The organism is Porphyromonas canoris, assembly GCF_000765975.1.
GTDB lineage: Bacteria > Bacteroidota > Bacteroidia > Bacteroidales > Porphyromonadaceae > Porphyromonas_A > Porphyromonas_A canoris.
Genome location: NZ_JQZX01000012.1, coordinates 57672 through 173014 on the forward strand (window position 1 = coordinate 57672; position 115343 = coordinate 173014).

Genomic DNA, 115343 nt, shown 5'->3' on the forward strand with positions numbered 1-115343 from the left:
TAAGATTGCAATCAACATCAGATAGAAAAATATGAACTCTGATAGATATAACAAATTATCCCATGGGATTAATCCTTCTCTTAGAACGAAGTTAGATGCTATACGCATGCATTTGCACGAGGGCAGAGCATCTTGTATGATTGGTGCAGGCTTTAGTAAGAATGCAGAAATGGACGACACTACTCGAATGAAGGATTGGGTTGAGTTAGCTGATGATTTTTATGAAATACTTTATGGGGCAAAGCCTGGTGATCAGGATGTGAAGTATAAAAGCGTTCTAAGGTTAGCCTCTCAGGTAGAAGCTTCAAGAGGACGAGGAGTTTTAGATTCCTTACTTCAAAGTTCACTCCCCGATGAACGTGTATATCCAGGGCGCCTCCATATAGATCTAATGAGGTTGCCTTGGTCAGACGTGTTTACAACAAACTACGATACATTATTAGAAAAAGCCTTCATAGAAGCAGAGCGTTACTACTATAAGGTTACTAATAAGGAAACACTCTTGTATGCTCCACATCCACGCTTGGTTAAGTTACATGGAAGTTTTCCTGATATACGGCCTTTTATTATAACCGAAGAAAACTACCGCACTTACCCCCAACGATTTCCGGAATTCGTAAACACAGTACGGCAGTCCCTTATAGAGAATATTCTCTGCTTAATCGGCTTCTCTGGTGATGATCCCAATTTTCTGAGTTGGATAGGCTGGTTGCGTGATGTCATGGGATCACAAGTTTCTCCAGTGTACCAAATTACATACAATACTCAACTACATGACTCCAATATTCATTTATCTCATGATTTGGGGCTTGATATTATTAACCTTGCAGACATAAAGGATATCGAAGGATTTCCCGAGGCACTAGATTTTTTCTTTACATATGTTGGGAAAGAATACAGCACAAAATGGATAGGAAAACTTGAAGACAAGCATAGGCTGATCAATAATCGAGAAAGTAGCGATATTGATACCTTAATAACTAAAATGATACAGGTGCGTGAAGCTTATCCTGGGTGGATAGTTCTACCTGTATCTCATATGGAAGGGTTTTCTGACACAAAAGAAGATATGCCTTTCTGGTCAAACATATACGCAGAGTGCCCAGACACATTTAAACGAATAGAATTCTTATATGAAATAAATTGGCGTATTGATACAGCACTAGGTTCTTTTGATATAGAATGGTATCTTCAAGCATTAGAACAACTACCTCTTGAACATTCTGAGATATTGGAGGATGGCACACGTCAGAAATTATTAGGGTTAAAACTTTTTCTTCTTAATGCCTATCGCATAAAAGGGGAAGAAGAAGATTATGCGCAGCTCTTAAGTAAGATAGAGGCTCATATTTCCAAACTGACATATGAACAGAATCGTCTGTTGACTTATATAAAATGTCTATACGCCATCTCTACATTGAACTATGCTGACGTTCAGAAAAACACCGACAGCTGGAGCCTTCGTTCATTAGACTATCAAGGCCATTTGTGGAAGGCTGGGATACTCATTGAAATTGGTCAATTACGAGAATCTGAAGTTATGCTTCGAGATTTATTGAAGTCGGTTAAAAGAAACATCCTAACGTCAAGGTATTCTTCACATCTGGCTTCTGTCCGCTTTGCGATAGAACTCTTCCTGTGGAGAATAGATAATACATACTCCATGAGTAGACCTAAGCCCACTTCAGATTTTGACTTTACAGGAATCGTGAGACATTGCCGTGACATGATAAATAAAGAAGATAATCGGCCATCTCAATATCAAATTACACATGACTTCAATCTTTTAGAAATTGGCCAACAGTGGAACTTGGAAGGAGGAGGCTTTAAGGGCGACTATTATGGAGCAATTCGCTATTTTCAACTATACGAAAAGTTGGGACTTCCATTTGGTATACCTAACCTTTTTTCATCAGATGTTGATAACAAAACATTTATGATAGAGCGCTTACTACGATATTACCCCAAATATGCATTACAATGGATTGTTCGGTGTTGTAACACCAAATCTTTGAATGCCTTGACTCGTGAGAGTTTACGACATATTAGAAGATCTGATGCATGCGTGTTTTTTGATAATCTGATTGAATCTTGTGAAGCAGGGCTTGAACAATATGCCGGACAAATTCTACAAACACGAGTTCTGACTAGTTTGCTACCTGTATTGGTAAAGCTCTCCACATTGCTTCCTCAAGATCGCATAGAACGTATATTTAATATGCTGTGTATCGTATATCGTCAGTATCCGAGAAGATATGAAAGGACACTGGTTAGAACACTATACAATAACTTATCTGGGGAATATTTAAAGCGTTGTCAAGAAAAAGCTTTGAAGGAGCCTATACTGCAATCTGGCATTAGGGGAGAAGACTTCGAAATGCCTGAGTTATGGATCAATGCAATTGAATATCCCACGGAGGCAGGTGATATAGCTAGAACTGGTTTGAGGTCAACTGAGCTAAGCACTCAACAAGCAGCTTTTGAAAGACTTAAGGTTTTGATGCAAACAAAAGCGGATGATATAACTTTATCATTATTGGATGACGATATAAATACATGGAGAGCTATTCCACCATTATCAGACGAAAAGCTGGCATCTTTCTTTATGTTCCCAGGGGAAGAGAGTACGATGAGGACTATCGGAGCTGAAGAATTAAACTCATTCTTAAGTACAGACTTCAGGAATGATGGATCGACCTCTTTCATAGATGCTATTTCAAATAGGCTTTTTCGCCTTCAGATAGGCTTCCCTCGATTTACGAAGGAGCAACATTTAGCATTTCTAGGTAAGGTGGTAAAAATTCTTACTGAGAATGAAGATAGATTCAAAAAGAATGATTCCGAAGAATTCTTAGGAGGATTTCATAATCACGTAAAAGATATATTTCGTTTTCTGAACCATTACAGCCAAGTAGAGGGACTTCCCGAAAAAGACTGTCACGAGTGGAAACCGTTTAAGGAAGTGATAGAACGATACCATCAATATGAATACCCTGTATTAACAATTATCACGCATTTGTCATATTTGGGGATATGGGATAATTCAATAGCTAAGAAGTACATAAAGAAGTCCTTATTTTTCAACTCTAGATCATTAGTTTATGATGCAGGGAATGCCTTAGTCTATATGGCGGAAAAACAAGGTAAAAAAGTTAATCAGTCGATTATCATAAGCATAATAAATAAGATTACTTATGTAATTGATGAGAATACTCATGTGTATCTTTATATAATTAGAGAACTCTTATTGAAAAAAGGAATAGGTAAAAAGGCGCGTATTCAATTAGAGGAATGGATAAATATCTTGCCCGACCGAATAGAACACCTTGCTATATTGGAAGAGATAAAAGATGATGTTAGATATTATGCAAATCAAATTTCTGGGATTATGTCAGTGGTTTGGCCAGACTGGATAGGCTTGAGAGACTGGAGAGATTATGTAAACAATGATTGTATAAAGAATGACGTCAGAAATGGATTTGAAGTAGGTGCGCATCTTGCAGCTAGCCTCAAATAAGATTGTGGATAGCCAGTAAAACTCGCAAAGATTTGTTGCGTAAATACCTGTATTTACATAACAAAATAGAGGGCTATCAGATATTAGTTTATCGGCAATAAATGGGAGTTATTGCCGATAAACTAATTCTTTTGTGAGCGGGTTTTATCGCAAAAAAGATGCGTTTTTGAGATAAAATCTCATCAAGGAGCATGTATAAGCGTTTTTATTATATGTTATTAGGAGATTGTTTGAGTGCGGAAAGGGGGCTGTTCCTTCTTACAATCTCTTCCCTCGATTGCGTTTGATAAGTTGCTGCCACTTGTGTTCGCACCAGTCGGGGACAGATAAGCCATTGATGGAGAGGAAGGGCTTTTGCTTTTGGTCTTTCTCAATGCAGAGCATCGTGTCGTCCTCCTCAAAGTAGCGTCTATACATCGAGGAGTAAACCTTGGCTTTTGCTCGTACGGCTTTACCTGTGCGGTACATCTGTGTTATCTGTTCATCGGAGAAGCCCATAAACACTAAAAGCCTGCGTACATTGAGAAGGGCAAAGAGTGAGGGCATAAATCGCTGAATGAAACTTCGCTCTTCCTCATAGGCTTTCAGCTCCTTCCGCTGTTGCTCCAGCTCTCTGCCCTTATCCTTAAGCCTATCTTGTAGAACGACAACCTCCTTGCGGATGTCGTTCTTTTCTTTTTCGCTGAGGTATTGAGCTTGTTCCGCCTCCTTTTCGAGAGCTTCAATACGCTGTTCGGCTTTGTCCAGCTCCGAATTGCCAAAGAAAGAATAGAGCGTGTCCTTGATGCGGAGCTTGCCTGCTTTCTTTTCTAGCTCTGCTATACGCTCTTTGATCCGGGCTTCCTCTGCTTTCTTGTTTTCAGTTGATTTTAGGAGTTCTTTATAATACTCCATATTGGAGCGGTGTTTGGCTTCCGAGCCGTGAAGACCTCGCTCTAAGCCGAATTGTCTTACTGCTTGGGCATAGGTCGTTTGATATTCCTCCAGCTTCTTGGGTGTGAGGACATCATCGGCACAGAGACGCACCTTGTTTCGCTTGGTCTTGTACTTGCGTTTGCCGTTGCCCGATTCCTCCTTGGCTTTACGCCTTTCGCCTTGCACGATTGGCACGACGGTGGCGTGGATGTGGGGCGTCTCTTCGTCTGCGTGGAGCGTGGCTGCTACGACATTCTCCGCTCCGAAGGTCTGTCGTAGCCAGTCCATCGAAGCCTCGCACCATTCAGAGAGTCGTCCCTCCTTTTCGATGCGGAGCATATCCTCGTGCGAACCCGAGAGGATAAATCGCAAGGCTCGCACTTGATTATCGGAAACCTTTCGGTAGATACCTGCGGTCGCTATTCTATGTTCGATAGCCTGTGTTCGGCTGGTTATATTTTCGGGGAATTGCATCAATTCTCGATTGAGGTGCGTGCGAGAGGCATCGACATTATTGGGGGTGTATGTTCGCTCAATATGAGCGGTCACGCCCGAGTCGTTGCCTTTCGCCTTGTCTATATGTAATACGGCATAGCCCATAGTTGAAGATTGGTTTTAGGGGGTATCCAAAGGCGCGAAGTCCCTTGGCTCAGGAGGGCTTTTTTAGCGGTAACGAAGTGGAGCGTAAAGAAAATGCCCTATTGAGCTATGGCATTTCTCGAAATGTCCGCTCCGCCCATTACCTCTGCACTCTGTGCCATCTAAGCATTCGCTGAATGCTTGCTGGCTTTGTTTCTAAGTTCTCCCATCGAGAACTTGCAGGCGGTCAGCTCTGCCATAGTCCAGAAACAAAGCCGAGCCATCACTTCGCCTACCTTGGATTACCCGATGAATACTTGGTTTGAATTGCGTGATTTTGCCTTATCTGCGAAGCCCTCGCTTGCGAGGTGTCTGAGCCTGCGTTTGCAATTTCCTCTCTGAACATATCCACTCGTTGAGGTCTTTGTGTGGAGCATAGAGACGGCTCATGTCCTTGATCTCGATGCCTGCCTCTCGAAGGTGCTGTAAAGCCTTTCGTCCTGCCTCATCATTGTCGAGGAAGCACTCCACATAGGGATATGCTTGCAGTTGTGGCAAAGCTCGTGGGAGGAGAGCCAAGGAATTTAACACCAGGCTGTCGCTTGGGTCATTGGGGTGCAGTGTCCGCCAAGACAGAAAGTCCATAAAGCCCTCAAATACCTGCACACTTTTTGTGCCTGCTCCAAACATACTCATAGCTTTCGGGGCGATGCAGCCCTTGAAGTAGGGATTGCGTAGTTCCCAGCCCCCTGCATCGTTGGGAAAGCCAAGGGCGTAATAGCTTCGTTCGCTCGAACGATAACGCACCTCGGAGCAATACTTTTCTAGCTGGGAGAGCGAAATGCCGCGCTCCGAGCTGTAGCGTTCCAGCTGCGAGCTAAAAAAGGGTTGCACCGAAAGAATTTCGAGTCCTTGCTGAGCGGAGGTTTTTGTTCCGCCAAAAGAAAAATCAGTCTTTGGTAGTCCTGTCTCTCCTCGGAGGAGTTGCAGTGCCTCTGCCGTTGAGCAGCGGTGCAAGGCACAAACGAGGTCGATGATGTCGCCATGCTCGCCAGTGGCAAAGTCGTACCACTGATTGCGTTCGGTGTTTACTTTGAAGGAGGGCGTGCGCTCCTGCCTCAGTGGCGAGCTGTACCAATAGGCATTGCCCTTGATTTGTTTCGGTTCGTGTCCAGCCTGCTGGAGATAGTCCACGATAGATAGTTGCTTGATTTCTTGTATCGTTTTCATGTCTTTTTTTCTTGGAGGGTTATTGTTGATGCTTGGTCAGTCGGTCGAAACCTATAGGCACATAGACCGTCCGACCAAGTGTCGTTTCTTATTTGGTCGGCCAGGTCAGGTATATATAGCCTGCGTCCGACCGACCAAAAAAATCTTGTATAATACAGTACTCTCCTCGTTGTTTTCGGTGCTCGCACTCGGTCACATACTAGAGTATACTCCCTTCGTACTCGACCTCGACGCCTTGAGATTACCGCATTCTACAGCGATTTTTCATCTGCTTAGTAGTGGTACTCTGGATTGAAGTGGTATTTGCCACGCTCTTCTTTGATGACCATGCGCTTGTTCAGAAGGAAGCGGAGCAATTCTTTGAGCTTCGTCTGCCCATATTCGTGAGCGGTGACACCCTTATAGGCAGTCCGAAGTCGGGGTATTAGGTCGCCATAGCTTAGGGTGATGTCCTCTCCAAAGGTCGCCTTGAGTGCCTCTCGATGCTGCTCATCCGTCAGTTCTTGATAGAAGAAGTGCTTGACGGTCTTCGTGTCCTCTACATAGGTCGCATCGACCTCGGGTAGGCAGATGCCATCGGCTTGCTCCGTAAGGCGAAAGGCAAACTTGTCAAAGGGCTTGGAACGAATAATCGCAGGAGCAACCACGCTGCGGTCGGCATCAACGCTATCCTTTGTGATTTGTAAAACACACTCCGCCTTATTGTTCAACTCCGTGCCTATATGTCCTCGGGCGTTGTCGTCGCCCTTGTTGAGGTGCAGCACGGTGTGCAGGTGGATGTTTTGCTCGCCTGTCCACTTCATCAAGTCGCCCACAAGGCGTGTCGCCTCGGTGGAGTTGTTGATGTCGAGCATCAGGTCACGGATGCCGTCAATGACGACCAAACCCACATCGGGCGTGTTGTAGATGGCATGGCGGATAATCTCTCGGCGTTGATTCGGGTCGGCGATGGCTCTGAGGTGGCTGAATTTCAATCGCTCGGGTTCTCGGTCAAGCGGCAACCCTGCCAATCGAAGAATGCGCTGCATCACCAGCTGGCAGTGGTAAGGGCTTTGCTCGGTGTCGAAGTAAAGGATATTGCGCTTGCTCTCGGGAAAGCACGCCCGATATTCCAGTACCTGTTCATCAGCGAGGGCAGAGGCTACCAAGGCACTCACATTGAAAGTTTTCTTTGCCTTGGCTTTCCCTGTCGAGACACTGAAGTTGCCCAGCGTACCGATGACGGCATCGTCCACACGCAGCACGATAGGCGGTAGGCTAAACTTGTCCGTCACCCGAATGAGCGACTGCTGCCAAATGCTTTCGTAGTCTGGTGCATTCATCTGCGTCCTCCTGTTTTGCGACCAGCCAACTCGAGGGCAAGGTCAGCGTCCACGATAATCTTGCGTCCTACCTGCGTAATGGCTCGGTCTATCTTGCCACTCTGCTTGATGCGGTTGGCGGTGGGGAGGCTACAGCCGAAAAGGCGAGCGATGCCCGATAGCCCATACACATAGTGTCTTTGCTCTTTGGAGGTGGATACCTCCGTTGTAGTATTGCTGGGCTGCGAGCCGTGGCGAGCAAGGAAGAGCAATTCCTCGCCAGTCATCTGCCATACGGGCTTGCCCAAAAGTTCTTCTATAATCATACTTCATTATATTTTGTGGTGAATGCTTTTGCCCTTGCGCATCGGGCTATTCGTCAGCTCTGACACTGCAAAAGTATGGGCTAATCTGCTGTTTATGAAAGGGTAAGTAAGTCGCAGGAAATACAAGGAAAAGGCAGGAAATCACAAGTCCTCACCCCACCGTCCTCAACACGCATTTTGATACAAAAAGAGGCTCGCAGAGCATCACCGCCCCCGAGCCTCTCGCGATATTTTGCCCCCTTAGAGGATCACACCTTGGTTTTCAGTGTTAAATAGGGAAATCCCTTCTCTCCTCTGCGAGCTTCTTCGTACCTTTGTAGCCAATACAAATTTGGTTAGTACATAAATATGTCTCAATATACGTTTATTGATCTCTTTTCTGGGTGTGGTGGTATGTCCCTCGGTTTTGAACAAGCAGGCTTCAAATGTTTGCTTGCCATCGACTGCTGGGAAGATGCTTTGATTACTTATAGACACAATCGTCAAGAGGTCAATACATTATGTGCAGACATAGACAAAATAGAAGTCGATAGCTTAGTAGAGGGTTTTAAGGGGATAAATGTAGACTTAATCATTGGAGGTCCACCTTGTCAAGGCTTCTCTATAGCAGGTAAGCGGATTGTAAACGATGAACGCAATGCTTTGTATAAAAGCTTTGTTCGATTTGTTGCGACTTTCCGCCCAAGAGCATTTGTGATGGAGAATGTCCCAAACATTTTGTCTATGGCAGGAGGGGCAATTAAAGATGCGATTGTTGAGGAGTTTACAGAGCTAGGGTATAAGGTTGAATACAAAGTCCTAATGGCTTCGGATTATGGTGTTCCTCAAAATCGTCGACGAGCGTTTTTTGTAGGATTGTTGAATGGTCAATCTTTTGAATTTCCTACAAAAAGTGTTGATACCCCTATCACTGCTTTAGACGCTATTTCTGATTTATGTGAAGATACAATCGAAGATGGTAGTCCCTATTCTGTTTTGGCTCAATCTGATTTTCAGAGGAAAATGCGAGAAGAGAGTACAGGCGTTTACAATCATCAAATTACACATCACACCCCTAAGACAATTGAGACAATCGCATTAGTCCCAGATGGTGGGAATTATAAAGACTTGCCATTGGAACTACAAGGCACAAGAAAAGTTAATATTGCGTGGACAAGGCTGAATAGTCAGCGACCTAGCTTTACAATAGATACAGGACATAGACACCACTTTCATTACAAGTATAATCGTGTGCCAACTGTTCGAGAAAGTGCACGATTACAATCTTTTCCAGATGCCTTTGTCTTTAAAGGAAGTAAGGGGAGCCAATTAAAGCAAGTAGGGAATGCTGTCCCTCCCTTACTGGCTCTAGTAATTGCAAAAAAAATAAAGCAACAAATATCTCATGTCTAAAACAACTAAATACTATCAGTTAGAGGACGAACGGTGGCAACGCATACATTTCATTCGTCCAAGATTTAAGGCTAACATTGAGAACGTTTTGCTTTATATGGCTAATGAGTGTTGTAAAATTCCGACATGTTCATGTGCAGAATATAGCAAACGATATCTTGATGCTATCCGCTTATTTCCAGGGAACATAGGATTAGCTGAGAAAACCTTGCAGAATTGGAGGACAGAAACACCAGCATTATTTGGTTTTTATACCGAAGACAAACTATCTGATGTCACAACGACATCTCGGATGGCAACGTTTCTGAATGAGAATCAGGACTTGACACAATTTTTACGTTTGTTTCTTCGTACCTTTCAGTTCCCTGGAGGACATTTAAAGCCTAATGAGAACATTCCCTTAATAAAAAAAGGTATTCGATTTAAACCTGCCCAATGGATAGTTCGTGTTCTTCTAGCAGGAAATGAACTTCTTGCTAGCAGTGGTAAAGAGATGAGTATTTCTGGACTTGAGGCTACTTATTGTATTTTCAATGATGTTTTTGTAACCTCTGGAGTCTTAACACCAAGAGAGGTTGCTCAAACCATACTATACAACAGAGAGAACAAAATCAAGTACTACAACAAGAAAGATCCCAGAATTCAGTCTCGTACAGGCAAACCTATGAGCCTTGGAGATGTTAAGCGGTATGCACAAGATATCCTTGATTATATGGAGTTGGCTTCTATCCTTGAGGAACATAATGGTTTTTTTTATCTAAAGCCCAATGAAGTAAAAGTGATAGCCTCCTTTAAGGAAGATAACTTGTTCTTTGACGGCTACGAATCGTTTTATAGTGAACAAGGGTATACAACTGCTGATATCGCGAGAGTAGAAGTTGATTGGTTTGATTACGTAAATAGCAACTTAGATGAGAATCTATTTCAAACAGACATATCTTCACTTCTTGATGGTAAAAATGAAATAGATGTTGTTGTTATCGATAGGATACAGTCCTTACTCGATAATGGAGATAAGACTACTAAAGATATAGGGAACCTTGGAGAGGCTCTGATTTGTGGACACGAAAAAATGCGTTTAAAGATTGCTGGCTACGACCACCTAGCAAAACTTGTTCAAGTAGTCGATAGTCCATCCTATCATCCTGGATTTGATATAGATAGTTTTGAGGGAGATGGTAGTAACCTTCATCGCTACATAGAAGTGAAAACAACCATAAGTAAGCAGAAACTTCATTTATATGCTTTTCACATGTCACCCAATGAGTGGAGTGTAGCAGAAACTCACCGAGAACATTATTGCGTATATCGCTTAATGTTGAGTCAAAATTCTCAAGTTCTCTACATACTAAGGAATCCTGTAAGTTTGTATAAAACAGACCAGATATCAGCACAGCCTCGAAATGGTATGGAAATCAGTTTTAGCCCTAGTATTGTTGAACCAACACCATTATTGACATGGCACGATTAAAAGTAGCCTCCTTGTTCTGTGGTCTAGGAGGATTAGATCTTGGTTTATTGGGAGGTTTTTCATATCTAGGAAAGTATTATGAAAGACTACCCTTTGATATTGATTATGCAATTGATTCAGACCCTTATTCTAGTCAGATATATAATGAGAATTTTTCTCACAAATGTCTTATTGGAGATGTTAGAGACATAACCATTGAGAGCTTACCCCAATTTGACCTACTTACAGGAGGTTTTCCATGTCAATCATTTTCTATATCAGCCCAAAATCCACCTCGTCTTGGTTGTAAAGATGAAAGAGGTATGCTTTTTTTTGAGATGGTACGCATATTGAAAGAGAAACATCCAAGATTCTTCATCGCGGAGAATGTAAAGGGTTTGATTTCAGCAAATAAGGGAAAAGCATTTCCTATGATTGTTGATGAATTTGCAAAAGCAGGTTACCAAATAAAGTGGGAGGTTCTTAATGCATACAACTATGGCGTTCCTCAAAAGCGAGAAAGGGTTTTTATCGTTGGATTTAGAGAAAAATCTGATTATTTGAAGTTCTCATTTCCTCTCTCAATCGATAATCGAGAAAAAAGGGTTCTTGCAGATGTTGTGCGTGACGAAGATAATCTAAATGAAACCTTCTACTTCTCGCAGAGAGCTGTTGACGGAATGATGGCTGTGCGAACTAAGATGAATAAAGGTCGAGCCCAACAACTTGACGCTCCTTGTAATACGATAAGTGCTCATCTAGCTAAAGTCAGTTTGAATTCCACAGACCCTGTTTTAATGGTAGGTAATAGATACCGTCGTTTTTCTCCTCGAGAAGCTGCTTTAATTCAATCCTTTCCCGAAACATTTAGTCTTTCTAGCGTGTCTCAGGGAAGACAGTATAAGGCTATCGGTAATGCTGTTCCTCCTGTGATGATGTGGCATATAGCAAAGGCTTTAGCTGATGTTGTTATGAAAGAAGAAGCCGAGCTTACAGGTGTTTCTTGTAAGCTCTCAAAAGAGGGAGCAAGATTGAACTTATAAAGATTTCTTATTAGTTTGGAGAAAAGAACCATATAAACATACTCCAATAAACAACTACACCCAAGATTGCGGTCTTGGGTGTGTTTTTTATTGCTCGCGAGTTTTTTGGGTGTAGAAAAGGGTGTAAATCGCGTAACTCGCTGATTTACACCCTTGTTTGCGGAGAGAGAGGATAATGAACTATATTCTTCAACTCCTTGTATCGTAATCTTTTAGTCCTTTTTTCTTCTTTTGGTGTAGCCAAATTGTAGCCACCAGAGAGTTCTTAGAGAGTACTCATAGATACTGCTATTGGAAATACTCACTTGTATTTCTTTGGTTCAAAAGTACTCAAAACAGGAACACTTTCCAAACTATTTGATAGGAAATATTTTATCAGCCTCTTAGCTACAATTTTCAGTGCACGGTGCAAGCCCTTATATATAAAGGGACTTGCACCGTGCACTGACTTTCATTAACCTATACATGGCAAATCCTCCTCAATGGTATCATAATACCAAATAATGGTAATATAATATTCTGTTTCTGAGCTTTTCTCTATGGAACTTTGCAGTAAAAAATATAAATACTTATACGATGCCCAAAAAGAAATGCCCCAAAATGGAAGAACAAGGATGCCTGTTTATTGTCTGTCCAACTTTAGAAATGAGACTTCGAGCTTCTTCCAATCTCAAGAGAGTTGCAATGAATGCAAACATGGAATACTCCAATTTTATTAAAGCTTGTAAGTTAGAGAGCAATCTCAATCTTCGCACCTATCTAAAGTGTGCAAAGGCATTTGACAAGGAGGTTGTTTTACTTCATCTCCCTTCAGGCTTTGTGGAATCTATTACGACTCCTCAGAAACATCAATGGTTCTCTACTATCGAACAAAGAGACCTCATGGAGATTGTACGCAAGCTATTCCAAATAGACACAGAAGTTATACTTTTCCACATTGAGCACTTTGTGCATCAAATGAAAGAGCAAGGAGATGATGAGAGCATGAAGCAACTATTCGCATCATTGTTCGAAGTTGTACAGAAACTTTTGAAGAATTATGGGCACAAATAATCCTCTATCGTTGCTTGACGAAGTCAGAGCTCTTCGTGAAGACATCAGACAGGTGACAGGCTTCATTCTGGAACTCAAACGTGACTACTCGGTACTGGAGGATAAAATAGAATTGAATAGTTCTGATGTTCTTCGCCTTTTGGGCATCTCGAAAGCATCATTGGCGCGTTGGCGAGAAGCTAAAGTTATTCCCTATCGCTACCTGTCGAGCAATCACGTGGTTTATCCTTTTAAGGGCTTATATCTTGCTATCAAGACGGGACGAGCAACTTTCAAGGGCTTTCGCAGGTTAGAGGCTTTGCAGAGAATGAATGCTTACAAAGATGGTATCATTAAAGGCTATATGGGAGAGGATACGGTAATATTTGAAGAACTATGAATCTGAAAGAAGAAATCTTAGCTCGCACCAATCGAGGGTTAGAAGTTTTCTGCTTTTATATGCCGATTGACTTCGTGCCCAAACGTAACTTTAGAAATCCTCTGTACGACGATAGGCGTGCCTCCTGCAATATATATTTGGATGCTAAAACGCAGTGTTACCGTATGAAAGACTTTGGTAATGATATGTATTCGGGAGACTGTTTTTGGTTTGCTGCTACTATTTTGGGATTAGATGTGAAAACAGATTTTCGTAAGGTCTTGGAGTGTATTATTGAAGATCTACATTTGAATATCTCAGATGAAAGTAATGAAAGGAAGAGATATTTGTTACGTTCCTCATCTCCTGTTATCAAGCCTAAGCCACCTACAACAAGTGCAGAGAAACCAAAACGATTCAGGTTATACGAACAAGCCTTTACGAACGAAGAACTAAAATTTTGGATGCGTTATGGCATCAACAATAAAACCCTTGAACGCTTCCATGTTCGCTCCTTGGCTCGTTATGAATCCATCTCATCTCAAGGGAAGCCCTACTTCCTACAAACCTCTCCAGAGGAGCCGATGTTTGCCTATATATTGGGAGATTTTGTAAAACTCTATCGCCCCAAGAGTAAAGTACGCTTTCTTTATGGAGGAGAGAAAACAGAGGATTATATCTTTGGATTTGAGCAGCTCCCCAGTAAGGGAGATATACTCTTCATTACGGGAGGAGAAAAAGATGTACTCACACTCGTTGCTCATCATTTTCATGCTATTTGCTTTAACAGTGAGACGGCTCTTATTCCTGAGTCCACTATCGAAAGTTTACAACTCAGATTTCGACACATTATCCTCCTTTATGACACGGATGAAACAGGACAAAGAGAAGCCGAACGCCAGGCAGAAATACTCTCCCATCGCAACGTGTTGAGCTTGACTCTACCTTTGGCAGGAAGCAAAAATGAGAAAGATATATCAGACTTTTTCGCTTCGGGTAAAACTGAGGCAGAACTTAGAGCCCTGATAACTCATAGGCTATCGGAAATATATACACAAACAATGATGATGCTACGTTCTTGTGAGATAGATTATGACAACCCGCCGGATGCTTCCAAAGCCATAGTGTCTGTAAAAGGTGTCCCCCTTGGGACACAAGATAATCTTCTCTGTGTTACGGGAGGTGAGGGCACAGGGAAAAGCAATTATATCTCGGCTATTCTTTCCGGAGCCCTTGGCATAGAGCGTTTGAATCCCGAACAAACCTTGGGCTTGGAGATTACAGCTAACCCCAAAGGCTTGGCTGTATTGCATTACGACACAGAACAATCGGAAGCTCAGCTGTATAAGAATTTAGGCAAGACCTTACGAAGGGCTTCTTTATCAACTGTACCTGAATTTTATCACTCGTTATACCTTGCCTCCTTCTCTCGAAAAGATCGTCTCAAACTGATTTGCGAGAGTATGGATTTGTTTCACCACAAACATGGAGGTATTCATCTGGTTGTAATTGATGGTATTGCAGATCTCATACGCTCGGCCAATGACGAAAGTGAGAGTATTGCCATAGTAGATGACCTCTATCGTTTAGCCGGGGTTTATAATACTTGCATTATTTGTGTGCTTCACTTTGTTCCCAATGGTATCAAACTCCGCGGTCATATCGGCTCAGAATTACAACGTAAAGCTGCGGGAATTTTATCTATTGAGAAAGATGATAACCCCGAATATTCTGTGGTAAAGGCCCTGAAGGTAAGAGATGGCAGTCCTTTGGATGTGCCGATGATACTTTTTGGCTGGGACAAGGATTTAGATATGCACGTTTATCGAGGGGAGAAATCAAAGGAGGAGAAGGAGAAGCGTAAGACCGATGAACTTATTGCTGTTGTGCGAGAAGCGTTTAAGCATAGCCACAGACTTTCATATCAAGAACTCTGTGAGGTGCTGATGCGAGAGATGGAAATCAAGGAACGTACTGCCAAGAAGTATATTGCTTATATGAGGGAGCAGGAAATTCTGACTCAGGATACAAGTGGGTATTATCAAAGAGGAGAGTTATGTCGAATTTAGAGAATCAAACCGAAGAACTCTGGCAAAAACGCCTGTTTGAACGTATTTTATCTCTGGAAGAAAAAGTCGACCATCTGCTCGTTCTACAAGAGCAATGGATCGACACAAAGATTCACCCTCCCTTAAAGCCCGAGTATCTTGACATTATCGATGTATCTAAACTTCTTAAAGTGGAACAGAAGACTGTCTACAACTGGGTTTGGTCTGGTAAAATACCCTATCTTAAGGCTAATGGACGATTACTCTTTAAGCGAAATGAGATTGATGAGATGCTAGAAAACGATAGAATATTGGAGTAGATGTTGCAACAAATAGAATATCAGAAGTTTGCATGCTCGAACTTAATTGTCTAAATTTGCAAATGGGGACGAAAAGTGTCCCTATTTGCAAATTTGAACAATAGGTAGATTGCCTGAAGATGGTTTACGGAACTTTTATTGAAAGTGTGCTTGCAGAGGGACGACTAACATTCTCTCGCGAGGAACTAATTAGTCGTGGAGTATCTCCTGAGTTAGTAAAGAGAACTATCTCTAGATATACTCAGCTGGGTAAACTATATTCTATCAGACAAGGTTTTTATGCAATTGTTACTCCAGAGTTTAGTACTCAGAATAGAGTACCAGAGGTGTTATTCATTGATGACTTAATGAAATACCTACATACTCCCTACTATGTTTCTCTATTATCTGCCGCAGCTTTACATGGTGCCGGTCATCAACAACCAATGAGTTTCTTTGTAACACAATCAGGCACAAAAATTAGGAATATTGAGACAGGAAAGCATTTGATAGATTTTACTTTATCCCAACATTGGGAAAGTGAGTCCGTTATGTCATTAAAAACAAGAACGGGATATATCCAAGTTTCCACACCAGAAGCAACAATCTTCGATTTGGTTATATCTCAAAAGAAAATCGGTTTAGGGAGAAGTATTGAGGTTATTCAAGAACTGACTGATATTATACAAAAGTCTAAAATGAGATCACTAGTTCGTTTCTACCCTGTTGCGATACGACAAAGAGTAGGGTACATCTTGGACTTCATTGGTGTAGATTCAACAATAATAGAATCTTCTCTAAAATCTGAAATCCTACATAAGGTGCCTTTTTCTCTGTCTAAACCAAGAGTTGGTACAGCTGACGAAAAGTGGAAGGTTATAATGAATGAGACAATAACAACGGATATCCTATGATTCCTCAAAGATATATTATAGAGTGGCGACATATAGCTCCGTGGACAAATGATGCCCAGGTAGAGCAGGATTTGGTAATTAGTCGAGCTTTAGTTGAGATGTTTCAATCTGAGCTGTTGCGCAATGCTTTGGCTTTCCGAGGAGGAACAGCCTTGCATAAGCTATTTATTGCTCCCCAAGTGAGATACTCTGAGGACATTGATTTAGTTCAAATCTCATCAGAGCCCATAAAGCCAATCCTTATGGAAATCCGTAAGCGGTTAGCATTCTTAGGGACAAAACGTGTCGTTAAGCAACACATTCATAACAACACGATATTGTATCGATTTGAATCAGAGATGCCTCCTATTGTCAATCTCAGACTTAAAATAGAAATCAATACACGAGAGCACTTCAGTGTTCTGGGACTACAAGACTTCCCTTTTCGTGTTGAGAATTCATGGTTTTCAGGAGAGACCACCATCAATACATACAAATTAGAAGAGTTATTAGGAACAAAGTTGCGTGCATTGTATCAACGTCGCAAAGGTCGAGATCTCTTTGATTTGTATTGGTCTCTCAAGCAAGGAAATGTTGATTTAGAACAAGTATTGGCTTGTTACCAAAAGTATATGGAGTTTGTCGTAGACAAAGTCCCTTCTAAAAAACAGTTCTTAGCGAATATGGAAGATAAGATGCAGGACAAGGAGTTCCTCTCAGATATGAGAGCTATTATTCGTCCAGGGATAAATTACTCTCCGCAGGAGGCTTGGACACTGGTAAAAGAGAAACTAGTTGATTTGTTATAATGAATCTTGGCACAATCATTAGTAAAACAAATTGTGGCAAGCCTAATAGTAAAGGCTTGCCACAATTTATTTTTATATTTTCCACTTGGGCTTAGAGATTACCACACGACTCATGATGCCCGGGTTTTCTGGCTCGCTCTTCTTAGGAGCGTGCATAGAGGACTGCGGCGTTGTCATGTGTTGGGGCAAAGTGTGAGTAGACTCTTGCGTTGCCCCTTGAGAGGTCGTGTTTTGTACTCCTCCTTGTCCTTGCCTCTTCTTCTCTCCATCTTTGATTTCTTCCTTCTCAGGCTCAGGCGGAGCAAGCTCTAAGGCAATTTTTCGGTCGAGTTCGGCAGCTTGTCCTTTGAGCAAACGCAGTTCGTTCTCCTTCTTCCACGATCCATTGGCAATTGTCGTGTACACCCCAATATCTGCCGTCGCCTTGGCAAGTTCCTTCTCATGTGTCTCAATGACCTTAGGGATACGTTCGAGGGCATTGACAAAGTTAGCACAGGCAAGTTTAGGATCACTGGCGAGCTTACCATTGTTATAGGTGTAATAGATATCTTCCTGCCCTTTGACAAAAAATCGATTGGACGACATCTGAAAGAGGTCTTTCATGGAGCTTTCTGTCTTTACCATGATAGAGAAACCGTAAATCTCTCCGATTTTTTGGTGTTCACCGTTGGTGCGGGCTTTCTCTTCAATCTCCCGCAAGCGTGCTACCATCGTCTTGATGTCGGCACCCTCTTCTATGCCTTTGAGGACAAGTTTATTGATGGGATTGCCTTCTTCATCACGCTGTACTCGGCTCTCAAATGTCGCCATATCGGCTTTTGCCTCTTCAACACGCCCCGTGTGATACTCCACTGAGTGCTGCATCTCAGCCAATTTACCGCTGGCGGCATCACGCTCTTTGAGAAAGGACTTACGCTCTGACTCAAGAGCTGTTATCTTCTTATCAAGCTTGGCTTTCTCCAAAAGGTCTGTATTACCCGAGAGTACGGCCACATATTCCGAGAAGTTCATACCGCTATCCTCGTCCATAGAACCCTCGTCAATCGTACGAGAGCCGAGCGTATTTGTCTTGAGCTGATTGATGAAGAGCTGCTTGTTGTGCAGGAGATTGAACTTATAGCTATCTAATGAACGCTCAACGGCATAGATAATGACATCAACCTTATTGTCGGCAAACTCTTTGGCCACAAGGTTCCCCTTACGGATAGCCCGTCCGTTGCGCTGCTCAAGGTCTGAAGGACGCCAAGGCGTATCGAGATGATGAATCGCTACCGCTCGCTGTTGGGCATTAACTCCCGTTCCAAGCATTTCGGTGGACCCGAACAGGATGCGTATACTTCCCTTATTCATACCCTCGATTACTGCTTTTTTAGCCTTCTCATTTTTGCATTCTTGAATGAAACGGATCTCTGATGAGGGTATGCCATAGCCTTCAGTGAGCTTACGCTTGATTTCCGAATAGACATTCCACTCTCCTGGCTTGTAAGTCCCGAGGTCAGAGAAGACAAATTGTGTCCCTTTTTGTGCGTTATACTTTTGGTAGTAGTCGTTAAGCATTTTGGCGCAGTGGGAAGCCTTATTGTCAATGTGATCTTCGTAGGCAGAATCAATCATGCGTAAGTCAAGGCTCATCTTCCTCGCATAGTCCGTTGCGATAAGCATCTTCGCCTTTTCCTCTTTTTCGCTTAGTGGTTCACGACCAAGAAGAGTGGCATTACTGGTCTTAGCAAACTCCATCAGTCGTTTGATAAAATCCTCCTGCTCAGGTGTTGGTGGAATGTTGTGTAGGATTTCATTCTTTTCTGGTCGATCAATGCCAATGTCTTTGGCTGTACGGAAATCGCAGATCTCCGAATAGAAGGATGTTTGTGAGCACTAACCTATTGATTACGAGCTATTGGCTGGCTGTCAATTAGTCCAAGGGGAACGATTTGGAAACGAGCGAACTGCACTTTATCTCTACGTCCTGCTACAACTCAAAGAACGCTTAACTGCTCGTTGCAAAGGTATCTTATTCCTATCATCTAACCAAAAAAACTCTGATTTTATTTGTAGAAAAAGTATGCTCCCCAATAAAAATTACCCGTTTGGGTATTGTGAGTGTTCAAATAAGGTCTGAACTTTGTAATCGTAACTATTAAGTAGAGATTTCTATGAAAAGATATGAACGAAATCGGATATATCTGTCCGAAAATGACCAAAAGAAGATAAAAGATTATCGAGTTTTGCTCGGAGGTGCGGGTATCGGAAGTAACATTGCAGAAACATTATTGCGTTTAGGCTTTGAGCATCTTACTATTGTTGATGGTGATGTCGTGGAGGAGAGTAATCTCAATCGACAGAATTATCTATTTAGTGATATTGGACGTCCCAAAGTAGAGGCTCTTAAGGAGCGTCTATTAGGGATTAACCCATTGGCTAAGATAGTGGCGATCCCTAAATATATTGACGAAAACAACATAGAAGATATTATCAATGAACATGATGTCGCAATCAATGCTTTAGATTTCAAGAGTGACATCCCATTCATTTTTGACAACCTATGTACAGAAAAAGGGATGTATGTGTTACACCCCTACAATATTGGTTGGGCAAGTGCTGTAATGGTTATTGCTCCCAATGGACAAAAACTTGATAGTTTACTTTCCGAAAACGAAAGTATAATAGGTTTTGAAAAGAAAGCAGTAAAACATCTGACGGACTACTTCAATTATTGGGTCCGTCCAAAAATTTGGATAGAAGAGATAGTTCAGAAATATGAACAAGAAGAGAGCCTGTTGCCACCTCCACAATTAAGTATCGCATCTTCGTTAGCAGGAGGTTTGTGTACTGCCATTATACTGAGATTGGTACGAGGAGAGTTTGTCAAGACTTTCCCGAAGTTCTATTACTACTCCGATTGCGATGACTTAAATTAACTTACGGTGAGTTGCTATCGAGATTGCTTCTGTAATGTTGCTTACTTCGAGCTTAGCAAATAGGCTTTTACGATAGCCTTTCACAGAATCTTCAGATCTATTGATCTGTTGCGCAATTTCACTAACTGATAAGCCTTGGTTCGATAAACGAATCACGGCTTTTTCATTTAAAGAAAGCTCTATCGGTTCTATTTGCTTCCATCTTCCTAATTGAGGCTTAAAAATCCATCTGTTTTCAGGATTACACGAGGAAATATACGCAACTCCAACTTTGGTGGAGGGGGCTAATGAGACAACGCATAGAGCAAGCCAGATATTTCCTCTCGCATCAAGTTTAAGCGGTGTGATTTGATGATTGATTAGCATACTTTCTCGAGGTTCCTTTGCGTATAGATGAAAGTTGTAGGATATACTATACTTCGCTCTGTCTTGCACAGCTATATCACGAAAGAACTCAAACCCAGCACGATTTACTTGCTGTAGAAAAAGGAGATCCGGCTCGGGAACATGTTTCAGATAAAAGTTGTATCCTTCCTCAAGGACATCTTCTACAGCTTCATCACATAAGAATAACGGATTGTCGCATACGTAAAGGAAGTTCATGCGATAGTAATCTATAATGTAGAGTGATTTATAGGTTCCTCGTGCAAATGCCTTAACAGAATCAATATATGGTTGCAGGGTATGATACTCCGACTCCTCTATTTGTGGTCGGACATTACTCGGTAATTGGAACTGAATACTGTCATTTTCTTTCATATACCAGCTTTTATTGCTCTGTGATACAAATATACCAATATATAAGGATTTATTACCCGAAAGGGTGAAAAACATGATAGTTGAACCTTATTGAACTAAAATCACCCGTTCGGGTATTGCGTCCCAAATGCTTCATCACGAGCTTTGCATCAAAATAATATATAATCAATATATGGATAGATTTATAACGCATCAAGGCGACATCTCGCTATGGCAAATCGATAAAAAAAGGAATTGCATCTTTAGCGAAGTTTGTGGTTGAAGAAAACTTTATGCACCACGAAGGAAAAATGCTTTCATCTTGTGAGAGTAGTGAAGAGTATCATCATGTACTACAAGAAGAACAGGCATTCTATGAGTATTCCTCCATTATCGTAGCTAAAAATACTCAAGGAGATATCATTGGTGCCATTCGTATAGCTTGTTGGGATAAAAATCCGCACACCATACCATTGGTAAAACTTTTTGGAGATCATCTCATAGATCTGGAGCAATTACGCCATGATCACAAGCACTTGTGGCATATAGGTCGTTTTGCAATCAACCGAAATTATACAGATAACGGGAGGCTTTTCAAACTCTTGATGCTATATGCTATTAGCCCAATATTTCGATACAATAGAGGTGTCTTATTGGCTGAAATTGATCAAAAACTATTGCGTACATTAGGGGCTTTGCATATTCAAGCGACCCCCCTATCCAAGGGAATAAGTTATCTCGGATCTACCACAATTCCTATCACTATCTACAAAGAAGGATTAGATGAGTTTATGCTCAAGTATGCTTATCTAGCTTTTGATATTCAGTTCAGAGAAACCCAAAGAGAATTACCCGAATGGGTGAAAATCAAGCCGAGAACACAGAATTACCCGAATGGGTATTGTCAAGATAATCAAGGTTATAGAACTTTGCAAATGTAAAACCTATCAATAAGCGCTGTTGATAATTATAAAGTGTGATACAACTCAAATAAGAAGGGCGTGCCCTTCGGATTTGCATCGATAATTTCTTGTCGATCGCAAAAATCAACTCACGAACAAAGTTGGCTTACTTTGGTATCAAAACAGTCCAGGCCTTACTGTAAAGGCACAAAAATCCTTGAGTGAAGAATAGGAGTTATAACTTAAATAATCAATCAAAATGAGTAAAACAGATTTTGAAAGAATCAAGTTTGAAGAACTAGAAGACCGTTTCGAAATGGAAGCTGCAGGGGGATCTTGCGAAAGGAAGTGCTCTGGTGGCGATGGCGGTGATGGTGGTGATGGTGGTGGTAACGGCGGCAATGGCGGCAATGGCGGCACAATCGAAGTCAAGCCAGACATCAAAGTCAAGCCAGAGATCAATTCTGGAGGTGGTACGGGGAGCAATCCATCACTGGCACTATAAAAGATAAGTTAGATCTACTAAACCCCTAACTAAGTTTATGCAATCCTGGAGAGGAGGGACACTACTCCTCTCCAGAGATTGACTATAGAATGAAGGATTGTAGACTTCTTTATAGATTTTTGTAAAATGGAATCTGCAAAAAACGAAAGGGAAATTAGTGTTTCTCAGCAAAAAAAAGGTGTTTGGAATGTATCATACAAAGGAAGATATTTTCAGGTTAATGATATTACGAAACATCTAATTATTTGTATTATTAAGGGGCTTTCAAACGAAGATACTCTGCATAGTGTATCAAAAAAATTTAGCGATATACGATTAGAACACTCTGATATAGATTTGGTTAGAAAAAAGATGGAATCAATAGAGGAGAGTCATATTTGCCACAAAAGTGCATACATAAAATTCAAGAAAACATTAGTTCGGCTAGAAGAGAAGAGGTGTACGACTCTATTAAAAAGATTGTCATCGCTTTTTGACACAAAGGTTGTTGTTGTTGTGATGGCAACATTTTTTTCTCTTTTATTATTGCGACATAGGGATTTATTTTGCGTAAATCGCCATGAATTATTCGCTACAATAAAAAGTAATCCGTTTTTGGTGCTTCTCTATATTGTAATAAGTATTGGAATCATATTTATACATGAGATGGGGCATGCTGTAGCTTCTGAACGCTACAAGGTTTCCCCAAAAGAAATTGGTTTTGGATTTTATCTTTATTTCCCAGTATTTTTCACTGATGTCTCTAGATCATGGATGGCAACAAGACGCCAACGAATTGTGATTGATGTTGCAGGATTTTATTTTCAAATAATATCAATGACAATTCTTTTGCTGTTTTCTTTTCTGTATACAATGCCAAACCATATACTTTTTGCTATAATACTTGACAATTTAATTGTTATTATATATAATATGAATCCATTATTTCGATTTGATGGATATTGGATTTTTAGCGACATTTTCGGCATAACTAACTTGAGAAATAAAAGTTACTTTGCTATAGCGGAAATAGTATTGTGGATTGGGGCTAAGTTTCGACAATGTAATCAGAGAGAATTTTCATACCCAATTCTTGTATATCTCTATTCTTGTATTAGCCTTCTTTTTGTTTTTACGATGGTTTCCACCTTTGTCATATTTGCCTTTAGACGTTTAGTGACATTAATATCAATGCTAATGCAGAATTCTATTCCTTCTGATAATAGTATTTGGATATTCCTTATCTCTACAATACTATTATTTGTGGGAGTTTATTTTTCATCAATTTCGGTAATACAAACAACTAATACAATAAAAAAGTATGTCTTACAACTACGCAAAGAAAGTAGCATCGATTAACTCAATTATCGAGAAAAGATTAAAGGACGGAGAGAATACCCTTCAGAGAGCTATGATAATTGCGTCTCTAAAGCGTTTCTATCCCGAATTAAAAGAAGAACAGTATGATAGTTTTCTTCGTTCTGTTTTGATAAATCAAGAATTGGCATGGCAAGAACAGTCAGATGTAAGCATACTGACCTATTGCACAATATCAGACAACCTTGATCACTTACATACCCCCGCAATTTATTGTTCTTTTCATTTGTCTTCATACAGATTGAGTCTATTGTATTTGCTAACTCTAAAGAAACCTATTACATTATTGGCATCGCAAAAAGTAATTGATTCTCAGAAAGAAATAATTAGTAAATATTCAAGTCTTGCGTCAGGAAATTCTCCAGTGAAACTTATAAATGCAAATTCTCCTCATTCATTATTATCCATGGCAAAAGATCTCAAAGATGGAAGGAGTTTATTTGTATTTATAGATGGGAATACAGGAGTTGGAATTGCTACAGAAGAAACAAAGTTAACATCTGTTAGAATATTAGAATCGGAAATTCTTGCTCGTTCTGGAGTTGCCCATTTGGCTCTTATTACCAATACTCCCATTGTGCCAATCATCACTTTTAGAAATGAAGGAGAATATCCTTCAATTAAGGTGTTTCCTAAACTATTGCCATCTGAGCGATATACAGATCGGAGTATTGAGGCAGATTTGCTAACACGAAAAATATATTCTATTGCAGATCCTTTACTTAAGAAATATCCAGAACAATGGGAGCCGTGGCTGTATCTGTATAATTTTGTTTCAAAGAATCATTCCAAATCCAACAATGTGAAAATATTCAAATTCAACAAAAACAGGTATTTGTTTTGGAATAATAAAAACAAGTCATATTTAATTGACAATGTCGACTACTCTGTAATCGAATTAGACTCTAATACGACAGAAGAATTACAGAAAGATGTGATTTGCATAGAAAACATTCAAGATAGCATACTAAGAAATTTAATTAATAATCAGATCATCATATGAAAAGAAGTTTCATTGTATTCCTATTCATTCTCTCTTCGATAGTATCTCTATCTGCTCAGTCTGTAGTTGAGACAAGAGGTTCCATTGTCGACAAGGCTGGAGATCCTCTGATCGGAGCTGTCATCTTTTTTAGGAATGTGGCTGATAGCCTTGCTACATTCCCTGCGGTTACTGATAGAAATGGGTGCTTCAAGCAACTTTTAGCACCATCTCGGTACTCCTATTCGATCTCTTATTTGGGAGAAGAGTATAACCCGAAGTCCAATCTGTTGACCATAAAGGATCAGCCCATAGACATAGGCACTATTAAGATCTCTGTGAGGGCTGTTCAATTAGGGGAAGTCGTAGTAAGGGTAAATCGTCCCTTCGTCTCATATAAAGGGGTAAACCCTGTGTATAATCTAAATGCCAATCCAAGTATGAAGGGTAGCAACCTATTGGATGGTATCAAACATCTACCTGGCATCTATCAGAGAGAGGGGGCAGGACTGAGCGCTTATGGCATTTATGATGTGACTATTGCTCTGAATGGTCGTGTGTTATTGCTCCCAAAAGAAGAAGTTCTCTCCTATCTTACCACCTTTAACACGAGCGATGTCGAGAGCGTGGAGGTAATACGTAATCCTGGACCAGAATATGGAAACAACTTAGATATTGTACTCAATATCATAACCAAAAAGAAATCTTGGCAAGACGAGTCCAATATCTTTGTCTCCTCGGATATTACTTCTCAGAGAGGAGATCTTTTCTCAGAAGCATTAAGAGGAAGATTTAACCTAAACAAAGGGATCTCTCGCAACTATCTCTCTGCTTCGATCTCTAATCTCAATCGCAAGGAAACCTTAGAGACTACTTTTGGTGTTGATACCACAACGATCACTCCTCGTAGACTTTATGGCATAGAAGCTGGCTCGGATCTTCAGTTGTCCAAGAGTTCTCTATTAGGTGGTCGAATAGGCTTATCTAAGATTACGGAGGCTCTGAGAAACAATCACACGTCACAGGTAAATCTTGACAGGAATGTCGTAACGGGGACTCTATATCATCACTTTAACAGAGACAATTGGGCTTGGGATGTTAATGGGGATATGCTGTTTAGTAAGAGTGATATCTTGTATCAATCACTCCAAGAGGCAGCTTCCTCTGAGCATGATAATAGAACTCAATCTTATCGTGCCACATCAAACTTCTTCTATCGATTCTCTCCTTCTTTCAAGATACAGACAGGCATTATCAGTAGTCACACTTTGCTTAATGAGAGAGCTCAAAAAGGAGAGCTGGATCTGAGATATAGAGAGCATCAAAACTCCGTCTATGCCACACTCTATTATCAGCATAAGAGCATAAACGGACGAATGGGGGTACAGCTTAATAACGACATTCGAGCCTTATCGGGAGTCTTTTCTCAGGACAAAGCACAGAGATGGAGCTGGTGGAATTGGCAACCTTACTTTAGTGTGGATTATAGCATCGCTCGGCATCATTTACTCTCGTTAGTCTTATCGTCCTATTACAATCGCCCACAGTTTAGAGACCTACTACCATATACTTCAGGATCTTCGGGCTTCTTGAAGCGAAAAGGCAATCCCGATCTGAAGAACAGTTTTAGATACAACCTATCGCTCACTTACTCCTTTATGAGGGCTGCCAGTCTTGAATTCAGCTATTCGGACGAACGCCTTCCTATTGTCGAGATGATAAGTCGGCAAGGAAGTAACTACTACCTCTCTCGCAATAATTTGGATAGGAGTCAATACATCAGAGTCGTTGCAGGACTGCCTATTCCTATTATTAACAATCAGGATCTAGGGATAAATTGGCTTGCTTCCACCTACTTTGCATTTCATCGACAATTTGACAGAGGGGTGGTCAACGATAGCCACATAGATAGAACGTTCAATGCTTATTATCTGATGCACAGTCAGAGTCTAAGCCTCCCGAAGAATTGGAACATCTTAGCACAAGCAACCTATTATAGTCCTCTGTTTATGGGAGTATACCAGACTACCAAACCGCAATGGTGGATTGATCTGACCGTGAGCAAACGGATTGCCAACTGGAAATTTTCCCTCTCAGGGCGAGACCTTCTGAATAGCAATATAGCCGAAGGACAAGTCGTAGGACTACCCATGGAGATGCACTTCAAGAAGAATTGGCACCAGCCTTCTGTCACTCTTTCTATCTCCTTATTTATTGGGAATGATAAGCTAAAAGGGACCCGAAAGATGAACACATCAGAAAGTGCCGACAGAATTGTATCAACGGCTGATGAAAGCATTTCTTTGCAGAAAAAATAAAGATATCATCCAAATCTATCAGCATACTCTTCAGTCAGTTTGATCGCTTGCAGTTGGAGTTTGATGAGGAGAGCGGAGTACTTTTCTAGTTTGCGGAGCATCCGCTGTGCAGTGGCGATGGAATGGTAGCTATTAAGCGTTTTGGTTGCTTCGTTGTAGAGAATGCCAATCTTATAAGTTAGGGTTACTATACTAGAGAGTTCACGCAGATATTTCTCCGCTGACTTATCCTCTGTTATCACTTTGAATGTCTCTCCGAGGAGTCTTGCCCTAACAAAGTCACTCTTTGATTTTGCACCCGACCTTTGGTAAAGGTTAATGACCTTCTGTTGGTCTTTAGGATTGGGTAATCTGATGTGCCATCTGTCCCATTTGGGACAAGTGGCACATCTGCCGTCTGGCTTGTCCGTTTTCTTTTCTTTCATTGTTCTTTAATCACGACTTTGGAGTGATTTAATCCCCTTTCGGGTCAAGGGGCTTTGTGCGACAAATGTTAATTTGTGGTACAAAGACACACCTTGCCAATATCAAGATTGGGGTATGCTTGGGTCGCTGATTGCTCAGCATTCAGTAAGTCTGTTAGTTCTTGAGTTCAGAGTTTGCTGTGTAATTCCAAAACGCAGTTCAGAGGTCATTATATGGTTTCAAAATTGAGTTCAGAGGTAGTTGTATGAGTTACTCTGGGACTTGGTCTAAATAGACTAACTGACCAATTGACCAACTGACCTAAGTCTATTCTGACCTGAGTTGGTCTAATCCTACTTCCTGACTGTTAGAATGGGGTTATAATGCCTTTCGAGCATCGCTTGGATGTCGCTCTGCTTATACAATATCTTGCCTCCTATCTTGTAAAAAGCTAAGACGCCATTGCTTCGGTACTCTTGGAGTGTTCGACTGCTAAGTTTAAGCAATTCGCAGACTTCCTCGCCAGTGAGGAAGACCTCTCCGCCTAACATTGGGCGAGCCGAGGCACAATAACGCTCCAATTTGGCTAATACTCCCTCCATCATTTGAGTAAACACCAGTATCTGAGGGTCTTCTCTTGTAATCATTTCATTCTCTGCCATAATGGGTTCATTCAGTTTTTGAGTTCAATGCTTCTGTGATGTCACTCTCTTTGTAGTAGCACTTATGCCCAATCATTGAGAAGGGGATTTTGCCTGTATCTCTGAGCGTCTGCAAGGTTCGCTTGCTGATGCTCAGTCTACGGCAGACGGCTTCGTTGTCGAGCCACGCTTCTGTTTGGGGCGGATTACCAATGAACTGCTCCACTCGGTGGATAAAGTCGGCAAAGGAGGAACGGAGCATCTCCCACGCTTTGCCCTCTACGATGATAATTCTCATTGCTTCGGTTGGTTTTAGGTTGCGTTCTTGATTTAGTGCAAGCAAGGGCTATCGCTCTCGCCTGCTTTGTTATTTGAGGGCAAAATTAGGCGGAGAAATGCAGTCCTCAATGGGCTGTAGATGAAGGCAGAAAGTCAAGGAAATGACAAGAAACGAAGCCTCTCCAATAGGCTTGTATTGCGGTAATGAGATGAGGTGTTGGCTCGTTCCTATGGGCGAGAATTATAAGTTTGAGATGTCGATTTGTCGATAAATCGATAAATCGATAAATCGAACGTTCGATTTATCAAGAGTTTTATAATCTGTTTGAGCGATAGCCAGCACGATTGTTTGAGCTACCTCTCAACCGATAGTCAGAGCGATAGATAGCTTTAAGCCTTGCTTGCGTCCAAAGAGCCTGAGTCTGTCGTGTTCGTTCGGGCTTTTCTCTCGAGGGCGGTCTTGCCGAGCAAGGTGGGAGGGAATGAATACTACCGCTATAATACAAGAAGTCCTGCGGTAGAGATTCTTCCCTCCCTCCGCAGGACTTGACCTTGATAGGCAAACAGACCGCCCTTGTACCTTTGCCCGATATGAATACGACCCTTAGGCGGTGGACGGCTCGGCTTGGTTGGATATTGACTTCTTTCTTGGTGGACAAACTCGCAAGGCTTTGCGTAGCGTCTGTGTCTGCTCGCTTCCCATTAAGGGGAGCATCTCCTTGGCGATTTTCTGCTTGCTGACTTTGGCATATAGCTCCGTAGTGGAGATAAAGCGATGCCCTAACATTTTACTCACTGTCTCAATCGGTAAGCCGTTCTCCAAACAAATGGTCGTGGCAAAGGTATGTCGTGCCATGTGCGAACTTACTTCTGTCGATGTTGAGCAACCAGCCTTAACGAGCAGCTCACGAATTTTACGATTGAAATAGCAGTTTACTGGGAACTCTCGAAAGTATAGCCCCTCAGTGCGTCCTTGCCCTACAAAGGCGAGTATCTCCTCCGCAATAGGCAGGAGTGGTACAATGCAACAATTCTGCGTCTTGGTGCGGTAGAGCGAGATGTATCTGCGTCCATCGCTAAGGGTATAGATGTCCTCCATACGCAGTTTCTTGATGTCTGAGAAAGCCAAACCAGTGAAGCATCCCAAAAGGAATATCAGTCGGTGGTGGTTATCCATAGAGCGGTGCGGACGATAAGCCAATAGTTTCTGTAAGTCGTCTCCGCTAAGGCTATTTCGCTCGTAGGTGGGTGTTTCGATGTCTATGAGTTCAAATGGGTCTTCTCGCATATAGTCCTCCATAATAGCCCTACGGACAACTTGATGCAAATGCCTAAGACGATTAGCAACACTGCTTGCTTTATTACCTAAATCACGAAGCATATAGAGGCGATAGTCCTCTATCAAAGCCTTATCCACTTCGTAGGGTAAGCATCGCCTCTTTCCCTTGCTGTCAAGGAAACGAGCAAAGCTCTTGCAACTATCCCCAAAGGCTCTAATCGTAGCCTTGCTAAGCGTCTTACCGCTCTGTGCCTCCTTCTCTTGGAGTAGCGAGCTATAAAGCTCCACGAGCGTTTGTTGGGGCTTGTTCTGACGCAGATGCTGCTCTTTGAGGTACTCGGCTGTGATGTAATGCTCCTCTCGGAGAATACGCTCATAGAGTGCATTCAATCCCTGCTCAGTTGCATTCAGTGTGTTATTGATGCCTTGTGCTGTGGGAGCGGAGCTTTTTACTTGCCCCCTCTTGGCTTGCCAATCTTCGGGGGCAGTATATTGCTTGGTAGAGAATGAGGAGGTTTTACCATTGCAGGAGATACGACAGCGGATAAGACACAGCCCCTCCTCGTTAGTCTTGCTTCGGTCTATATAAAACAGAACTGAGAATGTACTTTTCATTGTGGTAGGCTTAGTTGGTTAAACGATAGTGGGCTATTTCGGGAAGAATACGCTCTACATCTCTAAACACACGCTCGGGAGAAGTCTCGGCATAGACTTGTGTAGTCTTGATTTGACTATGCCCTAACATCTTCGACACACTCTCGATAGATACCCCTTCAGATAGGGTCATCTGCGAGGCAAAAGTGTGGCGAGCCATATGGAAGGTTAATCGTTTAGAGATTTTGCAGAGCTTGGCAATCTTCTTGAGGTGGATATTGACGGTATCTGCCCCAGGAATGGGTAGAAGATAACCCTTGGGCGGTTCGTGCCGAAAAGCTCGGTTGTGAATACCTTTGTATTGCTCAATGAGGGCAGATGCCTCGGGCAAGAGTGGTATGTGGCACATATTGCCAGTCTTGACTCGTGGTTTGCGTATCCAAGTCATACCACCTTCTTCGATAAGATGCTCTGCTGTGAGGTGGTAAATATCCGTGTAAGACAAGCCCGTATAGCAAGAGAAGACGAACATATCCCTTGATACCAGCTCATAATCGCCCAGTTGCGTTTCGTCTAAGGCTACGATACGCAGGAGTTCCTCCTTGGTAATGTAGCGTGGCGAGCCAACATCCCAACGGATAGAATAGCCTAAGAAAGGGTAAGAGTCGATGATGTGCCGTTTGTGTAGGTCTTTCAGTAGCGATGCCAGCATAGAGAGGTAGCCAGCCGTGGTATTGAGTTTGTATCCCAGCTCACGAGAGAAATAACCCTCGAAATCCTCTATAAAGGCTCTGTCGGCTTTGGGTGCAGGCACATCGCCCATTCGATGGCGGTGTTTGATAAAGGCTTCGAGATGGTTGCGGAATTGCAAAAGGCACTTATACCTTCGCTCACTGCGGTCTATGCCCACACGCTCACGAAAGCGTGCGAGGTATTCCTCCAAATGATAGAGTAAACCTTGGCTACCGCTGTTTAGCCCAAACACAAGGGCTTTGACCGCCTCTGCCGTTACCGCTTCGCCTTGCTTACGCTGTAAGCCCTCAAAGGCTCGATGGACGGAAACTTGCAAGCGGTCGAGCTCAGTATTCACGGACACGGCTTCGGCACTCTTGCCTACAAGCCTATTCTTACGGCTATCCCATAGCTTGGGCGAGCAACTTGTCTTGCAACTAAACTGTACCATTGTTCGCCCCACACTTAGGCGAGCCATAATGGGGCTTTTGCCGTCTTTGCTCTGCGTACTTCGCTTGAGGTAGAAGAGCAACTTCAATGTCTTTTCTTTCATCGTTGTTTTTGTTTACAAAGTTAGACCTCTAAGAGATAGTTGTCGCTGCGCAAAACGCTGAAAACGAATGAGAAAGCATCGTTTTAGTTGCCACTTTTTTCCTCTTCTTGCCAAAGCCTCAAAAGGGGAACGATTTGGTAACTAAACTCGCTCCTTTTACCGCCCTTTTTCGCCTTTTATCCTCGGTGCAAGGTGGTGCAGATATACTCAATCTTATCTGTTAATCAGATAGATAGCATTTCTCTGCTATTCCTTGCTCCCAACTCTCATATTTCCGAATAGAAGCTCGCAAGTTCCGGCACCTTAATGAAAGTGCGGAAGCGTTCCTTCTGAATGATTTCATTTGTTACTGAAAACTCATAGTCGGTGCTTTTCTTGGCAAAGACTGCTGCCCAAGCATCAAAGCTGTTGATACCTTGCTTCTCAAGGGCTTGCGGACGCAGGTATTTGAAGAGCAAATAGAGCTCGGTCAAACTATTGGAGATCGTCGTGCCGGAGAGGAAAGTCGCTCCCAAGTCCTTGCCCGACCGCTCCTGAATGGTACGAATCGCAAAGAGCATATTGAGTGCCCGTTGTGAGCCATCGGGATTCCCCAAGCCTGATACACGGTCATGACGGGTATTGAACATCAGGTTCTTAAATCGATGCGACTCATCCACAAAGAGGTGATCAATGCCCATCATCTTAAAGTCTACGGCATCGTCCTTGCGTTCGGCTATGCTGTCTTGGATATCTCGGAGCTTAACCTCTAAGGTCTGCTTTCGTTTTTCCAAGCCCTTGAGCATACCCCGAGAGATGTCCCTATCCTGTTGGCGTAACACCTCGAAGTTCTCTTCCACCGAGTCCATCTCCTTTTGCAGGATAGCCTGCTGTATTTCGAGGGCCTGAGGGATCATTCCAAACTGCTCGTGGGTAAGGATAATACAGTCCCAATCATTGTTCTTGATGTCGTTGAAAATACGTTGGCGGTTCTGCTTGGTGAAGTCCTCTTTACCGGGATAGAGGATTTTGGCATTAGGGTAAGCTTTGCGAAAGGTATCGGCAATGTCAAAGACGTTCGCCTTTAGACCGATAATCATCGGCTTATTCACCAAGCCCAATCGCTTCATCTCGTAGGCTGCTGTACACATAATGAGAGTCTTGCCTGCTCCTACTTCATGGTCGCAGATACCCCCTCCATTGGTTTTGAGCATCCACACGGCATCCTTTTGGCTCTTATACAGGTCGGGAATCCCTAACCTCTTGAGGTCGAGGTTAGGGAAAGATTGATGCGAGCCGTCAAAGTTTGGACGGACAAAGCAGTTGAAGAGTTCATTGTAGCGATCAGCAAGTTGCTCCTTAAAGCTCTCAGGACTTCTCCCCAGCCAATCGACAAAACCTTGGCGGATCTCTTCAATCTTGGCATTGGCTTGCTGTATTTTCTCTCCATCTCTGACTTTGATGGTTTTCGTTTCCCCCGTGGTCTTATCTACCACCTCCTTGTTCTTATTGATGTCGGGGATGGTATTATGTAAGGCATGCTTGAGGAGATGTAAACCATCATAGCGACGAAACTCTCCTTGCACCGCATACTTGTGCCAGATACTGGCATTCTTCCTATCACAGCTAATCGTGTACTCATCCATGTTGGAATGGTAACTGATACGAATGTCCGTTTCAAAGAACTCGGAGGCAAACTTCTCGTATACACTACTCGGAATCCAACGCTCTCCGAAGTTAAAATCAAGGTCACTAAAAGGAATTGGCGTTGGGCGCGCTGCCATGAGTGTTGCCAAGCTCTGCTTACCTTCCTCATGGTCGGGGTGGTCAAGCAACCAAGAGGCAAGCCTATCGGCTTTCTCAATCACATTGCCTGATACGAACTTGTCGGCAACCTCGTAACCATCTATCTCGGGATTGAAATAGATGCGTCCTTCCAAGGCAGAGAGGATATCCGACTCTTCCATCTCAGGAAGCAGAGAACTCATATAGTCAAGTTCTACCGTGCCGTACTTATTGAGCGAAGTACTGAGTGCTTCCAAGGGGTCGGCAGCAATGGTGAGTTCGGATGTGGAGAATGCCGTTGGATGGTCAAAGATATCGGCTTTGACAAATTGACCATTTTCTGACCTTTCGAGGAAGAGCATCTCTACCCCTGTGGCATCCATCTTGATGATATCGATATTGCTCTTCTGATTGAAATGTCCCCAGCGAGCGACATAGCTATCATATAGTCGATTGAGTTTGCTACGCTCCTCTCTTTCTTCGGAGTGGTTGATTGCTTCATAGTCGTATAGGCGATGATAGCTCTCACGCACCTCAATATAGGCTTTCAGTCTTGACAGCTGCGCATAAGGCAAATCCATCGGATTGAAAGTCGGATGCCTTTTCAAATCGGAGATAAAACCCACTTGACCATTCTGCAATACGATAGAACCATCCCTCAAATGTGAATCGGGAGCAGAGAGAAAAGGGCGAGGAGAAGCGTCAAAGATTTTCTTAGTTTCGGTAGTGAATGGAGCCGAATAAGACTCATTTTCATTTGCGAAATCGAAGAGGCTGCGTTCGTAGCCACTTGCCGCTCCTCCTTTTTTGCCGGCTCTATGACGACGTGGTGTGGTTAAATGACCTGGCTTTGTTGTGGAAGTTGTGTCCGACTTCTGCTTGGGCGCAGGGATGGGTTCTTTAATACTTTCGTTGAACAGTGCCACCTCTTGTGTCCATAGCGTATACTCCTCAGGAGCAAAAAGAAAAGTCTCAGACCAATCAGGATTCTCCATTATGGGGTGGTGGTCATCGTCAAAGTAAACCGTTTGACCATTCATCTCTCGGGGAGGTTCTACATCTGTTCGTATTTCGGGTACCTCCTTCTGGTATTGATGGTGTAGCGTCAACGTAGGAACACCTTCGGGAGCGGGTTCTTCTTGAGAGGGGAGACTAACCGTAGGCTCTTGCCTTTCTTCTGCATGCCCCACCTCAGTTTCTCCCTCTTCTGTCTCTTCTTTCTTCTCTTCATCCACAGATTCCATTTGAGGAATAGCTTCCTTGGTATATCGTCCTCTGACAAGTTCCGCGAGTTCTGCGATTTCGTGAAGTTTCTGAGGTTTGAAGTATAGATCTCGTTCTATACCTAAGCCATGTATATTGACTTCTGCCATCTCATCGAGAGACATAATACCGAGTTCCCATTCATAACCCATGGTTACCGCACCGAAGCCGATACGCTCTTTGGGGTCATATTCGAGCAAATAAGCTGTGTAAGCTCCCATCGGAAAGAAGTAGCGAGCATAGGCGACTTTATCTCCGATAAGTTCCCCTTCAGTGCTGTAGAGTTTAGGTAGCTGTTTCTCGATGCTCTTAGGCAGGAGCATGTAGGCATCGTTAATCTTGTCATCCAACTCTGCTCCTTTGCCTTTTTCCTCTTTGGACTCAGACAAGCCTGCTGTTACACCTAATTGACGGAGCTTCTTTTCGGCTTCAGCTTGTCGCTCTTCTTCTGTCATAGCGATGCCTGTTTCGTACAACTTTCTGTCAAAACGCTTCTTTATATCCCCTGAGAGCTGAAAGCGTAGACTTTGAGCCATCTCTTCGATACCGCCATCGAACTCATAGACCCACGTGGGCTTTCCATAAGGGTCTGTACCCATTGTACGACTTGTGGCGACGGTGTGTTTCATCACTTCCTGCCACTCACCCTCAAAAAGAGAACTGTGATTAAAGGCAATAGAGAAGCCATCACCTTTGGGTACCGGGAAAGTGCCGACAAAGGCTTGCTCCAAACCTTCACCAATATCTTTACCTGACTGCTTTTGCAGGACAATGAGGTCGCTTCCGACTTCTGTGCCGGCATTCTCACTGAACATACCCGAGGGTAGGCGAATAGCCGAGATAAGCCGACTGTTTTGCATCAGATAGCGACGGATAGGCTCGTTACGTGGGGCATCGAGGACGCCTTGTGAAGTGATGAAGGCAAGTACTCCACCCTCTTTGAGTGTATCCAGCCCTTTAACGAAGAAATAATTATGAATGGCTCTGGTAGATTCGCTCTTGAGTACATCTTTACCCTTGGTGTAACTACGGTCGTAGACCATGAAGTCTCCAAAGGGGATGTTACTTGTCACAAGGTCGTACTTATCCTTGTCCTCCACTTCTCCAATGGCTTCAAAGGGCTGGTTCTGAATGAAGATATTCCCTTCGCCATAGGGGTGCAGGGCTTGTGAGATACGAGCCGTCAGGAGGTCTTTTTCCATGGCATCGACAAGGCTTACTTTGGACGCAAAGGTCTCGGCAAAAGCCCCCATGCCTGCGGAAGGATCCAAACATCGCTTGAAGGTAACCCCGGTTGTCGCAATGGAGTCGGCAATAGCTGAGACAATGTGTGTGTTCGTGTAGAAAGAGGTGAGCACACTCGCCTTGATACTATCCCAATAACGTTTGGCGGTATGGGCATCTATCGCTTCTCGATAAATGAGTTGCTTGAGTTGTTGCGTGGGAGCAAATAGGTTTTGCTCTGAAGCAGACCAGTGTCGGATGTCCTCGGCTTGGTCACATCTGTTGAGGACACACTTGAGTCCTCCAAAGCCCTGATATCCTCTTAATATAGTTTTTTCAGCCTCAGTTGCCTCTCGACGTTCTTTCTCTAAGCGGAGTACGACACGAATAGCTTCGGTATTAGCCTCTAAAACAACTTTCTTATTGTATGCCATGGTTGTAAATCAGATAAGGTTACACAGTCGATAGTGAAGAGCGTATCTTGCACTATCGACTGTTCGTTTTTTGCGGTGAAAGAAAAAAATGTTTTTATCCCTTCTTTTTCTTACCCTCAAACTCAAAGGTTGTACTGTTGTCGTCTTGGAGAACGAGTCGAGCATTGAACTTCTTACCGGCCTTGCTCACCAAGCCTTTGAGAATGGGTGTTCGTTTGGTATTGATCAGGTCTCTGAGATTATCCTCAGAAAGAAATGTGCCACAAACTTCTCGGAAGATGACGAAGCCACAGCCCTCATGTCGACACCTAGCAATCTTTGCATAGATACCGACACTTTCGTTACCACACTTGGGACAGCGATAGGTCGGGTAGCTCTTTTGGGGAAGCGATAGCTTCAAAAGCTCTCGACAGATTTGCTCGGTGTACTCTGCAATACGCAGACTAAACTGTTCGACAGATGCCGAACCGGACTCAATCGCAGAAAGGGCAACTTCCCATGTTCCTGTCATCTCGGCATTGGCGATACGCTCGTCTTTGACAATCTCATAGACCGAAAGTCCTTTTTCTGTGGGTACGATGCTTTTCTTTTCCCGTCGGATGTACTCTCTCAAAATCAGAGTCTCGATGATGTTTGCTCGTGTGGCAGGTGTTCCGATGCCACATTCTGCCATCGCTTGACGGCTTTCTGCTTCTTCGACCTCTTTGCCGGCATGTTCCATAGCCGAGAGCAAAGTCGCCTCAGTATAGAGGGGCTTAGGTTTCGTTTTGTGTGTTGTGATTCTGGCAGAGCTGGCCTGAAGAGTTTCACCTTCTGTAAGGTTGGGAAGAGATGCCAACTGCTCTTCTTCATTTTCTGTCTCCTCTCCTTTGTTCTTCTCTTTATTCTCTTGGGCAACGGCTTTCCAGCCGGAAGATAAAATATGACACGCCCTCCAAATATAGGAATGGGTGCCATCCGTGAAGATGACCTGCATACGCTCCTCTTCTGAGTTCGGAGAGAAGGCTTCGATAAAGCGTGTACAAATCATCTGATAGATGGTGTTTTCACCTGCACTGAGCCCCAATGCCCTTTCTCCGGTTGGGATAATGGCATGATGGTCTGTGACCTTACCATTATCCACGCTATGACGGTTGAGAGGAGCTGTCAAGCCTTCTCCAAGCATACTGAGAATAACAGAAACTTCCTCGAAGACATCTTCACTGATGTAACGACTGCCTGTGCGGGGATAGGTTACGACTTTCTTCTCATAGAGAGATTGAGCTATCGAGAGTGTCTTGTCTGCCGAGAAGCCATACTTCCGATTTGCCTCCTTCTGAAGTGTGGTAAGATCATACAAGAGTGGTGGAGGAGTAGTTCCTACCTTTCTTGTGAGCGATGATACGGCCAATCGGCCCTGACTGTGGAGGGCACTGAGAGCAGTCTGTGCCGAGACCTCATTATCGAAGCTGTTTGTGCTAATGGCTTTGAGGAGGATGCCCTCCTTCTCCACTAAGGCATTCACTCTCCAATAAGGGACAGAAGAGAAGTTCTTGTTTTCAAGGTAACGACGGCATACCATCGCAAGCGTTGGTGTCTGTACACGTCCCAAAGAGTAACCTCCCTTACGAGCGATCGACAAGGCCCGACTGGCATTGATACCTACAAGCCAATCAGCCTCACTTCGAGCTTTAGCGGAATAGTAAAGGTTATCATAGTCTCTCCCTGCTTTCACCTGAGCTAAGCCCTCACGGATAGCTTTATCTGTAAGTGAACTAATCCAGAGTCTGTCGAATGGCTTGTGGCAGTCGAGGTATTGATAAATCATGCGAAATATCAACTCTCCCTCTCTTCCTGCATCGGTTGCTACGATGATGCGTTCTGCCAAACCAAAGCAATGACGAATGGCTTTCAGTTGTTTTAGAGCAGCAGGATCATCACATAGTTCTTTATCCTTGCAGACTTGGCGAACGATGAGTCGGAAGGGCTCGGGACGAATGGGCAAGTCTTCGGCTTTATAGGTAGAGTAGCCATAAACTTCGGGCATGGCCAGCGTAATGAGATGTCCCATCGCCCAAGTTACGAGGTAGCCACCTCCTTCAAGGTATCCCTCCTGTTTCGTATTTGCCCCTACAATACGAGCAATATCACGAGCTACCGAGGGTTTCTCAGCAATAATACATGTTATCATGGTTGGTTAATCTTATGTTATTGGGTTACATCTTGCGTCCACGACGCTGTTGTGTCTTTCTCTCTTGCTTCTCTTTTTGCTCTGCCGAGGGCTGTGTTTGGCCGGATTTGAGTGGTTCTTTTAAGTGCTTAGTGGCTTCGTTGGTCTTGCCTTGGTTATTGACCGCTACCTGCGTCTTGTGTTCTTCAGCCACGGCTTCAACTTTGCCATTCCCCTGTTTCTTATCAGGATTGTATTTGAAGAAGCGTGGGCGGTTCTGCTCCTTATCCATACGTACATAGGCATTAAAGCTTTTACCTTCCTTATCTACCATGTTTTTGAGATAGAGTGTGCTACCACTGTTCAATGCTTCACGCTGTTTCTCGGTTAGCTCCAAGCCACAGAGTTTATGAGGCACTCCTCCTTGTCTTTGTCCTTGATGTTGCGATTGCTCTTGGCGTTCTTTGAGACTCTTGGGATCGCCAAAGATGAACTCGATGCCTTTCTTCTCTGCATTTACCTGCAAGGTTGCATCAAAGGATTTGCCATTCTTCGAGGTCATGCCTTCTACTTTCACCGCCTTACCTTCTACAAGGTCTTTGTACTGGATGTCAGAGAGAGTGACACCCTTAATCTCCTTGGGAATAGAGACACGGTCGGCACGCAGTGCGATAACCTCGTTAGTCTGTGGATCAATAGATACATAGGCGGCAAAAGACTCGCCATTCTTCGGAGTTACTTCAATGGTTTTTCCAAGGTTGCCTGTTTTGAGAAGCTGTTCCTTCTCTTCCAGAGTAAACATGTGTCCCATATAGGGGAAATCCAACTGAGGCTCTTTGCGCATAGCGTGTACGGCAAGACCAATGTTACCATTATCATCGGTGCGGAAAGCGAGGCGTGCTTCTGTATAAATAGAGCTGTTGCCATAGGGTACAGTAATGCCCATAAGGTCGCTCTTCTGCCAGTTGAGCATCTTCTCTAAAGCCCCACTCGCTTCAAGTTTTTCTCGGCTCAACCCGAGATCTTCGAGCATACGCCAATCAATCTTTTCCGGATCAATAGCTGTAGCATTTTTCTGCATGGGTAGAAAGTCCTCGAAGTGTACCATACTCTCTTGGAGCTGAGCCTTTACTTCGGGGCTTTGTCTGTTTTGAAGAGCTGTGCGGAGGTGCTCCACACCTTGTTCCACATTGTTAGCTACCACCTTATACAGTCCGAAACGAGAAGGGTCATTGAACTGCTTGAGGAAGTTGGTCATAAAGTTCTTGAAGAGCCCATCCTTGCTGTTGAACTTCAAGAAGGAAGCTTGATTGGCTTCCCGTGCCTCCGAGGTCTTGAGTTGACCACTTTCGTCAATACCTGAAACGACAGAAAGTGTACCGACCTCTTGGTCATTTTTTACGGCTGTGCGGTCTTCCAAGACTAACACGTAATCATTGTTATTCGATTCCATAATACTTTGTTATTGAGTGAGTAATTCATCATCGAACAACAAATATATAAGTGAAAGATGCACACAAAAAGGCTAAAAGATAACATAGGAAAGTAAGGGAATGAACAGGAAAACAAAAAAAACCATCTTTTTGTTTCCTTAAGCATATTATATACAAAAAGGAATTATTATATTTGCAGCACTGAAGGCAGTTTGAAGTTTCTACCTGCCTGAATTTTTAATATATAGGAAGCGTTGCTTCATTCTTCTTGAGTGAAATCGTGAGAAAGTTTCAATGGAATAGGAGGGTGATGGTAGCGACTTCCCACGTCATAGGCGTGGGAGTCGATGTTGTATCATTACTTTATTCCAAAGGCGATTTCTCACGCGCCTCACTCAGAAGTGTGATGTCAATACGACCTCACGCTTTTTTTTTAGAATTCTCAAAGATAGTGCAGGGGTAAATGTGAAGTCATATACATAGATAGAGACGATAACGAATTACTGTAGTATTAGGTCATATTGTATCCCTATAAGTGGGGTTGAGGTTATTCCTCTTACCAAGATGTACTAAAACTGAGAAATTTCGTGTAATTTTTTGATGATAAACACCATCTTTTAACCATCAAGAAGTCAATCTGATATCTGGAATATTAACTTTTGATATGGGCAAAATAAATATACTTATTGCTAATACTGGCATTCAATTTTTACGGATACCTAATATCGTAATTGACATAAACAATCCAATAAAAAAACTCAGCTTCTTAGAGTGCGAGATCGATGAGGGAGAATATATGCTTGATCAGGTCTATTATTTTAGTAATGAGGACTTATACTTGAGTAAAAGTGACCTGCAGTATTATTATGGCCTGACGGATTATGAGCTTTTCTCGTTAATGAGCCTTCCTGACAATCCTCTCAATGTAGAAGCTCTACGGGGGATGGGAAAAAATCCAGAGACACTCATCAATATCAATAGCCTAGAGGCAGGGGTACGCTATCTGAGGGGAGATAAGGATCGTCCTCTGGATGTCATCCTCAATACATGGTTACCTATACCAATGTATGAGGATCAAGGCTTGTCGGACTGCGAGGGGCCTAGCAACTGGGCTAGGATTAAACTTATACCCAAACGACAAGAGCGCCAAAAGCTAACTCTAGATTTTCTCATTGCTATTGATACAGATACGACAGGGCGAAATTCTGCAGAGGCTCCGATTGATTTCCTTGAGCCATCTCGGATGTATAGCCTCTGTGGTATGAGTGCCGAGGTATTGGCTCAACTGGATGATAATGAGCGAGCCAAGATGACACGTTTCGTTGTGCCAAATATCATTTTCCAATACTGGTGTCATACAGCAACTTGGTCTGCGGATAGACTAATGCAGATTTTCCATGATGAGCGGTTTGATATATCTAGGCTTCCCGAAGGAAAGCGTATGAGCTTCGCCGCTTACTATATGTATCTACTTAATACAATCTACCAGTTAGATGTTCTGCCACGCATCAAGTTCTGTTCAGCAAAGAATGAGCCTATCAATATCAATCTTATCTTGGATGTCGGCAATTCTCGTAGTTTTGGTCTATTGGCGGAAGACCCTTTGGATGAATCCTTCTCTAGAGCAAAGAACCTAGAGCTGACAGAGCTAAACAATGGACGTATTACAGACAAGCCCTTTGATATGCGGTTGGCTTTCCGCCGAGAAGACTTTGGCCACTACGAATATCCACAAAACAAGCAATTTATCTGGCCTAGCATCCTCTCTATTGGGGAGGAGGCGCAGACTTATATCTATCAAGATACCGATTCGTACCAGTCTGCAGATGCTTCCAATACCTACCATTCCTCACCCAAGCGTTACTTGTGGGATGATGAAATACGCAGTCAGCAGTGGGAATTTGCTCGTCTACCGAATGATAGTATGGAGTCTCGTTACATCTCTATGGCAGGGATTATACCACCTCAATTCTTGAGTGATGGGCGGTTCACGGGAGATCCCGAAGAGGGAGCTAAGACTTGCTTTGGAAATTTCTCTCGTCGCTCTTTGATGACCTTTTGCTTCCTAGAGATATTGCTTCAGGCCAATATGCAAGTCAATAGTCTACACTTCCGTCAGGCTCATGGTCGGGAAGAATATAGGCGTAAAATAGGCAAGATTATTTTAACTTGCCCTACAGCTATGACCAAGCAGGAACAGGTTGCTTTAAGGCAGGCTGCACAGGAGGCTGCTATAGTCTTGGAGCGCTATCGTCAAGAGACCTATACTATTCTCTTTGACCCAAAGCAAGCTTTTGGCATCTGTGAGGTTATCCCCTCAATAAGAGATCTCTCTCTCCCCGAAACAGAGGCAGCTGACCGTCGCACTTGGAACTATGACGAGGCCAGTTGCAGCCAAATGGTGTATCTCTACTCTGAGCTTAAGCGTTTCCTTGGTAATGCTCGCGAGTTCTTTGACTTGTACGGACATCATCGCCAAGATATTCCCATTCTAGATACTGAGGATAGGGAGCAAACACTGACAATAGGTTCGTTGGATATAGGTGCTGGAACTACAGATCTAATGATTTGTAACTACTCTGCTCAAGGAGCAGACACGATTACACCCTACCCTCTGTATTGGGATAGTTTCCACTTTTCGGGGGATGATCTGATGAAAGCACTTATTACTCAACTCATCATAGAAGATTATCAGATTACAGAGTCTAATGGCTATGCCGGGGTGATTACCAACAAACTACGTGCTATGGGGGAGAGTAAAATTTCGACTCTCATTCACGACTTCTTCGATGATGCCTCGGGGCAGACTTGTCTTGACCGTAAGATGCGTCGAGACTTCAATGTGCAGTTCTCCATCCCCCTTGTGTACAAGATGCTACAAATGTTGCAAGAGGGACAGCCTAATCAAAGCTTTAGCTTCGAGGAGATTTTTGAGAATAATCTCCCGAATGAGGCTCTACTGGAGTATTTTTATAAACACTTCGGTTTCAGACTCGAGGAGTTGATATGGGTATTTAATGCCGATTACATCAATAGCATCGTACGCCGTGTATTTGAACCTTATCTCCGGAAGTGGTCAGCTGTCTTTAACGCCTATGGTTGTGATATAGTCTTGCTTTCGGGTCGCCCGACTTCTCTCCAAGAGATTTTGAACTTGATGATTAGACTTTACCCTGTATCGCCCAATAGACTAATCTCTATGAATAACTATCGTGTAGGTAGTTGGTATCCTGGAGCAGATAGTATTGGGTATTTTGGAGATAGAAAATCGATGGTTGCTGTGGGGGCTCTTATCTCGCATCTTGCCGAGATGGGGAAGCTAGATGTCTTCAAGATAAATAGTCTTTACCTCAAGAAACAAATTGTTCCGACAGCTGATTACTTAGGCTTCATCAATGCTAAGAGTGGAGAACTGACCAATACCTTCCTCGCACCAGATGTTAATCGTGCCACGGTACATATTAACTCTCTGCCAATGCACATTGGCTGTAAGCAGCTCAACATTCCAGGCTATCCCGCTAGGCTGCTATATAAGTTGGATTTCAATGAAGAGTACATTCGCGAGAACATTGTCAAGCAACGAGGCGAAATATCGGCTGCTGAGATGGCAGAGGCTGTTGAAGAGGCCAAGCACCGTATACGTCGCAGAATGCCCCTACGCCTAAGTATCAGCCGAGATTATAGAGAGAATAAGGAGCATATTCTAGTTGAAGCAATCAGCAATGCCGACAAGGAGGAAATTTCGGCTCGCAACCTTAAACTATCTCCCCAAAGTATCATAGAGGATAACAATGACTGGTTGGATAGCGGTCGCTTCATCCTGCGTATTGGACTAAATAAATAAAAAATCTTGCAAGATTATGAGCAATAATATAGACTTAAAACGCTTAGCTCTACATACCGATATCATCAATGATATGCTGTCTTGGACAGAAACTTCTCTATCCAAGACAAAACATTTTCAGCGAGAGTTAAGAACAAATCTCGTTGAAAATAGGCGTAATATCTCTAAGATACGCAAGGCATCACTGCTCAACCCTGCTGTAGCGATCTTTGGAGAGAGCCAGGTAGGTAAATCCTATATGGTGGATAGCCTACTCTCAGACAAGCGAGGGGCATTCTCTATCTCCAATGGTAGGATGGGGGATGATGCCAAGATATATGGTTTCTTGCAAGACATGGATCCTAATGGGAAAGGGGGTGAGTCCACAGCTGTAGTCTGTCGCTTTACTACAAGGGAGATAGAGCGTGCCGTGGGAGTTCCTACTGACTTTGCTTTCCGAGTGCATCTACTCTCTGTCAAAGATATCATATTGGTTCTGGTAGATTCGTTTTACAACGACATAAATATTAAGGTAAGTGATGATAATGCAGAGAACTCCCCCTTTATTACGGAACAAGCTCTGCGGGCTTACCTTGATGAATTGAAGGCGAAATATGCCCATGGCACTAAGTGTCAAGAATGCCTAAGCGAGGATGACTTGTATGATATCCGCGACTACTTTATTGGTCCGAAGGCCCTAGATATCTACCTTAATGAGGGTCAAAAGAGTGCTACCTATGGCGAGTATCTCAATGCAGGTTATGCCACGCAAGCGGGTTGTTATGTCAAGAGCCGTTTTTTTGAAGAACTAGGGAGTTTCATTGGCAATATTCCAGACACGGAGTTAGCAGAGGTATTCTCTTTCCTTTGGCTCAAAGACCCAGTATTCACGCAAACTTTTGAAGACCTACTGAGCCTTTTGAGAACGCTTAAGTTTAGTCAAGAGGTCTATGTCAAAGCTGAGGCTCTATTGCGTAAGCATGGGACTATCCTAGATGTTACTCGAATCAACGAGACTTATGATCCCAATGTAGATACCAATCATATCCCTGACTATGTCCCCACAATGGAAGTCTATGCTTCGGGGCAGGTAGTTGAGGGGGTGCGTAAGGGGGTATTCTGCGCCGTGACCTTGGAAATAGTCTTCCAGCTCCCCAAGTATCTAATAGAGGAGAAGCCTTTTCTTGCTCAACTAGACCTTCTAGACTTTCCTGGAGCTCGTAGCCGTGAGCGTTACGACTATAGCTCGGGGTTATCCAAGCCTATGATGGGGCAACTGCTACGTCGAGGTAAAGTCGCTTATCTCTTCAATGACTTTTCGGCAAATTACAAGATCAGTACTCTAATATTCTGCCACCACAAGGAACAGAACAATGTTAAGACTATCGGTCCTCTCATCGAAGGCTGGGTGAATAACTATGTAGGGCGTACACCTCGTGAGCGAGACACTTTCATCTCAGAGATGGGGGCATCGCCACTGTTTATAGTTTCGACGAAGTTTAACCTAGACATGAAGCGTGAGGGTACAGAAAATCTAAGTACAGACTTTGGAGAGCGTTGGAACTCTCGTTTCAATAAGATGCTCAAGGAAATTTTTAACCAGTCTTCTTGGTTCTCGTCTTGGCGCGCTACGGGTATTCCCTTTGACAACAGCTATCTGTTGCGCTCTTTTCAGTACTCGGCAACGGATGGTATCTTCACGGGCTATTACCGTAATGAGGATGGAGTGAATCACATCAATGTAGACGAAAAAGGACTACTCGTTGGGGAGCAGAACTATGGTCTAGGATACGAAATGTTCCTATCCAAGATGGGTGAAGCCTTTACCAACTTCGACTATGTCAAGGAACACTTTACCGACCCGGCTCGTAGCTGGGCGGAGGTGGCATCAATAGGGCGTGATGGTTCTCAGTGGATTATTGAGAATCTGTCGATTGCAGCTAGAGGAGCAGAGTTAGCTCGTGCCGAAAAGTTTAAGCGTCTGCTTCAGCATCTGTGCGAGTTATTGGGGCGACATATCAGGCAGCACTATCACGACGACAATAGTGATGAGCAACTTAAGAAAGCGATGAGTACAGCTGGAGCTATAGAGCTACAGCTAGACATCATCTTTGGGCGAGATAAGCACTTTTTCTCACAGTTCCTCTCTCGTATGATGATCTCGGAGAGCCAAATCTACGACATCTTGCTAGAGGTACTTAACAATCAAAGGATACTGGATGAGACTGACACCTCGTCATATTTCGCTATCCGCAATAGCGCAGGGCTTGATCCTAACCTAGAACGAGAGGAAAACATTGATCGTTTGAAGCGTTATTATGTTCAGGATAGTGCGGAGGCTTTGGAGAACTTTCTCGAGGCCCGTGGCGTGGATATAGAACTCCTACTTAGCCCCAAACTAACGAAAAATATCGCGGCCATCTTTACGGATAGCATTGTTGAGGTATGGACGGAGCAGCATTTGGCACCCGAGCGTTTTGCAGATTTTGTAGCTCGTGGTTTTGGGGAGTATGACTTATGTGAATTTCTCGCCAACACTCGCAATCTCTTCCTCAAAGAGCTACACTTGCCTCGCCTCATTATAGAGAAAATCGGCAAATATGTCAGGAATAATGCCACCCTCGATGCTATCACCGAGATGCTGGCAGATATATGCTCCGAAATGATTAACCGCTTCGTACGAGACCTCGGGTATTCATACTACAACGAAGATCGCTGGGCATCTATTGTAGAAACCAAAAATCGCCTCGGGGAAACATACAAGCTCAATACCGATATAGGAATCTACAATGTACAAGTGGATACAGACGACCGTGGAGAGATTACCAAGATTTTTGATGCCCTAGATCATATGGACGAGATACTCAACGAAACTCCTCCCGACCCTGTGAAACTAGCGTATATTCCACACTATGCCCACTACAAGCGTTGGACAGACTTAATGAAAATATCTTTCCTCGCTGCGTGTAATACGCCCACCTACGATGTAGAGGCAAACAATAGGCTACGTCCCATTGTGGCACGTTACGAGGGGGAGCTAACACCTATATCTTAGATATGTTATGAAACTATGTACCATATCGCCAGCCTCCTACCGCATAGCGAGGTATCGGGAGGAGGAGGTTTGGCGTTCGCACCAACGCATACAGGAGTTCCTGAAATTCACGCCCCACTGCGATGAGCAGACGCTTAACTTCCTCGCTCAGCCCGTGAGCAAGGCTGGGCGAGTAGAGTGGCGTAGTGATTTCCTGCAGTCAGCGACCCCGATGTCGGTTCTTTCCCCTACAGCAAAGGCCAACTGTGAACAGCTTGTAACCCACACAATACAACAGTTGAAGCTTATTGCTCAGCACTACCCTGACTGGGCAGGTTTGCTATCGGCATCTTTAGACATCGCCTCGCAAGAGGATATTTACTACGACGCAGTTCAGCATCGTGTGGCAGTTGTCAATTGGGGCGCAAAACGCAAGGGGATGGGCAACACCTCTGCTTACAGTTTTAATGTCGCCCATAAAGCCTCTACCGTACCGACTGTGATGCCTCCAAGGGAGGCTGTGCAGCCAGAGGATACTCCTCATTCAGTGGAGACTAGCCCCGAACCACAACCCATAGAGAACGTAACCGTAACGCCAGAGTTTGTCAGCGCAACAGAGTCTATAGAACCTATACCTAGTGGCTCTTCCCAGGAACCTGTGCTATCGGGTGAATCTAGCCCTAGTCTAAGCCTTGAGCCAGTACCTCTATCTGCAGCTCCAGTCTCTGTGGCAAAACCTACGACCGAGGTTATTACGCCTCAAGAAGAGACACCAATACCTCAAGAGTCCCATGTTGCAATAACACCTCCCCCCTCGTCACTACCTCCAGCGAGCGAACCAGTACAGAGACCCCCTAAGCCTCGTAGCTTTTGGTTTCGATTTAAGAGGGCTGTGTGGTGGCTCTTGGGACTAATATTGCTTATGCTGTTATTTCTGCTCGCACTATCACAGTGTGAAGGCGGACGAGGCATCCCCGAGCAACCAGGGCGTTATGTTCCCATTGATCCTGATGACATTAGCTACGACAGTGATAGTATTTGTCAGATTGTAGGTAATCGTGTTAATATCTATGTCGAAGAAAAGGGGCGAGTTGGGGAGTTTATGGAGTCGTTTCTTAAAACTTACTCCGACAAAGACTATTCTATCCTCTACTATGATACAGTAGTGCAACGTGTGCAGGTGCAAGTTCCTGAGGAACTACGTGAGCAGTTTAAGCAAGAGTTGCCTACTAAAATGCAGGGTTTCAAACTTATTGTTTGGGATGAGACGATGTTTACTCACGGAACAGTGCCCAGTGATCCTGGATTTTCTGTTGAGGACGAGGCATGGTACTTTGACTGTGTCCGTGCCTACGGAGCTTGGGACAGAGGGATGGGGTGCGACTCGCTCGTTGTCGCTATTGTCGATAACGGCTTTGACTTATCTCATCCTGAGCTAAAAGATCGTGTAGTAGATCAATACAATGTCCTAACGCGAGAGCATCGGGTTTATAGCGATAAGAGAGACCCTCATGGCACACATGTTGCTGCCACGGCGGTGGGGGCTGTCAATAACGCAACTGGAGTTTCCGGTATTGCACCTCACTGTCGCTTAATGGCTATTCAGGTAGCGGATGATGAGGGGAGAATGAGTACGACATCTGTTATGGATGGCCTTATCTATGCCATCCTACATGGAGCAAAGGTTATCAATTTATCCTTGGGTGCCGATATGGCTTCGATGAAAATCTTCTCAGAAGCTGACCAAGTCAATATCATGAATAGCTTCGCCTTAGAGGAGGCAAAAGTTTGGGACAAGGTCTATGCTATGGCAGAGCAATATGGAGCTACAATTGTTCTCGCAGGAGGTAATGATGCTGTCCTAATTGGCTTAGATCCGATGCAGCGTTCCTCACGAGCAATTAAGGTCTCGGCTATTGATCCGAAGCGAGATGTTGCAGAGTTTAGTAACTATGGTCACCTGTCTACTATATCTGCTCCTGGCGTGAAGATATACAACGCCTTTCCCGGAGAGCAGTACAAGGCTATCAACGGCACGAGTATGGCAGCTCCGATTGTAACAGGTGGAATTGCCTTAATCAAGAGTAAGTATCCGCAACTGACGACTGGGCAGATTGCCGAACTGATACGCCATACAGGCTTGCCCCTGGAAGCCAATATTGGACCTCTACTACAGCTCGATAAAGCCCTATCTGTTGGAGATACAGGTGGAGATGTGGATAAAATACCCGATCCTAACGCAGGACTACCTATAGATGAAACCCTTCCACCAACAGCACCCAGTTTCCCTGGTGGACCCGTATACAGAGACCCTGGCACACCCCCAGCTCTAGGCGATCCCTTGTCCCCCTATTACCCTAAGCCAGAACAACCCTCTGACTCGTCGAGTAGCCCATCGATGAATTTCCCTGGGATGCCACCGCGCCCCAAAGAGCCTAGTACACCTTGCCACGATGCCAAGCATAAGATAGACAGCCTGCGTCGGATTATCAGCGAACTAGAAGATATTTGTCGTTCAGAAACTCCTCTAGATACGATGCGACTAGACGAGCATACCACGCTGGTCGAACTATCGGGCTACTGGCGCAGTACAACTGATCTCTATGCCTCAATAGATAACGAGCCTGTGGAGTTACTTTTTCATATCAAGCCAGATGGTACGGGGACTATCACCTACCACGAAACCTCTACTGGACATAGTTTCCAAGCTCCATTAGCGGTTCGTTTGAGGCAAAGTAAGTTGAATATCCAACAACTAGAGTCTGCTCGCAATAGTGAGCGTCCAAGGGAGAGTTATAGCCAATACAACTTCTATGCCGAGGCGGATGTCTCTGGTGGTATTGCTCGTTGTTATGCAACTAGCCCAAAGCACACGCGGGTTAGAATAGTGAAATTTAATATGATACGAATGTCCAAATAAATAATAGTTATATGAGTACAAAATCTTCTCCGTTAGTGGTTCTCCTACACTATGTAGGTCTTCTCGTGATGGCTCTATTTATCTTCGTGGGGCTGTCTTTCCTCTTTGGAAATGTGATTACGGGTATGGTTGGGGCTGTTTTGGTAGCAGCCTTGGTTGAAATACTAACTTCCAATCTATGCAAGCGTAAACGCCAATCAGAGCAGAATTATAACGCCTCGATGATACTTCGTGTGCTGTGGGGCGTCTATGCCGTTCTTTTCTTTCTGACAGCTCCTGTGCTGTTGCATGGTTTCAGTGTAGGGGTTATTGAGCGTCCCTATGTCGAGCGTACTTGTGCCGAGGATATTGAGAATTTTAAGAAATATACGCCTCTGGTTCAGCAAAAAATTGATGCAATCAACACTGCAGATAGTATAGTTAGTGGACGGGAGGGGATTGATGCAGAAAATAAGAGTATGCCTTATGGAAAAGTGAAGGGGCAGATAGAAAAACTTATAAAAAACGAAGGAGAGCAACTCAAGCAAACGACACTCAACCCTTTCAACTATCTCTTCTTTTTCGAGCGAGATCTTAGTGAGTATAATAGTCAGAAGGCTAAGGTTATTGAGGAACTCAAGAAACTAGGCATCTTGTCGGAAGATGTCGTATTATCCCCCTTAAGTGTAGATGTGCGTAAGTTCGACACTGGGCGTATCGCTTGGGGAGCTTCGCTCGTATTCTTGCTCATCGTACATATTCTCATCCTATGGCAGGTATACAACATCTCAGTTCGCGGACGAGGTAAGATTAGAGGAGGCAACTCTGGACCTGGGATACACACCTTTGGAAGATAAAGAGCTAAAGTATTTAATTGTAAGAAAATATAAGCATTAAGATATTATGGCAGCACCTATGACTAAGCTCTTCGTCATCCAAAATATTACCCGATTGACTGACGATCAACTTGCCCAAGCTATCGCCTCTAATCTCATTACAATAGAGGACTTGCATAAGTTCCTCCCTAGCATTGCGAACGAGCGTATCGAGGCTATCAACGAACAGATTGCCTATGCTATGGTAGATGTAGACTACCAAGAGGCTTGCGATGCTAACAATGTTGAGGCTTATAGAGCCTTTATCGACAAGTATCCTAGGCACCACTACGCCCACCAAGCCCAGCAGGCTATAGACACTCTCCAATACAAGGAGATTGAGGCTACTTGGAACTCCTGCGAGCAAAATCAAGATCCTAAGCTCTACCAAGATTTCCTTGCTAAGTTCCCCAATAGCAAGTACGCTCCCATAGCTCTAGAGCGTCTAGAGGAAGAGGCGTGGCAAAGTTGCGATAACAATGATATTGCCTCCCTGCGTTCCTACCTAGCCTCCTACCCTGATGGTCGCTACTCGGCTATGGCTATGGCTATAGTGGAGGAACTGGAGCGTCTCCTGCGTGAGGAAGATGAGATTTGGACTGCTTGTCAGGAGAGAAATAGCATCACGGGGTACGAGAGCTATATCCGTCAGTACCCCCAAGGGAAGTATGTTGCCCAAGCTCGCCTCCTAGTTGACGAATTGTGTTATAAAGAGCGAGAAATGAAGAATAAACTCTTCGAAGAAATGCGCTACTATCCCGAATTATTCCCTTGGGACATGGTAGCAGATGCTATAACATATGGAGAAATTACGTATGATGGATATAAGATTAGCCTAACAGGAAATGAATTGGTAGACAATGGCTTGATTAGACGAACAGCACTCAATCATATAGCTTCGGGGATTACATTCAGAGAAGCCCCACAGCTTAAATTTCAGGACTTGCCTCCTTTGCCAGAAGGGAATACGGATGTGTACTTCTTTGGAGTACCTGCCAGTGGTAAATCTACCGTTCTATCTGCACTCCTAACTTTAGGGCGTCAGCGTGGCCAGGCTCGCTACAGGCCCAATATGATTAATAGCAAAGACCCTTGTCTGAGCTATTATGAAACATTGACTACTAACTTAGACTACGAGATGCTTCCTCCTCGTACGCAAGATGATACATGTAATACAATTGGCATTGGTTTGCATTCTGCTGATGGAAAGTTTTGTAACCCTCTCTCCTTTGTAGAAATTGGAGGGGAATATTTTCTGAGTGTAACCGCAGATTTGGTCGGAGAACATGCTAAAGTCACTGTATCTAATCATGGCGCAACAGCTTTTCTGTCCAATAACAATCGTAAGATATTATTCTTCTTAATCGACTATTCATCGGTTGTAGATAAGAATAGTAAAACTGATGTTTTGCAGAGAAATTGCCTCTCTCGTGCCTTAATAACTTTTTCAAACCAAGGGGTATTCTCCAAGACAGATACAGTTTGTGTGATTGTAACGAAGTCAGACAAAATGGGAGTTTACGACCCCGAGGAGCGTTACAAGTTGGCTCACCAGTATCTCACTTATAGACATCAAGACTTTATAAGTGAGTTGACCGATGCTTGTCGTCAGTTCGGGATGAACAAGGAAGTAGGCTGTCAGCCTATTGTGATGACTTTCAGTATCGGAGAAGTTGGTATTGGAGATACGGTACACTGGGATACCAGAGATGCTGAGATATTGCTTAACTTCATACTCAACCACACTCGGGCACACCGTACCGCACCTAGTTTTATTGACAAACTAAAGGATGCTTTCAAACACTAAAATAACTCTGCCTTATGACAAGAGAACAAATCAATGTTAAGCTAACCATCTGGGGCGCAAATAGAGGATCACAGATATTTTGCTCTGATGCTAGTCCCGAGGAACAGAACACTCAGGCGTTTAAGGATACACTACAGGAGTTTTCATCTGTATTTAGCTCAGCGGGGCTACCTTTTTATGGGGTTGAGTTTACTGCAGAATATAAGGTTTATACAACCTACTATTCTGCGCTAGAGACTGGTGGATCTCGCAGTGGTATATTTCTCGCAGCCACTATATTTGTACCCCATCGCTACAGGCTACTAGATCCTCTAGGCTACCTGCAAAGTATGGGGCAAAAGGTGAAGGGAGCTTTCCTTGACCTCAATGGACGCTACAAGGGAGGACTTCCCCCAAGTATAGAGAAAGACTTTTCCGAGTATCGTGAGGTCAAGGTGGAGTTTGAACAGATAGAGCGTAGAGATTTTAGCTCCAATACTAGGGGAAATCTCGCCTACATCATTTGCCCCGATGATACTAGCATCTCGGCAATTCTGCGTGAGCCTTACCGAAGGGAATTTAAGACTCTTCAAGAGATATTGCTCATTCCTCAGTCGCAGATAGAGCGCGGTTATTTTAACACCAAGGTAGGTCAGCCCTTAGAACTTAATAGTCTAAGCAGACAGCATAATGGATATAGATTACTTCGTAATGAGCTGATTACTGGATTGAACATAGGGGGTAAAGACTGTACGCAGAACTATGATACGCAATACTTAGGTCTAGGCACTTTGCTCGAGATGCGCCTCGTTCGTAAAGGTTATGAACCTATTACCTATCCCTACAGACCGCTTGAAGACTACCTTAGGTCTGGCTTAGTAAGACTCTCGGGAGAGGAGGTACATATAGAGGAAGGTAAACTGGTTTGGAGGAAGCCCAAGAAAACAGTCTGTATCTCTCTTCGCCCCGAAGTATTCCGTCAAACAGTACGTGTAGAATTACAGATTGGGGATATCTCCTCTCTGCCTATGACGAAGAGTTGGTATGATGGAAACTTTTCGATAGATTTGGAGGTTGACTTACTCCAAAAGGATGCGACCTTATACCTCTATAAAGAAGGGGAGAACAAGCCCTACTCTTATTCGATAGGGGCATTGGAAGATACCAACTTGGTCGCAAAGAAGTGTCTAACCTTTATCTATCCCACACCAGTCGAATCCAAGGCTGTATCTAGGTCTAGTTCGTCTGCAAATTTTATAGCAAACAGCTCTAAACCAGAGGTAAACCTCAAGGAATTCCACAAGGGACACGAACCCAAAGACGGTTTTAGACCTCGGGAACATGAGGGTACCAACAAGGCTTATGACAACTCCGTCAAGGAGTCCTCTCGCGCCCTATTTGTCACCTTGATCCGCTATTGGAGGGAACTTCTTATAGCCCTGTTTATCACGCTCCTCATCGGTTACAACCTTGGTCTCTTTCTCCCAATCTGTAGCTTTAGTAAGCCATCTATCGTAGAAGAGAATATTTATCCTAGTATGTCTACTTCAACTCCAAAGGATACACTATTTACGGGAACAGATGCTGATCTTTGGTATGTACAGAATACATTCCCCAGTAACGGTAATCGCCTCCATAAATTTTACCTAAAACATCAAGATGGTTTTGATAAGGTTGCAAGCATTATTGATAGCCTAAAGAGGGATAGAGACGGATTAGACAGTCTGATCACTAAACAAGCTGACACTATCGGCCTAAAAAATAAAGAGATTGAAAGGCTTAATAAAAAACTGTCGAAAGGACCAAAAAAGGTGATAAAATCAAGGGGTTCAGAGAGAAAGAGCAGTGATGAGAACAGAAAAGAACAGAGAAAAAAAAGAAAATGAAAATGAAATATATAACACATATGATATTAGCGGTGACAATGCTCTGTCTAGGTTGCAGTAGTCGCCATAAGTCAGAGGAGATTCCCATAGACATCTCTGGTTTAGGAAAGGCTGGTGAAGTAATCAAGGATTACGAGGCAAGTGTTCAAGCCCCTTTTAGTAATGGGCTATTTCCAAAACTAGACGACTGTCTCTATGCGTTGGCAAAGAGTAATATAGTGCAGGAAAACCTAAGTACCGAGGATATCACTGAGTTGAGAGATTTCTTATTTCAGAGGCTTATAGGATTGTTAGAGCAAGAGTTCCAAGAGGGCTTCTGTGACAATAAGCACGACTACTTCGCCAAGCTACGAGCTGCAGTAGACACTCTGCAAACCAAGTACAAGGGCATTCCTCTAGAACAACAACAGACTCTCACCCAGCTTGCCGATTGGTATCAGCGACACCAAAATGCTTGCTCTGTAGGCATCGCCTATCCTTCAAAACTGCCCGCTACTCTCTCTTCTAAATATGATGTAGTCCAAGCAGAACGAGTCATTCAGGCTATACAAACCCAACAGGGGGCATATAAGTATAGTAGTCGCTGTGATGAGTGTAAGAATTATCTCAGTAGAGTGAAGAAGGCATTGCTCAGGAACTACGAGAGTTTTGTCGCAGAACTCGTGAGTATGTACGAGAGGGAAGATACTCCCGATGATACAATAGAGAAGAGCATAGAAGAAGAGATCAATAAATTGGAGGACTTTGCATCTAAGTACCATTTGTCCTTGTCTTCATCTGCAAGCGAAGACAAGGAACTTTGGGAACAGATAGTTCGAGATAAGGAAGCTCGTCGAATCGCAGCAGATGGTGTTAGTCGAAACTAAGTTATGATGCGAACAAAAATGAAACACTTAGCACTATTCGTACTTGTGCTATGCTCCTTTGGGGAGTCTCTCTTGGCTCAGACAGGGAGGGACAGCTTACAGTACCAGGTGAGAAACCGCTTGGATAGCCTCTTTTCTAGAGAGGGGAAGTTCCTTTGGGTACAGCCCAAGGGCGAGGCTTATGTACTCAAGGCTATGAAGTCAAAGCAACTTGTAGATCAGTTAAGCCCTCTAATCATCGAGGCTGTGCATAGCCCTAAGATATTACGTGTAGATAGTGCCAATTTTGCTGCTTTCTTAGCAGAACGATTAGCTGTACAAGATGCTAACTATCGTCCAGACCCTATCCCCTCTAAGGAACAGAAGCTATACCAAGAGAGTAGAGCAAGGCTTACCCCCCTGCTCTATAGGGTGTATCATAGCACGAAAATGGATTTAGCAAGAGCAACTAGTATAGAGCTTAAGCTAATGCAAGGGCAGAAAGCTTGTCATTGTAATTGTAGCTGTTCAGGATGTTGCTGCCATGGCTCGCAGAATATGCTCAAGCCTCAGGCTCCCATAGATAGTACCAAGGTTGAAAACATAAATGTGCAGGAGTCAGTTAAGACCGAAAAAAGTAACACTAAAGGGACACAAGACGATCTGCAGCCTAAGCTCACTATGGAGCAACGTCTAACCCATATGTCCTACGCTAGCTTTGTAGAGCTATTTCGTCAGCAACGGATGGATAGCTTATTATATTGGGGAAAGGCATGCAATGATGTTTGGATGGAACTGTACAAAGCTAAAGCAGATGAGGGGAGACTAGATAGTTTAAAGTCACGTTACAATTTAGTCAGTAACTTGGAGACCCTATGGTCTGACGTCAAGGCGATAGATCGTGTGTTAGCTGGGGACACGATAGCTCTACCAAGCGATGTTATGGAGCTATTGAAAGAGAAGGACTATACGGCTTATTACTATCTCAAACCCTATGCTCCAGGTTTAGCCGAGGAGCATCTCACAGATCGAGTAGAGCAATATAAACGTATGCCAAGGGTTCAGCGTGATCTAATCGAGCATCTTGTTGCGCTTGATGCTTCTCAGACGCCCGAGGCACGACAAGAGGAGATAAAACGTTACAAGGTAACTTATCCGCTAGAGCAAACAGCTCCGTATCGTCAGCTGAATAGTCTCCGTAGGGCGTATTCTCAGGCTGAAGAGGGGATGGATTACTTAACAGGAATCTTCGCCCTCTGTCGCTTTGCGCCTAAGGAGAGAGTAGAGTTAGCTTTGATAGATGTCCTCAAACTCCTTGATGAGAAGATAGAAAAGCCTACAGAATACCTTAACCCTTACGACACTAGTATCTATCATCGTACCTCAAAGAAAAAGTACTTTGCTAAGGACATCTTCAATAAGACCTTCGAGAAGCGTTACCCCGAGAAGACTTACACGACTACGGTGAGACAGGTGATGAAGGAGCTAGTAAAGTATGATTACGACCGAGAGAAGTTCCCTCCAGCCTATCCCAGTTTTACTAGCCTGCTGGTTAAGGCTGTGTTAGAACAGGATGGTAGCAATACTGAAAAAAAATAATAAAGTCTATGAGTGTACAGACCTTAAAGAAGTGTGCCTCTATCGGGGCGGTTCGCCCCCTGATACACGGCTGTAGCTATGGTAATATCCGCCAAGCGATTACTAAACGCCTCACCACCGAGTATCAGTGTCTTCTAGCAGAGCTGAACGCAGGGACTAACTTACAGTGGTACATAGACAGCAGTCAGGGAGAATTCCGGCCTGTGATTCAGGCTAGCCCTAATGAGCGTACAGCTATAGACGAAGCTCTATCTAGGGCACATCAAGAGATTCGCCGAGCTATACAAGGAACAGAGGCAGCACCCTATGTCGACCAGGTACTGACTTATCCCTCGGAGGAGGCTCTTTTCTATCGCTACGATGCTGAGGGTAGGTTACAACTCTGTATCACTCAGTGGGGCTATGCTCTGCACAACAAACCTACGCCCCCACTACCTCCTCCCCCTAAGCCCAGTAGCGAGGCGAAGCCTTCCAAACGTCTGCTGGTACGCTATAGCACTGGAGTCGTACTGCAGAACAAGCAGCTCTACCTGTGCAAACAGGGTTATGCTCCCTTTGCCATACATACCGATGCTGGAGGCGAGTACAACCTTGATCAAACTCTACTCCCCGATGGAGCTGTTTTGGAGATTTCAGAGGATGCCAAGATGCAAAGCAAGCAGAGCTTCGTCCTCATCTCTGGTCAGGAGCTGTATGAGGTTGTCTTTCCTGTTTATACTGAAGCCAAGGTAGAGTTACGCAATCAGCAACAAGAACCATTGGCAGGGCAAGTTCTACAGATTAACGGAAAGTCTTATCAGACCGATGCCTCAGGACAGGTATTATTGCAAAACCTAGACCTTGGGGTACTACAACAGATAGAAGTACAGGTAGACAATACTCCTCGTGAAGTCTATTATTTAGATATAGACCCACTTGCCAATCACTTTGTCTACTATATGGAGCAAGCCCTCACGACAGAGGCAGGTCTGCGGGTAATCAACCAAGAAGGTAATCCTCGCCCCGAGTACGAGCTACTCGTCAATGGACAGAGACATTGTACTGATGCCCTAGGGCAGATACACTTAGACTCTATCCCCTGGACAGATACAACTATGCTACATGTTAGTGACCCCCAGGGTAGCTTCAGGGCCGAGTACCCTTTGGCATTAGAGGCGGGACAGAACGTTTTCGAGATTCTCACGCACGAAGATTTTGCTTGCAGTCTCCTACTTTCGGTTGTCTATCCCGATCACAAACCAGCTAATGACTACACGATACAGCTAGAGCAGGGCGATGAGGCACATATTGTTACGACTGATGCTCAGGGACTCTATCGCATAGACCCAGCCGAGCCAGGTCTAGAGTATGGTTTTCGCGATGCGGAAAATGCCCAAAACTTCATTTCTATAAAGCCCCGACGTGGGGAAGAATCTGTAGTGCTAATAGTAGAACGTCCACGGGTGCCACTCTACCATTTCTACCTACTTGATGCCAAGGGACTACCCATCAAGGCACAAGCCCTAGAGATGCAGATAGAATCGGAGCCCCCCCTAGCGAAGATTACAGAGCTAGACGGTCACTTTGCTCACCCTCGTAGTGCCTTCTCTATAGGAGATAGGGTGCAGGTGAAATTCCGTGCCTCGGGCATTAATGGACGTAAAGAGGAGCGGAGCTTCAAACTCCAGAGCAAGATTAAAGAAGGGCAGGACAAGTACACACTACAAGTGCGTGGTTGGAATAAGCGCTGGCTATGGTGTCTATTGCTAATCCCCTTTATCGCCTTACTGTTTGTCAATTATAATAGAGATATACAAATACAAACGGTTCTTGCTAATGGCAAGCCCTGTGGCGGTGTAGCTGTTCAAGCTCAGTTTGTCTCGCACTATCTCTACAAAGATGGGGCGTGGTTCACAACAGATACGCTCAACAAGGCAGCGAATGTTGGAGAGGATGGGGTTCTCAAGTTTAAGGATGTTGGAATGAGTGGTTTCTCACATATGTTCTATATGCTTGAGGAACTTAGCCTACGTCCTAGCTCAGAGTGCCTCCTTGCGATGGATACCTTGATGACACACAAGCTGCACTGGACTTTACCTGGCAAGCTGTTTAAGCTGCGTATGTACGAGCATAAAACGAACGTTAGTGTCCGAGTGCTTAATCAGGAGTTTGGGAATCCCATCAAGGGTGCTACTCTACATGCCTATTTTCAGCGAGATGGCGAAACTATCGAATACACAACTCAAACAGATGGGTATGGTAATGCCCAGATACCTCAGATAGCTCTCTGTGGGCAGATAGACTCTATACGGGTGGAGCGTTATGGCTATGTTGCCCACCGATCAACCAACCTGGTGATTAAGGGCCTAATAGAGGGAGTACCTAACCTGACTATTAACCTCACGCCTAACAAGGAGCGCATAACTTTTTTTGTTAAGAATAGTGCTACGCATGAACCATTACCCTCGGCAATGGTGGTGCTGACCTTCAAAAACAGACAGTCTGGGGATGTATTCGTAGACAGCGTAATGACCAACGTAGATGGTATGGGTGTAGGTTACTTCGATGATCTGCGTGTGCAGGACGAGCTGGAGCTTAAGGCTAGTTGCATCTTCTTCAAAAGTGCCAGCTTCGGGCAATCTACTACGGTACAGCAGTTCATCGCTCGAGATGAAGAGGCTCGTACGGTTTACCTAGAGCCAGAACAGCATATCATAGGTCTAAAGTGTGTAAACAAGGAGACTGGAGATGCCATACCAGGCATTCTAGTAAAGTACAGCCTTGCGAACAAGCCTGACAATATCTATCAGCAGATGAGTAATAACAATGGCAAAATCAACGTCCGTGCTACACCCAATGATGAGCTATTGGTAAGCGTAGACGAAACGTCCGAGTACGAGGCTCTGAAATCGCAGAGCATACAGATAGACAAGGATAGTATTATCAAGCTACAGCCACGATTGTTATCTATTCCTATTGAGGTCATTGACGCTATAGACAAGAGCTATGTCTCAGGTAGCACTATTAGCTGTATACCCGCTAGCATTTTGGTGCAACCTGCTGGTGATGGCAAGTTTATTCTCCAAGCCAAAGGTCACGAAGTGCTAACGATATATGCGGAGCATCCCAACTACCAACCCAATCAGCAGAGTATCTCTGGAGTCAGAGCGATAGATTTACTTCGTGGAGACCATATTAAGAGACAGATTGAACTTAGCCTTCCCGAGTGTACTGTGTCTCAGGTAAGCAATTCACAGCATGGTAACAACGGCTTTGTTCAGGAGTACAATATGGGAGTTCCAAGCGGTCGCTTCGAGCTGATGTATGACACCGATCGAGATCCAGATAAGATTGAAGTCTTTGATGGTAGAGCCAAAGAGATTGCAAGCAAGAAACCCTTGTGGTCATATGAAGGAGCCACAGCCAACGAGATCGGGGTAAATAAGTACAAAAGCCAAATGATAGACTTCCATTCACCGATTATAAGCATTAAGGTAACAGGACAAACTATCGTTAGGATTATCGTTAATTGTCCAAAATAGAGAATAAGTATGAATAAAGTAGAGCAACTCATTATAGAGTCAGTACAGCAGTCTCTATCTTCTCTCGAGCGGATAGATATTACTACCCTGCAGGGGCTTTGTGCCCCTTTTGCCGATGAACATTGTCGTCTAGATAACCTCGCAACACTACTAGGCCACTGCAAGCGTTTTCAGGAGGCTAGCCGTAAAGGCGATACGGGACAAGCTATGCTTAGCCGTCGAGATATTAATGTTTATAGCAGAACTATGGGCTTCAGCCCTGAGGGGGTTGATAGCCTGCTGAACCTCCTCGTGGATCATGGAAAAGGTATCCCAGTTCCCCCTTCTCCCCCACTACCCCCTATGCCTGACAATGGCCAGGTGAAACCTGTATTTCCACAGAATCCTCAGTCCCCTCCAGAAGCTCCTAAAAGGAAGGGAAGAGCCGCTAAGCCACTGTTGTTTGGGAGCGTAATAGGAGTGTTATTGTTGCTTGTGGTAGTGTTATATCGATTCGGACGCACAGAGTCTAATCAAGTTTCTAATATTGAGACGATTGAGTCAACCTCCAATGTCAAAGAGGTTGAACCGTCTAATGGCAATGCTGATGAGAAAGAAGAGTGGAAGTCTTCTAAAAACGATCGCCTCAACAGTGGAGCCGTTGCAGCAACATTTGTACTTTTAGTATACCCCGACACATACTATATAGGCCAGGTAGAAGGAAAAGAAAAAGATTATCAGTACTACATAAAGAGGTATACTTTTACAAAAAAACAGGAAAAAGAGGCTAAAGATGCTTCTCGTAGAGAGTTCATGGAGCAACAAATTGACAATATGGAAGGCGCACCCCAAAATAGAGATTACTGGTACTATTTTAATTTTCCTACAGAGCAAATATCAGAAAAGAGGTTATATATTCTTGACAGCCTTACGGTTAGCGCAGAGATAGATATAGCAGACCCCGAAATGCCAAAAGAGGCTAATGCCGCTCTTCAAAAAGCAAGAAGACAAGTCATTGCGGGTGATTCTAAAAGGCTAAAGCCGAGACACAATACTCCTTACAGACCAATCGAAAACAAAAACCGCAGAAAAAAGAGGATATAATAATCAATTCAATATTTTACGAACCCATTAAAATTCAAACAGTTATGATTAAGAAAAACTTCTTAGTTGTGGTGGCTATGACTAGCCTACTTGCCTTGGGAGCTTGTAGTTCTTCAGGCACAAGTAACAACAGTAAATCGGAGACTCAAAAGTCGTCCGTAGCAGAGGAAACAGCCCAGCAAGAGGCTCCTCTTTTGCCTCCTGCCATTCACAAAAGCTTCAATTACGAGCCTCCAGTAGTGACAAATGGTAAGCTCTCGGCTGTCGTCGAGATGGGAGCCACAGGGTTTAACTCATTTATCATTGAGAGAGATAGTAAGGCTTGGTCTTTGGTTAAGGCCGAATACGGGACTAGCAGTGTTATCGAGGGAGGCGCACAAGATGAAGAGATTCGTGTGAAGCTACAAAACTACATCAAGTCAATGATTGATCAAGGTGTTCCAGGAAAGTATATCTACTTCGTGGTCAGCTCTGGAGCAGCAAAAGAGCCTATTGTGAAACAGATCACACGACTACTTAAAGAAAAGGGATATGTTGTCAATCAAGTAACAGCAAATCAAGAGGCCGCCTATGGCTACAAGGCGACAGTCCCAACAGAGTACCAAGACAAGTCATTCTTTGTAGATATGGGCTCTGGTAATACCAAAATTGCATACATGCAAGATGGGAAGCTCGTCACGCATGAAACTTTTGGTGCGAAGTATTACAAGAAAGATGCATCTGATGAAGAAGTTGCACAACAAGTGCGTGAGCTTGCGGCTCAGATTCCTGCATCACATCGTCAACATTGCTTCATGATAGGCGGTATTCCATATGATTTGGCTAAGTTCCAAAATGGAGGTAATACTCAGTTGAGATACATAACGCTTGCCCCTGAGGGAGATGCTTATATGCCACTTCAAAAGGCAAACGCGGACGACCTCAAGCTAAAGTCAGGGCTTAACATCTATAAGTCCATTCTTGATGGAGCTACAGGATGTGAATATGTTGTCTTTGACTCTAAAACAAACTTTACTATTGGCTATCTTCTTAGCCTTAGGTTCTAAATCCCTGCAATGAGTACCGAGGGAGCAGGAGCAAACCTGCCCCTCGGTTTTTAGTCTTTTGGACAGAAGAGGGCAGAAGCAAAAAATAGTTGCCCAAAACATAATCTCTGGCCTTCCTAGAACAAATCAACATAATGAACTTATGCATTGGTAGAATCAAGTCTAGTATGATGAACACCATGTATTTATCTCTCTATCAAAGCGAAAGTGAATTCGACAATAAATCAGACGAAATATTCACCATAACACTACTATGTTTCTGGAAATCACTTAAAAAGAAAAACATATACACATGACGAAGATTATGGCACATAAGTTTTGGATATTACTTCTTTCCCTATTCTTCTTCGTTGATGGAATGGCACAGAGATATAATCTAAACTGTGATCTAGGTTATACAAAAGTGGGGCAAGATGTCATCTACGCTCAAGTTGATGGATTCTATGTTGCCCATAGTACGGACGGCTTGGCTCCCAAGCAGTCGCAGGACTATATGATTAGAATATGGAAGTCCTATCAAGAAACAGTGCTTCGTGAGGGCATCGTCCCTCTAGAGCTATCCCTGGATATATACACGCCAAAGCGAGACAGCTATAGTCGCAGACCGCTCATTGTCTTCGTCCATGGTGGGGCTTTTCTCCTAGGGGACAAGGGGGATATGCTAGGACGACTGATTGGAGAGAATTATGCTAGACGAGGGTATGTGGTTGCTAGTATCAATTATCGCCTGGGTTGCTCTTTTCTAGGTTTATCGGCGATTAAACGTAGTATTTATCGTTCCGTTCAGGATCTTCGCCAAGCTACGGCTTATTTAGTGAACAATGCAGGTCGCTATGGTATAGATCCACAGCAGATATTCTATATCGGCCATAGTGCGGGAGGGATGACTGTTCTAGCGACTGCGTTTATGCAAGAGGGACAAGAGTATCAAGCACGATCGGATAATATGTTTCGTCATGATCTTGGAGATTTGCCTTACGCTCCTCGACCTCGAGCTATAGTTAGTCTCTGTGGGGCTATAACGGACTTAGATTTAATCAATAAGGATGATGCCGTGGCTGCTCTGCTTATCCACGGAGAGGAGGATGATCTACTTCCTCTAGATAAGGGATTCCCCTTCAAAATACTACTAGGTCGTAGGCTCTCTTCACTTGGCAGTATGTTTTACAATGTCTATGGTTCTCGCCCTATTGCTCGACGAATGCGGGACGTGGGACTGTCTGCTAAACTTGACATTATTCCAGGAGTGAAGCACGATTTACTCATCAATGAACAAGGAGGTATTAGTCAAGATTGGGCGGAAGTAGACCGTTATATAGCGACATTCCTACTCTCTTGTCTTAAATAAACAAAATAAAAACAACTCATTATGATAAAGGTACTTCAGGGTGATATTACTACTGTATCCTGCGACGCTGTAGTAAATGCAGCTAATTGCTCCCTCCTAGGGGGCGGTGGAGTGGATGGTGCAATACACCGTGCCGCAGGCGGTGATTTACTCAAGGAGTGTAGTATGTTGGGGGGCTGTCCTACGGGTGAAGCCAAAGTTACACAGGCATACAATCTACCCTGCCGATACATCATCCACGCAGTAGGTCCTGTTTATATGGGTGGGCTGCACAATGAGGCAGAGCTACTTCGCTCTTGTTATAGGCGGGCTATGGAACTAGCCATAGAGTTGCGTTTGAAGCATATTGCCTTTCCCTGCATCAGTGCTGGAGCTTATGCCTATCCTAAAGAGGAGGCGACTCAGATAGCACTCGATATGCTTATTCCCCTAGCTGCCGAATATGGGATTCTAGTTACGGTAGTATGCTACAAGACTGATATGTATGCTATCTATAGGAGACAGATCGCTCAGCGTTGGCTAGATGCAGTCCGCCTGAGTCTCTCTTTGGCAGATCCTCTATCTTTGGGAGATGAAGACTGGGGACAGTGGTACAAGGAACTCATCTATAGGCTCTCCTTGCACCCTTGCGATGTGGAGCAGATTTTGCAAGACATAGAGAGTAAGGCCATGATGCAACTCTCTGTAGAGGAGCGAAGTGTGATCCTAGGGGCTGTTTCGGCTTTAGGAACTGAGGAGTTGACTGAGCCTACACCGCTATTACTTGAGGTACGCATGCGCCAAACTCTAGAGCAGATGGAACTGAATACATGTTCTCTCGAGGATAAGGCGCGTCTGTGGAACGAGTATCGTAAGCTATATACTCTGCGCTATGCGGTTCGGAATAGGGATATATTTGAGCGTATATATGCCCCTCTTCAGCCTCTAATCGGTCTTATTTCTTTTGAGGAGGCAGTAGCTAGCAGGGCTGTGCAGCTACAGTTATCTCCTCTCACACAGGCTGCTGAATACGGTATGGTTGTAGATACTAAGTATGCCCTCCCAGAGGGATACGATCCCCTAGAACAACCCCCTCTTTGGCAGTGGCTAGAGCAAGCCGATTGGTACATGTGTATGGCGATACTCACAGTCATAGGAGAGAGCTATAGTAGAAATCGAGAGCGAACGTTGCGCTTTGTTCTTGAGGAGGACTGTGTGCCTCAACTTCTCATCCGCATGCTTACCCTTAGCGAATCCTAATCGTTCAATAATTATAATTACATCAATACAAACTAGCTGTTATATAGTATGAAAAATACCAAATCCCCACTCCTTCTGCTGATTTTTGCGTTGTTGAGTATCACTTTCAAGGCGTATGCCTAAGGTAGCGAAGTCCCCATCATAGAGAAGGTCTTGCTCGCAGTGCTGAGACAGGAGCCAGCTCTCTTCCCTTACTTCACTGAGGCAGATATAGCACGAGTTTCGGATCCTGAAATTCAACGGAAGATGCGCAAGCGAGGAAGCGAAAAGGAGGTGCACGAGTATCTGAGAGAGTGGTACGAAAAGAAGAGCTTCAACATCTATGACCCTGAGATGGAGAGTATGCTCAAAGAGATTCGGAGGCTTGGCAAAGACCCTGAGCTCGTCAGTGAGGTGTGTGCTATCCTCTTCAACGGTGGTAATGGCTTGCTCTGGATCATCAAGTACGATGCTACTTGGTACTATGCAGGTGGATTTTAATCAAAATAGTATAAGTATTACGTAAATCAAACAAACCAATGACTAGTAAATTTTCCATTAAGAGTACCCTTCTTAGAGGTCTCTCGTCTGCAATCTTCAATACATCGATTAAGATCTCGTTGAGGAGGCTTTTTTGTAGCCTTTTAGTTATACTTCTATTTGTCTCCTGTGCTTCGGATACCTTGTTGATACCAGAGGAGCAAGCAGCCACTCAGATACTAGAGGCCATAGCTAGCGCGGATGCCAGCAAGTTTGACTGGATCACTCAAGATGAGGCGCTCGACCTAGGTATACCAGAAGAGGAATTCGAGAACGAGGAAAGTCTATTCTATTTCCTCGGCAGGAGAGACAGCTTCCTTAAGATGGCTACGGCTGCTTTTCTTGAGCTAAAGATGGAGGCTGAGAAGATAGGTATAGACTGGAGCGACTACTATCTAGATAGAGTAGAGTATAAAAAGGAAGGAAAAAATTCGAATGGGATTGATAGAATATCAGGACGGATTTTTATCATGAGCGGAGGACAAAGATATGCTATGGAGTTTAAGGAGGTACTCATTACAAAGGACGGGAAATGGAAGTTTCTCCTACTATCATCTTTATTTGAGCGGGTGTATGGCGACGGATCTTATTCGCAAGATATGCCAATGCCTGAATTGAAGCAAGATGGGGACTTCGAAGAGTTTATCACCTCTCTGGCTGAGTGCTTTAAGGCTGGAGCTGCTGAGGAGGTCGATAAGATTATACTGGAAGATGAAGTAGGTACGAAGGTAGTTGCGCATGAAAGTATGATACCATCTCTCTTTATCGATCACATGCAGCACAGCTTCATAGAGGCTGTACGCAACCATACTCTAGAGTATGATGAGAAGAACTATGCTCTGCTCATAGATTGGGGGTTTACAGATAAGTTTAAGTTAGACGAAGAAGAGATATGGAATAAAAGCCTCGTCTATGAAGTCAAATCTTCAGAAGAAATGGATGTCCTTTCTGGTATATATTATACCTACAAGGGTAAGTGGTATCTTTGGCAGATGTACTAATGACGAATTATCAGCAATGGATAGATGCTGCTGCAAGGCTGGCCCAGAGACTACACGCAGGGCAGGTAGATAAGGCAGGTATGCCTTACTTCGAGGAACATCTTAGATTAGTAGCTGCGCAAGGGCGCACTTGGTTAGAGCAGATAGTAGGTTATCTGCACGATGCAGCAGAGGATACTCCTTATACCGTGAGCGAAGTACTCGAGCTACTAGAGGCGGAAGCCAAAAATCAGTTGCCATACACTACGAAGCTAGAGCTAAGCCACGCGCTTAATTTGCTCACGCACCAAGAGGGAGCTACACGCAAGCAGTATATAGAGGCGATAGCTACATCACCTCTAGCTACGGCGGTTAAGCTACATGATTTACAGCATAATATGGTTCTCTCTCGCTTGGCTTCGCCTACGGAGCAAGATCTGGATAGGAATACGCGCTACATGGCGGAGTATGAGTATCTCCTCATTAAGGATACCAAGCCCATCCTCTATATAGATATGGACAACGTTCTCGTCAATTTCGAGAGTGGCATTGCTCGTCTAGATGATGCGACTAAGGTGGAGTATCAAGGTCGCTTGGATGAAGTGCCAGGTATCTTCTCTCTCATGGAGCCAATGGATGGAGCTGTGGAGGCAGTGGTACGGCTTCAAGAGGTTTACGATGTTTATGTTTTGTCTACAGCCCCTTGGCTCAACACCTCTGCTTGGTCTGATAAATTACTCTGGATTCAACACTACTTTGGACTCGATAAAGATACTCCTCTTTATAAGAGACTTATCCTATCTCACCACAAACATCTAAATCAAGGTGCTATCATAATTGACGATCGTACTAAGAATGGGATCGAATCCTTTTCAGGACAGCATCTTCATTTTGGAACTGAAGCTTGTCCGAATTGGAACTCTGTATTACATCTATTAAACATCAAATAAGTATTAGAGTGTATGCCTCTACTCATATCTTTGCTCCTCTGTCATTACTTGGCGGATTATCAGTTAACGAATAGGCGGATGCTTGTAGCTAAGTCTGATGGACAGAAGATTTTACCGATCATAGAACATGCTGCAGTACATGCGACTTTAATGCTCTTCGTTTTATTCGTTTTTAAGGTGTCTTGGCAAGTGGTGCTACTGGGCTTTGGTATAGAACTAGGAACTCATTTTGTTATTGATGTTTCCAAGGGGTGTATTACGAAGCGTTATCCCGTTTTTGCAGATATGCGTCGCAAGCCTTATTGGCAACTATATGGTCTAGATCAATTCCTTCATACCTTGGTTGTCTTATTGATCTATCATTTAGCTAATCCTTGATTAGATGACGGAGCTCAGAATCTGCCTTAATTCGTTCAATCTCGGTATCGACAAGGCTTAGCACCTCTTGTTTGACACGCTTATAATTGGCTTCGATAGTCTCGCTGAGATTATCGGAGCCATCTTTGTTTGTGAACTCAGCAATGACGGGGATAGGCTCGTATGCCTTAGTTTCGGTAGATACCTTGGCGACATCAACCACAATCTCAGCGTGAAAGATTTTCTGCTCGATGCGTTCATCGAAGTTATCGGAGACCGCTCCGACAAACATACCCTGCGTGAGGTTAGAAATCTTGCTGGCAGGGATTAGGCTATCCATCTGTGTGGAAATAGAGGTGGACTTGTCATTGCGGTTGATGGTCATCGACTGGCGTTGCTGAAGCACCTTGCCGAAGCGTTCGCTGAGGGTCTTCGCCGTTTCGCCTACTACTTGACCGCTGAACACATTGCCCACAGTGTTCTGTATTACCTTGCTCTCCTTGTCGCCGTAGTCACGAGTCAGCTGCGAGAAGTCCTGAAAGCCTAAACACACCGCTACCTTGTTACTTCGTGCTGTTGCAATGAGGTTATCCAGCCCACGAAAGTAGATGGTTGGTAGCTCGTCAATGATAACCGAAGACTTGAGTTGCTTCTTCTTGTTGATGAGCTTCACGATACGGCTGTTGTATAGCCCGAGAGCTGCCGAGTAGATGTTTTGGCGGTCAGGGTTGTTGCCTACGACCAAGACCTTCGGCTCTTGGGGATTATTGATGTCGAGGGAGAAGTCGTCGCCCGTCATCACCCAATAGAGAGCTGGCGAAATCATACGGGATAGCGGTATCTTAGCTGATGCTATCTGCCCTTGTAACTGGTCTTGAGCCCCGCCTTCCCAAGCGTCCATAAAAGGAGAGAGATAGTTGGCCAGTTCATCATAGGAAGTCAGGATGGGGAATATTTGAGCATAGGGGCGATTGAGGAACTCAATAGCGTGGGGGAAGGTACAGTACTTACCATTTTCATAAATCTTGAGATACCAGATGATGGCAGCCAAGAGGATGATAGGTGACTCGACAAAGAAGTCCCCCTGCTTTTGTATCCACGTGCGGTTGAGGTTCAACATAATCGTATAGGCAGACTCATAGGCATCCGAGATGTCCGTCATAAAGGACGGATTTATAGGATTACAGCGATGCGACTTTCGTGGGTCATCAAAGTTGATAACATAGAATTGTGGCTTCCTCATAGGCATCAAGATGATGACGCAGATGATTGTAAGCAATCTCGGAGAGGTCAGGAAACTTATAGTCGTAGATGTACATCGCAAAGCCTTTCTCGATTTGTTGCTTGATGTAGTTGTTCACGATGGCAAAGGACTTACCTGAACCGGGAGTGCCGAGCACCATCGAGGCACGGAAGGGATTCACCACGTTAATCCAACCCCTATTCCATCGCCTTTTGTAGTAGAAGCGAGTCGGCAAATTGATGGAGTACTCGTTGGTCATCAATCGTGTTTCCTGCATAAAGCTCTCGTTCTCGACATTGAAGACATCGTCCATGAGGTTGTTCTTGAGTAGGCGACTCATCCACACACCACCCATCAGGAGGCAGATGTAGCCGACTGAAAGTGTAAAAATGTAGAGCGAAGCTGCTCCTACTTTACCAATCGGTAGAGCAAGTAACCACCAGTTGAGAAAGAATAGGACAAAGCCCACAGCGAGCACAGCACATATCTTTGACCAAGTGATTTTCTCCTCCTTGACACCCTTGGTGCCCAAACAGGAAAGAGCAAGGAAGACCACGCAGAAGAGCTTCGTCCAAAGGATGGTGGAAAACAGTCCTGTCGTTCGCTGAAAGTTCATCAGGATTTTGTCTACAATGCCCAGCGTAAAGTCCCACGCATGAAAGGCTTCATAGCAAAACCAATAACAGTTGATGAGGAGGAATATCACGGATAGTCCTCGCATAAAGTCCATAATCTTGCCAAGTGCTCTCAAATCATCTTCTTGTGCCATAGTTGTAATATCATTTGAATAGTGTTCGAATCGTGTTATAATGCTGTTCGTTTACCGTTTTCTTCGCTTTAGTCTGATCTTGTTTTGTCTGCGAAGTTTGCGTTGCCAAGCTACCTCTTTCCAATCGTCGTTGCCTATTGGTAGAGATGTGTCACCTACCAACTCTTCAAGGACTTCATCAATGAGATTATCGCCCGCTTTTTCTTGTATTAGCAGGTTCTGTGTAAGTTGTTTGTTGACTTGTTCTGAAGCTGCTATTTGGCCATAAAGCTCTTCGTTTAAGAAGTGGTTGTGCGTCAAGTCAGAGAAATAGGCTTCAAATTGATTGGCTCCATAGCCCTTTCCTAATCGAGAGCCATTGAGAGCCACACCTGACTTATCGTCAATGAAAGTGATGCCGTAGATACGACCATTGTTATTCTTCCTGATGACTGCTCGTAGACCTTCATTCTCTAGTCCACGATGCAGTCTCTCCTCTGTTCGGGGAGAAGTTCTCATCACTTGTAAGACCCTTTGTCGTATGTTTGCCACAAGCGGTTTGATGTTCTGTTTGGATTGCTGCATCTTATGTTGAACAGCAGAATAGCCTACCCCTCGTCCAATTTCTGAGGCATGGATAGGTATACCGATCTTATTCCCCTTACCATCTGTTGGGACATAGACCAGTCCGTTGTATCTCTTTCCTCTATACTCCGTTTTCACCTCCTCTACGGCAAGGTTATACTTGGTAAGAATTGCATTGAATTCTCCCAAAGAGCAGAAATGGTAGTGAGAAATGACGGAGCGGGCAACAGAGGCGATCTGTTCCCTTATATTTCCGTTCTCCTGTTTTACATCTTGAATCGTTGCTATCTGGTCTTTTCTTTGAGTTGTACTTGGAATCAAGCCATACTTGCGTTCCAAGGTATCGGTTATCTTCTTACTTCGTCTCTTCTCAAATTGGTCATTCAGTTTGCGCCCCTTTCCATCTATGCGTAGTGATACGATATGAATATGTTCGCGTGCAATGTCGTTATGCTTAAAGATGATATAGGGCTGCTTGCCATAGCCGAGTGCCTGCATGTACTCTTGGGCTATCCGAGCAAGAATATCGTCCGATAGTTTCTCATCGGGATGTGGATTGAGAGAACAGTGAAAGACCACATTCTTCGTCCTGCATTTTTTTGGAATAAGTGCTTGCATATCGGCAAGAACTTCACTCATTGTGTACTTACCGTTGGTGTTCTGATACAACCCCTGAGCCAAGAGTATTGTCGCCTCTTTAGCCTCCACTTTTTTGAAGTTGTAGCCGAGTGCTCCTCCGAGATTGGCTGTGCTGGAAATCTTCGCAATCATCGCTTGCGGTAGTCTATGGTAAGGGCTATTGCCTGCTCTTGTAGGGCGACAATCTGTGAAGCATATTGCTCTAACCTTTGTAGCAAAAGTTGAGCTGTTTTCACTGAATGGTAGCTGTTGATTGCCTTCACAACTTGATTGTAGAGGATGCCTATTTTATGAACTTGTGCCGTGAGTTCGGAGAGTTTACGATAGTATTCCACGGCTGATTTGTCTACGGTAATGACCTTAAAACTCTCTCCCAAAAGACGGGCACGCACGAAGTCTGACTTTGTTTCTGCTCCCGATTTGTGGAAGAGAGCAATGACCTTTTGTTGGTCTTTGGGATTGGGTAGGCGAGTATCCCACCTATCCCAACGTTCTATCTTTTCATTCATGGCTGTATTGTTGGTTAATGACGACTTTGGAGTCATTTTCTCCTCGCACCGAGGCAAGGGGGCTTTGTCGGCAGAAACGGAGTTTGTCGGACAAAGACACACCTTGCCGGTATCAAGAGATGATGCTGATGAAGCATCCACCCTCTTCGGGGGCTACTTCGATGGAGATAGTTCTCCATTTTCTATTCCTCTGCAAAGTTAGAGGCTTGTTGTAACAGTCTCATCATAAGGGATATTCCGAGAATATCCTGCTATTTCCCGATGCTTCCCGAGGGGTTGAAAGCGACTGATTTACCAACTTATTTTGCAGCGGATTTAGGTCAGAACCGACTGACCGACCTAACTCAGAATAGACCAACCGACCTCCGTTTGTAAGTCGGTTCAAAAGTAGGAAAGTCACGATGTAGAGCAGTTATTGAATCCGTCAGTTAATCAAGATTTCAGTCGCTTAGTTTAGACTGAGTTATCTATTCACTAACGAATCAACTTCAGAGCATCGGTCGGTCACTAAATCCAAGAATCAGTTATTTCCGTAAACAGTTATCTGACATGAAAACACTCCCTATGCAAGCTCCCATTTATTTGGGCTTCGCCTCACAAAAAGGCGGTGTCGGCAAGAGCTCTCTTGCCGAAATCCTTGCCTCCATACTTTACTATGAGAAGCATCTCCCTCTCGTAGTGGTCGATTGTGACGGTACTCAGGAATCGTTCTATAAACTTCGAGAGCGGGAACGCAATCTCATTCAAACTTCCAAGGAGCTGAGCGAACAGCTCAAAGTCCATTTTACCAAGTTTGGGCATCCGGCTTATCCCATTTTACGCTCCACCCCTGATGCGGCCTTGAAAGATGTCCAAAAGTATCTGGAAAGCTCGGAACGAAAGGAACGGTTGGTCATCTTTGACTTTCCGGGGCATGCCGGTACAGAAGCCCTTTTACAGCTCTCCATAGAGATGGACTATATCATCTCCCCCATAGAAGCCGATCCTCAGTCCCTGGTATCCGGTTTTGCCTATGCTCAAACCGTTCGGGACTTAGGTCTCAGTTTTGAAGACGCACGCATTCGAGACCTCCTGCTTCTTTGGAATAAAATCAATCGCAGTGCCAGTCCTGTGGTTGTCGACCACTATACGAAATATGCCCAAGAGGAGGAGATCAACCTCTTTGATACCCGTATCTACCATTCGGTGAAGTTTTCTCGAGAATTAGGTCAGGGAGGCGTCAAAGGCGTTTTCCGCAGTTCTTATTTACCACCCGTACCTGCCCTTCGTCTATCCACAGGGGTAGATGAATGGGTAGAAGAAGTTCTCCAACGTTTTTACCTTATCCATGAATAAATCATGCCTTCCATCCAAGAAAAACGACAAAAGATATTGAGTGCCAAACTTCAAGAGATGGGCGATATCGGGGTTACGAAGCGTAGTGCAGAGGAGTCCCCCTTTTTCGACCAACCCGTGGAGTTAGAGCCACAAGAGGCTCCGATACCGACAGAGGAGACATCCGAGGATGCTATATCTACGATGACAAGATCTAAGAGTAACAAGGAGAGCGGATGCTCTTTTCAAGAGTACCAAAAACGCTTCTTCGCTCCCTCTCGTGATGGTATCGGGAAATCTGGCTTCACCATCCATGGGGAGATTCTGCAGACTCTCCGAGATGTCCTTCGTGACGTCCGCTCCAAAGCGACACTTACGGCCTATATAGAAAACATCCTCTTGGAGCATCTGAAAGAGCATCAGGCCATGCTCAACAAAACAGCGGCACAGTACAAACGCAATCCAACCATCAATTTAGACTTGTAACGATGCAAACAATACTATTGAATGTCCTGCTTCTCTTGGTTATCATTTGGGTGCTACTTCTCATTCGCTATACTTACTGCATCAAATTCTCTCGAATGGGTAAGCAGGAGCAAGGGCAAGCAGCTCCTAAGGAGGAGCAGAACAGAGAGGAGAAACTTCACGTTCTGGTGGGGAAAAGCAAGGGGCTTAGTCCCTCAGATTTCCCTAAAGTTCCCAAGACTTCCTCCTCCGAAAAAGCGCTTGAAAATGCCAATAACTTTGCGGAGTCCGAGGTGTCGGAGCAGCAAGAGAAAACTGAAGAAGTGCCCACGATTAGTGAGGAAGAGAACGAACTCCATGTCGCTTATACCATGGACACCGTTGATGAGGATGAGGTCTTGAGAGAGGAACTGATGTTCACTCCCGATCCGACTCCGGAGGTTTCTCCATCGGCAATTCTTGCCCGTGACCTTGTGCGCATGGGATGCTGGAGCAAACATGACGATGCCCTCGATGAAGAGGATGAAGCAGAAGTTCAGGCAACCCTCAGTAAAGTGCAAGGCACTGACTTGATCGAGAAGTATAGGGAAAACCTCAAAGCACAAGAATCGAAGCATACCAAGTTCTTGGAAGCCATGCGTCGTGCAGAGGAAGCTCAAATACAAAGCGATATGGAAAAAGTTGAACATTCCCCAAGACGAGAACCGCAGGAAGGCAACGAAAGAACCTTAGACTATTACCTATAAAACACAAGCGGAGTAATGGATGGGGTGGCACATGAAGGCTACACGCAAGTAGTACCATGAAAACGAGCTACAGGGGTGCTCCCCATCCAGACCTCCCCATACAACAAAGAACAACCTATTCATAATCAATAACAATAAATCCAATAACATGAACAGAAAGAAAATCGCATTGATGTTGCTCCTCATCGCCACAGCAACTGCAGGAGCTTATGCACAGGGGAACGGTATGGCCGGTATCAACGAAGCGACTAAAATGGTGACGAGCTATTTCGATCCCGGTACCAAATTGATTTATGCCGTCGGAGCCGTGGTCGGCTTGATTGGGGGAATCAAGGTATACAATAAGTTCAGCTCGGGAGACCCTGATACAAGCAAGACCGCCGCCTCTTGGTTTGGGGCATGTATCTTCCTTATCGTGGCTGCCACCATCCTTAGAAGTTTCTTCCTCTAATGGGATCTTGGGAAATCAATAAAGGTGTAGGACGCACAGTGGAGTTCAAGGGCTTGAAAGCTCAGTACCTCTTTCTCTTTGCAGGAGGACTTCTAAGTACTTTCATCGTAGTGGTCGTACTGTACCTCTTGGGCATTAGTCAGCTCGTTTGCCTTGGCATAGGCGTATTGGGTGCCACGCTGGTAGTGTGGCAAACGTTCGCTATGAACCGCAAGTATGGTGAGCACGGGCTGATGAAACTCGGAGCAGTACGCTCGCACCCACGGTATCTGTCGAACCGCCGTACCGTCTACCACCTGTTTCGTAACCTCAAATCACAAACGACAAGATGAGAAACAGCAGTAAGATGAGCACTCTGGAAGCGAAGTTTCCCCTACTATCGATTGAGCAGGGGTGCATCGTGAGCAAGGAAGCCGACATCACCGTTGCTTTTCGGGTAGAACTGCCCGAACTCTTCACGGTGACTTCTGCCGAATACGAGGCGATGCACTCAGCTTGGCACAAGGCGATAAAAGTGCTACCTAACTTCAGCATTGTGCATAAGCAGGATTGGTTCATCACAGAGGAATACCGGGGCAAGCTCGCAGAGAGTGGATTGAGCTTCCTCGCCCGCTTCTCGGAGCGACACTTTAATGAGCGTCCTTATCTGCACCACTCGGTCTATCTCTTCCTTACCAAAAGCAATAAGAAGCGTATGGCACAGCAGAGCAATTTCTCTACTCTCTGCCGTGGGTATCTTGTCCCCAAAGATATTGAGGATAAAGACTCTGTCTTCAAGTTTATGGAAGCCGTTGATCAATTTGAGCGCATCATCAACGACACAATGCTCATTCGTTTAGAGCGTATGACGGAAGAGGAGCTTGTGGGGACAAAGGAGAAAAGCGGTTTACTTGACCGTTATTTCTCTCTTTCCGATGAGCATCATGCTTCGCTGGAGGACATCCGATTGGGTGCCGACCTTGTACGTGTGGGCGACAATAGGCTTTGCTTGCACACTCTCAGCGACACGGACGACCTGCCAACGACTGTCAGCACGGATAGCCGTTACGAGCGACTATCCACCGACCGCAGTGACTGCCGCCTCTCCTTTGCTTCGGCCGTAGGGCTGATGCTTCCATGTAATCACATCTACAACCAATACCTCTTTATTGAGGATAGCGATGCCAACCTGCAACGCTTCGAGAAGCAGGCAAGAAATATGCACTCCTTGGCTCGCTACAGCCGTAGCAACCAGATTAACGAGGAGTGGCTACAAGAGTACCTTAATGTCGCCCATTCTCAGGGTCTCTGCTCTATCCGTGCCCACTTCAATGTACTGGCATGGAGTAGTGACAGCGAGGAACTGCGACAAATCAAGAACGATGTGGGGAGTGCCTTGGCTCTTATGGAGTGCAAGCCCCGACACAACACCATTGATGTGGCTACACTCTACTGGGCAGGCATCCCCGGCAATGCTGCCGACTTCCCCTCGGAAGAGAGTTTCTATACTTTCATCGAGCCTGCGCTCTGCTTCTTCACAGCCGAGACAAACTACAAGGACTCACTTTCTCCCTTTGGTATCAAGATGGCAGACCGCCTGTCGGGTAAGCCCATACACCTGGACATCTCTGACCTGCCGATGAAAAAAGGTATCATCACCAACCGCAATAAGTTCATTCTTGGTCCGTCGGGGAGTGGCAAAAGTTTCTTTACAAATCACATGGTACGCCAGTACTACGAGCAGGGAGCACACGTCCTGCTTGTCGATACGGGTAACTCCTATCAAGGTTTGTGCGAACTCATCCATGGCAAGACGAAGGGTGAAGATGGGGTCTACTTCACCTATACGGATGAGAATCCCATCTCTTTCAATCCCTTCTATACGGATGATTACCTCTTTGATGTAGAGAAACGAGAGAGTATCTGCACCTTGCTTTTGACCCTTTGGAAGAGTGCGGAGGAACAGATTACCAAGACGGAAGCGGGAGAGCTTGGTTCGGCTGTCAATGCCTATATCGAACTCATTCGTTCGGATAGAAGCATCACACCCTGCTTCAATACCTTCTACGAGTATCTGCGTGACGTGTACCGAGAGGATATGGGTAAGCGAGAGATTGAGGTTACCCTCTCCGACTTCAACATCAACAACCTCTTAACGACCCTCAAACAGTATTATCGAGGCGGTCGCTACGACTTTTTGCTGAACTCGGATAAGAACATCGACCTGCTCAGCAAACGCTTCATCGTCTTTGAGATTGATGCTGTGAAGGATAATAAAGACCTCTTCCCCGTGGTGACCATTATCATCATGGAAGCCTTCATCAGTAAGATGCGTCGCCTCAAAGGTATTCGTAAGATGATACTCATCGAGGAAGCATGGAAGGCCATTGCTTCAGCCAATATGGCGGACTACATCAAGTATTTGTATAAGACCGTCAGAAAATTCTTTGGTGAGGCGATTGTCGTCACACAGGAGGTGGACGACATTATTCAGTCGCCCATCGTCAAGGAGAGCATCATCAACAACTCCGACTGCAAGATCCTGCTCGACCAGCGCAAGTATATGACTAAGTTCGACGGCATACAGGCTATGTTAGGGCTTTCTGAAAAGGAGAAGAGCCAAATCCTCTCCATCAATCAGAACAACGATCCCAACCGTCTTTACAAGGAAGTTTGGATAGGCTTGGGCGGTATGCAGTCTGCGGTTTATGCTACGGAGGTGTCGCTGGAGGAATACCTCACCTACACGACCGAAGAGACTGAAAAGCTCGAAGTGATGCGCCTCTCGGAAGAGTTAGGCGGAGACATCGAAACAGCTATCCGTCGCTTGGCTATGGAGAAACGACAGAAGTAAAACCCTTAAACAACAGAACCCATGAAAAAGTACATCCTTATGGCTCTCCTTGGATTGAGCCTCTTTACTACGCAAGCTCACGCTCAGTGGGTCGTAAGTGACCCTATGAACTTTGCGGGCAACATTGCCAATACGGTCAAAGAGATTGCCACAGCCTCCAAGACCGTCAAGAACACCTTGAACGGTTTCAAGGAGGTGGAGAAACTCTACAATGACACCAAGAAATATTACGATGCTCTCAAAAAGGTGAATAACCTCATTGGAGATGCCTACAAAGTGAAGGAGACCATCTTGATGGTGGGTGACATTTCAGAGATTTATGTCTCCTCCTATAAAAAGATGCTCAGTGATACGAATTTCCGTCCTACCGAGCTGGCTGCCATGGCTTCGGGCTACAGCAAACTTCTGGAACTGAGCGGAGAGAGTCTGAAGGAGTTGAAATCCGTTGCTAAGAGCAATGTCTTCTCCATGAACGACAGCGAGCGGATGCAAATGATAGACCGCATCTATAACACCGTTCGAGAGTATCGCTCTTTGGTATCGTACTACACTCGAAAGAATATCTCCGTGAGCTATGTGAGAGCACGACAAAAGGGAGAGCTTGAGCAGGTACGATCCCTATATGGAAGTTCAGACATACGTTACTGGTAAGCCATGGATTTTTCAAGTTTACACGAACTGCTTCGCTCCACCTATCAGGAGATGATGCCCTTGGCCTCGGAGATGACAGGTATTGCCAAGGGGATAGCGGGCTTGGGAGCTCTGTTTTACATTGCCATACGTGTTTGGTCGTCACTGGCAAGAGCCGAGCCGATAGATGTCTATCCTTTGCTTCGCCCCTTTGTTTTGGGCTTCTGTATCATGTTTTTCCCTACGGTGGTACTTGGTACGATGAATGCAGTTCTCTCTCCCGTGGTGAAAGGCACAGAACAGATGGTACACAAGCAGGAGGGAACACTTGACAAACTGACTGCAGAACGTAACAAACTGCAGGAGGAGGCCTACCTGCGTAATCCCGAAACCGCTTATCTCGTCTCGAATGAGAAGTTCGACCAAAAGATAGAAGAGATGGGGATTATCGGCCCCGAAGATGCCGTAACTATTGCAGGAATGTATGCAGAACGTGCTGCCTACCAAACCAAGCGATGGTTCATGAAAAAGGTGCAAGACCTTTTGGAGCTTATCTTTCATGCTGCCGGTCTTGTCATCGACACACTCCGCACTTTCATCTTGATTGTTCTCTCCATCCTCGGTCCGGTTGTTTTCGGCATTGCCGTGTGGGATGGTCTTTCGGGGTCACTGACTGCATGGTTTTCACGCTACATCTCAGTCTATCTCTGGCTACCTGTCAGCTCCATCTTGACAGCCCTTCTGACAAAGATTCAAATCTTGATGATTCAGAAAGACATCGCCCTGTTAAGTGACCCCAACTACATTCCTGAAGTGGGCAGTTGGTACTATATGGTCTTTTTCCTTATCGGTATCATCGGCTACTTCTCTGTTCCGACCGTTTCGGGATGGATTATCGAAGCAGGAGGAGGTATCGGTTCTTATGGACGTAACGTGAATCAGACGGCTCAACGGGGAGCGCAGGGAGCTTATCTCGGAGGAAAAGCCGCTGCTGCAGGGGCTGGTGCTTCTATCGGTAACATCGGAGGTCGTATCAAAGGAGCTCTACTGAGAGGGAAAGGAAACTAACAAAGAAAAACAAACAGCATTTTTATGGAATTCAAATCACTCACCAATATCGAAACCTCATTCAAGCAGATACGGCTTTATGCCCTGCTTTTTGTACTGCTCTGCATTGCAGTCTGTGGTTATGCGCTCCATGCCTCCTACTCTTTTGCCTCTGAACAGAGGGAGAAGATCTATGTTTTGGACGAAGGGAAATCACTCATTTTGGCTCTAAGCCAGGATGCGGCAATGAATCGTCCCGTCGAGGCACGTGAGCATGTCAGACGCTTTCATGAGCTCTTCTTTACGATTGCACCCGACAAGGCAGCTATCGAAGGGAATATGGAGCGAGCCTTTCTGCTCTGTGACAAGTCCGCATTCAACTACTACAAAGACTTGGCAGAAAAGGGCTACTACAATCGAGCCATCTCGGGAAATGTCAACCAACGTATAGAGATTGACTCTATCCACTGCAACTTTGACAGCTACCCCTATGAGGTAACAACCTATGCTCGCCAGTTCATCCTGCGTCAGAGTAACGTTACGGAGCGTAGTCTCATTACGACCTGCACGCTTCAGAACTCCGTCCGCTCGGATAATAACCCGCAGGGCTTTCTGATGGAGCACTTCCTCGTAAGGGAGAATAGAGACCTGCAAACCTATAAACGTTGATGCCATGAGACAGACATTTACACGAGCTTATCTCCGTCTCCATCTTTGGTTGCGCCGGCGATGTGACAGAATGAGCCCTCGCAGACGGAAGATTTTTGTCTACACGCTGAGTCTGCTCTACCTCATTACCTCTTGTGTCATGATAGCCAACTTGTTTTTACCCAAGGCGGAGAAGTCGTCCTCTAATATCATCGTGGAAGAGGTTGTCGATAGCCCTATCCCACGAGATAGCGTACGCCCCGATATGATTATGTACCAATTAGCTTGTAACAATGGAAAAGAAACAGAAAGAACAACTTAAGAAGATACTCATCTATAGTGGTATCGGCTTACTCTTTACGCTCTCTATGTGGTTTATCTTTCGTCCCTCTGAAAAGAGCGGAACAGAAGAAAGGGGGCTGAATAAAGAGTTGCCTCAAGCCACCGTGGAGCAGCTCCCCGAGAATAAACTCAAGGTCTATGAAATAGGAGAGCATTTGGAGCAAGAGGAGATCTCCCGCAGTGAAATGGGACAACTCTCCGATTACTTCGAGCGACAAGGAGAAGAGACGGACGACTCCGAACATACCTCCTCGGTCTCCAAAGTTGCCTCTTCGATGGAACGCTACGAGGAAAACAGTCGCCTTCTTTCCTTTTTTTACGATTATGACCCAAGAGAGGAAGAGCGAGAAGCGATGCAGGCCGAGATAGAAGAACTCCGAGCTCGATTAGAGGCGCAAGAGAGCGAGCAGGATGAAGAGGAGAAACAGCTTGCCTTGATGGAAAAAAGCTACCAAATGGCAGCCAAGTACATGACTCAAGCAACTCCTCCAAGTAATTCCCCTTCAGCTACCAATGCAAAGGAGGAAACTTCGGTTACCTCAGCTTCAACGACCCTACCCGAAGTGGAGTTGATGCCCGAACGGAAGCATTTGGTCTCTTCCCTTGAGCAACCGATGACGGACTCTGCCTTCATTGCCGAATATGCAGGAAGAGAACGTAACCTTGGGTTTCACTCGCTCTCGGCACAACGTCCCAACCCCCTTCGTAACACTCTTCGATGCGTGGTGGATAGAACAACGACACTCCAAGAGGGAGACATTATTGTCCTTCGTCTGACGGAGGGAGCTCGGCTCCATACTCTCTCTCTGCCTCGCTACAGCCGTATCGTGGCTCAAGCTAAAATTGAGGGCAATCGTATGCGACTGCTTGTTCAAAGCATCGAGATCGGAGGTTACATCTCCTCCGTCAAGCTCTCAGCCTACGACACAGACGGACAAGAGGGCATCTACATCCCCGGCTCTGAGAATCTATCTGCCCTCAAAGAAATGGGGGCGAACATCGGAGGCACTGCCGGCACCTCCTTCACCTTTGCTTCTTCCGCTAAGGATCAAATTATCTCCGATGTTGCACGCGGTGTGATGCAGGGGGCTTCACAGCTTTTGCAAAAGAAACTGCGTACTGTTAAAGTGACGCTTAAAGGGGGCTATCGCCTCTATCTGCTACCGACTCAATAACAACCAAATCAGATATTATAAAGACAATGAAAAAATGGATTTTATCAGCCCTGATGCTCTGCTCATTTGGGCTAACGGCTTTTGCTCAAACAGAATGTAAAGAAACAACGCCTGCTCATTTACTCTCTTCAGGAGAACTCTTTCAAGGAATGAGCAGGGCGATTCCTGACGGGAGAGTCGTACTACCTTACGGCTTGGAAGTTACCTTCGACAAAACGGTGCACCTTATCTTTCCATCGGCCATCCGATATGTGGACTTGGGAAGCAATAACCTGATTGCAGGTAAGGCGGAGGATGCCGAGAATGTGCTACGTGTCAAGGCTGCCGTTCGAGACTTCGAGACAGAGACCAATATGAGTGTCATCTGTGAGGATGGTTCTTTTTACTCATACAACGTAAAGTATGCCGAAGAGCCCGAGAAGCTCAACGTAGAGATGAAAGACTTCCTCTCTCCGACAGACGGACGCCTACCCTCTAATCGCGCAGACATCTATTTCAAAGAGTTGGGCAACGAATCTCCCATACTCGTAAAACTGATGATGGAGAGTATCTACAAGAGTAACAAGCGTACCATTAAGCATATCGGGATACGACAGTTCGGAATGAGGTTTCTACTTCGGGGACTCTATGCGCACAATGGGCTGCTCTATTTTCACACACGCATAGACAATGATACCAATATGAACTACTCAGTGGATTTCATCACCTTTAAGGTCGTAGACAAGAAGGTTGCTAAGCGTACTGCGATTCAAGAGCATATTCTGCAACCCTTGCGTGCCTATCATCAGATAATGTGGGTGAAAGGACAGAGTAGCAACCGAAGCATCTTTGCCTTAGAACAGTTTGCACTATCGGAAGATAAACAGCTCGAAGTTACGCTCTATGAGAGAAATGGAGGGCGCACACTCTCTTTCTATGTACAAAATGAGGATCTTCTGTTGGCTCGACGTATCGATAACCTTAAACTGAAGTGGTAAGCCCTATGAAGAAGTTTTGTTTATTCCTCGCTTGTGCAGTCTGCGGATTCATTTCCGCAAACGCACAGCGACTTATCCCCAAGCAAAAGGGGATTGAGGTGGTGGCATCTGTGCCTCTGATTAAGAGCGAGAAGCTCTTTACGAAGGGACAGTTTGGTGTGGGAGTTTCGCTCACGAAGTACCTCAAGCGAGAGAACTATGCCTTTCTCTCGGCAGAGTACGAAGACCAGAGCCTGCCATATCGCACCTACCAAGTGCCGATGCGTGATATGCTCCTGCAAGTAGGCTATATGCAATCTATCCTCTCGGATAGAGGCAAGAACATCTTTGGCTACCTCGGTATCTCTGCTCTCGGAGGTTATGAGGAACTCAATGAAGAAAAGTCTTTGCTACCCGATGGGGCAACCCTGCTTGACCGCTCTCGCTTCGTCTATGGCGGTGCGGTGCATAGTAGCATTGAGTGCTTCCTCTCAGATAGGTTGCTCCTCGTCCTCAAAGCTCAGGGGCGGCTACTTCTCGGTTCAGATGTGCATCGTTTTCGTCCTGCACTCTCGGCAGGCATTAAGTTCAACCTTTAAGCAACAAGAGAACAATGAAAAAGAAAATCTTTAATACACTGTGGGTCGTGGGGGTACTCACTTTTGCGGGGTTTTGTCTACCTGCTTGTAATCGGGAGTTGGATGTGCAGCAGTCTTACGACTTCGCTTTGCAAACGATGCCCGTTCAAAAGGACATCAAAAAGGGCGAAACAGCCGAAATCCGTTGCTCTCTCCAACGAGGGGGCAACTTTGCCGACACCCGATACACCCTCCGCTACTTCCAACCCGAGGGCAAGGGCATCCTAAAAATGGACGATGGCTTAGTCTTTAAGCCCAACGACCGCTATCCCTTGACAAGGGAGGAGTTTCGCTTGTACTACACCTCTCAGTCGGCAGACCGCCAGACGATAGATGTGTATATCGAGGACAACTTCGGCAAAGTGCAACAACTGACCTTTGCCTTCAACAACAAGAAGGCAGAGGAGGACAAAAAGAAAGATGGCTAACTGGATACTTGCACTCTGTCTACTGTGCTTGGGGGCTTTGCCCTCTATGGCACAGAGGCGAGTGCGTTGGATAAACTTACCGCCTTTTGAGCGAGCTGTGCTTTGCGTCAAACACTTTGAGGGCTGGCACGGCAAGAAGCATCATCCCTATGTCGGCTATGGTCACGAGCTTAAAAAGGGCGAGAAGTTTACGGCAGAGATGACGGAGCGACAAGCCGACTCCCTTTTGCGTGCCGACCTTTGGGAACGCTTTGAAGTGTTTAGGGGCTATGGAAAAGACGCTTTGATCTTAACGTTGCTCTCTTACAATGTCGGTGTGGGTCGCCTGCTCGGCTACGGCAAACAAGGCAAAAGCAAGCTGCTTCGCAAGATTGAGCAAGGGGATAGGAATTTCTACAAGGAATACCTATCCTTTTGCCACTACAAAGGCAAGGTCTTGCTAGGGCTACTCAAACGTAGAAAAGCGGAGTTTGCTCTGTTTTATGTGCTATAATTTTCAAATACGCTTCTTGCGAGATATTTTGTGCTCTGCAAGAGGTGTTTTTCTTATCTTTTTAATCATCTGTCTTGTTATAAATTAGTAACTTCAACCCTATAAAATAGACAGTGTTATGAATGAAAAATTAAGACAAGAAATTGCGGGGTTTTTCTTGCAAGATAGTGGAGATTATTTAGCCCGATTTGGTATGCTATTTAACGAAAATGGATTTACTCATATAGGAACAAGGAGTAAGCTATTGGTTGACATTCTTTTTTCAATAGAGTGCTCGTTAAAAGCTCTTATATTTATTGAAAGCCAAGATGATGAAAAGGATACATATGACCGAATAAGGAAGTGCTCTCATAAGATAGATAAACTCCTTCGGAAAATAAAATCAGTAGATAATGATTTTGTTAAATTTAAGACCTTTGCAAAGCAAATAGGGTTGGATAAATACTCTATCTGTAGTAGGTATTCTCTCGAAGCGAATATATGCTTTCGAGAAAACGGAGTATTAGGAACTAAATACTATTCTACTATTGCTGACCCTAATTGGATTGAGACTCTTTATAACGAAGCGAAGAAACTAAGGGAATATGTTGGGTCGAAAAAAGCCTCATTCGTCGTTGTTAACTTTTCTGATATTAATATTGATGAACTGTTGGGGAATCAAAAAAGGATTTCGGATATTGCAAAAAAATAGACGTGTTTTTAGAGGGACTATATTTTTTGTGACTTTACAATTGTTTTGACTTTCCATAAAAGGTAACGCGACTTTCTTTTGCTTCTTTTCTTTTGGTCGCCTGCTCGTTTCAAAGACAAAGAAAAGAAGTCCCGAAGTGATTTACTCAATCGCTTCGGGACTTTTGTTTCAGGGGCTATGGCTTAGGCTACACGGCTCTGTATCTGCTTGATGTTGCTGTGTACAAGGTCAATGATGCGGTCGTGATATTCGGTGTTCTTGTTCAGCAAGCCACGGCATTGAATGACTTTCATTGTTTCAAGCGATACCTCAATGGTCTCTATTCGCTTGCCCTCAATGCGTGCCGATAGGATAAGGCTCTGCTCCTTGAGGTAGTACTCGTTGGTAAAGACACAATGGTGTAGTGCTTTGCCCTCCTCAAGGTACTCCTTCACACTCTCCAAGACACGCACCTCAATCGTGCCGTCTGTAAAGGCGATGCCAAAGAATGGGGCTTTGAGGGCTTGAAAACGCTCCTCGTTCTCTATGGCTTTCTGTCGCCTTTGGGCTTCGGCTTCCTTATCTCGCTGAGCCTGCAACTTTCGTTGTGCCGTGTCGTGGGCTTCTTCTAAGTCCTCGGGGCAAACGAAGTGGGCGTTGTGCGTGTCCTTGCCTAACCTCCCCAGCATATCCACATAGTCGCACCAAAGGGCAATGTCTGTGATATCGTAGCCCCTACGAATGGTGATTTTATAGGCTTGCCAATACGCATCTATTCGCCTTGCTCGGCTGAGGAAATACCGCAGATGCTCGGTGCGTCCTGCCTTCATCAGTGTTTCGGCACGACTATCTGTGAGTAGGGCAGGGATAAGTATATTAGGGGCAATGTCGTGGCACTCGCCTGCAAAGCCGTTCCTGTGGAGGGTGTCTATTGCCTTGACTTTCGGATACAAGGGGCAATGGGCAATAAAGCGATAGGCTTCATTCTCGTTACGAATAGCCATAGGCGAATAGTAGGCAAAGCTATCCACATAATGCCCCATAATTCTCTGTACGGCGACAATCGTCTGTCGTCCACTCTCGCTCCACCAATACTGCCCAATCTCAATGACTGAGGACACGGCTTGGTAGCCCTTCTCCATACCCACAATAAGTAGACACATACGCAAGACTTGATACCCTCCCGAAGTGGTTAGTACTGTAAAGTACTGCTTCTGTTGCAATTTTCTTTGATAGGTTTCTTTGACCTGCAAGCCTGCCCCACACTGGGGGCAGATGCAATGCTCGATAGACTCGTTCATCTGCCACGAATGCCCACAATCCATACAAGTGGTTTTCCCTTTGGGTAGGCGGTAGGCAAAGTGGTCGATACATTCACGGAATGCCCATTGCTTTTGTATCTTGGTTATCGGGTGGAGGTGCTTACTCTGAGCCAAGACGGCTTGCTCAAATTTATTTCGTGGTTTCATAGGCTTATAAATCAAATAGAGAGGGTTGGGGTATTGGGTCGCTGTTGATGCTTACCTTGGCTTTCACTCGCTTCGGCTCTTGTAACTTGCGTAGCTCTTCGGTTTGATACTGCTGTATCGCCTGCTTGCGTGCTTCGGCTTTCTCTTCTTCGGTGAGGACTATGGTGTGATTGACTACCACATTGCAGGCTACACGGCTACCCACTTCTAAATCGTCTTCATCATAGTAGTGGACTGCCATAGCGTAGATTTCATCGTCCTCAAAGGCATTGCACCCGCTCTGTCGCACCTGCTGTAAGATATAGGAGATGCAGTCCTCGATGTTCTTGCCGGGCTTCGCCAAGTTAGGAGTAAATAGGGGGTCTGTCATTGCTCTTTGATTAAGATACTCGGCTATGGTGCGTGTGAATTGTGCTGTTCCTTTCATTGTCTTGTTCTCTTTGGTGCTTTATTTCCCGATTGTCCATTCTCCATTTCGATAGACAGAGAGGCAGGCATATTCCTTACATAGCTCGTGGGATAGGCAACGCATATAGAGAGTGTCGTCGTGACTTAGGCTCTTGCCCAAGTCCTCAAATAGGCTTTTAGGGAAGTCCCAACGGCTGTATAGCTCGGCTTCAATCTGGAAGTCATCGCTTTGCTCATGCCAATCATCGGGGAAGTGTTCCTCTATAAATGCTCTAATTGCGTCTATCGTTTCTGCCTTCTCGCTTGATGCGTAGAATAGGTTGGTGCATATATTTGCCATAATCGTCTTAATGTTTAGGGATTTCTACTGTCTGATTGATGTGCCCACATAGGTGTTTGCGTAGGCTGGTGCGGTTGGGGGCATAGTACTCAGCCCATTATCCGTATTGATTGACCAAGTATTTTTTCAGCACATCAAAGAAGTCAAATCGGTAGCCCATCACGGGGACGGCGGTACGGAAGTAAGTATTGTTATTCACGGCTTCGCATAGCCAATCCTTTTCCTCACGGCTCATCGCTTTGCCACGATTGAGTTTTTCGCGCAAGAGGTAAGCTTTACACTCACGGAGGGTTTCCAAAGGTTGTGCCACCCACTGCACGAACTTAGTCGCCTCTGCACGCTCACGCTCCCCAATCCCCGAACTTATGCGGTAATGAGAGGAGGAGCTATATCCTTTTCTGCTCATCGAAGATATTGTATTTATTTTCTGCTTATCCATAGTGACATTTTTTTTATGCGTCCAAAGATCGGAGTATGCTGATTCCTTTTTTCGAGCGAAACAGAGGTAGAGGGTGAGGAGCGACACAAGGTTTGGGTGGAAAATACAACCTGGAGCGAAGCCAAGCGAAACGCAAGTGTGGAGATTTTCCAGCCCAACCGTAGGCTTGACCTTGGGGTAGCCCAAGCCCCACACTACCTTTGCAAGGAAAAAGAAACAGCATCCATCTGCTACGCAATAAGTGGAACGGAGGATGAAGAAGCAGAAGTGCAACGCTAAAGAGTTGGAAACAAAAAAGGTGGCAAGCTCCGAAGAGCCCGCCACCCGTTAAGATGATTATCTCAGATTAGAAGATGTAAATCAGTATTGCCGCCAAGATGGCTAACCAGAAGAGATAGCCGAGAATGGTGAAAGTGATTTGCAGAATGGTCCTTACCACGAACCGCAGTACCAGGAAACCCACGAAGATGCCAATGACGGTTACGACTTGAGGAGTAACGAGCTTGGCGATGAAATAGACAGCTGCGACCACGACAGAGAGAAGGAGCGTCAGCTCGATGAACCGTCGCCAGTCGATGCTACGGACAGGCTTGGCTGTCTGTGGTTTATCGTTAGTAGACTTTGCCCGAATGAAGATGGGGCTGTGTACATCGTGATTCATAACTGAAGTATTCATATCTGGGAGCATTTTAGAGTTTCAAGAGCGAGCCCAAGATACTCCGACCTCCAAAGACAAGGGCTTGCGCCTTGGCGTGTGGGACGGAGTGTATATCTTGGCTCTTGATGCTCCAATGCTCCCGATAGGATTAAGTTACTTCGATGCTTCAGCCTTCTCCATCGTAGGCAAGTTGTTATTCTCGATAAGCTCGACAATCGTGCCTGTGAGTTCGGTGTAGAGAGCCTCGTACTCAGTGCTTCCGTCGAAGTCGTCTGTGAGGTCATACTTCGCGAAGACTGCTTGAATGAATTGATTGCCAAGTAGAATGGGAGCAAATTTTTCTGGTAGTGGTTCGGGCAATTCTTCGCTGAACTCATTCTCTAAAATAGACACAAGGGTATTGTGCTTAGAGAAGTGTAATCCTTGGTAAAGGACTTCGCTCGACATCGCCTCAGCTTCGAGGTGGGAGAAGCCCTGCGATATGGCATCGCAGTAAGCGGTGAGTGTTGCATCGACACGAGCTGAAATAAAGGCTGTGTCTGTCATTAACTCGGAGTGATAATCATTGAGGTAAGTTTCCAACTTCAAACGGAAGTAAGAAAGCTCTTTCTTAGTCTGATTCATAATATCATTCTGATTTTAGATGAAACAAGTCTTTGTTAGATGCCCATGGCGGTATTGAATTTATCAAGTTTTTCAGCGAGTTGCTCCATATCATGCTCTATTTTTTTGTTAGTGATACGAGCATAGATTTGCGTGGTCTTTATGTTGGTATGCCCTAGCATCTTCGATACGCTTTCGATAGGTACACCTTTAGAGAGCGACATCGTTGCAAAGGTGTGGCGAGCTAAGTGGAAGGTCAGATTCTTCTTGATTCCACAGATGTCGGCAATCTCTTTGAGGTAGGCATTGGTCTTCTGGTTAGAGAGCATCGGGAAGAGTTTCCCCTCTCGATAAGTTTGGTCGCCATATTTGGCGATGATACTTTTAGGTATGTCCAGGAGGAGAACATTGGTCGAAACACTAGTCTTCTGACGCTGCGTCATAATCCACCGCTTGTCGCCTATAGTGACGATGTGGTCGGGTGTGAGGTTGGCCACATCAATATAAGCCAGCCCTGTGAAGCAGGAGAAGATAAAAATATCCCGAACGAGTTCGAGACGTTGTAGTCCGAGTTGCTTGTTCGCTATTTTGAGAATCTCCTCATCGGTCAAGAAACCTCGATTGACAGGTTCCAAGTGGAAGCGATGATTGAGGAAGGGATCATGATGAATAACCCCCATCTTACCCCCAAGGATAACAATCGTCTTGAATGTTTTCATAGTCTTTGTCGCCGTGTTGGGATTTTGCCCAACAATGGTACGCAGATAGATGTCAAACTCACGAATGACCGTAAAGGTCAATTCTGATAGTTTGAGGTCGGAGCGTTTGTAGTTCTGCTGTAAGAACTCAGCAAAGCGACGCTTACATACATTATACTTCTGGAGTGTGGCAGGAGCGATAGATAGTCCGACTTGCTGTGCGATGTCTGCGTTGTGCTTATCGAAAAGTTGCATTATCGTGTCAATGTCAACTTTCTTCCCTAAGAATTCGGTTTTGATACGCTCCAAGCATAAGTCGTCGCTATCCTCCAGTTTGCGATAAATGTTTTGCAAGCCATTGCGGATATTGTCCAGCTCCAAGTTAATACTGAGGGCTTCGGTAGTACGTCCCTTTATTTTCTCGTTTACACAGTCCCACTGTGTTTTCACGACAGCGATGCCCGTAGATCCAAGGGATAGACGCTCGTTGTTGAGGTAAATTCTCAACATCACAGGAGTCTTGCCATCCTTGTTGACATAGTTGCTTCTAAGATAGAAGGCTGTTCTAAAAATAGACTTCATACACATCTGTTTTTAAGAGTTGTAGCCAAGGCGAGAAAAATTGTAGCCACGGTGACCATAAATTGTAGCCAAAACGTGAAAACTAAACCTCTGTAACCACGCTACAAAGTTCTACATAATACTTTGAATAACAGCAATGTATGAGTACTCTAAACGAACTCCCTACGTACTCTTGGCTACAATTTTCAATCGGCTCGAAAAAGTGTAGCCAGATTGTAGCCATTTGAGAGTATTTTGGGAGTATTTGCGACCTCTGTACGTACTCTGAGAAGATGTGTAGGTATAAAAGAAAAGTATCGTAACTCATTGAAGTTACGATACTTACTGATTTTGTTGGTGTTTTCTGAACTCTTGTTCAGAGTACCTCAAGCGGAGAGAGAGGGATTCGAACCCCCGGAGGCTCTCACCTCAACGGTTTTCAAGACCGCCGCAATCGACCACTCTGCCATCTCTCCAATGGTTATCCCATTTTTGCGATGCAAAGGTAAGGGATATTTTTTATTCAAGCAATAGATAGAGGGATATTTTTGTATTATTACATGAGAAGGTCTTTTGTCGGATGAGAAGAATGTAGTTTTTAGGGAGAGAGCAGTTTGTCGAATGCCAATCGGGGAGAACCATTTGCCAGATATATGATACCGCAATAGGCGAAAAGGTGTTGTTTCAAGATCTGTTGCAGTACGGCATTGTCTCGGTGTGTATCTATGCGGAGATAGAGATAGCGGGAGGCAGCAAAGTCAAAAACGGCAGAGGCGATCCCTCTAAGCGAACCATCCGAAGCCAGACGGTGAATAACGCCATAAGGTTTATCGTAAGACCAAGCCCCATCGTATATCTCGGAGTAGGTCGGATCCGGTCCATCCATCAGGACAAAGTACCCGGAGGGCTGCCCCGACTGCTCTGTCTCTAAGATGACATACCCTACTCCCAGACGGATATCCTCTTCTATCATCACTTTAGACGGGTAGCCCTCTGCCCATTGAGTAGGATTCCCATTCCGACACATAAAGATACGAGCCGCATTCAGTACTCGTAATATTTCGGGGATATGCTCCGGTTTTGCTTCGGTTATATACATATATAATATAGAAAGGGCGGATAGATCTTTCTATCCGCCCTTATTTATCGATCAGTGTTTACTTTTCACCCTAAGAGAGATCTTCACGAAGAAGAATATGATGGCAAAGTACATCAGTACAGTCAATGCTTGAGACCAAGGATTGGCGTTCCATTCTGTTTGGAAGATATTCACCTCGTAGTATCTGAGTATTGCGCTTACCACACCCATGAGAGCACCTCCGGCGATGAATCCGGAAGCTATGAGAGTTCCTTTCTCTACACGCTCCTTGTTGAGGTCGCTATTTTTGCTTCTGCTACCTACAAACCAGCTCACAAGACCGCCTACAAGCAGAGGCGTATTGAGTTGGAGCGGAATGAACATACCCAAAGCAAAAGGAAGTGTCGGCACTTTTGCAAAGTTGAGAACGAGAGCAATAGCGGCTCCGATGCCGTATAACGCCCACTTTGCCGAAGCTCCCTGCATCATCGGTTCTATCAGCGCAGCCATTGCATTGGCTTGAGGAGCCGCAAGAGCACCGGAGGTGAAACCGTAGGTCTTGTTCAACACCATGATAACCCCTCCTACCGTAGCGGCAGAGACAAGAGTACCCAAGAATTTCCAACTCTCTTGCGACTTTGGAGATACTCCAAGCCAATACCCAACCTTGAGGTCGGTGATGAATCCGCCCGCCATAGAGAGTGCCGTACACACTACACCTCCGATGATAAGAGCGGAGACCATGCCGTGAGGACCTTTAAGTCCGACCACTCCTAAGATAAGAGAAGCCAGGATAAGGGTCATAAGGGTCATGCCCGATACCGGATTGGAACCTACGATGGCTGTTGCATTTGCCGCAACGGTAGTGAACAGGAATGCGATAACTGCCACCAAAAGCAGAGCCACTACGGCATGCATCAGATTTTGAACAACACCGAGATAGAAGAATATCCCCGTAACACCAAGAGCCAGAATAGTACCCCATGCAATAATCTTCATCGGTATATCCTTATCTATCCTCTTCTCTGCTGTCGCTGCAGCACCGGCGGATGCTTCCGGCTTACTCTTCATCTCTTTCGCTGCAAGTCCAAGGGCAGATACGATAATCTTTCTACTCTTTATGATACCTATGATTCCGGCAGTGGCGATACCCCCTATACCAATGTTCCGGGCATAGATCTTAAAGATCTCTTCGGGCGACATGCTTCCAACAGGTACAGTTATGTTCGGGTCTCCAAACGTAAGGAGTGTGTCCGGATAGATCAGAGACATAGCCGGAACGATGATGTACCATATCAGGAACGAGCCGGCACATATAATAAAGGAGTACTTCAGACCTATTATAAACCCAAGACCGAGCACCGCAGCCCCTGTATTGATATTGAATATCAGCTTGGCTTTGTCCGCTATGGCGTTACCCATGCTCACCATACGGGAAGATATCTCTTCGTGCCACAGCCCAAGAGTGGAGACAAGGAAGTCGTAGAGCCCACCGATAATACCTGCCAAAAGAAGAGGCTTGGCTTGTGCACCGCCTTTCTCTGCCGAGATCAACACTTGAGAGGTAGCAGTGGCTTCGGGGAACGGATATTTCCCGTGCATCTCCTTGACAAAATATTTGCGGAAAGGTATCAGAAGCAGGATACCCAATACTCCTCCAAGCAGGGAAGAGATAAAGATCTGCAAGAAGTTCACGGTCATTTCCGGATACTTCTCTTGCAAGATGTAGATGGCAGGCAGCGTAAAGATGGCTCCTGCCACTACCACTCCGGAGGCTGAACCGATAGATTGAATGATGACATTCTCGTGCAGAGAATTTTTTCTCTTGGTTGCAGACGACAGTCCGGCGGCAATGATGGCAATGGGGATTGCGGCTTCAAAAACCTGTCCTACCTTTAGTCCCAGATAGGCAGCGGCTGCACTGAATATCACAGCCATAAGCACACCCCAGAGTACAGACCAAACCGTTACATTCGGAATAGACTTGTGTTCCGGCACTACCGGGACGTACTCTTCTCCCGGCTTGAGTTCTCTGAAAGCATTTTCCGGTAATCCTTTTATCGGATCGTCGGAAGAGGAAGTTTTACTCATAAGTATCTGTTTTTGATTAGGTAATACAAAAGAGAGGTCGCCTGCATCGGCTGTTTCGTTTTAGCCGTACGGGCCTCAAGGCATGCCTATCAGCAGCGTGCGTTGTGCCAGCTCTATCTCGCGTTTGTCACCTGTGTGCTTTCCATCGACATCGGAAAGCTTGACACAGTTATACCATGGTTGAGAGGAGGTAATCTGGCAGCGGAACAGCTTCATCACTATGTTGAGCGGTTTGATGCCGTTCCCGACATCATTTGTCAGGTTCGTCCCTATACCGAACGTGGCACCTATCCTGCCGGAGCAGTATGCTTTGATCTTCTTTGCCTTTTCTATGTTGAGGCTGTCCGAGAATACGATATACTTGATCTGCGGATCCACACGAAGCTCTTTGTATCTGGAGATCGCTTTTTCCACGAATCCGAACGGGTCGCCACTGTCGTGCCTTATGGAGGTGAAGAGCATGGCATGTTTTTTCGAGAAGTTTCGCATGAAGACATCGGTGGTATAGGTATCTGTGAGGACTGTGCCCAAATCTCCATCATAAACATCTATCCAGTGCTCCATAGCCATGTAGTTTGCCATCTTGTAGCCGAATATCGCTCCGTGAAACTGTATCCACTCGTGAGGATGCGTACCCGATACTCGCAGGTTGTGCTTCATGGCGTAGTAGACATTGGATGTACCGAAGAGATAGTTGCCGGCATGCTCTTTCAGGATGCTTGTTACCTTGTCTTCCACTTCGGAGCTGAACCGGCGTCTCATGCCGAATATCGAAGTCTGTATCTCGTGTTTGGCTATCTCTTCTGCCTTCCTTCGGGTCTCGTTCCGAATATGAACCCAGTCCGGAGTGGCTCCCGTTACTCTGAAATAGAGTTCGGAGACAAGAGCCAGTATAGGTGTTTCCCACATAGTGATGCGGTAGAGGAGTCCGCTGGCTACGATATGCAGGTGATTCTTCTCATCCATCCAGACCTCTATCTCTTCCGGATTGTATCTGTACCCTTTCAGAAAGTCTATGTAGGTCGGAGGCAGATAAGGGAGCATTTTGTAGAGGAAAGTCTCCTCTTCGGGAGTGAGACAGAGGAGAGACATCTTCTGTATCTCTTCTCTCACCAGTGTATCAAATCCTTTGGGATAGACCACTTCGTCTCTATCCACAAAACGAAACTCTCCTTTTGCGCGTGGGAACAGCTTGGAGTACGCATACCCTGTGGTAAACTTGTACAAGTCTGTGTCCAGAATGCTTTTAATGATACCGCTCATCTCTGTTGATCTGAAATAATATCGCTAAAGATAGTTATTTATTGTCTAATAGATATTGTCCGGCTGCACTCTTTCGGGAGAGGTTTTTCAGGGAGCTTTTATATAAAAACGGTCTCCCGGTTTCGCCCTCCGAAGCAGAGTATCTCATTGCGGATTTTTAGAGGTAAATGGGAGAAATGTGCCTTAATCTGCTTGAAGCCAATGCGGTATGAGAAATCGCGAATTTCTGATCAACGCTCTCCTTGGTCGGATTCAAGGGCTGTTTTCGCGTTAATATAGGTGAATTTTAACACCATTGTTTGTAAATAAATTCTAATGCACTTTTAGGGCAAAAAAGAGCAAAAAAGAGGCAGAAAAGCATAAATAGTTATCTGTCAGTACTATAGCTAAAAATTCTAAACACGTTAATCGAATCCGGTAAACGTGTTTAATGAAATCGGTAAACGTGTTCATTGAAAAATTAAACACGTTAAGCCGAAAGAATATGCTCGTTTAGCGTTTTGAGTGAACCTGTATCGGAATTTGTGTTAATAAAACAGCCCGAGTTTAACAATTCGGTCGTGCTCTGAAAACGCTCCCTCCGATCAAAATAGAGAGTAAGAAAAAAACAAGCATTTTTTGGTATGGAATATATAAAAACAGCCTTCCGAAAAAGGGCGAAAGACTCTATTATGAAGAAACATCTTTTCTATGTAAATTTGTCGGAGCAGAATCAAAAAAAACAGTATCGCTTATGATTTCTACCGAAATTGCTCCTTACGTCATACAAGAGGAGTTTCAGCTTTGGACGTTTCATCTGGATGCCGCAGGTCGCTTTCCCTTGAGCAAGCTGGTGAGCAGACTTATTCACACGGCCGGACTTCATGCCAATCGCTACGGATTTGGCGTGATGAAGTTGCAGGAGCAAGGTTATACTTGGGCATTGCATCGCCTTTCCATACATTTCGAGCAGCCGTTAAACCATGATGCCTCATTCAAAATAACCACATTCGTGACAGATGTAGGGGCAGTGAAGACTACTCGTAACTTCATGGTGCATCAGGGAGAGAAGCTCATCTGTACCGCAACGAGCTACTGGGTGGCTATGGATATGCAGTCCAGAAGAGCTATCCCGCTCACCCATATTCTGACCAAAGAAGTGGTGGTATCTGCACCGGAAGGGGTGGAGATGCCTGTGCCGGCACGGAGCGTATGGGGACGAGAGGAAGAGGAGAGTAAGATTGTGGGGCTTGATCATAAGGTGAGATACTCCGATCTGGACATCAACAACCATGTGAACAGTGCCATTTGGGTAACGATGGCAATGAACACTCTACCGGTGGACGAAGTACTCCGCCGAGAGGTTCAAGAGGTGGATATTCACTTCATAGCAGAGGCAGCCTATGGTGCAGAGCTTATCACGCACTATGCTCCATCGGGGCAGGGATATGCCGTAATGATCTCTTCCGCAGAGGGAGAAGCACCCCATTTTTGTATCAAACTAAAGCTAAAAGAGAGTCATGAACAATAATAAACTTTATCCGCTGACGTTCGTTCCCATCCTGAAAGAGATTATCTGGGGTGGACACAGGCTCGAACCATTCAAGGGACTGCCTTCTTCGGAGAAGAAGATAGGGGAGAGCTGGGAGATTTCACTCATTCCGGGAAGTATCTCGGTAGTAGCCGAAGGATCTCTTAAAGGACGATTGCTTTCGGATCTGATCTCGGAATACGGATCGGAACTGCTGGGCAGGCAGGTGTACGAAAGGTATGGAGACAACTTCCCCCTCCTTATTAAATACATAGATGCCGCAGCCGACCTGAGCATACAGGTGCATCCGAACGATGAGATAGCCCAGCAGAGACACCACTCTTTTGGTAAAACGGAGATGTGGTATGTGGTGGATGCTGCTCCGGATGCTACGCTAAAGACCGGCTTCAGAGAGAAGATCTCCGAAACGGAGTTTGTGGCAAGATCCGAAGATGGTTCCATTGCCGATGCGTTGGCAAGCTATCGGGTAAACAAGGGAGACCTTTTCTTCCTTCCTGCCGGACGTATCCATGCCATCTGCAGTGGCTGTCTGGTGGCGGAGATACAGCAGAACAGCAACATCACTTACAGGATATACGACTACAAAAGGAAAGATGCGGACGGGAACGAGAGAGAGTTGCACACGGAGCTTGCCAAGGATGTCATAGACTATTCGGTATCGTCAGACTATCGCACGCAATACGATATGTCTCCCGATCTGTCCGAGCATAAGCAGGTTGTGGAGTCGCCATACTTTGTTACCTCTATCGTTCAGCTTCGGGGAGAAGAGGTACATATCTCTCTTGCCGAAAGAGACTCTTTCACGGTCTGCATGGTAGTGGAGGGAGATGTGGAGCTGGAAGCTGACGGACAGAAAAGCTCATACAGGATAGGGAGCACGATACTTGTTCCGGCATCTTGCCGTGCATTAACACTTCGCTCGAAGGCAGGAGCAAGAGTGATGGAGTGCTTTGTTCCCGGAGTGGCACGGGGACTGACAGAACCGTCATGTTAGTTTCCGCTTTGAGCCGGTGGCATACATTTGGAGAAGTAAGACGATAGACATAAAACTTAAATAACATAATATTCAAAATCTATGAACATTAAACCGCTTGCAGATAGAGTAGTGATCCTACCTTCTGCTCAAGAAGAGAAGACAGTTTCAGGCATTATCATTCCGGACAGTGCAAAGGAAAAGCCTCTGAGAGGAGTAGTGAAAGCCGTAGGCCAAGGCACTAAGGATGAAGAGATGGTACTGGCTGTGGGTGATGAAGTACTGTATGGAAAGTATGCCGGAACAGAGATCGAGTTCGGTGGCGAAAAGCTGCTTATCATGAAGCAGTCCGATGTACTTGCAGTGGTAGAGAAGTAATGAAAGAACAGATAAACAGAATCAGATAAAGACATGGCAAAAGACATTAAATTCGATATAGAAGCAAGAGACCTGCTAAAGAGAGGTGTGGACGCTCTTGCCAATGCAGTGAAGGTAACACTCGGTCCCAAGGGACGCAACGTGATATTGGATAAGAAGTTCGGCGCACCGCACATCACCAAGGACGGTGTATCTGTTGCGAAGGAGATCGAGCTGGAAGATCCGTTTGAAAACATGGGAGCACAGCTTGTGAAAGAGGTGGCTTCCAAGACCAACGATGATGCCGGAGACGGAACAACGACAGCTACCGTGCTTGCACAAGCCATCATCGGGGTGGGATTGAAGAACGTTGCCGCCGGAGCCAATCCGATGGATCTCAAGCGCGGTATAGATAAAGCAGTGGAGAAGGTTGTGGAGCATCTTCGCTCTCAGTCCAAAGAGATCGGCGACGACTTGGCTAAGATCGAACACGTAGCGAAGATCTCTGCCAACGGAGACGAGAAGATCGGTGCTCTCATTGCGGAAGCGATGCGCAAGGTAAAGAAAGAGGGCGTCATCACAGTGGAAGAGGCGAAAGGAATAGAGACCACGGTAGAGGTGGTGGAAGGTATGCAGTTTGACAAAGGCTACATCTCTCCCTACTTCGTGACCAATACAGAGAAGATGACCGTAGAGTTCGACAGCCCATATCTTCTTATCACAGACAAGAAGATCTCCACTCTCAAGGAGTTTCTTCCTATCCTTGAGCAGGTGGTACAGACAGGCAAACCTCTTCTTATCATTGCCGAAGACATCGAGAGTGAAGCGTTGGCAACCCTTGTGGTGAACCGTCTCCGCGGTTCTCTCAAGATATGTGCCGTGAAAGCTCCGGGTTATGGAGACAGACGCAAGGCTATGTTGGAAGACATCGCCATCCTTACCGGCGGTACCGTTATCTCTGAAGAGAAGGGTCTCAAGCTCGACTCCGCAACCATGGAGATGCTTGGCACGACAGAAAAAGTTACGATCGACAAGGACAACACCACTATCGTAAACGGTGCAGGATCCAAAGAAGACATCGCAACAAGAGTGGCTCAGATACGTGCTCAAATGGACTCTACTACGTCCGACTACGATCGTGAAAAGCTACAAGAACGTCTTGCCAAACTTTCCGGCGGTGTGGCTGTCCTTTACGTCGGCGCACCTTCCGAAGTGGAAATGAAGGAGAAGAAAGACCGGGTAGAGGATGCTCTGAGCGCAACCCGTGCCGCTGTGGAAGAGGGAACAGTGCCCGGAGGCGGTATCGCTTACATCCGTGCCGCGAAAGCTCTCGAAGGTCTCAAGGGTGAGAACGATGACGAAAACACCGGAATAGAGATCATCAGACGTGCCATCGAAGAACCTCTTCGTCAGATCGTGGCAAATGCAGGAAAAGAAGGAGCAGTCATCGTTCAGAAAGTGAAAGAACACGAAGCCGATTACGGCTACAACGCTCGCACAGAGCAGTTCGTCAATCTGTACGAAGCCGGCGTCATCGACCCCACAAAGGTTACCCGTGTTGCTCTTGAAAATGCCGCATCCATCGCCAGCATGTTCCTTACAACCGAGTGCGTCATTACCGACATCAAGTCCGAAGAGCCTGCCATGCCGGCAATGCCGCAAGGTATGGGCGGAATGATGTAACAGACCGGAAGAAAATATCATCAACACGAAGGGCTGCTTCCCGAATCAGAAGGGAGGCAGCCCTTTTTCTATTTCTGCCTGGCAGGCACGCAGAACTGCTCCGAAAGGGAGCAATGAAAATTTTGGAGGCAACGGACTAATACCTGAAAAGTGCTTGATGAAAAGTTGGATTGATAATGAACAATTCTATATTTCAAACTTCGGACTCGGAAAGCTGTTGGGAGCATATTATAAAAGCAGTTCCCCACTTTTGTCAAGCGAAAAACTGCTCTTTTTACTTCAGTATTTGTCCGTTTCTTCAGCCGGAAACGTCAGCGAATATTGCAAGCGAACTTCTGAAGAGTCTTGGCAAAGAGGGTGGCGAAACGTAGCTCGAAGGCTGCTCCGGTGAGGTCGCTGTCGATGGATACGGACTCGGTGGTCAGCACTACCTGATGTGTCTCCGGATCAAACTCGCGGCTCTCTCCCCACAGAAGTCCATCGTGATTGTAATAGTTGTGCACTTCCTGATGAGGAGCGCCGGTGGCAAGATCGGTTACGGCATAGTGAGCGTGGATGAGATGAGGCGTGTCCGAGTTGTCGAACAGGTATTCATAGGTGAATTTTTCATTCTCGACACTCCACTCCCTGCGAATCAGATAAGGAAAGTAGATGAACTTACATCCCGGAATTCCTGCCGTTTCGATCCCTCTTTCCTTGAGTGTGCTTTCCCATTCAAGCCCGAAAAAACATTTTACTTTCTCCTGAATGATCTCTCCTTCGGGAGATCTGCTCCGGAGATTTATCTCCATGACGTTGATGACATGAGGCTCGTCTTTCGACTGTCGAATGGTTTCAGCAAGAGCTTTGCGGATCTTTTCAACCTTTTGAATGTGCGTCTTGACGGCAGAGGGCTGAGCATGAACGGCAAAAGAAAGCGCGAAAAGAAGGAGAAAAAGAGCGGTTTGCTTCATGAGATAAGGCGTTTAGAATTCGACATTGGAGACATTGTTGAAGGTGTCATAGAACGATCGGGAGATTTCCGCATCATCCCAAAGAAGCTTTGGCAGCGGCTTTGCTCCTTCTTGCTTCTGCTTTGCCCCGTTCGGAAGAGGCTTTCGGGTCTGAGGATCCAAAGGTGTCGTGATAGTGGTGTACCGGATGGCTTTTGTCCCGGCGTAGTAGATCCGCCTCTCGACACTTGCCGGCAGACTTTCGGAGGAGGCATTGCTTTCTGTCTCGTTGCCCTTGTAATAGGAAAACAACAGATCGCCGCTCTTGGGGTCGAATAGAAATTCGCGGTAAAACTTTTCCGTTCCGTAGTTCCAAGACGTGCGGACGAGATAAAGCTCATTGAAGGGATGTTCCTCATCCGTACCGGGAATGAAGAAAAACTCCGTAGTGAGTCGCGACAGTCCGCTGCCCGGCATATTGCGAGACATGGTCAGCGTCATGCAGTTCTCTTTATCTTTCTTCGCTGCGGAGTGCATCGCCATTTGCGTTGCTTTATTATATGCCGCTCGGATCGAAGCTATCTGCTTGTCTGTCTTCGGATCGGATTGCGCGTGAACCACAAAGGAGATCAGGCAGAGGGAGAGTATTAAGATGAATTTTTTCATTTGCTGTTGTCTGTTTCTTGTATCACTTCCGAAGATAAGGTCTTTATCTTCGTCTTCTTTCCCCAAGAGCTGTCTCTCCATAACAGAGGACTTTTTAGGGTAAAAGAAAAGCGGAACTACGATATTATCGCATTCCGCTTCTCTTATTCCAAAACAGATCTTAGAGATCTTGTTTTAAGTCTTACTTCTTGTCCTTGCAGCAGTCTGCTTCGCCTTCTTTGTGCTCGCAGTTTTCTTTACCTTCGCAGTTTTCTTTGTGCTCGCAGTTTTCCTTACCTTCGCAAGTAGCAAGGCTATCTGTCGGAGTTTCTACTACTTCTACTACTTCTACAGGAGCAACTGTTTCTTCAGTTGTAGTTTCTGCAGACTTGTTACCTGTACAAGAAGCCAAAGCTACTGTGAAAATAGCAGCCAAAGCAACTTTGATAAATTTCGCTTTCATAACTTTTTTTTGAGAGTTATATATTGAACAATACTTCTATGGGTGCAAAATTACTTCATTATATTCATTGCACCAAGAGTTTGGTAATTTATTTTTATCAAATCGTATAAATTCCTTGCCATTACTATAATGTGCTGTAAACATGAAGCAATTCGTTATATGCTATAAACAATAAAACTTATGATTCCGCCTATAATAATGGTAAGAATCGGATGCAAAAGTTTCTTAATGGTAATGATGAGAGCAACAGCAAAAAAGAGGATGCTTTTGTAGTCTATAAAGTTTTCGCTGTTGCACAGAAGCAGTGCCGCTGCAGCAATAAGCCCGATGGCGGCAGGTCTTATCCCTTTGAATACAGCTTCCACATGCCTGTTGTTGGCAAACCGAGAGAAGGAGTAGGAGATGATGAATACCAGCAGGAACGAAGGCAGCATTACCGACAACGTGGCAAGGACACTGCCCCAAACAGATCCGGTAACAACGTATCCTATGTAGGTGGCACTATTGATCCCTATCGGTCCGGGAGTCATTTGAGAGATGGCGACAATGTCTGTAAACTCTTGAGCGGTCAGCCATTGGTGTTTTACCACTACTTCATCCTGTATAAGGGAAAGCATGGCATACCCTCCGCCAAAGCCAAAGAATCCGAGTTTGAGATAGACGTAAAACAGCTCCAAATAGATCATGTCGGTTATTCTTTATTGGGATGAAGTCTTCTCCGGATATGTTCCGTATAGATGTAGCCCAAAGCTCCGGCTACAATAATGACTATCACGGGAGATACTCCGAAGTACCAGACTGCAATGGCAACAGCTATCGGAATCCAGATTGTCGTGTGTGGAAGATGCAGTCTTTTCCATGTTTGGAATACTGGAGCAGCTATCATTGCCACAACTATCGGACGTAAGCCTTTGAACACTCGCTCCACATACTCATTCTCTCTGATTTGAGAGAAGAAAAGAGCCAGTATAAGAATGATCAGAAAAGATGGTAGTGTTGCCCCAAGAGCACAAGCCACTGCTCCTATCGGGCCTCTTAGCTTGTAGCCTATAAATATTGCCATATTCACGGCAAAGACTCCGGGAAGAGACTGTGCAACGGCAAAGAGATCTATGAACTCCTTATCTGTCAGCCATTTTTTCTTGTTGACGATCTCTTCTTGTATGAGAGGAAGCATGGCATGACCTCCCCCGAAGGTGAAGCCGCCTATTAAAAAGAATGTTCGGAAAAGTTTCCAAAGAGATACCATAAGAGTTTTCTCTTGAGTGATCGTTGTTACTTCTTTAGGGTAGAATGCCTTTACAAACAAAAAGGCTCGTCCTCCCAACGAGAGAACAAGCCAGTATTTGTCTTATTGTAAGTAGCCCATAGGGGAATCGAACCCCTCTTTCAAGAATGAAAATCTTGCGTCCTAACCGATAGACGAATGGGCCAAGAAGAAAGTCTTCTTACTTGATGCTGTTATAGGCTATTTGCGAAGCGAGTCAGCTTAGACTTAAGATTGGCAGCTTTATTCTTGTGAATACGTCTTTTGCTGGCCATTCTGTCAAGCATTGAAACCACTTCCGGAAGTCTCTCTTGTGCAATAGCTTTATCTGTAAGAGCTCTAAACTTGCGAACAGAAGAACGCATAGTACGAGCATAGTAGCGGTTGCGCAAGCGACGTGCTCTCGATTGTCTTATTCTTTTAAGTGCAGACTTATGATTTGCCATGTCTAAATTTTCTATCTAATGATCTTTAGTTTATTTTCTTTTAGTAGCCCATAGGGGAATCGAACCCCTCTTTCAAGAATGAAAATCTTGCGTCCTAACCGATAGACGAATGGGCCAAATGCTTTATAGCACTCTCCTTGGGAGGTTTAGCGAATGCAAAGATAGAGACTTTTTTTTAATCCTGCAAACCCTATGTGCTTTTTTGAATAATATTTTCTTTGCTCCTACCGGCTGGTTCTATCGTTTCTTGTTTTGTCCTGTTTTTTGCAGGCCTGCGACGCTTCTTCGTTGGGATGCTTTCTGTTTTACTTTCGGCAGTTCTCTGTCTCTTTCTTTTCTCGGAGATAAACAGACGGTCCAGATTGGCTTGAGTTGCTTTTGTGGAAATCCAAATCTCCAATAGGCAGACAATAAAAGAGGCTGCCAGCAACACCAAAGCCAGTAAGAATGTATAGATTGCCAGCATACTTATATTCACGAGTGTGGCAATTGTTGAGATCACACACATCAGAAAGCTTATAGCTCCGAGGCCTTGCATCGCTTTTATCAGTCTCAACTGCTTGTGGAGGCTCTGTATCCGGTGCATGTAATTTCGTTCGGGATGTTTCTCTGCATGCTCTTGAAGACTTTCCACTGCGAATGCGCAGGAAAGACATCTGTTGGCAAAGAACAAGAGTATCAGAGAATAGATGCCGGTAAAAATCAAGGCAGGAATAGTAAGAGAGAGTATCTCCATATCGTTTGTGTTGTTTCTGTTGATTGCCTGTTGTGTCTTGTAAAGTGAGAGGGTAAGTCAAATATTTTGATTTTGACTCACCCTCTCTTTATGTTGTAACAGATTGTTACTGCTTTATAGGTGTCAAGGAAATCTTTTTCCTCTTATTATCTGCGGATTCCGAGTTCCTTGATTATAGCACGATATCTTTCAATGTCAATCTTGATGAGATAATTGAGAAGACGGCGACGCTTACCCACAAGTCTCTTTAGAGAGCGCTCTGTGTTGTAGTCTTTGCGGTTGCGTTTAAGGTGCTCTGTCAAGTGTGAGATTCTGAATGTGAACAGAGCTATTTGGCTTTCAGGTGAGCCTGTATCTGTTGTACCTTTGCCGTATTTCTCGAAAAGCTCGGTTTTTTTAGCTGAATCTAAATACATGTCTTTCTAATGTTTTGTTTTGTTGTTTCTTGATGTATATAGTTTGCTTAATTCAAATGTAAAGCCTCGGTCAGCTTTCGGAAGCTTTACCACTACATTCTTCTTAAGCGGAGGGTTGAAGCCGGATTGCTTTTCTCTTTTCTATATCCGTATTGTTTTCGGAACGGAAAAGATTACTTCTTCGCAAGAGCTTCTTTTACGTTTTCGTTAGGTACCATCTCTTCTTGAAATACGTAAGCACCTGTTTTTGGAGACTTCACCATACGAATCACTTTGGAGTATGTACGCCCGTCACCGGTTTTGAAGGACGCCACTGCTTTCTTTGCCATAGCTTATACGTGTGTTGTTATTTAATTTCTTTGTGTAGGGTCATACGCTTAAGAATAGGATTGTATTTCTTAAGCTCCAATCTTTGAGTGGTGTTCTTTCTGTTTTTCGTGGTAATATATCTTGAAGTTCCTGGCATTCCACTCTCTTTGTGCTCAGTACACTCAAGGATCACTTGGATTCTATTACCCTTTGCTTTCTTAGCCATAAGTAATTTTCGGGATTAAAGTGAATAGATTAGACAAATTAGAGTAGAGTGTACTTTCTAAGAGTACCGTTTTCTGCTGCTCTTCTTAAAGCAGCATCCAAACCGATCTTATTGATCAGTCTCAAACCTGCTGCAGATACCTTGATGCGGATCCAGCAGTCTTCTTCTACCCAGTAGAACTTTCTGTCGAAGAGGTTCGCATCGAATACTCGTTTGGTGCGTCTCTTAGAGTGAGAAACGTTGTTCCCCACCATCGCTCTTTTCCCGGTTATTTGACAAATTTTTGACATCGTTGCTATCGTTATTGTTGTTACTAAAATAAATCAATTGCGTGTATTAGGGAGCGCAAAGTAAGCACTTTTTTCTGACTTTTGCAAACTTTACGGCCTAACACTCACCTCCTTCGGAGTGTTTGGATGTGGAATATTTGTTTTTAGCGTAACGGGGACAAAGGTACAAAATATTGTTGGATAAGGCAATAATAACCACTATCTTTGTGCCTGATTTTGAAAGTTATTCTATAAAAGATAACGAATGAAGATAGCCTTCCATCCCATAACACTACAAGATAAAGAGCGTATACAGGAGGTCGTATCGGGGTCTCCGTACCAGAATTGCGACCTCAGTTTTGCCAACCTATACAATTGGAGCAGCCATTATAAAACACAGATTGCCTTTCATAAAGGAGCCATGGTCGTCCGTTTCATGACGGATGGTGGTACAAGACCTGCGTATCTCATGCCCATCGGAGAGGTCGAGAACCTGAAAGATGTATTTGCAGACATGATGTGCGACTGCTGTACCAATGGCGAGCATCTCCTTCTCATGAGCATCACGGAGCCTTCATTGAAGCTGTTGGACGAGATCCTGCCCAACAGATACCGCCTGCTCCCGAACAGAGACTACTACGATTATATATACGAGAGGGAGAAACTGTGCTCTCTTTCCGGGAAAAAGCTGCAGTCCAAACGTAATCACATCAATAAGTTTGAAAGGAGTTATCCGGACTATATCTATGAACCCATCACCGCCTCCAACGCAACGGAGTGTATGGAGTTGGAAAACAAATGGTTTGCCCTTAGCGGTAAAACGGACGAAATCAATGCCGAGAGGGAGATCATCTGCCGCTCTTTGAGAGAGAAAGAAGCCATCGGACTTACCGGTGGAGCCATAAGAGTGAATGGCTCTATCGTGGCTTTTAGTATGGGGATGCCTATTAACTGCAACACTTTTGACGTCAGCATCGAAAAGGCAGACCCTGCCATCCCGGAAGCGTTTGCAATGATCAACCGTGAGTTTGCCCGGCATATCCCGGAACAATATACCTATATCAACAGGGAAGAAGACTTGGGAATAGAGGGGTTGAGAAAGGCCAAACTCTCCTACAAGCCGGATATACTTTTGGAGAAGAACATTGTCATAATCCACACCGATGCCTGATAGCTCCGCCTCCTCAATCTCTTTTTACCGCATTCCTTCCGATACATCGTGGATGAGTCATCCGCACTGTCGGGAGATGATAGAGCTTATGACGGAGGCTTTCGGACCTTATCACTCTCTTTTCTCTCACTTTGTAGAGTGTGTTGCCATCCCTTTGCAGACCTCTTTTGTTGCAGTGGATGAGGCAAAAGACCGCGTTGTGGCAGCACTGCAAGCCGTACCGTACCTCTATGTGGAGCCAGTCGATGCTCCTCCCGTTGCCTATCTCTATGCTCTTGTTACAGACTCCTCCCGAAGAGGAGAGGGGCTGATGAGCAGCCTTTTGACCTTTGCGCTAAAGAGCCGGCAGGAAGAGTGGGGCAGATGCGAGGCGATACTTATTCCGGCAAACGAAGATCTCATACCTTATTATAATAAGAGAGGTTTTCGTCTTCTCCATACCGTGTGGCAAGAGAAGGCGGATACCTCTTTTTTTGATCCCGATGCACTTCGTCCTCATCCTTTGGTACGACAGTATCAAGAGTGGGAGGAGCGGCAGCCCCTGCCGGATGATCTTCCGGAACAGCACGCACCTTTCCCTTTCCCGATGTTTTTACCGGACAGCCATACGGATTTAGATCGTATTCCTCTCCTTCAGAACCCTCTGTTGTGAGAGGATTTTTATATATTCCATACCGAAAAATGCTCACTTTTTTCAGCTCTCTATTTTGATCGACCACCCTGTTTTTAGAGGGGATCCGGATTTGTTAAATCAGCCTGTTTTATTAACATAAATTCCGATACCTGTTTACCCAAAACGCTAAACGAGCATATTCTTTCGGCTTAACGTGTTTAATTTTTCAACGAACACGTTTAGTGATTTCATTAAACACGTTTACCGGNGCATATTCTTTCGGCTTAACGTGTTTAATTTTTCAACGAACACGTTTAGTGATTTCATTAAACACGTTTACCGGATTCGATTAACGTGTTCGGAATTTTTTCTTATAGTGTTGATAATTAGGTTTTTGAGCATTTTATCCTCTTTTTTGTCGTTTTTCGGCACAAAATTGCATTAGGATTCATTCACATGAGGTGGTGTTAAAATTTACACCTATTAACGCGAAAAAGCCCCATCAAACGGACTGAGAAAAAATTTTTCCCAAATTCGCGATTTTGTTGTATCAGGTTGTAAACAAAGAAGTTGCCTTAAAATGACTTCTTCAAAAAAGGAAAATTCACCCTAAAATCTCATCTGATAAGCCGTGGAGACCGCCTTCCGTTTTTATATAAAAGCTCCCATCGGAAAGTCTGTTTCGGATGGCGAAAAAGGTGAGGATTTTCATGGGATTTCAGGATAGTGTCATGCTGAAAAAAGTGTGTGATACATCTGTTCATAAGAGTATAAAAACAGAAGAGGGTGTAGCCGAACAGCTATTCGGCTACACCCTCTCCGCTATGGGGCTGAATGGATCAGTAATAGTTTTGCAACTTCTTGAAGTGCTTGAACACCACAGGAATATAATCTATGATGTCCGAGGCTAAGAGACTTTCCTGACAGTTGGATTCGGCATATCTGTCCCCGGCATATCCGTGTATGAATACCGCAAAGACGGCAGAGGTCAGGGAGTCGAACCCTTGTCCTAAAAAGCTTAACATCATTCCCGTAAGCACGTCGCCCGATCCTGCCGTAGCCATTCCGGGATTGCCGGTTTGGTTAAAGATGATCACGCCTTGAGGCAGACACGTGGCGGTGTATGCACCTTTGACCACCACATATACCCTGTGTCTCTGTGCAAATGCCGAGGCTTTCCGGAGACGCTCATAGTCTGAACCGGACTCTCCGACCAGCCTGTCCAGCTCCCTTTTATGCGGTGTAAGGATAGAGTCGGGCGTGAGCAGGTTGAGCAGTGTAGGGTTACTTGCCAGAATGTTGATGGCATCGGCATCTATGATGATGGGCTTCTTGTACTGGTTCAGCAGGCTTTCCATAGCGGCGGCACTCTCGAACTGTGTTCCCAATCCGGGGCCTATCGCTATGGCGGAATACTTATTCACGTTTCGTACTTCCGTGAAGTGAGTGGGGCTTTTATCTGTTTCCACGATCGCTTCAGGGATAGTGGTATGGATGAGATTATCTTTTCCTTGTGGCACGTGTACCGTGATGAGTCCGCTGCCTGTACGCATACACGCTTTGGCTCCAAGTATAGCCGCTCCCATCATTCCTTGCGATCCGGCTATGAGAGCAACGTGTCCGAAGTCTCTTTTGTCGCAGAACGTGCCTCTGGAGTCAAGGTTGTTGTCTAAGTCCGAAGTGGTAAATATGAAGTTCTTGATATTCTTCTGCGGATGATCTTCTTCCAATCCGCAGTTGATCACACGCCATTTGCCCACATACTTTTCGTTGTCCGAGAGGAGGAGAGAGAGCTTTGCCCCATGGAACGTAAAGGTGTGATGAGCACGGATGATATTGTCCGGATTGTTGTGCGAATTGTCTTGGGCGAACAGACCTGAGGGCATATCCACCGAGACGATAGTGTGTGCCTTGCTGTTGAGATAGTGTACCACGTGCTCCATATCCCCCTCTATGGGGACTTCCAATTCGGATCCGAAGAGTCCGTCTATCACGATGTCGTTTTCGGAAAGACGGGGTGGACGGAAGGAGGAGTTGAACTCCATGAAGTAACATCCGCACTGTTGGAGCTTGGTCTTATTGATTGTAACCTCTTCGCTTAAAGAGAGTCCCGGATTGAGGAGAAAGGCATCCACACTTCTGTTCATGCTGAACAGTATGCGAGCGATGGCAAGTGCGATGGCACCATTTTGGGATGGACCGGCAAAGACAATCACTTTGCGCTGGTCGTTGAACATTCTGTTGAACTGGTTACAAAACGCATTCCCCATCGTCTCATACAGCGTACTGGTAGAGATGATCTTGGAACCGGTTCTGGCATTTTCCTCTATATTGCGTATGTGTTCTCTGTCGAAGATCTTTAACATGGCTTACTATATGTCGGATTTAGGATATAGAATAAGAGTGGTAGGTAGCTGTTGTATGAGAGCGGGAGAGGCTTCAAAGTGTTTCTCCCAAGTGGTTTGCGACAGAACTACAAGGTCATACTTTTTCAGCTCATCCTCTTTTGCTTCCAATGATGAAAACTCTACCGCAGAGCGGACAAAGCTTGCATCTGCAAGGGCGGCTATAAGCTTTTGGTATCTTTCATGGATCAGCTCCGATGCTTCGGGGCTTTCCTTGATGATGAGAACTCTGTCGGAAACGGTTTTGAAGCCCTTATCCATCAACACACCGACATTACCCTTGTGCTCTTTGATGAAGATAGAGGTCTTCTCTCGAAGGAGTTGGGTGTTGAACAGAGCGGTAAGGATGGGAGAGCCCAGCTTAAATTTTGCTTTGTATTTATCCTCCAGGTATCTTACCTGTTTATCGTCCGGGTGGGCAGAGAGATTGTGTCCGACACCGACGAGAAGCAGTTGTGCTTCGCTCTCTTCGGATCGTTTCAGTATGGTCTTAACGGGATTGTCCGTGACTTCATACAGCTCTTCCACCTTAATATCGTTTTCTTTTTTGTATCTGTTCAGCTCTTTGAAGCTCGCTTCCTTGAATGCGCTTGCCTGAATGGGGTTTATATCACTTCCGACAGTCATGTGCAGAGCCATGATGTCGGCGCTATGCACCCTCTTTTTGAGAAGGCTGTGCAGAGTGTAGATCATAGCCATACCGGTCTCTGTCCGTCCGAAAGAGAAGAAGACATGAAGTACTCCGGCAATCCGTCTCTGCTTTACTTTTTCTATTCGTTTGTAGATGGCGTCTATGAGAGATACTGTAGGGGTGGTCATGAAAGTGGTTACCAAAGTCATGAGAACAAGCATGGCAAAAACAACGGGAGGGATGATGCCCAGCTCTAACCCCATGGTGAGCACCACAAGTTCCATAAGACCTCTGGTGTTCATCAGTATTCCGAGATAGAGGCTATCCTTGACATTCTCTCCCACAACCCTGGCTGCGATGTAAGAACCACCAAGTTTACCTACCACCGCTACAAGGATGAGAAGCAGTGTTACAAACCACAACTCCCAGCTGTTGAGGAGACCGATCTCTGTCCGTAAGCCGGATACGACAAAGAACAGAGGCAGGAAGATAGAGTGCGCTACGTCTTCCACTTTTTCGGTAATAATGCGACGGAACTTGTGATCTTCGGGCATAATCACTCCGGCTATAAATGCTCCGAAAAGAGCATGAAGCCCAAGAAGCTCGGTAACATAAGCGGAGACCAGCATGGTGAGAAAGAGTAGAGAGACCACGCCTTTGCCTACAATCTCCGTATTGGTATAGGCATTCCCGACAACCTTAAAGAGTGGTTTGATGAGCAGGAACATGGCTAAAAGATAGAGTGCAGCAAATAATAAGGTGAAGACAATGCTGGCAGCCGATCCTGCTTGGGAGATGGCTAAGATCATTGCAAGGAGACACCATGCGGTAATATCACCATTGGCGGCACTTGCAAGTGTGATGATGCCGAGGTTACTCTTCATTTCCCCTCGCTCTTGAAGGATACGTGCAAGGACGGGAAAAGCGGTAATGCTCATCGAAATACCGATGAAAAGCACAAACGGAAGCAGAGGAGTCTCTTCCGAAGCGTATCGTCCGTACAGCCCTACTGCCGCCACCGCTCCAAGTATAAAAGGTATGATGATGCCGGCATGGGATATGACGACGGTCTGTCTGAATCTCTTTTTTATTTCGGACAGATCAAGCTCCATCCCTATAACGAACATGAAGAGGATGAGACCGAACTGACTCAACAGCGCAATGCTGTCTATGCTTTCTACCGGAAAGAGTTTGGTGAACAAGCCGGGGGCTATAAGCCCTAAGATAGAAGGACCCAATGCAATACCTGCAATGATCTCTCCGATGACGGCAGGCTGTCCTACTTTTGTAAAGAGCCATGCAAATCCTCTTGCCACAACCAGAATGACAATGATCTGAAGCAGCATGAGTCCGAAGTCGGACGCGGCATGATGCTTGACAAAACCTGTAAAAACAGAAAACGCACTCTCGTTGTCTTGGCTCTCGACGGCTTGAGACAGTCCGGCATCCGTATATCTGCTTATCCAACCAAAGAGTAAAGCAGTGGCAAGAATAAGTGCAATATAGAATATACCCTCTTTACGGTACGCTTTAAGTTTGTTCGATTGTTTTGTCATGCTGTTTTTGGTGAAGTATTTTATGTGGAAGAGTGTACGGTTTTATCGTGAAAAAATTTTGCCAACTCCGTATCGCTTTCAATGTATTGCCACTCGGACGGTTCTATGACCGGACGGATGTGTATGGATATTGTCTTTCCTTTTTTGTTGAAAATCTCGCAAGGAATCCTGACAACCTGCATCTTCAGGTTGATCATCCCGAAGATGTTATACAACAGAGAGTTTCGTCCTTCAAAATAGACCGGAAGAACGGGAACGTTGGCGGCACGTATCAGACGGATGGCACTCGGTTTCCAAAGTTGTTCGACGATTTGAAATCTTTTCCAAGACCATCTGGAGATTCCTCCGGCAGGGAACAGCCCGATAGGATGCCCCTCTGAAATCCTCGTCTTAACCTGCATCACGCCACTGATGTTCTTCGATGGGTCATACTTGTCTTCCCTATGTCTCATAAGAGGATGCGTGGGAATGAAGCTGTCGTTCATCGCTCCAATCTTGCTCAGGAAGCTATTTACAAGCATCTTGTAATCTGCTCTTCTCTGCCCCAGAATATCAAGAAGCATTATGCCATCCAGCCCTCCGAAAGGATGATTAGAGACTGAAAAGAAAGCCCCATCAGGGATATTGTCCAGATGTTCTGCGCCATACAGCTTGTAACTGACATTGATATCTTCATCTTTGAGAATGGCGTGAGCAAACGCCGGACCTCTAAAATGGCAGTTACGGGCGTGAACATTGTTGATATTGTTAATCTTGAGTATAGACATCAAACGAGGAGTGAGCCACTTGGCAGAGTGATTGGATATCACCTCTTTCAGCATCTCTTCTATATCCTCCTGGTGTAAAACTATGGGATCAATCTCTTTCATTCTTGTACTTATTTTCTATATACTCGGTATAGAACTCGCATAACGTTTCGTGTTGGAGGCGACTGGTGAAGAGTACAATATTCAAAACCACGATCTCATAAGCGAGATAGATCCAGAGCTGTTGGAGTAAGATGGCGATGAAAAGCACTATGGAACGTCCGTTGAACGTGAGCAGATCTATCAGCTTCATGACTATCATACTCCCTTTACGGAATCGCAGACTCTCTTCTTCGGGCAGTCTGAAGCCTTTGAACTTTCTCCGTACTGTTTCGACCATCTTTTGCAGCTTGGGTGTTGCTGCCATTTGAGCAGTGGTATAGTACTTGTAGAACCAGAAGAACAGCTTGTTCAGTCCCGGTTCCATATCATTGTACTTTCTGTTGATGCTCTCGATATCGTCAAACTCTGCTCCTTTTTCCGGACTGATAAAGAGAAGATGCAGTGTTTTATAGTAGTCCGTCAATGCCGCTTGCGATAGATGCGATACCAGAGAAAGGGCTGCAAAGATGTAGAATATAGATGTATGATGTTCGGCTACCAGCCTCATGGAGATCCCCACATAGATAGAGAAGAACCACAAATCGCCTGCAATCCCGTCCAGAATACGGCCGATATTGCTTTTCTTACCCGTAAGGCGAGAGAGCTGACCGTCCACGCAGTCGAGAATATTGGCTATGACAAGGAATGCAATACCGAACAGCCCCCAAATATAATTCTCTGAGGAGAAGTATATCATAGGACCGCAAAGCACCCCTATAAGGATACTGATAATGGTTACAGTATTTGGAGAAACACCCGTAGGTACAAGAGCCACGGCTATTTTATATCCTACCTTGCGATAGAATACTCTATCAATTTTATTCTCAGTCTCTATGGACTTCAGAGATGCAAGGTAATCCTTTTTGGATGTACCTGAAGGAATATCCTCTTTTTCGATATCTAACATAAAGGGTCATTTTGATTATCGGTAGCTGTATCCGCCATCTACCACTATGAGTTCTCCGTTGAGATAGTCCGTTTCCACCATCATTTTGTAGATTTTGGCTATCTCATCGGGTGTCGCAAACCTTTGCAGTGCAATCTTGCTCTCTATACTTCTTCTCACCTCAAGAGGTTTGTTCTTTTGCCACTCCGTGTCTATGAATCCGGGGATCACGCCATTGATCCTGATACCTAAGGGAGAAAGCTCCTTTACCATGTTTTTGACCAATGCATGAAGGCTGCTCTTGGATACTCCATAGGGGATAGAGACGGAGTGAGGGTGCAGTCCCATGAGAGATCCGGTGGCTACGAAGCAAGAACCTTTCGGCATGAGCTTGCCGAAATGACGGATCAGCATGATGTTGTAGAGCAGATTGCCCTGCAAGACTTTCATCCAATCCTCCTCCTCTATATCCCAAAAAGAGGTTCTGTTGGTTACTCCGGCGTTGAGGACGACGGCGTCCGGAATGACGTTCATTTCCTTTAGCTTATCCGCCAATACCTTTGCAGATCCCGGAGCTTCTATATCGCTCGGGAGCACCAGAAGCTGTTTCAGATGAGGATGTTCGGCTTCAAGCTCTGCCTTTACCGCTTCCGCTCTCTCTTTATCCGTTCCGTAGGTCAGGATCATTCGGTCTGCAGAAGGAAGCAGGGCACGAGCCACAGCCAAGCCGATACCCTTTGTCCCTCCTGTAATCAGTATGGTCTTCATACTCCGGTGCTTTTATCCTTTGTTGATCTTCTCCGGTTTGTGTTGTCTGGCAGTGTTCAAGCTCGCCTCATAAGATTGTTGGATAGACTGCTTGATACTTGTCGAAGAGACACCGGTACCGTATGGGAAGTAGAACACCTGTACTCCGAGATCTCGCAGATAGTCATACTTGCCTGTCCAATCGTCTCCCACCACAAAAGCATCTATATTCAGCTTCTTTACCAGCTCCGTATGGTCCAAAGAGTGTTGCGGGATAACAATGTCCGGTGTCTTTAGAGCTTCGATGATCTGCATCCGTTCGTTGAAAGGGATTACAGGAGGTGCCTTATAACTCTTCACCAACTCATCTGTGCTGACACCCACTATAAGGATATCGGCAAGAGCTCTCGCGTAGTTTATCATACGCAGATGATTGTAGTGGAACATATCGAATGTTCCCGATGTGTACACGATGTTCTTGTTCTTAAACATAGTTCTTATACTTTAGAGGTTAACTGATGTCTCTTGCTTCATTGGGGATGCTCACTCTTCATCCTCCATTTTTACCTGCAAGTCTTCCAGACCAATGTCTTTCCCTTTGTCATAGAATGTTTTTCTGAGCGGATTTCGCACAGCTTCGTCAAACCTTTCTCTGTTGTGATAGACGTCTATGGCAAGATAGAGAGCGTTTCGGAAGGAGGTCTCATCCGCTGTTCCGCTGCCGGCTATATCGTAGGCAGTGCCATGGTCGGGCGAGGTACGCACGATGTTGAGACCTGATGTGAAATTGACTCCAACCTGCATATGTTTGATCTTAAACGGTATCAAAGCCTGATCGTGATACATACAGAGCGTTGCATCAAACTTTTCATCCATACTGTTTCCCCAGTATCCGTCCGGAGAGAAAGGCCCGAAAGCGTGTATCTGATGCTCGTTGAACAGCGTCTCGATAGCCGGTCCGATGATCTCTATCTCCTCTCTACCGAGAAGTCCGTTCTCGCCTGCATGAGGATTGAGAGCCAGTATGGCGATCTGCGGTTTCACTATTCCGAAGTCTCTTCTCAGTGCCATGTCCAGCAGGATACACTTTTCGACGATCAGATTTACCGATAGTGCTTCCGGCACATAGCGTAGAGGAATGTGATTGGTTACCGGGGCAACGATATTCTCTCCGGCTACCATGAGCATCAGAGATTTGTTTTCGATCGTGGCAAAATGGGAGGTAAGAAACTCCGTATGCCCTTTGAAAGGAAACGCTTCATGGTGAGCAGTATATTTGTCGATAGGGCCTGTAACGATACACTTGATATGTCCGGCATCGAGGTCTCGCTTGGCTGCGAGGAGGGATGCTACCGCAAAAGAGCCGGCGGCAATATCCGCAGAGCCGGGATTGACCCTGAAGTTGTCATCTCCTTCTCCCGATGTCGGCACGATGTTTACGATATTAGGCTCTGCCTCTTCTGCCGATTGGATGAGATGGTACTGTATCGTATTGTCCGGGTCTAAGCTCTTCTTGTAGAATGAAAATATTTTGGGATTGGCATACAGAATGGGTGTATGCAGATCCAGAATAGAGTTGTCTAAAAGTGTTTTTATCACCACTTCGTAGCCCACACCGTTGGGATCTCCGGGGGTGATTCCTATTTTTATTTTGTTGTTGCTCATTGTGTTGTCTTTGAACCATGATATTTACAAACTACTTCTCCGAAGTCTCACCCTCTTGAGCTTTCTCGCCCTCTATCTTATAAGGAGCTATGACGGGTGCTTTGGGAAACAGTTTGCCGTATTCTATCTTATCGCCTGCGAGCCTTAGCGTGTAGAGTGCCGACTCGTTCAGGAGCATCAATCTCTTTTTTCTTACTTCCGGTGCATACACAAACGCTTCTGCCACCAAGACCTCCTTGCCGTTCGGGTGCACCATCGCGTGCATCACGAAAGGTCCTCCCATCATATCTCCGTGCATATTCCAGAGACCGCGCAGGATTACACGTGCTGTACCGTTCACTTCTCCTTTTACCGCCATGGGATCTGCGCGATGCTCTGTCTGCATATAAGAATCTTTGTACTCTCCCGGCATCCACTGGCGCATGATGGAGTCTCGTTTGTGGATCAGATAAGAGGTCTCGAAAGTATTGACATCCGTATAGGGGAAAGTGTAGACCACCATATCCATCCGTCCGCGATTGCCTACGCCCTGATCGGTAGCCCAGACAAATCCGTTATTGACCCTTGTCCACTTCATCTCTACCGGTGCATTTATCGTAACCTCACCGATATACTTCTCCACCTCTTTGGCAAACTTGCTACTGTATGTCCGCTCCAAATCTGTAACGTGCCTGAGTACATCCGAGCGGTACACCTCCTCCATGATTTTCGGTGCTTGCAGTCTGATAAGAGCTTTAGCGGTAACGAGGTCCGGACTTTGTGCCGTATAGACATTCTGCCCCTTGGCCCAAACGTTTCTCGACAACCGCAAAACGCCTTGGGTGTATCTGTTCGGATCTATATCGTAGATAAGGATGTTGCGATACGC

Annotated in this window: 101 protein-coding genes, 3 tRNA genes and 3 pseudogenes (2 of these 107 cut by a window edge); 58 read left to right on the forward strand and 49 right to left on the reverse strand. The window is 45.0% G+C overall.

The features are described from left to right. Both HQ29_RS06680 and HQ29_RS06685 read left to right on the forward strand, forming a co-directional pair. On the forward strand, positions 1–25 hold the final stretch of the coding sequence (locus HQ29_RS06680) for a PDDEXK nuclease domain-containing protein (protein WP_036868606.1). The gene continues 1253 nt to the left of window position 1, outside the view; 25 of the gene's 1278 nt are visible here — the last part of the coding sequence; its start codon lies off the left edge, out of view; its stop codon occupies positions 23–25. Between the two features lie 111 nt (positions 26–136). Beyond that, positions 137–3517 (forward strand): SIR2 family NAD-dependent protein deacylase, encoded by a 3381-nt coding sequence (locus tag HQ29_RS06685; protein WP_235318029.1) that lies wholly within the window; start codon positions 137–139, stop codon positions 3515–3517. Between the two features lie 258 nt (positions 3518–3775). On the opposite strand, the gene mobV is transcribed toward HQ29_RS06685, so the two are convergent. From mobV to HQ29_RS06705, 4 genes are all read right to left on the reverse strand, one after another. Continuing rightward, complete coding sequence (mobV, locus tag HQ29_RS06690) at positions 3776–5032, reverse strand: MobV family relaxase (protein WP_036868612.1); 1257 nt, start codon at positions 5030–5032, stop codon at positions 3776–3778. A 321-nt stretch (positions 5033–5353) separates the two neighbouring features. Continuing rightward, the gene (locus tag HQ29_RS06695; protein WP_036868613.1) at positions 5354–6241 is read right to left on the reverse strand and encodes a toprim domain-containing protein; all 888 of its coding nucleotides are present in this window, start codon (positions 6239–6241) and stop codon (positions 5354–5356) included. A 272-nt stretch (positions 6242–6513) separates the two neighbouring features. Next, entirely contained in the window at positions 6514–7563 is a 1050-nt protein-coding gene (locus HQ29_RS06700; protein WP_036868615.1) for an AAA family ATPase, read from the reverse strand. Further along, complete coding sequence (locus tag HQ29_RS06705; RefSeq protein ID WP_036868618.1) at positions 7560–7868, reverse strand: DUF3853 family protein; 309 nt, start codon at positions 7866–7868, stop codon at positions 7560–7562. Before HQ29_RS06705 ends, HQ29_RS06700 begins: the two co-directional genes overlap by 4 nt. Before the next feature lie 348 nt (positions 7869–8216). On the opposite strand from HQ29_RS06705, the gene HQ29_RS06710 reads away from it, so the two are divergent. The 9 genes from HQ29_RS06710 to HQ29_RS06750 all read left to right on the forward strand — a co-directional run bounded on the left by HQ29_RS06710 (position 8217) and on the right by HQ29_RS06750 (position 17213). Beyond that, on the forward strand, positions 8217–9260 hold the full coding sequence (locus HQ29_RS06710; RefSeq protein WP_036868621.1) for a DNA cytosine methyltransferase: 1044 nt from the start codon (positions 8217–8219) through the stop codon (positions 9258–9260). After that, entirely contained in the window at positions 9253–10731 is a 1479-nt protein-coding gene (locus HQ29_RS06715; protein ID WP_036868624.1) for a protein NO VEIN domain-containing protein, read from the forward strand. Before HQ29_RS06710 ends, HQ29_RS06715 begins: the two co-directional genes overlap by 8 nt. Next, complete coding sequence (gene dcm / locus HQ29_RS06720; RefSeq protein ID WP_052089932.1) at positions 10719–11753, forward strand: DNA (cytosine-5-)-methyltransferase; 1035 nt, start codon at positions 10719–10721, stop codon at positions 11751–11753. The genes HQ29_RS06715 and dcm overlap by 13 nt, the downstream gene beginning before the upstream one ends. Before the next feature lie 600 nt (positions 11754–12353). Then, positions 12354–12806 carry a hypothetical protein gene (locus tag HQ29_RS06725; RefSeq protein ID WP_033317141.1) on the forward strand — a complete coding sequence of 151 codons (453 nt, stop codon included), beginning with the start codon at positions 12354–12356 and terminating at the stop codon, positions 12804–12806. Further along, positions 12793–13185, forward strand: coding sequence for a hypothetical protein (locus HQ29_RS06730; protein WP_036868627.1), 393 nt, complete (start codon positions 12793–12795; stop codon positions 13183–13185). The genes HQ29_RS06725 and HQ29_RS06730 overlap by 14 nt, the downstream gene beginning before the upstream one ends. Beyond that, positions 13182–15233, forward strand: coding sequence for a toprim domain-containing protein (locus HQ29_RS06735; protein ID WP_036868630.1), 2052 nt, complete (start codon positions 13182–13184; stop codon positions 15231–15233). Before HQ29_RS06730 ends, HQ29_RS06735 begins: the two co-directional genes overlap by 4 nt. Further along, on the forward strand, positions 15221–15532 hold the full coding sequence (locus HQ29_RS06740) for a helix-turn-helix domain-containing protein (protein ID WP_036865067.1): 312 nt from the start codon (positions 15221–15223) through the stop codon (positions 15530–15532). The genes HQ29_RS06735 and HQ29_RS06740 overlap by 13 nt, the downstream gene beginning before the upstream one ends. 119 nt (positions 15533–15651) lie before the next feature. Further along, on the forward strand, positions 15652–16425 hold the full coding sequence (locus HQ29_RS06745) for a type IV toxin-antitoxin system AbiEi family antitoxin domain-containing protein (protein ID WP_018964971.1): 774 nt from the start codon (positions 15652–15654) through the stop codon (positions 16423–16425). Beyond that, positions 16422–17213 carry a nucleotidyl transferase AbiEii/AbiGii toxin family protein gene (locus HQ29_RS06750; RefSeq protein ID WP_036868634.1) on the forward strand — a complete coding sequence of 264 codons (792 nt, stop codon included), beginning with the start codon at positions 16422–16424 and terminating at the stop codon, positions 17211–17213. Before HQ29_RS06745 ends, HQ29_RS06750 begins: the two co-directional genes overlap by 4 nt. Before the next feature lie 72 nt (positions 17214–17285). On the opposite strand, the gene HQ29_RS06755 is transcribed toward HQ29_RS06750, so the two are convergent. After that, positions 17286–18950 (reverse strand): helicase-related protein, encoded by a 1665-nt coding sequence (locus tag HQ29_RS06755; protein ID WP_235318030.1) that lies wholly within the window; start codon positions 18948–18950, stop codon positions 17286–17288. A 416-nt stretch (positions 18951–19366) separates the two neighbouring features. Here HQ29_RS06755 and HQ29_RS06760 point away from each other — a divergent pair, with 416 nt between their 5' ends. Continuing rightward, complete coding sequence (locus HQ29_RS06760; RefSeq protein ID WP_025837274.1) at positions 19367–20131, forward strand: ThiF family adenylyltransferase; 765 nt, start codon at positions 19367–19369, stop codon at positions 20129–20131. Here the strand turns inward: HQ29_RS06760 and HQ29_RS06765 are convergent. Next, positions 20123–20890, reverse strand: a complete 768-nt coding sequence (locus HQ29_RS06765) for a response regulator transcription factor (protein ID WP_036868636.1) — start codon at positions 20888–20890, stop codon at positions 20123–20125. The two genes, HQ29_RS06760 and HQ29_RS06765, sit on opposite strands and share 9 nt — an antisense overlap. Before the next feature lie 254 nt (positions 20891–21144). Between HQ29_RS06765 and HQ29_RS06770 the strand changes: the two genes are divergently transcribed. The 5 genes from HQ29_RS06770 to HQ29_RS06790 all read left to right on the forward strand — a co-directional run bounded on the left by HQ29_RS06770 (position 21145) and on the right by HQ29_RS06790 (position 26932). Next, entirely contained in the window at positions 21145–21810 is a 666-nt protein-coding gene (locus tag HQ29_RS06770; protein ID WP_036868638.1) for an N-acyl amino acid synthase FeeM domain-containing protein, read from the forward strand. Between the two features lie 220 nt (positions 21811–22030). Continuing rightward, positions 22031–22276, forward strand: a complete 246-nt coding sequence (locus tag HQ29_RS10300; protein ID WP_025837280.1) for a hypothetical protein — start codon at positions 22031–22033, stop codon at positions 22274–22276. Positions 22277–22402: 126 nt separating this feature from the next. Then, a complete protein-coding gene (locus tag HQ29_RS09935) occupies positions 22403–23614 on the forward strand; it encodes a zinc metalloprotease (protein WP_025837283.1) in 1212 nt (403 codons plus the stop codon). After that, a complete protein-coding gene (locus tag HQ29_RS06785; protein ID WP_025837285.1) occupies positions 23577–24635 on the forward strand; it encodes a lysophospholipid acyltransferase family protein in 1059 nt (352 codons plus the stop codon). Before HQ29_RS09935 ends, HQ29_RS06785 begins: the two co-directional genes overlap by 38 nt. Then, positions 24632–26932 carry an outer membrane beta-barrel protein gene (locus HQ29_RS06790; protein WP_025837287.1) on the forward strand — a complete coding sequence of 767 codons (2301 nt, stop codon included), beginning with the start codon at positions 24632–24634 and terminating at the stop codon, positions 26930–26932. Before HQ29_RS06785 ends, HQ29_RS06790 begins: the two co-directional genes overlap by 4 nt. Positions 26933–26937: 5 nt before the next feature. On the opposite strand, the gene HQ29_RS06795 is transcribed toward HQ29_RS06790, so the two are convergent. The 8 genes from HQ29_RS06795 to HQ29_RS06830 form a co-directional block, all read right to left on the reverse strand. Next, complete coding sequence (locus tag HQ29_RS06795; protein WP_036852788.1) at positions 26938–27357, reverse strand: plasmid mobilization protein; 420 nt, start codon at positions 27355–27357, stop codon at positions 26938–26940. 333 nt (positions 27358–27690) lie between these two features. Continuing rightward, the gene (locus HQ29_RS06800; protein ID WP_025837292.1) at positions 27691–27999 is read right to left on the reverse strand and encodes a helix-turn-helix domain-containing protein; all 309 of its coding nucleotides are present in this window, start codon (positions 27997–27999) and stop codon (positions 27691–27693) included. 7 nt (positions 28000–28006) lie between these two features. Continuing rightward, positions 28007–28276 (reverse strand): helix-turn-helix domain-containing protein, encoded by a 270-nt coding sequence (locus tag HQ29_RS06805; RefSeq protein ID WP_025837294.1) that lies wholly within the window; start codon positions 28274–28276, stop codon positions 28007–28009. Positions 28277–28861: 585 nt separating this feature from the next. Further along, complete coding sequence (locus tag HQ29_RS06810) at positions 28862–30151, reverse strand: site-specific integrase (protein WP_025837296.1); 1290 nt, start codon at positions 30149–30151, stop codon at positions 28862–28864. Positions 30152–30161: 10 nt separating this feature from the next. Continuing rightward, on the reverse strand, positions 30162–31415 hold the full coding sequence (locus HQ29_RS06815; RefSeq protein ID WP_025837298.1) for a site-specific integrase: 1254 nt from the start codon (positions 31413–31415) through the stop codon (positions 30162–30164). Between the two features lie 266 nt (positions 31416–31681). Next, positions 31682–36100 carry an Eco57I restriction-modification methylase domain-containing protein gene (locus tag HQ29_RS06820; RefSeq protein WP_036868641.1) on the reverse strand — a complete coding sequence of 1473 codons (4419 nt, stop codon included), beginning with the start codon at positions 36098–36100 and terminating at the stop codon, positions 31682–31684. Between the two features lie 94 nt (positions 36101–36194). Next, positions 36195–38270, reverse strand: coding sequence for a type IA DNA topoisomerase (topB, locus tag HQ29_RS06825; RefSeq protein WP_036868643.1), 2076 nt, complete (start codon positions 38268–38270; stop codon positions 36195–36197). A 25-nt stretch (positions 38271–38295) separates the two neighbouring features. Then, positions 38296–39702, reverse strand: coding sequence for a DUF4099 domain-containing protein (locus tag HQ29_RS06830; protein ID WP_036868645.1), 1407 nt, complete (start codon positions 39700–39702; stop codon positions 38296–38298). Positions 39703–40346: 644 nt separating this feature from the next. Here HQ29_RS06830 and HQ29_RS06835 point away from each other — a divergent pair. The 17 genes and pseudogenes from HQ29_RS06835 to HQ29_RS06915 all read left to right on the forward strand — a co-directional run bounded on the left by HQ29_RS06835 (position 40347) and on the right by HQ29_RS06915 (position 67493). Next, positions 40347–43526, forward strand: coding sequence for a virulence factor SrfB (locus HQ29_RS06835; RefSeq protein WP_036868647.1), 3180 nt, complete (start codon positions 40347–40349; stop codon positions 43524–43526). A 16-nt stretch (positions 43527–43542) separates the two neighbouring features. Then, positions 43543–46560: a virulence factor SrfC family protein gene (locus tag HQ29_RS06840; protein ID WP_036868649.1), complete on the forward strand. Its 3018-nt coding sequence runs from the start codon at positions 43543–43545 to the stop codon at positions 46558–46560. Between the two features lie 901 nt (positions 46561–47461). Beyond that, positions 47462–49459, forward strand: a complete 1998-nt coding sequence (locus HQ29_RS06845) for a S8 family peptidase (RefSeq protein WP_161781566.1) — start codon at positions 47462–47464, stop codon at positions 49457–49459. 11 nt (positions 49460–49470) lie between these two features. Beyond that, on the forward strand, positions 49471–50295 hold the full coding sequence (locus tag HQ29_RS06850) for a hypothetical protein (RefSeq protein WP_036868654.1): 825 nt from the start codon (positions 49471–49473) through the stop codon (positions 50293–50295). Positions 50296–50341: 46 nt separating this feature from the next. Beyond that, positions 50342–52120: a hypothetical protein gene (locus tag HQ29_RS06855; RefSeq protein WP_036868656.1), complete on the forward strand. Its 1779-nt coding sequence runs from the start codon at positions 50342–50344 to the stop codon at positions 52118–52120. A gap of 329 nt (positions 52121–52449) precedes the next feature. Then, positions 52450–53985, forward strand: a complete 1536-nt coding sequence (locus HQ29_RS06860) for a hypothetical protein (RefSeq protein WP_152566502.1) — start codon at positions 52450–52452, stop codon at positions 53983–53985. Positions 53986–53987: 2 nt separating this feature from the next. Beyond that, positions 53988–54851: a hypothetical protein gene (locus HQ29_RS06865; RefSeq protein ID WP_152566503.1), complete on the forward strand. Its 864-nt coding sequence runs from the start codon at positions 53988–53990 to the stop codon at positions 54849–54851. Positions 54852–55046: 195 nt separating this feature from the next. Beyond that, complete coding sequence (locus HQ29_RS06870; protein WP_152566504.1) at positions 55047–56429, forward strand: hypothetical protein; 1383 nt, start codon at positions 55047–55049, stop codon at positions 56427–56429. An 8-nt stretch (positions 56430–56437) separates the two neighbouring features. Then, entirely contained in the window at positions 56438–59950 is a 3513-nt protein-coding gene (locus HQ29_RS06875; RefSeq protein ID WP_036868665.1) for a hypothetical protein, read from the forward strand. Positions 59951–59959: 9 nt separating this feature from the next. Then, complete coding sequence (locus HQ29_RS06880) at positions 59960–61033, forward strand: hypothetical protein (protein WP_036868667.1); 1074 nt, start codon at positions 59960–59962, stop codon at positions 61031–61033. 44 nt (positions 61034–61077) lie between these two features. Further along, a complete protein-coding gene (locus HQ29_RS06885) occupies positions 61078–62079 on the forward strand; it encodes a hypothetical protein (RefSeq protein ID WP_052089935.1) in 1002 nt (333 codons plus the stop codon). Between the two features lie 493 nt (positions 62080–62572). Continuing rightward, positions 62573–63427: an alpha/beta hydrolase gene (locus tag HQ29_RS09940; protein WP_235318035.1), complete on the forward strand. Its 855-nt coding sequence runs from the start codon at positions 62573–62575 to the stop codon at positions 63425–63427. A gap of 21 nt (positions 63428–63448) precedes the next feature. After that, positions 63449–63937: pseudogene (locus tag HQ29_RS10680) on the forward strand (O-acetyl-ADP-ribose deacetylase); the annotation flags it as partial. Between the two features lie 882 nt (positions 63938–64819). Continuing rightward, positions 64820–65146, forward strand: a complete 327-nt coding sequence (locus HQ29_RS06900) for a hypothetical protein (RefSeq protein WP_152566505.1) — start codon at positions 64820–64822, stop codon at positions 65144–65146. 38 nt (positions 65147–65184) lie between these two features. Beyond that, positions 65185–66186: a hypothetical protein gene (locus tag HQ29_RS06905; protein WP_036868672.1), complete on the forward strand. Its 1002-nt coding sequence runs from the start codon at positions 65185–65187 to the stop codon at positions 66184–66186. Next, on the forward strand, positions 66186–67115 hold the full coding sequence (locus HQ29_RS10465; RefSeq protein ID WP_052089938.1) for a 5' nucleotidase, NT5C type: 930 nt from the start codon (positions 66186–66188) through the stop codon (positions 67113–67115). Before HQ29_RS06905 ends, HQ29_RS10465 begins: the two co-directional genes overlap by 1 nt. A gap of 12 nt (positions 67116–67127) precedes the next feature. Beyond that, positions 67128–67493: a DUF3307 domain-containing protein gene (locus tag HQ29_RS06915; protein ID WP_036868675.1), complete on the forward strand. Its 366-nt coding sequence runs from the start codon at positions 67128–67130 to the stop codon at positions 67491–67493. Here HQ29_RS06915 and mobC read toward each other — a convergent pair. The 3 genes and pseudogenes from mobC to HQ29_RS06930 all read right to left on the reverse strand — a co-directional run bounded on the left by mobC (position 67483) and on the right by HQ29_RS06930 (position 71196). Further along, positions 67483–69484: pseudogene (mobC, locus tag HQ29_RS06920) on the reverse strand (conjugal transfer protein MobC). The gene HQ29_RS06915 and the pseudogene mobC sit on opposite strands and share 11 nt — an antisense overlap. A gap of 51 nt (positions 69485–69535) precedes the next feature. Then, a complete protein-coding gene (gene mobB / locus HQ29_RS06925; protein WP_036868677.1) occupies positions 69536–70819 on the reverse strand; it encodes a conjugal transfer protein MobB in 1284 nt (427 codons plus the stop codon). Further along, the gene (locus HQ29_RS06930) at positions 70816–71196 is read right to left on the reverse strand and encodes a plasmid mobilization protein (RefSeq protein WP_036868680.1); all 381 of its coding nucleotides are present in this window, start codon (positions 71194–71196) and stop codon (positions 70816–70818) included. Before HQ29_RS06930 ends, mobB begins: the two co-directional genes overlap by 4 nt. On the opposite strand from HQ29_RS06930, the gene HQ29_RS06935 reads away from it, so the two are divergent. The 17 genes from HQ29_RS06935 to HQ29_RS07010 all read left to right on the forward strand — a co-directional run bounded on the left by HQ29_RS06935 (position 71195) and on the right by HQ29_RS07010 (position 84053). Continuing rightward, on the forward strand, positions 71195–71398 hold the full coding sequence (locus HQ29_RS06935; protein ID WP_018964952.1) for a hypothetical protein: 204 nt from the start codon (positions 71195–71197) through the stop codon (positions 71396–71398). The two genes, HQ29_RS06930 and HQ29_RS06935, sit on opposite strands and share 2 nt — an antisense overlap. Before the next feature lie 347 nt (positions 71399–71745). Continuing rightward, entirely contained in the window at positions 71746–72531 is a 786-nt protein-coding gene (locus tag HQ29_RS06940; RefSeq protein ID WP_036868684.1) for a ParA family protein, read from the forward strand. 3 nt (positions 72532–72534) lie between these two features. After that, a complete protein-coding gene (locus HQ29_RS06945) occupies positions 72535–72996 on the forward strand; it encodes a DUF3408 domain-containing protein (RefSeq protein WP_036868687.1) in 462 nt (153 codons plus the stop codon). 2 nt (positions 72997–72998) lie between these two features. Next, positions 72999–73721: a hypothetical protein gene (locus HQ29_RS06950; RefSeq protein WP_036868690.1), complete on the forward strand. Its 723-nt coding sequence runs from the start codon at positions 72999–73001 to the stop codon at positions 73719–73721. A gap of 148 nt (positions 73722–73869) precedes the next feature. After that, positions 73870–74172 (forward strand): DUF4134 domain-containing protein, encoded by a 303-nt coding sequence (locus HQ29_RS06955; protein ID WP_018964948.1) that lies wholly within the window; start codon positions 73870–73872, stop codon positions 74170–74172. Continuing rightward, the gene (locus HQ29_RS06960) at positions 74172–74504 is read left to right on the forward strand and encodes a DUF4133 domain-containing protein (protein WP_036868693.1); all 333 of its coding nucleotides are present in this window, start codon (positions 74172–74174) and stop codon (positions 74502–74504) included. Before HQ29_RS06955 ends, HQ29_RS06960 begins: the two co-directional genes overlap by 1 nt. Next, positions 74501–77005: a TraG family conjugative transposon ATPase gene (locus HQ29_RS06965; RefSeq protein ID WP_036868696.1), complete on the forward strand. Its 2505-nt coding sequence runs from the start codon at positions 74501–74503 to the stop codon at positions 77003–77005. Before HQ29_RS06960 ends, HQ29_RS06965 begins: the two co-directional genes overlap by 4 nt. A gap of 21 nt (positions 77006–77026) precedes the next feature. Next, positions 77027–77656 (forward strand): DUF4141 domain-containing protein, encoded by a 630-nt coding sequence (locus tag HQ29_RS06970; RefSeq protein ID WP_036844577.1) that lies wholly within the window; start codon positions 77027–77029, stop codon positions 77654–77656. 3 nt (positions 77657–77659) lie between these two features. Beyond that, positions 77660–78703: a conjugative transposon protein TraJ gene (gene traJ, locus HQ29_RS06975; RefSeq protein ID WP_026292168.1), complete on the forward strand. Its 1044-nt coding sequence runs from the start codon at positions 77660–77662 to the stop codon at positions 78701–78703. A 24-nt stretch (positions 78704–78727) separates the two neighbouring features. Then, on the forward strand, positions 78728–79351 hold the full coding sequence (gene traK / locus HQ29_RS06980) for a conjugative transposon protein TraK (RefSeq protein ID WP_036868701.1): 624 nt from the start codon (positions 78728–78730) through the stop codon (positions 79349–79351). 4 nt (positions 79352–79355) lie between these two features. Next, positions 79356–79652 (forward strand): hypothetical protein, encoded by a 297-nt coding sequence (locus tag HQ29_RS10200; protein ID WP_080737640.1) that lies wholly within the window; start codon positions 79356–79358, stop codon positions 79650–79652. Then, positions 79624–80847, forward strand: coding sequence for a conjugative transposon protein TraM (gene traM / locus HQ29_RS06985; RefSeq protein ID WP_036868703.1), 1224 nt, complete (start codon positions 79624–79626; stop codon positions 80845–80847). The genes HQ29_RS10200 and traM overlap by 29 nt, the downstream gene beginning before the upstream one ends. A 26-nt stretch (positions 80848–80873) precedes the next feature. Next, a complete protein-coding gene (traN, locus tag HQ29_RS06990; RefSeq protein WP_036868705.1) occupies positions 80874–81824 on the forward strand; it encodes a conjugative transposon protein TraN in 951 nt (316 codons plus the stop codon). Between the two features lie 5 nt (positions 81825–81829). Then, the gene (locus tag HQ29_RS06995) at positions 81830–82402 is read left to right on the forward strand and encodes a conjugal transfer protein TraO (protein WP_036868707.1); all 573 of its coding nucleotides are present in this window, start codon (positions 81830–81832) and stop codon (positions 82400–82402) included. Positions 82403–82416: 14 nt separating this feature from the next. Next, complete coding sequence (locus HQ29_RS07000) at positions 82417–82869, forward strand: DUF3872 domain-containing protein (RefSeq protein WP_036868709.1); 453 nt, start codon at positions 82417–82419, stop codon at positions 82867–82869. Continuing rightward, a complete protein-coding gene (locus tag HQ29_RS07005) occupies positions 82862–83362 on the forward strand; it encodes a lysozyme (RefSeq protein WP_036868711.1) in 501 nt (166 codons plus the stop codon). The genes HQ29_RS07000 and HQ29_RS07005 overlap by 8 nt, the downstream gene beginning before the upstream one ends. A gap of 118 nt (positions 83363–83480) precedes the next feature. Then, positions 83481–84053, forward strand: a complete 573-nt coding sequence (locus tag HQ29_RS07010) for a HEPN domain-containing protein (RefSeq protein WP_036868713.1) — start codon at positions 83481–83483, stop codon at positions 84051–84053. Between the two features lie 182 nt (positions 84054–84235). Here HQ29_RS07010 and HQ29_RS07015 read toward each other — a convergent pair whose 3' ends face one another. The 4 genes and pseudogenes from HQ29_RS07015 to HQ29_RS07030 all read right to left on the reverse strand — a co-directional run bounded on the left by HQ29_RS07015 (position 84236) and on the right by HQ29_RS07030 (position 86688). Further along, positions 84236–85501, reverse strand: coding sequence for a PcfJ domain-containing protein (locus HQ29_RS07015; protein WP_036868715.1), 1266 nt, complete (start codon positions 85499–85501; stop codon positions 84236–84238). Between the two features lie 4 nt (positions 85502–85505). Then, positions 85506–85928, reverse strand: a complete 423-nt coding sequence (locus HQ29_RS07020; RefSeq protein WP_036868717.1) for a PcfK-like family protein — start codon at positions 85926–85928, stop codon at positions 85506–85508. 21 nt (positions 85929–85949) lie between these two features. Then, the gene (locus HQ29_RS07025; RefSeq protein ID WP_036868719.1) at positions 85950–86249 is read right to left on the reverse strand and encodes a hypothetical protein; all 300 of its coding nucleotides are present in this window, start codon (positions 86247–86249) and stop codon (positions 85950–85952) included. 7 nt (positions 86250–86256) lie between these two features. Then, a pseudogene (locus tag HQ29_RS07030) lies at positions 86257–86688 on the reverse strand (hypothetical protein). Between the two features lie 96 nt (positions 86689–86784). On the opposite strand from HQ29_RS07030, the gene HQ29_RS07035 reads away from it, so the two are divergent. After that, positions 86785–86967: a hypothetical protein gene (locus HQ29_RS07035; RefSeq protein WP_036868721.1), complete on the forward strand. Its 183-nt coding sequence runs from the start codon at positions 86785–86787 to the stop codon at positions 86965–86967. Positions 86968–87034: 67 nt separating this feature from the next. On the opposite strand, the gene HQ29_RS07040 is transcribed toward HQ29_RS07035, so the two are convergent. The 7 genes from HQ29_RS07040 to pncB all read right to left on the reverse strand — a co-directional run bounded on the left by HQ29_RS07040 (position 87035) and on the right by pncB (position 93640). Continuing rightward, positions 87035–87364: a hypothetical protein gene (locus tag HQ29_RS07040; RefSeq protein WP_036844620.1), complete on the reverse strand. Its 330-nt coding sequence runs from the start codon at positions 87362–87364 to the stop codon at positions 87035–87037. Between the two features lie 135 nt (positions 87365–87499). Next, positions 87500–87970, reverse strand: a complete 471-nt coding sequence (locus HQ29_RS07045) for a DUF1896 domain-containing protein (protein ID WP_036868724.1) — start codon at positions 87968–87970, stop codon at positions 87500–87502. Positions 87971–88005: 35 nt separating this feature from the next. Continuing rightward, on the reverse strand, positions 88006–89229 hold the full coding sequence (locus tag HQ29_RS07050; protein WP_036844626.1) for a site-specific integrase: 1224 nt from the start codon (positions 89227–89229) through the stop codon (positions 88006–88008). Positions 89230–89599: 370 nt separating this feature from the next. After that, a tRNA-Ser gene (locus HQ29_RS07055) sits at positions 89600–89684 on the reverse strand. A gap of 122 nt (positions 89685–89806) precedes the next feature. Then, positions 89807–90307, reverse strand: coding sequence for a hypothetical protein (locus HQ29_RS07060; protein ID WP_036868725.1), 501 nt, complete (start codon positions 90305–90307; stop codon positions 89807–89809). A gap of 51 nt (positions 90308–90358) precedes the next feature. Continuing rightward, positions 90359–92377, reverse strand: coding sequence for an OPT family oligopeptide transporter (locus HQ29_RS07065; RefSeq protein WP_036868726.1), 2019 nt, complete (start codon positions 92375–92377; stop codon positions 90359–90361). Between the two features lie 75 nt (positions 92378–92452). Continuing rightward, positions 92453–93640, reverse strand: coding sequence for a nicotinate phosphoribosyltransferase (gene pncB / locus HQ29_RS07070; protein ID WP_036868729.1), 1188 nt, complete (start codon positions 93638–93640; stop codon positions 92453–92455). A gap of 733 nt (positions 93641–94373) precedes the next feature. On the opposite strand from pncB, the gene HQ29_RS07075 reads away from it, so the two are divergent. The 4 genes from HQ29_RS07075 to groL all read left to right on the forward strand — a co-directional run bounded on the left by HQ29_RS07075 (position 94374) and on the right by groL (position 98184). Further along, positions 94374–95150, forward strand: a complete 777-nt coding sequence (locus HQ29_RS07075) for an acyl-[acyl-carrier-protein] thioesterase (RefSeq protein ID WP_052089940.1) — start codon at positions 94374–94376, stop codon at positions 95148–95150. After that, positions 95140–96165 carry a type I phosphomannose isomerase catalytic subunit gene (locus HQ29_RS07080; RefSeq protein WP_036868731.1) on the forward strand — a complete coding sequence of 342 codons (1026 nt, stop codon included), beginning with the start codon at positions 95140–95142 and terminating at the stop codon, positions 96163–96165. Before HQ29_RS07075 ends, HQ29_RS07080 begins: the two co-directional genes overlap by 11 nt. An 81-nt stretch (positions 96166–96246) precedes the next feature. Further along, positions 96247–96522, forward strand: a complete 276-nt coding sequence (locus tag HQ29_RS07085; protein ID WP_036789922.1) for a co-chaperone GroES — start codon at positions 96247–96249, stop codon at positions 96520–96522. Positions 96523–96555: 33 nt separating this feature from the next. Then, the gene (gene groL, locus HQ29_RS07090) at positions 96556–98184 is read left to right on the forward strand and encodes a chaperonin GroEL (protein WP_036789926.1); all 1629 of its coding nucleotides are present in this window, start codon (positions 96556–96558) and stop codon (positions 98182–98184) included. Between the two features lie 311 nt (positions 98185–98495). On the opposite strand, the gene HQ29_RS07095 is transcribed toward groL, so the two are convergent. The 13 genes from HQ29_RS07095 to rpmB all read right to left on the reverse strand — a co-directional run bounded on the left by HQ29_RS07095 (position 98496) and on the right by rpmB (position 103914). Beyond that, positions 98496–99137 (reverse strand): hypothetical protein, encoded by a 642-nt coding sequence (locus HQ29_RS07095; protein ID WP_036789928.1) that lies wholly within the window; start codon positions 99135–99137, stop codon positions 98496–98498. Between the two features lie 12 nt (positions 99138–99149). Further along, positions 99150–99863 (reverse strand): hypothetical protein, encoded by a 714-nt coding sequence (locus HQ29_RS07100; protein WP_036789931.1) that lies wholly within the window; start codon positions 99861–99863, stop codon positions 99150–99152. A 100-nt stretch (positions 99864–99963) separates the two neighbouring features. Beyond that, positions 99964–100224, reverse strand: a complete 261-nt coding sequence (locus HQ29_RS07105; RefSeq protein WP_036789934.1) for a hypothetical protein — start codon at positions 100222–100224, stop codon at positions 99964–99966. A gap of 155 nt (positions 100225–100379) precedes the next feature. Next, complete coding sequence (locus HQ29_RS07110) at positions 100380–100910, reverse strand: chromate transporter (protein ID WP_036789936.1); 531 nt, start codon at positions 100908–100910, stop codon at positions 100380–100382. Positions 100911–100915: 5 nt separating this feature from the next. Next, positions 100916–101473, reverse strand: a complete 558-nt coding sequence (locus HQ29_RS07115) for a chromate transporter (protein WP_036868985.1) — start codon at positions 101471–101473, stop codon at positions 100916–100918. A gap of 112 nt (positions 101474–101585) precedes the next feature. Next, positions 101586–101657 (reverse strand) — tRNA-Glu (locus HQ29_RS07120). A 28-nt stretch (positions 101658–101685) separates the two neighbouring features. After that, on the reverse strand, positions 101686–101937 hold the full coding sequence (gene rpsT, locus HQ29_RS07125) for a 30S ribosomal protein S20 (protein ID WP_036789939.1): 252 nt from the start codon (positions 101935–101937) through the stop codon (positions 101686–101688). 44 nt (positions 101938–101981) lie between these two features. Continuing rightward, positions 101982–102053: transfer RNA gene (locus HQ29_RS07130), tRNA-Glu, on the reverse strand. A gap of 74 nt (positions 102054–102127) precedes the next feature. After that, on the reverse strand, positions 102128–102673 hold the full coding sequence (locus HQ29_RS07135) for a DUF2721 domain-containing protein (protein ID WP_052089942.1): 546 nt from the start codon (positions 102671–102673) through the stop codon (positions 102128–102130). Positions 102674–102819: 146 nt separating this feature from the next. Then, a complete protein-coding gene (gene rpsO, locus HQ29_RS07140) occupies positions 102820–103089 on the reverse strand; it encodes a 30S ribosomal protein S15 (RefSeq protein ID WP_036790177.1) in 270 nt (89 codons plus the stop codon). A 173-nt stretch (positions 103090–103262) separates the two neighbouring features. Next, the gene (locus HQ29_RS10205) at positions 103263–103418 is read right to left on the reverse strand and encodes a DUF4295 domain-containing protein (RefSeq protein ID WP_081966348.1); all 156 of its coding nucleotides are present in this window, start codon (positions 103416–103418) and stop codon (positions 103263–103265) included. 17 nt (positions 103419–103435) lie between these two features. After that, complete coding sequence (rpmG, locus tag HQ29_RS07145; protein WP_036789941.1) at positions 103436–103624, reverse strand: 50S ribosomal protein L33; 189 nt, start codon at positions 103622–103624, stop codon at positions 103436–103438. A gap of 38 nt (positions 103625–103662) precedes the next feature. Beyond that, positions 103663–103914 (reverse strand): 50S ribosomal protein L28, encoded by a 252-nt coding sequence (rpmB, locus tag HQ29_RS07150; protein ID WP_036789944.1) that lies wholly within the window; start codon positions 103912–103914, stop codon positions 103663–103665. A gap of 244 nt (positions 103915–104158) precedes the next feature. Between rpmB and HQ29_RS07155 the strand changes: the two genes are divergently transcribed. Both HQ29_RS07155 and HQ29_RS07160 read left to right on the forward strand, forming a co-directional pair. Continuing rightward, the gene (locus HQ29_RS07155; protein ID WP_036868735.1) at positions 104159–105064 is read left to right on the forward strand and encodes a DUF2156 domain-containing protein; all 906 of its coding nucleotides are present in this window, start codon (positions 104159–104161) and stop codon (positions 105062–105064) included. Next, complete coding sequence (locus HQ29_RS07160) at positions 105057–105716, forward strand: GNAT family N-acetyltransferase (RefSeq protein WP_036868736.1); 660 nt, start codon at positions 105057–105059, stop codon at positions 105714–105716. Before HQ29_RS07155 ends, HQ29_RS07160 begins: the two co-directional genes overlap by 8 nt. Before the next feature lie 800 nt (positions 105717–106516). Here HQ29_RS07160 and HQ29_RS07165 read toward each other — a convergent pair. The 8 genes in view from HQ29_RS07165 to HQ29_RS09950 are tightly spaced (at most 51 nt apart) and all read right to left on the reverse strand, a layout consistent with a single transcriptional unit that may run on beyond the window. Beyond that, positions 106517–108043 (reverse strand): NAD(P)H-hydrate dehydratase, encoded by a 1527-nt coding sequence (locus HQ29_RS07165; protein WP_036868739.1) that lies wholly within the window; start codon positions 108041–108043, stop codon positions 106517–106519. Between the two features lie 6 nt (positions 108044–108049). Then, positions 108050–110269, reverse strand: coding sequence for a cation:proton antiporter (locus HQ29_RS07170; protein ID WP_052089943.1), 2220 nt, complete (start codon positions 110267–110269; stop codon positions 108050–108052). 20 nt (positions 110270–110289) lie between these two features. Continuing rightward, positions 110290–111138, reverse strand: coding sequence for a 1-acyl-sn-glycerol-3-phosphate acyltransferase (locus tag HQ29_RS07175; RefSeq protein ID WP_036868742.1), 849 nt, complete (start codon positions 111136–111138; stop codon positions 110290–110292). Further along, positions 111125–112084, reverse strand: coding sequence for a CDP-alcohol phosphatidyltransferase family protein (locus tag HQ29_RS07180; protein ID WP_052089945.1), 960 nt, complete (start codon positions 112082–112084; stop codon positions 111125–111127). Before HQ29_RS07180 ends, HQ29_RS07175 begins: the two co-directional genes overlap by 14 nt. Before the next feature lie 15 nt (positions 112085–112099). Beyond that, positions 112100–112831, reverse strand: coding sequence for an SDR family NAD(P)-dependent oxidoreductase (locus HQ29_RS07185; protein ID WP_036789956.1), 732 nt, complete (start codon positions 112829–112831; stop codon positions 112100–112102). A gap of 12 nt (positions 112832–112843) precedes the next feature. Next, positions 112844–113302 (reverse strand): adenylyltransferase/cytidyltransferase family protein, encoded by a 459-nt coding sequence (locus tag HQ29_RS07190; protein WP_036789959.1) that lies wholly within the window; start codon positions 113300–113302, stop codon positions 112844–112846. A 51-nt stretch (positions 113303–113353) separates the two neighbouring features. Then, on the reverse strand, positions 113354–114475 hold the full coding sequence (pdxA, locus tag HQ29_RS07195; RefSeq protein ID WP_036868744.1) for a 4-hydroxythreonine-4-phosphate dehydrogenase PdxA: 1122 nt from the start codon (positions 114473–114475) through the stop codon (positions 113354–113356). A 31-nt stretch (positions 114476–114506) separates the two neighbouring features. Beyond that, positions 114507–115343: the 3' portion of a DUF4837 family protein gene (locus HQ29_RS09950; RefSeq protein ID WP_052089948.1), read on the reverse strand. Its footprint extends 276 nt past the window's final position; only the last 837 of its 1113 coding nucleotides appear in the window; its start codon lies off the right edge, out of view; it ends in the stop codon at positions 114507–114509.

Bases quoted from the DNA above. Each gene is read 5' to 3' on its own strand.
- HQ29_RS06685 (WP_235318029.1), top strand. From the start codon at position 137: ATGATTGGTGCAGGCTTTAGTAAGAATGCAGAAATGGACGACACTACT.
- mobV (WP_036868612.1), bottom strand. From the start codon at position 5,032: ATGGGCTATGCCGTATTACATATAGACAAGGCGAAAGGCAACGACTCG.
- HQ29_RS06695 (WP_036868613.1), bottom strand. From the start codon at position 6,241: ATGAAAACGATACAAGAAATCAAGCAACTATCTATCGTGGACTATCTC.
- HQ29_RS06700 (WP_036868615.1), bottom strand. From the start codon at position 7,563: ATGAATGCACCAGACTACGAAAGCATTTGGCAGCAGTCGCTCATTCGG.
- HQ29_RS06705 (WP_036868618.1), bottom strand. From the start codon at position 7,868: ATGATTATAGAAGAACTTTTGGGCAAGCCCGTATGGCAGATGACTGGC.
- HQ29_RS06710 (WP_036868621.1), top strand. From the start codon at position 8,217: ATGTCTCAATATACGTTTATTGATCTCTTTTCTGGGTGTGGTGGTATG.
- HQ29_RS06715 (WP_036868624.1), top strand. From the start codon at position 9,253: ATGTCTAAAACAACTAAATACTATCAGTTAGAGGACGAACGGTGGCAA.
- dcm (WP_052089932.1), top strand. From the start codon at position 10,719: ATGGCACGATTAAAAGTAGCCTCCTTGTTCTGTGGTCTAGGAGGATTA.
- HQ29_RS06725 (WP_033317141.1), top strand. From the start codon at position 12,354: ATGGAAGAACAAGGATGCCTGTTTATTGTCTGTCCAACTTTAGAAATG.
- HQ29_RS06730 (WP_036868627.1), top strand. From the start codon at position 12,793: ATGGGCACAAATAATCCTCTATCGTTGCTTGACGAAGTCAGAGCTCTT.
- HQ29_RS06735 (WP_036868630.1), top strand. From the start codon at position 13,182: ATGAATCTGAAAGAAGAAATCTTAGCTCGCACCAATCGAGGGTTAGAA.
- HQ29_RS06740 (WP_036865067.1), top strand. From the start codon at position 15,221: ATGTCGAATTTAGAGAATCAAACCGAAGAACTCTGGCAAAAACGCCTG.
- HQ29_RS06745 (WP_018964971.1), top strand. From the start codon at position 15,652: ATGGTTTACGGAACTTTTATTGAAAGTGTGCTTGCAGAGGGACGACTA.
- HQ29_RS06750 (WP_036868634.1), top strand. From the start codon at position 16,422: ATGATTCCTCAAAGATATATTATAGAGTGGCGACATATAGCTCCGTGG.
- HQ29_RS06755 (WP_235318030.1), bottom strand. From the start codon at position 18,950: ATGGAGTTTGCTAAGACCAGTAATGCCACTCTTCTTGGTCGTGAACCA.
- HQ29_RS06760 (WP_025837274.1), top strand. From the start codon at position 19,367: ATGAAAAGATATGAACGAAATCGGATATATCTGTCCGAAAATGACCAA.
- HQ29_RS06765 (WP_036868636.1), bottom strand. From the start codon at position 20,890: ATGAAAGAAAATGACAGTATTCAGTTCCAATTACCGAGTAATGTCCGA.
- HQ29_RS10300 (WP_025837280.1), top strand. From the start codon at position 22,031: ATGAGTAAAACAGATTTTGAAAGAATCAAGTTTGAAGAACTAGAAGAC.
- HQ29_RS09935 (WP_025837283.1), top strand. From the start codon at position 22,403: ATGGAATCTGCAAAAAACGAAAGGGAAATTAGTGTTTCTCAGCAAAAA.
- HQ29_RS06785 (WP_025837285.1), top strand. From the start codon at position 23,577: ATGTCTTACAACTACGCAAAGAAAGTAGCATCGATTAACTCAATTATC.
- HQ29_RS06790 (WP_025837287.1), top strand. From the start codon at position 24,632: ATGAAAAGAAGTTTCATTGTATTCCTATTCATTCTCTCTTCGATAGTA.
- HQ29_RS06795 (WP_036852788.1), bottom strand. From the start codon at position 27,357: ATGAAAGAAAAGAAAACGGACAAGCCAGACGGCAGATGTGCCACTTGT.
- HQ29_RS06800 (WP_025837292.1), bottom strand. From the start codon at position 27,999: ATGGCAGAGAATGAAATGATTACAAGAGAAGACCCTCAGATACTGGTG.
- HQ29_RS06805 (WP_025837294.1), bottom strand. From the start codon at position 28,276: ATGAGAATTATCATCGTAGAGGGCAAAGCGTGGGAGATGCTCCGTTCC.
- HQ29_RS06810 (WP_025837296.1), bottom strand. From the start codon at position 30,151: ATGAAAAGTACATTCTCAGTTCTGTTTTATATAGACCGAAGCAAGACT.
- HQ29_RS06815 (WP_025837298.1), bottom strand. From the start codon at position 31,415: ATGAAAGAAAAGACATTGAAGTTGCTCTTCTACCTCAAGCGAAGTACG.
- HQ29_RS06820 (WP_036868641.1), bottom strand. From the start codon at position 36,100: ATGGCATACAATAAGAAAGTTGTTTTAGAGGCTAATACCGAAGCTATT.
- topB (WP_036868643.1), bottom strand. From the start codon at position 38,270: ATGATAACATGTATTATTGCTGAGAAACCCTCGGTAGCTCGTGATATT.
- HQ29_RS06830 (WP_036868645.1), bottom strand. From the start codon at position 39,702: ATGGAATCGAATAACAATGATTACGTGTTAGTCTTGGAAGACCGCACA.
- HQ29_RS06835 (WP_036868647.1), top strand. From the start codon at position 40,347: ATGGGCAAAATAAATATACTTATTGCTAATACTGGCATTCAATTTTTA.
- HQ29_RS06840 (WP_036868649.1), top strand. From the start codon at position 43,543: ATGAGCAATAATATAGACTTAAAACGCTTAGCTCTACATACCGATATC.
- HQ29_RS06845 (WP_161781566.1), top strand. From the start codon at position 47,462: ATGCTGTTATTTCTGCTCGCACTATCACAGTGTGAAGGCGGACGAGGC.
- HQ29_RS06850 (WP_036868654.1), top strand. From the start codon at position 49,471: ATGAGTACAAAATCTTCTCCGTTAGTGGTTCTCCTACACTATGTAGGT.
- HQ29_RS06855 (WP_036868656.1), top strand. From the start codon at position 50,342: ATGGCAGCACCTATGACTAAGCTCTTCGTCATCCAAAATATTACCCGA.
- HQ29_RS06860 (WP_152566502.1), top strand. From the start codon at position 52,450: ATGGGGCAAAAGGTGAAGGGAGCTTTCCTTGACCTCAATGGACGCTAC.
- HQ29_RS06865 (WP_152566503.1), top strand. From the start codon at position 53,988: ATGAAATATATAACACATATGATATTAGCGGTGACAATGCTCTGTCTA.
- HQ29_RS06870 (WP_152566504.1), top strand. From the start codon at position 55,047: ATGAAGTCAAAGCAACTTGTAGATCAGTTAAGCCCTCTAATCATCGAG.
- HQ29_RS06875 (WP_036868665.1), top strand. From the start codon at position 56,438: ATGAGTGTACAGACCTTAAAGAAGTGTGCCTCTATCGGGGCGGTTCGC.
- HQ29_RS06880 (WP_036868667.1), top strand. From the start codon at position 59,960: ATGAATAAAGTAGAGCAACTCATTATAGAGTCAGTACAGCAGTCTCTA.
- HQ29_RS06885 (WP_052089935.1), top strand. From the start codon at position 61,078: ATGATTAAGAAAAACTTCTTAGTTGTGGTGGCTATGACTAGCCTACTT.
- HQ29_RS09940 (WP_235318035.1), top strand. From the start codon at position 62,573: ATGATTAGAATATGGAAGTCCTATCAAGAAACAGTGCTTCGTGAGGGC.
- HQ29_RS06905 (WP_036868672.1), top strand. From the start codon at position 65,185: ATGACTAGTAAATTTTCCATTAAGAGTACCCTTCTTAGAGGTCTCTCG.
- HQ29_RS10465 (WP_052089938.1), top strand. From the start codon at position 66,186: ATGACGAATTATCAGCAATGGATAGATGCTGCTGCAAGGCTGGCCCAG.
- HQ29_RS06915 (WP_036868675.1), top strand. From the start codon at position 67,128: ATGCCTCTACTCATATCTTTGCTCCTCTGTCATTACTTGGCGGATTAT.
- mobB (WP_036868677.1), bottom strand. From the start codon at position 70,819: ATGATTGCGAAGATTTCCAGCACAGCCAATCTCGGAGGAGCACTCGGC.
- HQ29_RS06935 (WP_018964952.1), top strand. From the start codon at position 71,195: ATGGCTGTATTGTTGGTTAATGACGACTTTGGAGTCATTTTCTCCTCG.
- HQ29_RS06930 (WP_036868680.1), bottom strand. From the start codon at position 71,196: ATGAATGAAAAGATAGAACGTTGGGATAGGTGGGATACTCGCCTACCC.
- HQ29_RS06940 (WP_036868684.1), top strand. From the start codon at position 71,746: ATGAAAACACTCCCTATGCAAGCTCCCATTTATTTGGGCTTCGCCTCA.
- HQ29_RS06945 (WP_036868687.1), top strand. From the start codon at position 72,535: ATGCCTTCCATCCAAGAAAAACGACAAAAGATATTGAGTGCCAAACTT.
- HQ29_RS06950 (WP_036868690.1), top strand. From the start codon at position 72,999: ATGCAAACAATACTATTGAATGTCCTGCTTCTCTTGGTTATCATTTGG.
- HQ29_RS06955 (WP_018964948.1), top strand. From the start codon at position 73,870: ATGAACAGAAAGAAAATCGCATTGATGTTGCTCCTCATCGCCACAGCA.
- HQ29_RS06960 (WP_036868693.1), top strand. From the start codon at position 74,172: ATGGGATCTTGGGAAATCAATAAAGGTGTAGGACGCACAGTGGAGTTC.
- HQ29_RS06965 (WP_036868696.1), top strand. From the start codon at position 74,501: ATGAGAAACAGCAGTAAGATGAGCACTCTGGAAGCGAAGTTTCCCCTA.
- HQ29_RS06970 (WP_036844577.1), top strand. From the start codon at position 77,027: ATGAAAAAGTACATCCTTATGGCTCTCCTTGGATTGAGCCTCTTTACT.
- traJ (WP_026292168.1), top strand. From the start codon at position 77,660: ATGGATTTTTCAAGTTTACACGAACTGCTTCGCTCCACCTATCAGGAG.
- traK (WP_036868701.1), top strand. From the start codon at position 78,728: ATGGAATTCAAATCACTCACCAATATCGAAACCTCATTCAAGCAGATA.
- HQ29_RS10200 (WP_080737640.1), top strand. From the start codon at position 79,356: ATGAGACAGACATTTACACGAGCTTATCTCCGTCTCCATCTTTGGTTG.
- traM (WP_036868703.1), top strand. From the start codon at position 79,624: ATGGAAAAGAAACAGAAAGAACAACTTAAGAAGATACTCATCTATAGT.
- traN (WP_036868705.1), top strand. From the start codon at position 80,874: ATGAAAAAATGGATTTTATCAGCCCTGATGCTCTGCTCATTTGGGCTA.
- HQ29_RS06995 (WP_036868707.1), top strand. From the start codon at position 81,830: ATGAAGAAGTTTTGTTTATTCCTCGCTTGTGCAGTCTGCGGATTCATT.
- HQ29_RS07000 (WP_036868709.1), top strand. From the start codon at position 82,417: ATGAAAAAGAAAATCTTTAATACACTGTGGGTCGTGGGGGTACTCACT.
- HQ29_RS07005 (WP_036868711.1), top strand. From the start codon at position 82,862: ATGGCTAACTGGATACTTGCACTCTGTCTACTGTGCTTGGGGGCTTTG.
- HQ29_RS07010 (WP_036868713.1), top strand. From the start codon at position 83,481: ATGAATGAAAAATTAAGACAAGAAATTGCGGGGTTTTTCTTGCAAGAT.
- HQ29_RS07015 (WP_036868715.1), bottom strand. From the start codon at position 85,501: ATGAAACCACGAAATAAATTTGAGCAAGCCGTCTTGGCTCAGAGTAAG.
- HQ29_RS07020 (WP_036868717.1), bottom strand. From the start codon at position 85,928: ATGAAAGGAACAGCACAATTCACACGCACCATAGCCGAGTATCTTAAT.
- HQ29_RS07025 (WP_036868719.1), bottom strand. From the start codon at position 86,249: ATGGCAAATATATGCACCAACCTATTCTACGCATCAAGCGAGAAGGCA.
- HQ29_RS07040 (WP_036844620.1), bottom strand. From the start codon at position 87,364: ATGAATACTTCAGTTATGAATCACGATGTACACAGCCCCATCTTCATT.
- HQ29_RS07045 (WP_036868724.1), bottom strand. From the start codon at position 87,970: ATGAATCAGACTAAGAAAGAGCTTTCTTACTTCCGTTTGAAGTTGGAA.
- HQ29_RS07050 (WP_036844626.1), bottom strand. From the start codon at position 89,229: ATGAAGTCTATTTTTAGAACAGCCTTCTATCTTAGAAGCAACTATGTC.
- HQ29_RS07060 (WP_036868725.1), bottom strand. From the start codon at position 90,307: ATGTATATAACCGAAGCAAAACCGGAGCATATCCCCGAAATATTACGA.
- HQ29_RS07065 (WP_036868726.1), bottom strand. From the start codon at position 92,377: ATGAGTAAAACTTCCTCTTCCGACGATCCGATAAAAGGATTACCGGAA.
- pncB (WP_036868729.1), bottom strand. From the start codon at position 93,640: ATGAGCGGTATCATTAAAAGCATTCTGGACACAGACTTGTACAAGTTT.
- HQ29_RS07075 (WP_052089940.1), top strand. From the start codon at position 94,374: ATGATTTCTACCGAAATTGCTCCTTACGTCATACAAGAGGAGTTTCAG.
- HQ29_RS07080 (WP_036868731.1), top strand. From the start codon at position 95,140: ATGAACAATAATAAACTTTATCCGCTGACGTTCGTTCCCATCCTGAAA.
- HQ29_RS07085 (WP_036789922.1), top strand. From the start codon at position 96,247: ATGAACATTAAACCGCTTGCAGATAGAGTAGTGATCCTACCTTCTGCT.
- groL (WP_036789926.1), top strand. From the start codon at position 96,556: ATGGCAAAAGACATTAAATTCGATATAGAAGCAAGAGACCTGCTAAAG.
- HQ29_RS07095 (WP_036789928.1), bottom strand. From the start codon at position 99,137: ATGAAGCAAACCGCTCTTTTTCTCCTTCTTTTCGCGCTTTCTTTTGCC.
- HQ29_RS07100 (WP_036789931.1), bottom strand. From the start codon at position 99,863: ATGGAGAGACAGCTCTTGGGGAAAGAAGACGAAGATAAAGACCTTATC.
- HQ29_RS07105 (WP_036789934.1), bottom strand. From the start codon at position 100,224: ATGAAAGCGAAATTTATCAAAGTTGCTTTGGCTGCTATTTTCACAGTA.
- HQ29_RS07110 (WP_036789936.1), bottom strand. From the start codon at position 100,910: ATGATCTATTTGGAGCTGTTTTACGTCTATCTCAAACTCGGATTCTTT.
- HQ29_RS07115 (WP_036868985.1), bottom strand. From the start codon at position 101,473: ATGGTATCTCTTTGGAAACTTTTCCGAACATTCTTTTTAATAGGCGGC.
- rpsT (WP_036789939.1), bottom strand. From the start codon at position 101,937: ATGGCAAATCATAAGTCTGCACTTAAAAGAATAAGACAATCGAGAGCA.
- HQ29_RS07135 (WP_052089942.1), bottom strand. From the start codon at position 102,673: ATGGAGATACTCTCTCTTACTATTCCTGCCTTGATTTTTACCGGCATC.
- rpsO (WP_036790177.1), bottom strand. From the start codon at position 103,089: ATGTATTTAGATTCAGCTAAAAAAACCGAGCTTTTCGAGAAATACGGC.
- HQ29_RS10205 (WP_081966348.1), bottom strand. From the start codon at position 103,418: ATGGCAAAGAAAGCAGTGGCGTCCTTCAAAACCGGTGACGGGCGTACA.
- rpmG (WP_036789941.1), bottom strand. From the start codon at position 103,624: ATGGCTAAGAAAGCAAAGGGTAATAGAATCCAAGTGATCCTTGAGTGT.
- rpmB (WP_036789944.1), bottom strand. From the start codon at position 103,914: ATGTCAAAAATTTGTCAAATAACCGGGAAAAGAGCGATGGTGGGGAAC.
- HQ29_RS07155 (WP_036868735.1), top strand. From the start codon at position 104,159: ATGAAGATAGCCTTCCATCCCATAACACTACAAGATAAAGAGCGTATA.
- HQ29_RS07160 (WP_036868736.1), top strand. From the start codon at position 105,057: ATGCCTGATAGCTCCGCCTCCTCAATCTCTTTTTACCGCATTCCTTCC.
- HQ29_RS07165 (WP_036868739.1), bottom strand. From the start codon at position 108,043: ATGTTAAAGATCTTCGACAGAGAACACATACGCAATATAGAGGAAAAT.
- HQ29_RS07170 (WP_052089943.1), bottom strand. From the start codon at position 110,269: ATGACAAAACAATCGAACAAACTTAAAGCGTACCGTAAAGAGGGTATA.
- HQ29_RS07175 (WP_036868742.1), bottom strand. From the start codon at position 111,138: ATGAAAGAGATTGATCCCATAGTTTTACACCAGGAGGATATAGAAGAG.
- HQ29_RS07180 (WP_052089945.1), bottom strand. From the start codon at position 112,084: ATGTTAGATATCGAAAAAGAGGATATTCCTTCAGGTACATCCAAAAAG.
- HQ29_RS07185 (WP_036789956.1), bottom strand. From the start codon at position 112,831: ATGAAGACCATACTGATTACAGGAGGGACAAAGGGTATCGGCTTGGCT.
- HQ29_RS07190 (WP_036789959.1), bottom strand. From the start codon at position 113,302: ATGTTTAAGAACAAGAACATCGTGTACACATCGGGAACATTCGATATG.
- pdxA (WP_036868744.1), bottom strand. From the start codon at position 114,475: ATGAGCAACAACAAAATAAAAATAGGAATCACCCCCGGAGATCCCAAC.